Origin of the sequence: Amycolatopsis sp. MtRt-6 (assembly GCF_017308975.1) — a bacterium.
In the GTDB taxonomy this organism is placed as follows: domain Bacteria; phylum Actinomycetota; class Actinomycetes; order Mycobacteriales; family Pseudonocardiaceae; genus Amycolatopsis.
In genome coordinates, this window is sequence record NZ_JADWPD010000011.1 from 168,440 (window position 1) to 273,124 (window position 104,685).

Genomic DNA, 104,685 nt, shown 5'->3' on the forward strand with positions numbered 1-104,685 from the left:
CACTTCTCCGCCGGCGCCGACATCAGCGAGTTCGGCGAGCTGCGGACCACCGCCGAAGGCGCGGCGAGCTACGACAAGGCCGTCGAGGGCGCGGTCGTCGCCCTCACCGCGATGCGCAAGCCGTCCGTCGCGATGATCCAGGGCAACTGCATCGGTGGCGGCTGCCAGATCTCGGTCGCCTGCGACTTCCGGTTCGCCGCCGAGGGCGCGCGGTTCGGCATCACCCCGGCGAAGCTCGGCATCGTCTACCACTTCGGGTCGACGCGCCAGCTCGTCTCGCTCGTCGGCCCCGCGCACGCCAAGTACTTCCTGCTGTCCGGCGAGCTGATCACCGCCGCCCGCGCCCGCGAAATCGGCCTGCTCAACGACGTCTTCCCGGCCGGCGACCTCGAAGCCTCGACGCTGGCCTTCGTCGAGACGCTGTGCTCGCGCTCGCAGGCGTCGGTCCGCGGGATGAACCGGATCATCGAAAAGATCGTCGCCGGGCAGGAAACCCCGGACGCCGAGGTCGAGGAGATCCGCTCGGAAGCCCTGCACGGCGAGGACTACGCGGAGGGCGTCGCCGCGTTCCTCGAGCGGCGCCCGCCGCGGTTCACCTTCCGCTGATCAGCCGTCCAGGTAGGCGTGGAAGTGCTCGGCGACGACGTCGGTGACGCCGGCCGGGTCGAGCTTGCCGTCGATTTCGATGACGCGGATGCCGAGGTCCCGTGCCGCCCGCACGGCGTGGGCGGCGAGCATCCGGTCACGCGTCAGCCGGGTGCGCTGCTCGGGGATCGCCGGCCCGTCCGGCCGGTGCCGGAGCTGGTGCTGGCGGAACAGCTCGGTCGGCACCAGCACCACCATCCGGCCGGGTGAGTCCACGAGCGGGGCGACGAGCTCCGGCCGCAGCCCGCGGCCTTCGGCGAGGATCGGCCGGGGCGAGGTCAGCGCGCGCAGGTCGTCGAGGGCCCAGCGGAAGCGGTTCCCGAACTCGGCCATCATCGCGGTCAGCTGGTCGCCGGCCGGGAGGTCGTCCGGCAGCGGGGTGCCGGGCCGGGCCCGGTCGTCGTGGTGGTAGGTCGTCAGGCCGTGCCGCTCGGCGAGCAGCCGCGCGACGGTGGACTTCCCGGTCCACGGGGCGCCGCCGATCCACAGCGCCTTCTGCAGGGTGCCGAACGGATCCCAGGTCATGCGACGACTATTGCGGCCCGGCTGCCCGCTGGCCAGTGTTCCGGCGCCGGTTGATCCGTTCAGCGCAGAGTGACCCGGCGCGCACGCGGTGGGGTCACGGCTTGTCGCGCTCGCCGTCGATCACGAGCACGGTGGAGGAGTCCGCGAAGTCCGGCTCCGGACCGATCCGGAAGTGGAACCGCGAGCCGGGCCGGACCGCGGCGATCACCTGGGTTTCGGCTCGCTCCAGCACGATGATCGCGAGTTCGGTGGTGATCGGCTCCGGGCGGAACACGACGTCCGGACGCGGCTCGGGGACGACGATCGGCAGCGGCAGGGTGCCGCTGACCGAGCCGGAGCCGAAGTCCTCGTCCGCGGGCGTGGGCGGCTCGAACGGGGCCGGGGGGAGCAGCTGGGGGCGGCGCCGCCACCAGAGCCCGGCGAGCAGGCCGGTCAGCAGTCCGCCGGTGCCGCTGACGACCGACGCCAGCCCGACGCCGAGCCCGGACGTCTCCCCGGCGGGAGCGGGAGCGGGGGCCGTGGCCGGGGTGCCGGGCGGGGTCGCCGGCAGCGGCCCGAACTGCACGCCCGGCTCCGGGGCGGCGTCGTCGGGCAGCTGGAGCACCTGGCCGGGCTCGATCGCGGCGGGATCGGTGAACGGCGTGCCGTCCGGCCGCGGCCGGCCCTGGTTGAGCCGGAAGATCTCGGGGAAGCGGCGCCCGTCGCCGAGCGCGCGTTCGGCGATCTTGAACAGCGTGATGTCTTCGGGGTTGTCGGCGTGCGGCACGATGAAGTACTTGACCGGCGGCGGCTGTGGCGGATCGTCCTGCGCGAGCGCGGGACCGCCGGCGAGCACGGCGAAGAGGACGCCGGCACAGCCGGCCTGGCCGGCCCGTCCGAGGACGCGGCGGACCACGGGAACCCGGTTTTCGACCATCGTCGCACCTCTCCCCGGCGACCCTCGGCGGGCCTGGCGGTGTCACCCCTTACACGGGGCGGGTGCGGGCGCGGTTCAGATCTTGTCCCCGGCGGCACGGTTTTGCCGGCGCCGCAGATGCCGCGAATGACTCATTCGGGACGTCGGAAGTCCCGAATGAGTCATTCGCGGCAATGCCGAGCCGTGCTACGAAACGGTGACGCCGGTGAACTTCACCTGTTTGGTCGGCGCTCCGGTGCCGTCCTGCGGGTTCGGGTTCGCGATGCCCGCCTTGGCCACCGCGTCGAGCACCTTCAGGCCCTCGTCGCTGATGCTGCCGAACACCGAGTAGTCCGCGGGGAGGCCGTCGGCGTTGCCGTAGACCATGAAGAACTGGCTGCCACCGGAGTTCGGGGCCTGCGTCTTCGCCATGGCGAGGATGCCGCGGCCGTACTTGATCTCCGGGAACGCCTCGTCCGGCATCGTGTAGCCGGGACCGCCCTGGCCGTCGGTGGTCGGGTCGCCGGTCGCCGCCGGGTCACCGCACTGCAGCATCTGCAGGCCCTCGGTGCCGAGCCGGTGGCACATGGTGTCGTTGTAGAAGTTCTGCTTGGCGAGGCTGACGAAGCTCTGCACCGCGCAGGGGGCGAGCGCGCGGTCGAGCGTCAGCGGGATGTCGCCCGCCGTGCTCTTGAGCGTGACGTTCACCGTGCCGGTCGACGGCACGTTCTTGCCGTCCGGCAGGTTCACCTTCTTCGGCGCCTTGCCCGTCGTGTCGGCCTTGAAGTCGCACGTCGTCGGGTTCGGCAACGGCGTCGCCCGCTTCGGCAGCGCGGTGCGCTGCGTCGGGATCTGGAGCTCGGTCGGCGGCGGGGCGGCCGAGGACGACGACGCCGCGGCGTCCGTGCCGTCGCCGCTGTTGGCGCTCACGATCCACACCACGACACCGGCGACGACGAGGACGGCCACGCCGACTACACCAGCCCCGATCATCCGGCGTCGCTTCTGCTGCTCCAATCGGCGCTCGAGCTGCCGCTCGAGTTTGCGCTTCGCAGCTTCGCGGCGCTGCTGGTTGGTCGCCACCCCGTACCCTCCAGGTTTCCGCTCGTGTCACACGTCTGAGGTAGCGGCAGTGTATGGGCACAGCCTGTGAGGACCATGTACAGGGCCCGCTAGTCTCAACCCGATCGTGATCGGCGCCATCCGGCGCGGATGTCCGGGGAGGCGTTCGGTGCTCGTCGTCGGGTTCGGCAGCGGCCCGCTGCAGGCCAACTGCTACCTGCTGGCGGCGGCCGCCGGCGGGCCGTGCGTGGTCGTGGATCCGGGGCAGGAGGTGGCCGCGCCGCTGGCCGCCGCGCTCGCCGAGCACCGGCTGGTCCCGGCCGCTCTGCTGGCCACCCACGGCCACCCCGACCACGTCGCCTCGGCGGCCGCGCTGTCGGCCGAACACGGCGTCCCGCTGCACCTGCACCCGGACGACGCTCCGCTGTACGACGGCGAGAGCGTCCCCCTCGCGCCGGGTTCGTTCGCGGGACTGGACGTCGACGTCCGGCACGTGCCCGGGCACACCCCGGGCTCGGTGGCGCTGGGCCTGGAGACGCCCGAGGGCGGGCGGCTCGCGCTGACCGGCGACACGCTGTTCGCCGGGTCGGTCGGCCGCGGGGACGTGGCAGAGGCGGTGCGGGACCTGCTGGCGGCGTTCCCGGACGACACGGTGGTGCTGCCGGGCCACGGCCCGGCGACGACGATCGGCCGGGAACGCGCGGGCAACCCGTTCCTCGCCGGGACAGGGGCGTGACGGTGGCCGAACGCATCGCGTTGTTCGAGGAGGACCCGCGCGGCCGCCGCCGCCGCGGGATCTCGGGCCTGATCGGCGTGGTGATCGTCGCGGCGGCGTTCGGCGGGATCGCCGGCCTGATCGGCGGCACGGTGACCGGCCTGGTCGTCGCGCTGGTGATCGCCCTGCCGCTGCTGTACGTGATGGCGGTCAGCATCCGGCGCCGCGTCTGGCTGGAGGGCTCGACGCTGCTCGTGCGCACGTGGGGGCTGCGCCGGGTCGACCTGGTGACCGCGACCCGCCTCGACCTCGTCGTCGGCGACGTCCGGGGCAGCCGCACGGTGAGCCTGCTGGTCAACGCGGGACAGCGGGGGAAGGTGGCGAAGGTCGACCTCGCCGTGTTCTCCGGGACCGGCGGGCGCGAGCTGGGCATCCTGCCGCTGCGGAAGCTCGCGAACGCGCTGATGAACAACACCGAGGCGAACGGCCTCGTGTTCGGCGAGCTGCTGGTCGCCGAGCTGAAGGCGGAGGCCCGCGGCGGCGGCGTGGCGGAGCGCCCGCTCTACCGGCTGGCGTCGGTGGCGCCGTCGGGCAAGTACGTGCAGCGCTTCACGATGGAAGCGGTCAGCCGGTTCGTGGCAACGCTGGACTGAGTTTTTCCGTGCCGAGGTGTCCCGCGGGCTCGCGGGAGGCGATCAGCGCGGCCAGGACGGTGGTCACCGGCACGGCGGCGACGATGCCGACGCTGCCGGCCAGCGTCCGGATGATCTCCTGCGCGATGTCCTCGCTGCCGAGCAGCGCGCCGAGCCCGACGCCGGAGATCGACGAGTACAGCAGCACCGGGAGCGCGGCCCCGGCGTAGGCCATCACGAGGGTGTTGACCGCCGAGCCGACGTGGTCGCGGCCGATCCGCAGCCCGGAGCTGTAGAGCTCGCGCCAGGTCAGGTCCGGGTTGGCGCGCCGGAGCTCCCAGACGGCGCTGGTCTGGGTGACGGTGACGTCGTCGAGCACGCCGAGGGCGCCGATCACGACGCCGGCGAGCAGCAGCCCGCGCGCGTCGATGCCGTGGCCGAGCGAGCCGATCAGCGTCGAGGTGCTGTCGTCGAGCCCGGTCAGCGAGGCGGCGGCGGAGAAGATCGCGGACAGGACGCCGATGAGGGCGAGGCTGACGAGCGTCCCGAGCACGGCGGCGGAGGTCCGCGCGGAGAGCCCGTGGGTCAGGTAGAGGGCGATGAACATGATCGCGCCCGCCCCGGCGATGGCCACGAGCAGGGGATTTTCCCCGGCGAGGATGGCCGGGAGGATGAACAGCGCGATGACGACGAAGGAGAGCCCGAGCGCGACGAGCGCGGCAATGCCCTGCCACCGGCCGAGCACCAGGACGGCGACGGCGAAGAGCGCGGCGAGCACGAGCAGCGGGGTGCCGCGCTGGAAGTCGACGAGCTGGAAGCTGGCGGGATCGTCCGGGTTGCCGTTGTTGTAGGCGAGCACGACGGCGTCCCCGGCGGCGAAGCGCGGGGTGCTGGGCTCGATGGGGACGGTGAGACGCAGCGGCTTCCCGGTGGCCGGGCCGTCGGTCATGGTGAGGTCGACGGTCAGGCAGGGTTTCGCGTTCGGGTCCGTCTGGTCGCCGACCTGGACCTGGCCCTGGGCGAGGCAGGGGCCGGTGCTGGTGGCGCGGATGTCGGCGTGCACGGGCGTGCCCTGCGGGACGACGCTGGTGGGGGAGGGTTTGCCCCAGGGATAGAGGACGATCATGCCGACGACGGTGGCGAGGGCCAGCGGGGCGAGCAGCCAGATCAGGAGCAGCCGGACACGGCGCGACGCCGGGGCGGCGGGGCCGTGGCCATGGCCGTGACCGTGTCCGTGTCCGTGACCGACGTGGGCTTCCGGGGTCTTGCGCCGGGGGCGGGCGCCGGTTTCGGCAGCTTGTTGTGGGCCGGTGTCGCCCCGGCGGGTGCGGCGGTCGCTCCCGGTGGCTTGCTGCGGCCCGGTGTCCCCGCGGCGGCGGGGTGTCTCCGCGCGGCCGTTCTCGCCCGGGACCCGCGGCGACCCGGAGCGGGCGGCGCGCTGCGGTCCGGTGTCGCCCCGCTTGTCCGCGGCCGGGACCCGTTGTGCACCGGTCCCGGTCCGGCGGTGGGCGGGATCGGCCGCCCGGCGGGTGCCTTCGGGCGGCGTGCGGCGGGCGGGCTTCCGGGGCGCTCCCGGCGTTCCGGACGCGCCGCCGGCCGGGGAAGGGGACACCTCGTCCGTGATCCGGCGAATCGGGCCGGTTGCGTCGTCGTCCAGGTCGGGGCGGTCCACCCGCACATCCTGACAGCGGGATCCCGCACCCCGCGCGAGGGGCCGCCGACGGCCCGGTTCGTCCCGGTACGCCGATCTGGCGTGATCAGAACCGCATCTCGCGTGATTGAGCGGGTATCTCGCGTGCTTGGCGGGGCATCAGCCGTGGGCTTGGCGGACGTGGACTCGCCGGTAGGCCGACGGGGGCGTGTCGAAGTGGTCGAGGAAGGCCTGGCGCAACGTCTCCGTCGAGCCGAAGCCGCAGCGGCGGGCGATCGTGGCCAGCGGGAGGTCCGTGCCCGACAACAACCGCGCCGCGTGCTCCGTGCGGATCGTGCGGACGTAGCGGCCCGGGGTCGTGCCGAGGTGCGCGTCGAACAGGCGGGTCAGCTGGCGGGTGCTGATCCCCGCGCGGGCCGCCAGCGCCGGCGTGCCGAGGTCGGCGTCGAGGTGCTCGGTGATGTACGCCGTGAGGTCGCGGACCTCGCGGTGCTCCGGTGGCGGTCCGGCCAGGAACAAGCTCACCTGGGCCTGGTTCCCGGGCCGCTGCAGGTACGTGACGAGCATCCGGGCCGCCTCGCGGGCCAGCGACGGGCCGTGGTCGGCCTCCACCAGCGACAGCGTCAGGTCCAGTCCGCTCGTCACGCCCGCCGCCGTGTAGACGTTGCCGTGGCGGACGTACAGCGGCACCGGGTCCACCGTCACCGCCGGGTACTCCCGGGCCAGCCGGTCCGCGTAGCGCCAGTGGGTCGTCGCGCGGCGGCCGTTGAGCAACCCCGCCGCCGCGAGCACCTCCGCGCCCGTGCACACCGACGCCACCCGGCGGCTGGTGCGGGCGAGCCGCCGCACGTGGGCCAGGACGCGCTCGTCGGCCGCCGCGGCCGTGCTGCCCCAGCCACCCGACACGACCAGTGTGTCCAGGTCGCCGGCGACCTGGTCGAGGCGCAGGTGCGGCTGCAGCGTCAGCCCGGAGCAGGTGCGGATGCCGTGGCCGTCGACCGAGGCCAGCTGCAGCTCGTACGGCGGTCGCGCGCCGAGCCGGTTCGCCGCGTCGAACACGTCGGCGGGGCAGGCGATGTCCAGCAGCTCGGCGTCGGCGTAACCGACGATCACGACCCGTCTGGGTGACCCTGCCATGGTCGAACGCTAGCAGTCCCGCCCGGCACTCGGACGTGGTTCGCAGGAATTCGGACATTCGTGCCACCCCCGGCCGCCGGCCCCGCCACGGTGGACCGCATGACCGATGAGCAGAAGACCATCGCCTTCGTCGTCTACCCCGGCCTGACGCCGCTCGACCTCGTGGGTCCGCTGCAGGTGCTGAGCGCGCTCGGGCAGCTGGACCCGCGCTTCCGGACCGTCGTCGTCGGCGCCACGAAGGACACCGTCGGCACCGACACGCCGTTGCGGATCGCCCCGAGCCACACCTTCGACGAGGTGCCGGCGCCCTTCGCGGTACTGGTGCCCGGCGGCACCGTCCCGACGCTGCACGCGATGGCGGACGAGCGCCTCCTCGCCTGGCTGCGCACCGCGGCCGGCTCCGCGGAGCTGGTGACGTCGGTGTGCACCGGCTCGCTCGTCCTCGGCGCGGCCGGGCTCCTGGCCGGCAGGCAGGCGACCACGCACTGGATGTTCCGCGACCTGCTGACCGCCCTCGGCGCGACCCCGGTCGCCCGGCGGTGGGTCGAGGACGGCCCGGTGATCACCGCGGCGGGCGTCTCGGCCGGCATCGACCTGGCCCTGCACCTGGCGGAGCGGCTGGCCGGGCGCCAGGTCGCGACGAACATCCAGTTCGCCATCGAGTACGACCCCGAGCCGCCGCAGGGGGCGCTGGACTGGGCGAACCAGCCGTACGGCGACCTGAAGCCGCTGCGGGAGCACACGCTGCGCGAAGGGCTGAAGGAGCATCCGGAGCTGATGGAGAAGCTCCTCGCGCACGCCTGAGCCGACGTTCGCTCGTTTCCGCTGCTCCCAGCCCGGTTTGTGGTTAGGGTGCAGTGGTGCGAACGGGTCGATCCGGGCGGAAGGAGATCGCGCTTTTCCTCGGCGCGTGCTGAACGATGAGCTCGCAGGACGGTAAGCCAGCGGAAGAAGAGGTCGTGGCGGGTGCCACCACGGACCTCGCCAACGCCCCGGAGACGACGGGACCCGGACACCCGCCCGACGAGCATGTCCCCCTCGACCTCGCCGCCGACAAGCCGGCCGCCACCGACCGCGTCGTGTTCTGGGTGGCGGCGGTGCTCGCGGTCGCGATCATCGCCTGGGGAGTGCTCGCCCCGGGCAGCCTCGCCGACGTCGCGTCCACTGTCCTGAACGACGCCGTGATCCCCTACGGCGGCTGGGCTTTCGTGCTCACCGCCAGCGGGTTCGTGCTCTTCGCGGTGTGCCTGGCCATCAGCCGGTACGGCCGGATCCCGCTGGGGCAGGACACGGAACTGCCCGAGTTCCGGACGTCGTCGTGGATCGCGATGATGTTCAGCGCCGGGATGGGGATCGGCCTGATGTTCTTCGGCGTGTACGAACCGGTGTCCCACCTCGCCAGCCCGCCACCGGGCACCGCGGCCCCCGGCTCCGACGGAGCCGTCCACACCGCGATGGCGACGACGCTGTTCCACTGGACCGTGCACCCGTGGGCGATCTACGCGGTCGTCGGCCTCGCGATCGCCTACAGCACCTTCCGCAGGGGCCGCAGCCAGCTGATCAGCTCCGTGTTCGCCCCGCTGTTCGGGGAACGGCGCACCGAAGGCCCGCTGGGCAAGGCGATCGACGTCATGGCGATCTTCGCCACGCTCTTCGGCTCGGCCGCCTCGCTCGGCCTCGGCGCGCTGCAGGTCGGCGGCGGGATGGGCGCCGTCGGCTGGATCGACGACCCGGGCAAGGGCCTGCTGGTCGCGATCATCGCGATCCTCACCATCGCGTTCATCGCCTCGGCCGTGTCCGGGGTGGCCAAGGGCATCCAATGGCTGTCCAACATCAACATGGTGCTCGCCGCGGTGCTCGCGGTGTTCGTGCTGGTGGTCGGGCCGACCGTGCTGATTCTCAACATCGTGCCCGGCGCGATCGGCGACTACTTCCGCGAGTTCGCCGAGATGTCCGGCCGCACCGGGATGACCGGCGGCGAGCAGATGCAGACCTGGCTCGGCGGCTGGACGGTCTTCTACTGGGCGTGGTGGATCTCGTGGACGCCGTTCGTCGGAATGTTCATCGCGCGGATCTCGCGCGGCCGCACCATCCGGCAGTTCATCTTCGGGGTCATCGCGATCCCGAGCATCGTGAGCCTGCTGTGGTTCGCGATCTTCGGCGGCGCGGCGATCAGCAGGCAGCGGGCGGGCACGGACATCGCGGGCGCGGGCAGCGCCCAGTCGGCGACGTTCGAGCTGCTGGAGACCCTGCCGTGGTTCGTGCCGATCGCGGTCCTGGTGATGCTCCTGGTGTCGATCTTCTTCGTCTCCGGCGCGGACGCCGCGTCGGTGGTGATGGGGACGCTGTCCCAGCGCGGCAGCGTGCATCCGCGGAAGGGCGTGGTGGTCTTCTGGGGTGTGCTGATGGGCGCCGTCGCGGCGGTCATGCTGCTGGTCGGCGGGAACGAGGCGCTGACCGGGTTGCAGAACCTCACCATCCTGATCGCGGTGCCGTTCCTGTTCGTGATGGTCGGGCTGTGCGTGTCGGTCTGGATGGACCTGCGCCACGACCCGTTGATGCAGCAGGAGGACGCGATGATGCGGTCGCTGAAGGAACTGCACGAGGAACGCACCGACGCCGCCGCCGAGCGCCGTCGCCTGCGCGGGCGCACCCGCCGCACCTGAACCGACCGGTTACCGGGTGCGACGAGGGGGTACCTCTCCGGGGGGAGGTGAGGAGATGACATCCCGCAGCACCCCGGCCGTCCGGCACCGCACCGCGGTGGTCGGCGCGGCCGCCGGACTGGTCCTGCTGGCCGGGCTCTACCTCGTACTCGCCCCGTGGATCGCCGGCTTCGGCGGCGCGGGCGTGCTCGCGCTCAGCGACACGGTGCTCGGTCTCGTCCTGGTCGCGCTGGCGATCGCCCGCGCGGCGACGCGGCGCGTGCGCCTGCTGGGCTGGGTCGTCCCGGTCCTCGGCGTGTGGGTGGCGCTTTCGCCGTGGCTGCTGTCCTCGGCGGGGGAGACACCGCCGTCGACGGCCGCGCTGGTCGGCAACGTCGTCGCGGGCGCGGTGGTCGTGGTGGCCGGCGTGTGCTCGGCGCTCGCGGGCGAGCGCTGAGCACGCTCCGGGTGGACGTGCCGGCCCCGAGGGGGGCAAGCTCCGCCCAGGAGCGCGTGCGGGTGGAGGGGCCCGCCGCCGACCCCTGGGAGGCGTGCTGGACCCCGCCGAGATCACGACCTCGAACCCGGGCAAGATCTACTACCCCGAGGCCGGGCTGACCAAGGGCGACGTCGTCGGGCACTACCGGACGGTCGCCGAGGCGATGGTGCCGCACCTGCGCGGCCGGCCGCTGACCCTGCGCCGCTACCCGAACGGCATCGCGGGCCAGACCTGGTACCAGAAGGAGGTCAGCCCGAAGCTGCCCTCCTGGATCCGCGTCGAGGCGATCCCGCAGCGGACGACCAGCGACGTGCGGCACGTCATCTGCGACGACGGGGAGGCCGTTTCACGTTCGGATCCGGAGCCAGTCGCCGTCGGCCTTGCCCAGGCGGTACTCGCCGCCGGCGCGTTTCGCGTAGATCCCGCCGAGGCCGTTCTCCCGCGCCGCGGCGAGCACGGCCTCGCCGCCGCCGTGGAAGTAGCGCGGCACCTGCCAGTTGCCGCCGGACAGGCCGAGGTCGGCCAGCATGTCCCGGCGTTCGAGGTAGGGCAGGTCCAGCGTCGTCCGGCCTTCGTAGTGCAGCAGGTCGTAGGCGAAGAAGAACGCCGGGCAGTGCTTGGCCATCCGCTTGGCGTCGTTGCCCTCGGCGCGGCCGCGCCGGACGAGCCCCGCGGGATCCGGGCGCCCGTCGCAGACCACGACCATCTCGCCGTCGAGCAGCACCTCCGTCGAGCCCAGGGTTTCGCCGAGCTTGTGCAGCTCCGGCCAGCGTCCGATGACGTCGGCGCCGGTGTCGTCGTGCGCGGCGATGCGGCCGCCGGACACGCACAGCATCGTGCGGGCGCCGCCCCAGTCGAACTCGTAGGCCCAATCGCCGTCCTCGGCGGGCAGTTCGCCGTCGACCGCGGTCATCGGCTCGAGGAACTCGGGGGAGTCCTCGTGCCCGGGCTCGGCCGGGTCGAGGCGGCGCAGCGTCCAGTCGCCCTCGTCCTCGGGGTTGTGCCGGTTGAGGAAGAGGTACTTACCGTTCGCCTTGCCGCCGTGGAAGACGACCTCGACCTTGTGGTTGTTCCAGTGCAGGGTTTCGTAGCGCCCGGTGTCCCAGATCGCCATCCACCCGCCGCCGTACTCGCCGGCCGGGATCTCGCCCTCGAAGTCGAGGTACTCCATGGGGTGGTCTTCGGTGTGCACCGCCAGGCGCGTGACGCCGGGGGAGAGCGGCAGGCCCTTCGGCACCGCCCACGAGACCAGCACGCCGTCGCGCTCCAGCCGGAAGTCCCAGTGCAGCCGGGTGGCGTGGTGTTCCTGGATGACGAACAGGTTGTCGTTCCCAGGTTGCGGCGGGCCTTCCGGCCACGGTTCGGGAGTGCGGGAGCGACGCCGCTTGCGCCGGTACTCCTCGAGTCTGTCGGCCATGGGCGCCCCGGTACCCCTTCCGCTCGAAGAGCTTCCAGGGTAGCGGGTCACGGTGTCGCGACGGTGGCCGCCAACCCGGCGATCCCCTCCGGGCCGACGCGGCAGCAGCCGCCGATCAGCCGGGCGCCGGCGTCGACCCAGCTCCGCACGTCCGCCGGCGCCCAGCTCGCCCGGCCGGTCCACCGGCGGGCCGCGGCGTCCCACACCTCGCCGCTGTTGGGGTAGACGACCACCGGTTTCCCGGTGGCCGCCGCCGCGAGCGCGACGGCGGCCGGGACGTCTTCCGGTGCGCTGCAGTTGATCCCGGTGGCGATCACCTGCGGGACCCCGGCGGCGAGCGCGAAGGCCTCGCCGAGCGGCTGGCCGGCCCGGGTCGAGGTCCCGGCCACGGTGTAGGACAGCCACAGCGGGACGTCCAGCTCCGCCGCGATCGCGACGAGGACCGCGGCTTCCTCGACGTCCGGGATGGTTTCGACGGCGAACAGGTCCGGCCCGGCCTCGGCGAGGACCGCCAGCCGCGGCAGGTGGAACTCGCGCAGCCGCGCCGCGCTCAGGCCGTACCGGCCCCGGTACTCCGAGCCGTCGGCCAGGGACGCGCCGTACGGCCCGACCGAGGCGGCGATCCACAGTGGACGATCCGGGCCCGCGTCCCGGGCCGTCTTCGCGAGGGAAACGCTGCGGCGCAACAGCTCCGCGGTCTCCTCGGCGGAAATGCCGTGGCGGGCGAAGCCGGGGAAGCTGGCCTGGTAGCTCGCGGTGAGGACGACGCTCGCCCCGGCCGCGAAATAGGCGAGGTGCGCGTCGACGAGGGCCGCGGGATCGTCACGCAGGAGGCGCGCGGTCCACAGCTCGTCGGACAGGTCGTGCCCGGCGGCTTCCAGCTGGTTGGACAGCCCGCCGTCGAGGACGACGGGGCCGCGGGACAACGCGGTTTCGAGAGACGGCACGCGGGCGAACGTAGCATTCCCAGTCCGTGAGAGCCGATCTTCCCGCCTCGTAGGATCCCCGAGCCGAACGTCCACAAGGGACGTCCACCCCGGAAGAGTGAGCATGACGCCGAACACGCCCGCCGAACAGCCCGTGAAACGCCGGTTCGGCCTGCTGACCGCTGTGTGCCTGGTCACCGGCAACATCATCGGCGGCGGGGTGTTCCTGCTGCCCGCGACGGTGGCGCCGTACGGCACGGTGAGCCTCGTCGCACTGGGGGTGCTCACCGTGGGCGCGGTGGCGCTGGCGGTGCTCTTCGGCAGGCTTGCCGCCCGGACGCCGGTCACCGGCGGGCTCTACGTCTACCCGCGCGAGGCTTTCGGGGACTTCGCCGGTTTTGTCTCGGTCTGGTCCTACTGGACGATGACGTGGGCCAGCAACGCGGCGCTGGCGGTCGCGGCGGTGGGGTACCTGCAGATCCTGCTCCCGGTGCCCGGCGGCGCCGGCTGGCAGGCGCTGCTCGCCCTGGCGGCGTTGTGGCTGCCCGCGCTGACGAACTTCGCCGGGCTCAAGTACGTCGCCGCCGCGCAGATCGTCTCGACGGTCCTGAAGTTCCTGCCGCTGGCGGTGGTCGCCCTTGTCGGGCCGTTCTTCGTCCACGCGGGCAACTTCGGCCCGTTCGACGCGACGGGCCAGGGCGTCCTGCCCTCGATGTCGGCGGCCGCGGCGATCCTGCTGTACTCCTACCTCGGGGTCGAGTCGGCGGCGGTCAGCGCCGGCGAGGTGCGGAACCCGAAACGTAATGTCATCCGCGCGGGCGTCCTGGGCACGGTCGCCGCCGCGGTGGTCTACGTGCTGGGCACCGTCGCCGTGTTCGGCCTGGTGCCCCACACCGCGCTGGCCGGGTCGGCGGCGCCGTTCTCCGACGCGTTGAACGCGCTGTTCGGCGGGACAGCCGGTGGCGTGGTGATGGCCGTCGCGGCCGTGCTGTCGATCGTCGGCGCGCTCAACGGCTGGATCCTGATGAGCGCCCAGATGCCCTACGCGGCCGCCGTCGACGGGCTCTTCCCGCGGGTGTTCACCCGGGTGCGCCGGGGCGTGCCCTGGGCCGGCGCGCTGATCGGCGTCGTCCTGGCCTCCGTGCTGATCCTCTTCAACCACTTCGCCGGGGCCGGGCAGGTCTTCCGGGTCCTGGTGCTGATCACGAGCTTCACCGCGGCGGTGCCCTACCTGCTGTCCGCGGCCGCCCAGCTCCACTGGCTGGCGCGCGGCGACCGCGAGAAGGTCCGCGGTGGACGCCTGGCGCTGGACGTCACCGTGGCCGGGGTGTCGTTCGCCGTGTCGCTGTGGCTGATCGCCGGCGCCGGCTACGCCGCGGTGTACCAGGGCACGTTGTTCCTCGCCGCCGGGCTGCTCGTGCACGTCTGGCTCTCGGCCCGGCGGCCGGCGTCGTGAGGGGAAGCCGAGCCGCTTCCCCGCACGACGCCGGCGGTCAGTCCGTTTCCGCCATGGCTTCGGCGAACTGAGCCGCGTACAGCCGCGCGTACGCGCCCCCGCTGTGCAGCAGCGTTTCGTGGTCGCCCTGCTCGACGATGCGGCCGTGCTCCATCACCAGGATCACGTCCGCGTCGCGGATCGTCGAGAGGCGGTGCGCGATGACGAAGCTCGTGCGGCCACTGCGCAGCGAGTTCATCGCCCGCTGGATGAGCACCTCGGTGCGGGTGTCGACCGAGCTGGTCGCCTCGTCGAGGATGAGGATGACCGGCTTGGCCAGGAACGCCCGCGCCACGGTGATCAGCTGCTTCTCACCCGCGCTGACCGTGCCGCCCTCGTCGTCGAGCACGGTCTCGTACCCGTCCGGCAGGGTGCGCACGAAGCGGTCCACGTGCGTCGCCTTCGCCGCTTCGACGATCTCCTCGCGGCTCGGGTTGTCGGCGCCGTAGGCGATGTTCTCCGCGATCGTGCCGCCGAACAGCCACGCGTCCTGCAGCACCATGCCGGTCTGGTCGCGCAGTTCTTCGCGGTTCATCTTCGCGATGTCGACGCCGTCGAGCGTGATCCGCCCGCCGTCGAGCTCGTAGAACCGCATGAGCAGGTTGACCAGAGTCGTCTTCCCCGCGCCGGTCGGACCGACGATCGCCACCGTCTGACCGGGCTCGACGGTCAGCGAGAGGTCGTCGATCAGCGGCTTGTCCGGCTGGTAGCGGAACGAGACGTCCTGGAACTCCACGCGCCCCCGGACCACCGCCGGCCGTTCCGGCGAAGCGGGCTCCGGCGCCTGCTCCTCGGCGTCGAGCAGCGCGAACACCCGCTCGGCCGAGGCGACGCCGGACTGCAGCAGGTTCGCCATGCTGGCGATCTGCGTGACCGGCTGGCTGAACTGGCGCGAGTACTGGATGAACGCCTGCACCTCGCCGAGCGTCAGGCTGCCCGACGCGACGCGCAGCGCGCCGATCACCGCCACCAGCACGTAGCTCAGGTTGCCGATGAACATCATCGCCGGCTGGATCATCCCGGAGATGAACTGCGCCTTGAAGCTCGCCTGGTACAGCGTCTCGTTCTGCTTGTCGAAGATCGCCGCGGACTCCGCGCGGCGGCCGAACACCTTGACCAGCGAGTGCCCGGTGTACATCTCCTCGACGTGGGCGTTGAGCTTCCCGGTCGTCGACCACTGCTTGATGAAGTTCGGCTGCGCCCGCTTGCCGATCTTCGCGGCCAGGATCGCCGACGCCGGCACGGTCACCAACACGATCAGCGCCAGCAGCGGCGAGATCAGGAACATCATGATCAGCACGCCGATCACCGTCAGCAGCGACGAGACGATCTGCGAGAGCGTCTGCTGCAGCGACTGCGCCAGGTTGTCGATGTCGTTGGTGACGCGGGAAAGCACCTCGCCGCGCGGCTGGCGGTCGAAGTACTTCAGCGGCAGCCGCGCGAACTTGTTCTCGACATCCTGGCGCAGCCGGTACACCGCCTGCTGCACCAGGGTGGTCGTCAGCCGGGCCTGGATGAGCCCGAAGAACGCCGAGAAGACGAACAGCGCCAGCACGATCAGCAGGATCCGGCCGACCGCGTCGAAGTCGATGCCGGCGCCGGGCACCAGGTCGACCCGGCTGTAGATGTCGGCGAGCGTGCTGTCGCCGCGGGCCCGCAGGCCGGCGACGATCTGCTCCTTGGTCACCCCCGGCGGCACCTGCTTGCCGAGCACGCCGGCGAGGATGAGGTCGGTGGCGTGGCCGAGGATCTTCGGCCCGATGACGGTCAGCGCGACGCTGGCCGCGCCCAGCACCAGCACGCCGATCAGAGCGGCCCGCTGCGGTCTCAGCAGCCGCAGCAGCCGCTTGAGGGATCCCTTGAAGTCGAGGGCCTTCTCCGGCGGCGCGCCGCCCGACATCCACCGGGCGGCCCCGCCGGCGGCGTTCCCGGTGTTCTGCTGCCGCTCGGCGGCCGGCCGTTCCCCGGCGTCGGTGACGGCGGCTTTGGCGGATTCCGTGGTACTCACGCCGCCTCCTGTTCGGTCAGCTGGGACAGCACGATCTCGCGGTAGGTTTCGTTGCCGTCGAAGAGTTCGTGGTGGGTGCCGGTGCCGACGACGCGGCCTTCGTCGAGGACGATGATCCGGTCGGCGTTCCGGATGGTGCTCACCCGCTGCGCGACGATGACCACCGTGGCGTCCTTCGTCTCCGCCACCAGCGCGCGGCGCAGGGCCGCGTCGGTCGCGTAGTCGAGCGCCGAGAACGAGTCGTCGAACAGGTAGATCTCCGGTTTGTGCACCAGCATCCGGGCGATCGCGAGCCGTTGCCGCTGGCCGCCCGAGACGTTCGTGCCGCCCTGGGCGATCGGCGCTTCGAGCCCCTCGGGCATCGCCTCGACGAAGTCCTTGCCCTGCGCCACTTCCAGCGCGTGCCACAGCTCTTCGTCGGTCGCGTCCGGGTTGCCGTAGCGCAGGTTGCTCGCCACCGTGCCGGCGAACAGGTACGGCTTCTGCGGCACCAGCCCGACCGCGCGGGCGAGCACGTCCGGATCGAGGTCGCGCACGTCGACGCCGTCGACCTTCACCGTGCCGGCGGTGGCGTCCATCAGCCGGGGGATCAGGTTGAGCAGCGTGGTCTTGCCGGTCCCGGTCGACCCGATCACGGCGGTGGTCTCACCCGGCCGCCCGATCAGCGAAATGTCGCACAGCACCGGCTTCTCCGCGCCGGGGTACCGGAACTCCACACCGGAGAGCTCCAGGTGCCCGTGCACCGCGCCGGGCCGGATCGGCGACACCGGCGGGCGGACGCTCGAGGCGGTGTCCAGCACCTCGCTGACCCGCTCGGCGCTGACCTCCGCGCGCGGCACCATCATGAACATGAACGTGGCCATCATGACGGCCATCAGGATCTGCAGCAGGTAGGACAGGAACGCCGTCATGGCACCGATCTGCATGCTGCCGGAGTCGATCCGCTGCCCGCCGAACCACAGCACCGCGACGCTGGACACGTTCACCACCAGCGTCACGATCGGGAACATCAGCGCCATCAGCCGCCCGACCCGCAGCGACACGGTGAGCAGCTCGTCGTTGGCGACGTCGAAGCGCGCGCGTTCGTGCTTATCGCGCACGAACGCCCGGATGACCCGGATGCCCATGATCTGCTCGCGCAGGATCTGGTTGATCCGGTCGATGCGCTCCTGCATCGACCGGAACGCGGGGCGCATCTTCGCGATGATCGTGCCGAGGGCGACGGCCAGCACCGGCACGATGACCAGCAGCAGCGACGACAGCGGCACGTCGAGGTTGAGGGCGAGGATGATCCCGCCGACGCACATGATCGGCGCGGACACCATCAGCGTCAGCGTCATCAGCACCAGCATCTGGATCTGCTGGACGTCGTTGGTGGTGCGGGTGATCAGCGACGGCGTGCCGAACTGGCCGACCTCGCGGGCCGAGAAGTCCTGCACCCGGTGGAAGACGCCGGCGCGGATGTCGCGGCCGATCGCCATCGCCGTACGGGCGCCGAAGTACACCGCGCCGATCGAGCCGGCGATCTGGGCCAGCGTGACGGCGAGCATCATCGCGCCGACCCGCAGGATGTACGCCATGTCGCCCTTGATCAGGCCGTCGTCGATGATGTCGGCGTTCAGCGTCGGCAGGTAGAGCATGGCGACCGTCTGCACCAGCTGGAGCGCGACGATCACCCACAGGGTGCCCCGGTACGGGCGCAGGTGACTGCGCAGGAGCTTGACTAGCACAACGATTCCCCCAGAGGAGTGGTGGTGGTGTTCGGTTCGGGGTCCGCGGTCGCGCCGGCCAGGGTCGGCATCCCGGCGGACAGCTCGTCCAGCAGCCGCTCCAGGGTCGGCAGGAGCGGTTCGCCCTCGGTGAACCAGTTGACGAAGGCGACGCGGACGGCGCTTTCCACCGAGGAGGCCATCAACCGGCACAACAGGTGGTCCACACCGCCCACCCGCTTCGCGATCGTTTCGGCGAGGACCCGCTCGACCGCCGCGTGGGCGTTCAGGAATTCCCCGCGCAGCATGAGCTGGCCCATCAGCTCCCGGATACGCGCAACATACGCGCGATCCGGCTCGCCCTCACGTGAATATTGCTCCAGCACCGCCTGCTTGACGGACTCCCAGAGCGGCTCGCCCGCCGGCCGGGCGAGCAGGGCTTCGCGCATCCCCTCGTGCCGGTCGACGACGACCGAGCAGACCGCCTGCTCCTTGCTGGAGAAGTAGTTGTTGAACGTCCGCGGGGAGACTCCCACTTCGGTGGCGATGTCCTCCACCCGGACGTTCTCCAGTCCCCGCTCCAGCGTCAGCCGCAGCGCGGCCTGCGCGAGCGCGCGGCGGGCCTCGCGCTTCTTCCGCTCGCGCAGGGTCAGCTGCTTCGGTGGTTCTTCCGGCGGCATGTGCAGAGTGTAGCGAAAAAATTGCGTGCCCCGCAAAAATTTGCGTGGCACGCAAAGTTGGGACGAATCGGACGCGACCTGGGACTTCCCGGGAACAGCCTTCCTCAGCTGCGGGTTCGGCGGCCATGTGCGCTCTGTTGCGGGGTGCAAAGTGCAAAATTGAACCGAATGGCCTAATCCACTGCGCTCACCAGCAGCGACGCTCCGAATTCCCGATCACACACCGCGTTCGCACGGAGACCGCGTGTGGACATCCCACGAACCTTTCTGCTTGCATGTCCCGCATCGCCGCCGGGGGCCGGCGAAGCAGTCGTTCGACAGCACAGTCGTTTCGGTACCTGATCAAGGAAGAAGTGGGACCACATGGCGAGCCGGGCCCGGGAACTCCTGGATCGATCACGCGTCCTGCTGGACCGTTCGCGCGTCGCCGCCGCGCAGTTCCTCACCGCGCCGCCCAAGCACCCGGGCCACGCGCCCGCGGCCGGACCGGCGTTCGTGGAGCTGACCCGGCCGGAGCCGGTGGCGGCCCCGTCCGGCGAAGGCGTGCTGGCCGAGATCTGCGCCAGCGTCGCCCTGCGTGACCTCAACCTCCTCGACCAGCTCCTCGCCCGGCTGGAGGAGCTGGAGGCGGAGGAGGAGGACCACCACCGCCTCGCCGAGCTCTACCAGCTCGACCACCTCGCGACGCGGCTGCGGCGCAACGCCGAGAACCTGCGCGTGCTCGCCGGGCAGGACACCGCCGACGACGCCGCCCGCGCGACGTCGGTGCTCGACCTGATGCGCGCGGCGATGTCCTCGATCAACCACTACGCGCGGATCACCATCGGCCGCGTGGTCAACCTCGGCGTGGTCGGCTTCGCCGCCGAGGACCTGGGCCGGGTGCTCGCGGAGCTGTTCGACAACGCCGCCAACCAGTCGTCGCCGAGCTCGCCGGTGCACGTCAGCGCGCACCTGACCGAGCAGGGCAGCGTGCTCGTCCGGATCGAGGACGAGGGCATCGGCATCCCGGCCGACCGCATCGGCGACCTCAACGCGCGCCTGGCCGCGGGTGGCGACCTCGACGACGCCTCGGCGCGGCACATGGGGCTCGCGGTCGTCGCCCGCCTGGCCGCCCGGCACGGCGTCACCGTGCGGCTCGACCGGCGCAGCCCGCACGGCACGGTGGCCACCGTGCTGCTGCCCACCGGCATCGTCACCGAGCACGCCGAGCACGCGTGGTCGGGCACGCGCACAGTCTTCGGTGCGGGGGTCCGGGTGGCGGAGCCCCCGGCGCGGGGCGGAGCCCCGGATGACACGGTCTTCGGTGCGGGGGGCCGGGTGGCGGAGCCCCCGGCGCGGGGCGGAGCCCCGGACGGCGCTGTCACCGCCGAACCGGCCACGGCCGGGAACGGCCGCGAACCGGCCACCGTCGGCGGGCTGCCGCGCCGCCGCGCGGGCACCTTCTCCCCGGGGACGCCGGAGCCGCTGGCGCCGCGCAAGCCCAGCCCGCGGCCCCGCCCGGTCGCCGAGGGGACCGTCGGCGGGACCACGGCGAACGGCCTGCCGCGCCGCGTGCCCGGCAGCATCCGCGCCGCCGCGCCGGAACCACCTCCGCCACCGCCACCGGCGGCGGACACCGCCGGGCACGAGCAGCTGCTGGCCGACCTCGGCGCGTTCGCCGACGGCGAGCAGGCCGCGCTCGCCGAGCACCGCACCCGGCAGGACGAGACGCCCGGAGGAACCGCCTCGTGAGCGACCCCCACGTGGCCACGGCGAACTTCGCGTGGCTGCTCGACGACTTCGTGCGCAAGGTCCACGGCGTCAGCCACGCGCTGATCATGAGCGTGGACGGCTTCCCGCTGACCGCCTCGGATTCGGTCGGCGAGGCCGAGGCCGAACAGCTCGCCGCGATCGCCAGCGGCCTGCTGTCGCTGGCCGGCAACAGCGCGGCGCTGTTCGGGAAGGGCACCTGCGAGCAGATCATCATCCGGCTCACCCACGGTTACTTCCTGTTCATGGGCATCGGGTCCGGGGCCGGGCTCGCGGTGCTGACCTCGGGCGAAGCGGACATGAAGGTGGTCGCCTACGAGATGACCCAGTTCATCACCAACGCCGGCCACGCGCTCACCCCCGAGGTGCGCGCCGAACTGCGCCAGGTGCTCACCGCGCGCCGCCCCGGGGTGTGATGGCCGTGCCTGAGGATGTGATGCCGATGTCCGGAAAGGACACCGCCTTGCCGCGGCGCAGCCGCCGGATCCGGGCGTACGCGCTCACCGGCGGCCGCACCGGCACCCGCCACCAGCTGCTGGTGGAGACGTTGATCTCGGTGCCGCAGTACGACCCCGCGCTGAGCGACACGCTGATGCCCGAGTCGCGTTCGCTCTACGAACGCGCCCGGGTGCGGTGCTCGGTCGCCGAGCTCTCGGTCGGGCTGGACCTGCCGCTGGGCGTGGTGCGGGTGCTGCTCGGCGACCTCGCCACCCAGGGCGCGGTGTTCGTCCACCCCACCGCGCACGCCTACCACCACGACACCAACGTGCTCGAGAGGATCCTTGATGGGCTCAAGCGGCTCCCCGCCTGAGGGCGATCTGCTGACGATCTCCGCGAAGATCGTCGTCGCCGGGGGCTTCGGTGTCGGCAAGACCACGTTCGTCGGCGCGGTGTCGGAAGTACCGCCGATGAGTAACGAGGCGTGGATGACCGAGGCGGGCGAGGGGATCGACGAGATCCCGCCCGGCGGCAAGTCGACCACGACCGTCGCGATGGACTTCGGCCGGATCACCCTGCGCCCGGACCTGCTGCTGTACCTGTTCGGCACGCCGGGGCAGGCGCGGTTCTGGTTCCTCTGGGACGACCTGAGCCGCGGCGCGCTCGGCGCGGTCGTGCTGGTCGACACCAGCCGGATCGACGAGTCGTTCGCGGCGATCAACTACTTCGAGAACGACTCGGAGCTGCCGTTCGTCGTGGCGGTCAACCAGTTCGAGGGCAAGCCGGTGCACGACCTCGACGAGGTCCGCGACGCGCTGGCCCTCGACCCGGCCGTCCCGCTGGTGACCTGCGACGCCCGGGACCGCGCGTCGACGATCGCCACCCTGACCGAGCTGGTCGGCCACACGCTGTCGCTGGCGGTGCTCTCCGGCCCGGCGGGCCGCCAGCTCGCCGCCACCGCCCCGCACGCCTGAGAAGGAGAACGAGCTCCATGCGCAAGGTCCTGGTCGTGGGCGCCGGGCAGTCCGGCCTGCAGCTGGCCCTCGGGCTGCAGGCGAAGGGCTACGACGTCACCGTGATGTCCGCGCGGACGCCGGAGGAGATCCGGAGCGGGCGGGTGATGTCGACGCAGTGCATGTTCCACGACGCGCTGCAGCACGAGCGTGACCTCGGGATCAACCTGTGGGAGGCGGAGACGGTCGACGTCGAGGGCCTCGGCATCTCGGTGGCCGCGCCGGACGGCGGCCGCGCGCTCGACTGGTTCGCCGAGCTCGACCACCCCGCCCAGTCGGTCGACCAGCGGGTGAAGATGGCCGGCTGGCTGGAGCTGTTCGAGGACCGCGGCGGCAAGCTCGTCATCCACGGCGTGATGACGTCCGAACTGGACGCGCTGGCCAAGCTCTACGACCTGGTGGTCATCTCGGCGGGCAAGGGCGAGCTGGTCCAGCTGTTCGACCGCGTGCCCGAGCGGTCGCCGTTCACGCAGCCGATGCGCGCGCTGTCGCTGGTCTACGCGCACGGGGTGGGCCGGCGGCCGGAGCACCCGGAGAAGGTGGGGGTGCGGTTCAACATCGTCCCCGGCGTCGGCGAGCTGTTCATGATCCCGGCGTACACGCTGAGCGGGAACTGCGACATCCTCTTCTTCGAGGGCGTGCCCGGCGGCCCGCTGGACTGCTTCGACGACCGCCCCGGCCCCGACGAGCACTTCCGGCGCGTGCTGGACCTGATGCGGCAGTTCGTGCCGTGGGAGTACGAGCGTTGCCGCGAAGCCGAGCTGACCGACGGGAAGGCCACCCTGGCGGGCGGGTACACGCCGGTGGTCCGCCGCCCGGTCGGCACCGTGGGCGGCGGGGCGATCGTGCTCGGCATGGCCGATGTCGTGGTGGCCAACGACCCGATCACCGGGCAGGGGTCGAACAACGCGAGCCACTGCGCGGCCACCTACCTCGACGCGATCGTGGCCCGGGGTGACCGGCCGTTCGACGCCGCGTGGATGGAAGCGACGTTCGAGCGCTACTGGGAGTACGCCCGGCACGTCACCGAATGGACGAACGCGCTGCTCCTGCCGCCGCCCCCGCACGTGCTCCAGATCCTCGGGGTGGCCGGGCAGAACCCGGCGGTGGCCCGGCGGTTCGTGAACGGGTTCATGGACCCGTCCGACTTCCAGCACTGGTTCATGGACCCCGCACTCTGGGAGAAGTACCTGGCAGAGGTCTAGATCGCCCTGTCGCGGAGGGACGATTCGGGCTACGGTGGTCACGTAGCGTGAAGGCGGACCCCGGAGGTGCTTGGCATGCGGGCGATGTGGAAGGGCTCGGTGTCCTTCGGGCTGGTCAGCATCCCGATCCAGCTGTACGCGGCCACCGAGAACAAGAACGTCTCGCTCCGGCAGGTGCACGAGGCCGACGGCGGCCGCATCCAGTACAAGCGGTTCTGCACGATCGACGGCCAGGAAGTGCCGTACGCCGAGATCGCCAAGGGCTACGAGCTGCCCGACGGCGAGATGGTCGTGATCACCGACGCGGAGATGGCCGAGCTGCCGCTGTCCACCCAGCGGACGATCGACGTGCTGGAGTTCGTGCCGCTGGAGTCGATCGACCCGATCCAGTACGACCGGACCTACTACCTGGAGCCGCAGAAGAACGCGGTGAAGCCGTACGTCGTCCTGCGGGACGCGCTGCACAAGTCGAGCCAGGTCGCGATCGCCAAGGTCGCGGTGCGGCAGCGGGAGAGCATGGCGGTGCTGCGGGTGCACGCCGACGTGCTGGTGATGACGACGATGCTGTGGCCGGACGAGGTCCGCGAGCCCGACTTCCCGTTCCTGCGCGACGACCCGCCGCAGATCCGGCCGCAGGAGCTGACCATGGCCGGGTCGCTGATCGACTCGCTGGCCGAGCCGGTGTTCGAGCCGGAGAAGTACCACGACCACTACCGCGAAGCCCTCGAGCAGATGATCGAGGCCAAGGTGGCGGGCGACGAGACGACCAAGCCGGCGGCGGTCACCGCCAAGGCCGACGTCGTCGACCTGATGGCCGCGCTGCAGGCCAGTGTGGACGCCGCGAAGAAGTCGCGGCAGGCCGCCGCGGAGTCCGCAGAGTCCGAGGAGCCCGCTGTGTCCGATGAGGACGCCAAGCCGGCGAAGAAGAAGCCGGCCGCCCGCAAGCGGGCGCCGAAGTCCGCCTGAGGCCTGCGGCCGCCCGGACGGGTGGTTGCGACGACACGCCGTGCCCCTGCCGGGCCCGGCGGCACCCCGGTTCTACTTTGGGTGTACGTCGTCCACGAGCGCGGAAAGGCGGCCGGTCATGGAGTGTGCCTCTTGTGACGCGGGGATCGACCACTGCCACGGCACGCTGGTGGTGCACCCGGAAGGCGGATTCGCCGAGTGCACCGATCCGGCCTGCGGGGACGGTGACCGCGTGCGCCACGGGCTGATCGTCGACTGCCGGGGTGTCGGCGGCGGGTGCGGCTGTGCCGCTGCGCCGCGGGAACCCTTGCTGCGCCAGGCTTCCTGAGCCTCCCGCCAGGATGGTGCCGGCCTCCCCGGCGGGTTTCCGCGCCCGCCGGGGAGGTCTGCACGGCGGCCGGACGGCGTCAAGGGCGTAACACGATCGTGTATGCAGCTGTGTACAGGGGCTGGGCGATGTGCTAACACTAACGGGGTCCTTCGGCTCTCCCTCCCCCTCGGAGCCGGAGGACACCTTCGTTTCCGGATGTGGCGCGTTTCCGGGTGTGTCCAGTGTGGAGGCCCGCGCCTCGCGGATGCGCGGCCCGGACAGGCCGAACGGCCTGGCGCGGCCGGCACTGCTGCCGACGCGCCAGGCCGTGGCGGTGTCCCGGGATCAGTACCAGTGCGCCCGGCCACCGATCCGGCGGCCGGTGCCGCCCAGGATGGCCAGTGCCACGCCGGCCACCGCGAGGATGATACCGATGGTGTACAGCACCGGGATGCCCACGATGAACCCGATGACAAGCAGAATCACACCGAGAATGATCACTTGACACACTCCTTCGCATGAGACCCGGCCCGGCTCCGTGCCGTCCGGGCGGATGCGCTCTCGACCGGAGGATGGCCAGTTTCCCGATAAACCAAACTACGGCGAATGGAGCAACCTTGAATCAGTACCGGTAGTGATCGAGCTTGTACGGCCCCTCGACGTCGACGCCGATGTACTCGGCCTGCGCTTTCGTGAGCTTGGTGAGTTTCACACCGAGTGCGTCGAGGTGCAGGCGGGCCACCTTTTCGTCGAGGTGCTTCGGCAGGCGGTGGACGTCGGTGGCGTACTCGCCCGGCTTGGTGAACAGCTCGATCTGCGCGATCGCCTGGTTGGTGAAGGAATTCGACATCACGAACGACGGGTGCCCGGTCGCGTTACCGAGGTTCATCAGCCGCCCTTCGGACAGCACGATGATCGCGTGGCCGTCCGGGAACGTCCACTCGTGCACCTGCGGCTTGATTTCCTTCTTCGCGATACCGGGCAGTTTCGCCAGCCCGGCCATGTCGATTTCGTTGTCGAAGTGCCCGACGTTGGCGACGATCGCGTTGTGCTTCATGCGGCCCATCTGGTCCGCCGAGATGATGCCGAAGTTGCCGGTGGTGGTGATGAAGATGTCGGCGTCGGCGACCACGTCGTCGAGTTCGACGACGTCGAGGCCGTCCATCGCCGCCTGCAGCGCGCAGATCGGGTCGATCTCGGTGACCGCGACGCGGGCGCCCTGGCCGCGCAGTGCCTCCACCGCGCCCTTGCCGACGTCGCCGTAGCCGCAGACGACCACGCGCTTGCCGCCGATCATGACGTCGGTGGCCCGGTTCAGTCCGTCCACAAGGGAGTGCCGGATGCCGTACTTGTTGTCGAACTTGGACTTCGTCACCGAGTCGTTGACGTTCATCGCGGGGAAGAGCAGCTCGCCGTCCTTCGCGAGCTTGTAGAGCCGCTTGACGCCGTTGGTCGTCTCCTCGGTGACGCCGCGGATCTCCTTGGCCATCCGGGTGAAGCGGTCGCCGTCGGCGGCCAGGCTCGCCCGCAGCGTCTCGAGGACGATCCGGTACTCCTCCGGGTCCTCTTCGGACGGTTGCGGCACCGCGCCCGCCGCCTCGAACTCGACTCCCTTGTGGACGAGCAGGGTGGCGTCGCCGCCGTCGTCGAGGATCATGTTCGGGGCCTGCCCGCCGGGGAAGGCGAAGAGCTGGTCGGTGCACCACCAGTACTCTTCGAGCGTCTCGCCCTTCCACGCGAACACCGAGGTGCCCGCCGGGGCGTCGACGGTGCCGTCCGGGCCGACGACGACCGCGGCGGCGGCCTCGTCCTGGGTGGAGAAGATGTTGCAGGACACCCAGCGCACCTGCGCGCCGAGCGCCACCAGCGTCTCGATGAGCACGGCGGTCTGCACGGTCATGTGCAGCGACCCGGCGATGCGGGCGCCCTTCAGTGGCCGGGCAGCGGCGTACTCGCGGCGGATCGCCATCAGGCCGGGCATCTCGTGCTCGGCGAGCCGCAGCTGGGTGCGGCCGGCCTCGGCGAGGGAAAGGTCGGCCACGGCGAAGTCGAGGCCATGGCGGGTCTGCAGTTTGTCACTCATGCTTCGATGCGCTCCGGAGTTCGTCGGCGAAACGCTCGGGAGGCGGAAGTCCCCGTGGGACAACGAAAAAGGCACCTCCCTCGCGGGAGGCGCCCTTGGAGTCGTGGTCTCGGGCCGAGCGTGGCGGAAGAGAATTCCGTCGCTGCGCCTCTCGGCCCGGGACCAGGATGGCAAAGCCGCCGTGAGGCTGTCAAGCGAGCGACCGGGCCATGAGAACGTCGTCGACGTCGGTGCCGTCGAGGCGGAATTCGCCGCGCAGCACGCCTTCGGTGACGAACCCGCAGCGCTCGTAGATCCGGCGGGCGCCGGTGTTGTGACCCAGCACGCGCAGCGTCAGCTTGCGGGCGCCCTTCCGCCGCGCCACCGCCACGGCGGCGTCCACGAGCTGCCGTCCGATGCCGAGCCGCTGCCGGTCCGGGTCGACCGCGAGCCCGCCGATGACCAGCACGTGCCGGTGGGCGGGGATGTCGAACCCGGCGGAGAGCCGGACGTACCCGGCGACCTCGCCCTCGTGCTCCGCGACGAGGAAGGTCCCGGGCTGCGCGCCCTCGCCGAAGAAGGGCGTACCAGGCTCGGGCGGGGGAGCGGGCGACACGGCCGAGGTCCAGGTGCGCGCGTCGATCCGGGCGAGCACGGTTTCGTCTTCGGCGCGGGCGAGGCGGATGGTGATCACCGGCTGAGTATCGTCCAGGCCTCTTCGAGGATTCCAGCCATTTCCCGCGGGTCGCGGTTGCCTTCGGAGCTCAGGCTCCGCAGCGTCACGGTCAGGCCCGGGCCGGTGCGCTGGCAGGTCTGGACGGAGGTCTGGTCCGGGTCCGGCGTCGATCCCGCGCGCACCGGGTCGTGGTGCACCAGGCACTGCACGTCCCCGAAGCGCACGAGTTCGGTGCTCGGCGCGGCCAGGCCCAGCGCCGCGGCGTCCTGGTACGGCGCGACGAGCCCGGGCGAAGGCGCGCGAACCGCGAGCAACTGGACCGAACGCAGGAGCTGGTCGTCCTGGTACTGCTGCACGACCGCGCCGGCGCCGCCGTAGGCCGCCGACACGCGGGCCGCGGTCTCCCGGTCGGACTTCCCGATCCGGTCGATGAGGGCCTGCCCTTTGGCCTTGTCGAGCTTCGCGACCGCGTCCTGGGCGCGGCTGAGCCCGCCCAGGTCCGCCGGCGCGGTCAGCGGCCCGCCGCTCGGGCCGTCGAGCAGGCTCAGCACCAGCCAGGGCACGCCGACCAGGACCGCGCCCGCCACGAAGCCGATCAGGCCGGTCACGGCCGGCCGGGCGAGCAGCGAGCGGGGCGGCACCGGGGTCTGCTGCCCGGGTGCCAGCGGGGAGTCCTCGGTCACCCGGCCATCGTGGCGCGGCCCGGAACCCGGCGAAAGGGGAATTCCGCCGTTGCCCTCAAAGCAGGTGCGCGCGCCGCCAGATGCCCTCCGAGCGGCCGCCGATCAGGCCCGCGTCGCGCAGGAACGGCACGATCTTCCCGGCCATCCAGCGGCGCGTCTCGTGGAAGTGCGGGTTCGCCAGCGCCGCGGCGCGGCCTTCGCGCGGGTCGATCCCGACGCTGCGGTAGATCCGGGCGTCGACCATGCTGTCGATGACGCCGAACGCGACCAGCGCGGTCCGCAGCCGGTGCCGCCGCAGTGCCGCCTTCGACAGCTTCGGCGTCTCGCGCAGCACCTCCTCCTTGGCGAACCGGACGTGCCGGGCCTCCTCGACCACGTGGATGCGGTTGACCGAGCGGATCAGCGGCTGGATGCCGTCGTCGTCCATCATCGACCGCTGCAGCCGGTCGGTGGTCTCCTCCGCGACCAGCACGCTGGCGAACATGGACGGGCCGGCGGCGGTCGCGCCGAACACCTTCGCGGCGCGGTGCACCACCTTCGGGACGCCGTAGCGCGGGACACCGAGCCGCTCGGCGGTGCGGGCGAACATCACCGAGTGCCGCGTCTCGTCGCCGATCTCGGTCATCGCGTACTGCGCGTGCTCGGTGCGCGCGTCCAGGTCGAAGACGTACCGGGCGAGCAGCTGCATCAGGACGATTTCGAACCACAGCCCGACGCTCATGATGCTGGCGATCTCGTGCTTGGACAGCTCGATCCGCTGCTCCGGCGTCAGTTTCGCCCACAGCTCGGTGCCGTAGAGGGAGAGGCGCTCGAGCGGCATGTACGCCTTGCCTTCGGCGAGCGGGGCGTCCCAGTCGACATCGACGTACGGGTCGTAGGAGTTCTTCGCGGAGCTCTTGAGCAGGCGAGCCGCGGTGACGTCCCGGTCCTGGGCCTCGACGCCCATGGCGGCCTCCGTAAAGTAGGGGGTACGCGCTGTACTAGCTACTTCGGCGAGCGTACACCGCCCGGCGGGTGGTGAGTAGGCTTTCGCCGTGACCAAGGTCGACGGACGGGCGACGCGCTGGGCGGGCCAGCAGGAACGCCGGCGCGCGGAGTTCGTCGACGCGGCACTGGCGGCGATCGCCGAGCACGGCCCGGACGTCTCGACCGAGCAGATCGCCGAGCGCGCCGGCGTCGCCCGCACCCGCCTGTACCGGCACTTCTCCGACGCGGCGGACCTCCGCCGGGCGATCGCCCAGCGGGCGGCCGAGCTGGTGACGGCGGACCTGGCGCCGCTCTGGCACCCCGAGGGCTCGCCGAACGAGATGATCTCCACGGTGATCGCGACGCACCTGCGCTGGCTGACCGAGCACGCCCACCTGCACCGCTACCTGGCCCGCGGCGTCCCGGACGGCCCCGACGTCCGCGGGGCCATCGCCCGCCACCTCAGCGGCCTGTTCACCGGCTACCTGATGGCGTTCGGGCTCGATCCGGCCCCGGCGGACACGATCGCGTTCGGCCTGGTCGGCTACGTCGAATCGGCGACGACCCGCTGGCTCGATCACCCGGGCGAGCTCAGCCTGGCCCAGCTGACGGCCCAGCTGACGGGCACGATCTGGGCGATGCTGGACCACACGCTGCGCGCGGGCGGGGTCGAACTGGACCCGGACCGGCCGTTGCCGCTTCCGGAGGGGCTTTAGTCTTCGCGCGGGAACTCGGCCCGCACACCGAGCAGCCGCACCGCGCGGGTCAGCTCGAACATCCCCAGCACCTCCTGCGCCGCCCGGTCGAGCTCGCCGGCGTCCGACGTCGGTTCCGGCAGCGTGATGCTGTGCGTGTGGGTCAGGAACGGCACGAACCGCACCTTGACCGCCACCCGCGCCGCCGGGCGGCCTTCCTCCAGGACGTCCTGGGCGACGCGTTTGGCCAGTGCCGAGACCTCGGCCGCCATCTCCGCCGGGTCGGCCAGGTCGCGCTGGAACGTCGTCTCGCGGCTGCGGGACCGGGCCACCCACGGTGTCGCGCTGACCTCGGCGTCGCTGATGCCGCCGCCCAGCAGGCGCAGCCAGGGACCGGTCTTCGGGCCGAACCGCGCCGCCAGCTCAGCCGGGTCCGAGCCGGCCAGGTCGAGGACGGTGTGGATGCCCAGTCCGGCGAGCTTCTTCGCGGTCTTGCCGCCGATGCCCCACAACGCGTCGGTCGGGCGGTCCGCCATCACCGCCCACCAGTTCTCCCGCGTCAGCCGGAAGATCCCGCCCGGCTTGCCGAACCCGGTGGCGAGCTTGGCCCGCAGCTTGTTGTCGCCGATCCCGACCGCGCACGACAGCCCCGTCTCGCGCGCCACCGCCTCCTTGATCGCGACGGCCAGCGCTTCGGGGTCGTCCGCCTCCGCGCCGGCGAAGGCCTCGTCCCAGCCCAGCACCTCGACCACCACCGGCAGCTCGCGCACCGCGGCCATCACGCGCGCCGACACCTCGAGGTAGGCGTCCGGGTCGCTGGGCAGGAAGACGGCGTCCGGGCAGCGCTTGGCGGCGACGCGCAGCGGCATGCCGGACTGGACACCGAACTCGCGGGCCTCGTAGGACGCCGTCGCCACGACGGCGCGCTCGGTGGGGTCGCCGTTGCCGCCGACCACGACGGGCTTTCCGCGCAGCTCCGGGTGGCGGGCGATCTCGACCGCGGCGATGAACTGGTCGAGGTCGACGTGCAGGACCCACTTCACCAGCTCAGTCTGCCTCAGATCTTGTGCCGCGCCACGTGTGTCCAGACGGTGCCGGTGAGCGCGAGGATCCCGCAGAGCGTCACGCCGGGATCGGGCAGGACAAGCCCGAGGACCAGCAGTGTCACGGCGGTGATGTCGAAGAAGATCAGGAGGGTGCTGCGGAGCGCGCGCGACTTCGGGCGACGGCCGTCGCGCAGCGCGGCAGCCAGTTCCGGGTCGCTGAGCTCGAGACTGCGCTCGATCTTCTCCAGCTCCGTGCGGTCGTGGTGACTGAGCATCGGGCCTCCTTCGGCGCCGAACCCGCCGTATCGCCGTAGCGAATACCCAATCGTCCTCCGAACGAACCGCCGAACGCCTTCCGATTTCGTGCTTTTCTCTGGTCCGTCCGGGTGATCCGCGCTCCGTGACCGGGTTCGGCCACGTTAAGTTGCCCTCGAACGTGGCCGGTCACGGCCGGACGGTGGGTGGGGGCGGCCGGAGGGCCACGTCCTGTCGTCGCGCCGGTGCCCGGTCAGGCCCTTCAAGCAGCCGGAGGACTTGATGACCCTGCCCACCGAACCGATCGGCAGCATCCCGCGCCCCGCCTACCTCGTCGAGGGGCTCGGTGACTTCGCGGCCGGCCGGATCGACGCCGCCGCGCTCGCCGAGCTCGAGAGCCGGGCACTGGCCGACACGATCCGCCGGTTCGAGGAGACCGGCTCCCCGGTGCTGACCGACGGGGAACAGGGCAAGCCGAGCTTCGCGACGTACCCGCTGGCCGGGCTGGACGCGCTCGCGCCCGACGGCGTCGTCATCCCGTTCGCCGACGGCCACACCCGGCAGCTGCCGCGGCTCACCGCGGGACCGTTCCGCTACGCGACGCACGCCGGCTCCTACCTCACGCGGGCGAAGGCGCTGACCGACCGCCCGGTCAAGCAGGCGGTGATCGCCGCGTCCGCGCTCTCGCTGATCTACCCGGGCGACGGCATCGAGGGCTACTCGCAGGAGCAGTTCGTCGCCGACCTGGTGAACGAGGCCGAGGCCGACATCCGGGGCAGCCTCGACGCGGGCGCGGACAGCGTGCAGATCGACTTCACCGAGGGACGGCTGTCGCTGAAGCTCGACCCGTCCGGCGGCCTGCTGCGGCAGTTCGTCGAGCTCAACAACGCCGTGCTCGACCGGTTCACCGCCGAGGAACGCGCGAAGATCGGCGTCCACACCTGTCCGGGCGGCGACCAGGACTCGGTGCACAGCCTCGACGTCGACTACGCGGGGCTGCTGCCGGCGTTGTTCGACCTCAAGGCCGGCCGGTTCTTCGTCCAGCTGGCGAGTGAAGCCGAGCCGGAGCGCGCGCTGCGGGTGATCGCCGACAACCTGAAGGCGGACCAGCGGGTGTTCGTCGGCGTCACCGACCCGATCGACCCGCGCGTGGAGACCGCGGAGGAGGTCAGGGACCGGGTCCTGACCGCGGCGAAGTACGTACCGGCCGAGCGGCTGGGCACCTGCGACGACTGCGGGTTCTCGCCGTTCGCCGACGACACGTCGACCTCGCGCGACATCGCGTTCGCGAAGATCGCGGCCCGCGTCGAGGGCACGCGGCTGGCGTCGGAGCAGCTCGGCTGAGGGTCGCTCCCGGGCTCACGCCGTTTCGGCGGCGACCTTCAGCCCGAGGGCGACGAGCACGGTACCCAGGACGGCGTCGAGACCCCGGCGCACGCGGCCGGCGCTGAAGAACTTCTTCAGCGCCCCGACCACGACGGCGAGGGTGACGAACCACAGGACCGTGCCGGCGGTGGCGATCGCGGCCAGTTCGAGCGTCTGCAGGGTGGAGCCGTCGGCGGGCAGGAACTGGGGCAGCAGGGCCAGGAAGTACACGGCGACCTTGGGGTTGAGCAGGTTCGTCACCAGCCCCTGCCGGAAGGCGGCCCCGGCGGTGAGCTGCCGCGCCTCGGTGGCCGCCGCGAGATCCCGGTACTCGCCGCGCCGCACGGCCAGCCACGCCTTGACACCGAGGAAGACGAGGTAGGCGGCCCCGGCCAGCTTGACGACGGTGAAGGCGACCGCGGAAGCGGTGAGCACGGCGGCCACCCCGAGGGCGATCGCGACCACCCAGGCGAAGACACCGAGCGCGATCCCGGCCCCGGCGGCGATCCCGGCCCGCCGGCCACCGGTGAGAGAGGAGCGCGTCACGACGACGAAGTCGGGCCCGGGCGACATCGCCCCGAGCACGACGACCAGGAGGAAGGAAGCGGCGGTGGCACCGGGGATCATGGCCCGAGAATACGACCTGTCCGCCACCGGTTTTCGGAGAAACTGCCGTGAAAGTTCGAATTTGAACCTCGTGTAGGGTCGATCTTGTGGGTGACTCCAGGGGCGACGGCATGACGGCTGAGGTGCGGACACGGGTGCGGATCCCGCTGCGGCTCGACGGCGGCGTCGCGGTCGACGCCGAAGCCGTCACCTTCCGGGGCCTGGCCGACGGCGGGGAGCACCTGGCGTTCGTCCTGGGCACGCCCGGTGACGTGCCGCTGGTGCGGCCGCACTCGGAATGCCTCACCGGCGACGTCTTCGGGTCGGCGCGCTGCGACTGCGGCCCGCAGCTGGCCGAGGCTGTCTCGCGGATCTCCGAGACCGGCGGGTACCTGCTGTACCTGCGCCAGGAGGGCCGGGGGATCGGGCTGTACAACAAGCTCGACGCCTACGCCCTGCAGGACGGCGGCCTCGACACCTACGCCGCGAACGCCGCGCTCGGCCTGCCCGAGGACGCCCGCGACTACACGGTCGCCGCGCAGATGCTGGGTGCGCTCGGGGTGGCTCGGGTGGACCTGCTGTCGAACAACCCCGACAAGGCGACGCAGCTGCGCGCGGCCGGGATCGCGGTGCGCGACCGGGTGCCGACCGGCGTGTTCGCGACGGAGAGCAACGTCCGGTACCTGCGGGCCAAGGTCGAGCAGACCGGGCACACGCTGAGCCTGCCCGGGCTGGCCAGCTGAGCGGCGCCGGCCCGGGTCAGGTCGCGTGCCGGAGGGTCGGTAGGCGTACCTCGAGAGTCGGCCGGTGTACCTGGAAGGTCGGGTTGCCCTGGACGGTCAGGTGAGGCGCTGGGCCGCCGCGGCCGCCGGGCTCGTGGTCAGTTTCTCCAGGAGCCCGATCAGCGTCGTCTGCTCCGCCGGGGTCAGTGCCGCCACCCAGGCCCGCTCGCGCGTGTTGTGCTCCTGGTAGGCGTCGGTCACCGCGGTGTGGCCCGCTTCGGTCAGCGCCAGCCGCACCGCGCGGCGGTCGTGGGGGACTGCGGTGCGCGTCACCAGGCCGTCCCGCTCCAGGGTCTTGACCAGTGCCGACACCGCCGCCCGGCTCATCCCCGCCAGGCGGGCCACGTGGCGGGACTCGAGCGGGCCGGCCAGCCACAGCACGAACAGCACCCGGAAGCCGCCCCAGCTCCAGCCGCGGGGGCGGTGGACCGTCGACTCCCAGTCGTAGACCAGCGCGCCGGCCAGGCGGTGCAGCGTCAGGCCGAGGCGCATCGCCACCGGGTCGGTCGCGGGCAGCTCGGCCTGCGTCTTCCCGATCGCGTAGTCGACGAACGAGAGGTAGTCGAGGTCGGCCGGTCGGTCGGTCATGCGGCCCAGGTTAGGGGCAACGGGGTTCCCCGCGGCGGTCCGGCGGATTAGCCTGGCTCGATAGTCAATCCTTTGACGATCAAGGAGCGCTCGCCGTGACGAAGAAAGCCTTCGCCTCTTCGGCCGACCTGGCGGAGAAAGCGCAGACCCTGGAAGTGCTCGCGGACGGCGTCTACGCGCTGACCGCCGAGGGCGACCCGAACATCGGCGCGATCGAAGGCGAGGACTTCCTCGTCTGCTTCGAAGCGCTGGCCACGCCCGTCGCGGCCGGGGAGTGGCTCGCGAAACTGCGCGAGCACACCGACAAGCCCGTGCGGTACCTGGTGCTCAGCCACTACCACGCCGTGCGGGTGCTGGGCGCGTCCGCGTTCGACGCCGACGTCATCGTCGCGCACGAGAACACCCGCGCCCTGGTCGCCGAGCGCGGCAAGGAGGACTGGGAAAGCGAGTTCGGCCGGATGCCGCGGCTGGCGAAGGGCGCCGAATCGGTGCCCGGGCTGACCTGGCCGACGCTGACCTTCTCCGACCGGCTCACGATCGACCTCGGCGGCGACCGCGGCGACCTCGTCCTGCAGTACTGCGGGCGCGGCCACACCGAGGGCGACATCGTCGCCTGGCTGCCCCGCGAAAAGATCCTCTACGCCGGCGACCTCGTGGAAGCCGAAGCCGCGCTGTACACCGGCGACGCCTTCCACCGCGACTGGGCTTCGTCCACTTTGGACCGGGTCGCCGCGTTCGGGGCCGAGACCCTGGTCGGCGGCCGCGGCGGGGTGAGCCGCGGGGCGGCGGCGGTCGACGCCGCCATCGCGCAGACCCGGCACTTCCTCGACACGATGATCCGCGAGGTCGGCGCGGTCCGCGACGCCGGCGGCACGCTCAAGGAGGCCTTCGAGCGGACGCACGTCGCGCTGAACGACCGGTACGGGCACTGGCCGATCTTCGAGCACTGCCTGCCCTTCGACGTCTCGCGGCTGTGGGACGAGCTGGGCGGCATCGAACGGCCGGTGGTGTGGACGGCCGAACGGGACCGCGAAGTCTGGGACCGGCTCCAAGGATGACGGTCGTCGTTCTCGGCAGCGGCCCGGTCGGCCAGACGGCCGCGCTGCTGCTCGCGCGCCGCGGCGTGCCGGTGGTGCTCGTCGACGAGCACGAGCGGCGCGATCCCGTGGGCTCCAGGGCCATCTGCCAGCAGCGGGACACCCTGGACGTCTGGGCGTGGCTCGGCGCCGGCTGCCTCGCCGAAGAGGGCCTGACCTGGACGACCGCGCGGACGTTCCACCGCGACCGCGAGCTGTTCGCCCTCCGGCTGCCGGACGCGGGATCCGCGCTCCCGCCGTTCGTCAACCTCTCCCAGGCCCGCGTCGAGGAGGTCCTCGACGAGCTGATCGCGCGGCAGCCGCTGATCGACGTCCGCCGCGGCCACCGCGTCACCGGGCTGACCCAGCCGGGCCGAGTGGTGGTCGAGTGCGACACCGCGGCCGGGCCGCGCCGGATCGAAGCGGACTACGCGATCGCGTGCACCGGCGCCCACGGCGACGTGGTGCGGCGCGCGGTGGGGGAGCAGCTGGCCGGCGTCTCGTTCGCCGATCTCTTCCTGATCTGCGACATCCGCGCCGACCTCCCCGGCTGGGCCGCCGAGCGGCGGTTCTTCTTCGACCCGCCGTGGAACCCCGGCCGCCAGGTGCTGATCCACCCGTGCCCGGGCGCGCAGTTCCGGATCGACTGGCAGGTGCCCGACGACTACGACCTCGCCGCCGAGGAAACCGGCGGGGCCCTCGACCGCCGGATCCGGGCGATCATCGGCGACCGGCCGTACGAGGTGGTGTGGCGGTCGGTCTACCGCTTCCACACCCGGCTCGTCCGCCGGATGCGCGCCGGCCGCGTGCTGCTGGCCGGCGACTGCGCGCACCTGGTCGCGCCGTTCGGGGCCCGCGGGCTGAACTCGGGGATCGCGGACGCGGAGAACGCCGCCTGGAAGCTGGCGTCCGTGCTGCGCGGAGAAGCCGGCGAGGGGCTGCTGGACAGCTACCACGCCGAGCGGTACGCGGCCGCCGTCGAGAACGCCGAGGTGACGACAGCGACGATGGACTTCCTGGTCCCGCGGGACGACAAGCAGCGACGGCACCGGGCCGAGGTGCTGGCCAGGGCCGCGCGGGACCCCGCCGCGCACGCGGAAGTCGACTCGGGGCGGCTGGCCGAGCCGTTCTGGTACGCCGGATCGCCGCTGACCACCCCGGACCCCGCCCGCCCGTTCGCCGGCCGCCCGCCGCGCGGGGCGCTGCCGCCGCCCGGCCCCGGCATCCTGCTGCCGGACGTCACGGTCGCGGGCGGCCGGCTGCGTGACCTGGCGCGGGCGGGGTTCCTGCTGCTGACGACGCCGGGCGTGCCCGCGGCGGGCCTGCGGTCGGTGGAGATCCCGGTGGGCGGGGCGCTCGGCGCGCGTCCGGGCGAAGCGTGGCTGGTCCGCCCGGACGCGTACGTCGCGGCGGTACTCCGCGATACCGCGGCGATCGGCCCGGCGCTGCGGCGCGCCACCGGCGGCTGACCGGCCACAGTGGACGGAGCAGGCTACCGCACCCCGGTCGAGCCGCGGATCACCAGCGTCGTCGGGACGATCAGCGGTTCGTCCGGGGCCGGCGCGCCGGCCAGGCGGTCCAGCAGCAGCGTGGCCGCCGTCTCGCCCATCTGCCGCAGCGGCTGGTGGATCGTGGTGAGCGGGGGCTGGGTGTGCGCGGCGAGGGGGATGTCGTCGAAGCCGACCACGGCGACGTCGTCCGGCACCCTGCGGCCGGACCTGCGCAGGCCGGTCAGCACCCCCGCCGCGGTGAGGTCGTTGTGCGCGAAGACCGCGTCGAACTCCGGGCCCGTTTCGAGGAGCTGGAGGATCGCCGCCTCGCCGCTTTCGCTCGTGAAGTCGCCTTCGATGATGAGCCGCGGGTCGAGGGTCAGGCCCGCGTCGAGGACGACCTCGTTGAAGCCGTTGAGGCGGTCGGCGGTGCAGCCGAAGTCGTGCGGCCCGGTGACGGTGGCGAGCCGGGTGCGGCCGGTGTGCAGGAGGTGCCGGGCCGCGGCCGCGCCGCCGTGGCGGTTGTCCGTGCCCACCGACGGGAACGCCGGGCGGCGGCCGCGGTCGTCGATCACCACGACCGGCAGCCCCGAGTCGTGCAGCACGCGCAGGTGTCGCACGGCCTCCGGCGGTTCCACCAGCAGGAGGCCGTCGAACGCCTTGGCCGACACCTGCCGCGAGAACTCGCCGAGGGAGTCGGCGCCGCGGTTGGTGGTGGACAGCAGCAGGCCGTAGCCCTTCGACTCCACGACGTCGGCGACGCCCTGCAGCACCTCGCCCATCCACGGCCAGGTCAGGCCGGGCACGAGCATCCCGACCGTGCGCGTCACCCCGCGGGCCAGCCCGACCGCGCCGGCACTGGGGATGTAGCCGGTCGCGGCGATCACCTCGCGCACCCGGATCGCGGTCGCCGCGTCGACGTCGGCCTTGTTGTTGAGCACCCGCGACACGGTCGTCTTGCTCACCCGCGCGCGGCGGGCGACCTCGGCGATCGTGACGCGCATCCGTCCTCCCGAGCGGGGGTGCCAGGCCCTGTGGTGTCAAGGTACTCGCCCGCGGGGCCGCCGCGACCGGTCCGAGATCGATCAAGTGCGGACGACAACGGGGTCGCCGGGCCGCCGGTGCGCTCTTCGGTCCGATGTGGACAATGGCCGGGTATAACGCCCTATACCCGTCGGCGGGGCAGCGCGGGCGGCGTGGTGAGATGACAACGTGATCACCGACCCGTGGGTGCTGCTCCTGCTCGTGCTGGCCGGGGTCGGGGCGGGCCTGACCGGGGCGACCGCCGGGCTCGCGTCGCTGGTGTCGTACCCGGCCCTGCTCGCGGCCGGCCTGCCGCCGGTGACCGCCAACGTCACCAATACCGTCGCCATGCTGGGCACCACCGTGGGCGCCGCGGCCGGGGCGCGCCCCGAACTGGCCGGGCAGCGGCGCCGGCTCGTCCCGCTGTGCGCCATCACCACCGTCGGCGGCGCGTGCGGCGGCTTCGTGCTGCTGCTGACGCCGTCCGACGCGTTCACCGTCATCGTGCCGTGGCTGATCGGCGGGGCGTCGCTGGTCCTGATGGCCGGGCCCCGGCTGCGCCGGCTGGCCGAAGGCGCCGAGCACCACGGCCTGAGCCCGGCGACCGGTGTGGTCGCGTTCCTGATCGGCGTCTACGGCGGCTACTTCGGCGCCGCCGCGGGCGTGCTCATGCTCGCGCTGCTGGTCACGGTGTGGAGCCAGCCGCTGGCCCGCACGAACGCGGCGAAGAACCTGGTCACCGGCTCGGCGAACCTGCTCGCCGCGATCGTCTTCTCGGTCACCGGGAAGGTCGTGTGGCCGGCCGCGCTCGCCGTCTGCCTCGGCTCGCTCGGCGGGTCGTGGCTGGGGTCCGCGCTCGTGCGGCGGCTGCCGGCGACGCCGTTGCGCGTCGGGATCGGTTTGGGCGGACTGGGCCTGGCGGTCGTCCTCGGCCTGCGGGCATGATCGGCGGATATCGGCGAGCAGGAGACCAGATGAGCATTGTCGGGACCAGGGTGATCCGCCGGGAAGACCGGAGCCTGATCACCGCGGGCGGCACCTACGTGGACGATCTGCGGACGGAAGCGCTTTCCGGTGCCGCGCACGCGGTTTTCGTGCGCAGTCCGATCGCGCACGCGCGGATCGGCGGCATCGACGTGAGCGCGGCGAAGGAGGCGCCGGGCGTGCTCGGCGTGTTCACCGCCGCGGACCTCGGGTTCGGCCCGCACCCGGCGGGGCCGGTGCCCGAACCGTGGCTGGCCGGCGAGGTGGTGCGCTACGTCGGCGAACCCGTCGCGCTCGTCGTCACCGAAGAGCGCTACCAGCTGGCCGACGCCGCCGAGCTGGTCGACGTCGACTACGAGCCGCTGGAAGCCGTCGCGACGATCGACGCCGCACTGGCGGGTGAGACGCTGCTGTTCCCGGAGCACGGCAGCAACGTCGTGCAGGCCCACGGCGCGGAAGAGTTCGACGACGCGATCTTCGACGGCTGCGAGGTCGTCGTCACGCAGACCATCCTCAACCAGCGCGTCGCGCCCGCGCCGCTCGAGGTGCGCGGCGCCGCCTGCGTGTGGGGCGAGGACGGCAGGCTGACCGCCTGGCTGTCCACGCAGAACGCCCAGATGGCCCGGAGCCAGCTGGCCGCGGCCCTCGGCGTCGGCGAAGAGTCGGTGCGGGTGATCGCGCCGGACGTCGGCGGCGGCTTCGGCGCGAAGATCGGCGCGGACCCCGAGGCGACCGTGCTCGGCTGGGCCGCCAAGCAGCTCGGGCGGGGCGTGCGCTGGGTCGAGTCGCGCAGCGAGAACCTCACGGCGATGACGCACGGCCGGGCGCAGCGCAACACCGTGACCATCGGCGGGAAGCGCGACGGCACGGTGCTGGCGTACCGCCTCGACGTCGTCCAGGACGCCGGGGCGTACCCGCGGCTGCTGATGCTGCCGACGCTGACCGAGCTGATGGCCGTCGGCGTCTACCGGTTCCCGAAGGTCGAGACGCGCAGCCGCGCGGTCGTCACCACCACGACGCCGATCGGGGCCTACCGCGGTGCCGGCCGTCCCGAGGCGACGGCCGCCGTCGAGCGGGCGATGGACCGCTTCGCCGCCGAGATCGGGCTGGACCCGGCCGAGGTCCGCCGGGTCAACTTCGTCCGGCCGGAGGAGTTCCCGTACCAGACGCCGACCGGCGCGGTCTACGACACGGGCGAGTACGCGGCGGCACTGGACAAGGTGCTGGCAGCCGCCGGGTACGCGGAACTGCGCGCCGAGCAGCGGCGGCGGCGGGAGGCGGGCGACCCGGTCGAGCTGGGCCTGGGTATCGCCTCCTACGTCGAGATCACCGGCGGCGACGGCGCCGGCGAGAGCGGCCGCGTCGACATCCACCCCGACGGCTCGGTCGTCGCCTGGACCGGCAGCTCGCCGCACGGGCAGGGGCTCGGCACGTCGCTGGCGATGCTGCTGTCCGACCGGCTGGGCGTCCCGCTGGAGAAGATCACGGTCCGCCACGGCGACACCGACGAGGTGCCGAACGCGGTCGGCACCTTCGGCTCCCGGTCGCTGCAGCTGGGCGGCTCGGCGATCCGGCAGGCGGCCGACGAGGTCGTCGCGCAGGCTCGTGAGCTGGCCGCGGAACTGCTGGAAGCCGCGCCGGACGACCTCGAGCTCGACACCGAACGCGGCGTCTGGCAGGTCCGCGGCGCGCCGTCGAGCACGGTGCTGAGCTGGGCGCAGGTCGCCGGCCGGGCCGGCGAGGGCAAGCTGTCGGCCGACGTCTGGTTCGGCGACGGCAAGCCGACCTTCCCGTTCGGCGCGCACCTGGCGGTGGTCGAGGTCGACACCGAGACCGGCAAGGTCGAGCTGCGCCGGATCGTCGCCGTCGACGACGCCGGCCCGATCGTCAACCCGCTGACGTTCCGCGGGCAGCGCCACGGCGGGCTCGGCCAGGGCGCGGCGCAGGCTCTGATGGAGGTCGTGACCTACGACGACGACGGCAACCCGACGACCGCGACACTGGCGGACTACTCGTTCGTCACCGCCGCCGAGCTGCCGGACTTCGAGCTCGTCGACATGGCCACCCCGACCGACCGGAACCTCCTGGGGGTCAAGGGGATCGGCGAAGCGGCGACGATCGGTTCGACACCGGCGGTGCACAACGCCGTGGTCGACGCGTTGGCCGCTCGCGGCGTCAAGCACCTGGACATGCCCACGACCCCGATCCGGGTCTGGGCCGCACTCGAAGAAACTGGGAAGGGAAGCGCGCAGTGAAGGTCTCGATCGAGGTCAACGGGCGGCCGGTGACCGAGGAGGTGCCGGACCGGACGCTGCTGGTGCACTTCCTGCGCGACACGGCCGGCCTCACCGGCACGAACATCGGCTGCGACACGACGTCCTGCGGGGCCTGCACGGTGCTGCTCGACGGCGAGTCGGTCAAGTCGTGCACGGTGCTGGCCGCGCAGGCGGACGGCCACACCGTCACGACGGTCGAAGGACTGTCCTCTTCGGACGGAGCGTTGCACCCTGTGCAACGGGCGTTCGAGGAGCAGCACGGCCTGCAGTGCGGGTTCTGCACGCCGGGGATGATCATGGCGTCGGTGTCGCTGCTGGCCGACAACCCGAAGCCGACGCGCGACGAGGTCCGCGCCGGGCTCGAGGGGAACCTGTGTCGCTGCACGGGGTACCACAACATCGTCAGCGCCGTGATCGACGCGTCCGGGCAGGAGGTGGACCGGTGATCCCGGCTTCGTTCCAGTACCTGCGTGCGTCCACAGTAGACGAAGCGCTTTCGCTGCTGGCCACACACGGCGACGACGCGAAGGTGCTCGCGGGCGGGCATTCCCTGCTGCCGCTGATGAAGCTGCGCCTGGCCGCCCCGGAGTACCTGGTGGACATCGGCCCGCTCGACGAGCTGCGGTACGTCCGCCTGGAGGGCGACGAGGTCGTCATCGGCGCGTTGTCGCGCTACAGCGCGCTGGTGCAGGACCCGGTGCTGCTGGAGCACGCGCCCCTGCTGGCGCACGTGTCCGGCGAGGTGGGCGACCGCCAGGTCCGCCACCGCGGCACGATCGGCGGCTCCCTGGTCCACGCGGACGCGGCGGCGGACCTCCCGGCGGCGATCCTGGCGTCGGACGCGGTCCTGGTGGCCCGCGGGCCGGAGGGGGAGCGCCGCATCCCCGCGGCGGAGTTCTTCCTCGGCCCGTTCACGACGCCGCTGGAGCCTGCGGAGCTGCTGACGGAGATCCGCCTCCCGGCCCAGCGCGGCCAGGGCTGGGGGTTCCAGAAGTTCACTCGCCGCGCGATCGACTGGGCAATGGTCGGCGTGACGGTGGCCGGCGGCCGCGTCGGCCTGGTCAACATGGGCGGGGTGCCGCTGCGCGCAACGGCCACGGAGGAGGCCTTGGCGGCGGGGGCGTCGATCGAGGAAGCGGCAGCGCTGGCGGCATCGGGAACGAACCCACCGGACGAGCCCCACGCAACGGCGGAGTACCGCCGCCACCTGGCCAGGGTACTGACGAAGCGGGCGTTGACGCAGGCTCGCCGGTGATTTCCCGGGGGCGGCACTCACCGGTGCCGCCCCCGTTGATCGCGACGGCCGATTCCCGCCAGCCCGAGTCCCCTGTGGACGGCAGGATCGGAGGCGTGAAAAACGTCGCGCACACGGCCATCGAGCCGGGAATCCTCTATTTCGGCACCCCGGTGGTCCTGATTTCCAGCACCAACGAAGAAGGTACGACGAACCTGGCCCCGATGTCGTCGGCGTTCTGGCTCGGGTGGCGGGCCATGCTCGGCCTGGGTGTTCGTTCCCGGACGGCGCAGAACTTGATGCGAACCCGCGAAGGCGTGCTGAACCTGCCATCGGAGTCGTTGGCCCCCGCGGTCGACCGCCTGGCGCTGACGACGGGCGCGGACCCGGTACCGCCGGGCAAGCGGGAGCGCGGGTATTTCCATGTGGCGGACAAGTTCGCCAGGGCGGGGCTGACACCGGTGGAGTCGTCGACGGTGAAGCCACCGCGGGTGGCGGAGTGCCCGGTGGCGATGGAGGTGGTCGTCGAGCAGGTGCACCCGGTGGGGGACGACGGGGGAGTGGTGGCGTTCGAGGTCCGGGTCCAACGGGTGTACGTGCACCCATCGATCCGGATGGCGGGGAGCGAGGACCGGATAGACCCCGACGCCTGGCGGCCGTTGATCATGAGCTTCCAGAAGTTCTACGGGTTGTCTTCGCAGGTGCATCCGTCGGCGTTGGCGGGGATTCCCGAGCGGCTTTATCGGGGGCCGGATATCGAACGGGCGCGGCGGGTTGCCGGGGTTTAGGTTGCGGTGTCTCGTTTTTGCCCGATCGTGTGATGCCGCTGTGTTCGATCGTCGGTAGCTTGGAGGTATGACCAGCGACGCGGCTCTTTCGTCCGAGGCGGTGGCTTTTGCCGACCGGATTGGCGAGTTGGTCGCGTCTATGCGGTCTGCTGAGGCCGAACTCGGGGCCCTGCTGGTGGAAATCGAGCAGCGCGGGGTGATGGAGCTGTTCGGCTACCGGTCCGCTGCCCGGCTGTTGGAGCATCTGGCCGATATGCCGAAGCCGGCTACGGAACGGCTGATCAAACGCGCCCGCCTGGTGAATCCGGGCCGCAACCTCGACGGCTCCCCGATCCCTGCCTTGGCCCCCGCCACCGGGGTCGCGGCCCGCGCGGGGCGGTTGAGCAACCCGATGATCGACGTGATCACCTCTGTGCTGGCCCAGGTTCCGCCCGAGCACTGCGAGAGTGCCGAGACCAACCTGCTGGCTTTCGCCGAGGAGGCCGGGCACAAGCAGGTCGCCGCCCTCGGCGCCCGCATCCTCGCCCACCTCGTCCCCGACGGTCCCGAACCCGACGACACCGAACCCACCGCCCCCACCCGGGAGCTGTTCCTCCGCCGCAAAAGAACCGGGATCTGGGAGCTGAGTGGCCGGTTCGACGACGAAACCGGCACCCGCGCCCACGCCCTGTTGGATGCTCTGGCCGAGCGTCGCACCGGCGACGAGGGTCCCGACTTCCGCACCACCCCGCAGCGTTACGGGGATGCTTTCTCCGATGCCGTCGACCTGGCTCTGAATTCTCCGGAGTTGCCGATGCAGGCCGGGGAACGCGCCCACGTCATGGTCGCCGTGTCATTGGAGGACCTGAAATCCGGTGTTGGCAAGGCCACCCTCGGTGACACCGGGACGATGTCCGCGGCCGAAGCGCGGGTGCATGCCTGCGACGCCATGATCATCCCCGCCGTGCTCGGTGACAAGAGTGAACCGCTGAACCTGGGCCGCCTCCGCCGGTTGATCTCCGCCGGACTGCGCCGCGCTCTCTTCCTCCGGGACCGGGGTTGCGCCTTCCCGGGCTGTCATCGGCCTCCCCGGCACTGTCAAGGTCATCACATCCGGCACTGGGCAGATGGCGGCCCCACCGATCTCACCAACCTGGTGCTGATGTGCGCCCACCACCACCGGCTATTGCACCGATCGGGCTGGGAAGTCCGCATCGCCACCGACGGCCTACCCGAATTCCTCCCACCAGTGTTCATCGACCGGCGCCGCAAACCCAGGCGCAACAACCTCCACGAACCACTGCCATTCGCAGCATGAACACGGGACAGGCCCGCAGCCCCACGGCTACGGGCCTACACCCACGCCCACCTCAGGCGCCGGCGCCCCGACGCTGGGCCGGCGAAGCATTGCCAGAGGCTCTGGTACAGACCAAGTTGCCGACCGCCCGACACCGGTCTGAGCCTGCCGTCACCGCGCCTGCGTCCACCGCGCTTGCCGCCGCCGCGCTTGCCGTCACCGCACCTGCCACCCTCGCAGCCGCTGCCCAACCCTGCCTGCCGCCACCGTGCCTGCCAGCCTCGCGGGTGCCATCGCCGCGGTTGCCAGCGTCGCGGTGCCGCCTCGACCTGCCAGCACCGCAGGTGCCACCACCATCACCACAGCGGACCACCACCATCGCCAGCCGCCAAGGCCATCTCCGCCTGCCGCGGCCGCGGCGGTAGCCAGCGTCCCCGCCCCCACGTGGCCGCGACATTGCCGCCGCCAACCCCGCCGCCAACCCCGCCGCCAACCCCGCCGCTCCAAGCCGCACCACCCCGCAATTGCCCCGCTGCGCCCCTCTCCGCCGCCCCGTCCATCACCGAGATCGCCGCCTCCGTTGCGAAATCCGCCGCGACGTCCGCTATCTCCGCCTTTCCCGACCTGCGCCTCCATCCGCACCCCAGAACAGCCCCCTTTGCCCGCCTGAGCCAGGGGATCGTGGTCTTTCGGGCATCCGGGTGGCGGTGCCGACGCCCATCCATGCCGCACTGCTAATCTTCATCCGGGAACTTGCTTGAAGGTTTGATGAAACCGAGGGGAAATGGCGGAGCGGTTCGAGTTCGTCCTCGAGGTCTTCGAAGCGCTCGTCGTCGGGCGGGCCACCGGGGGCGATGTCCGGCGTTACCCGCTGCGGGCCGGGAACCTGCCCGCCGATCCCGTGCGGTTCGTCACCGTTGCGCGGCAGGTCTACGACGCTCTCGAAGAACGGCGGCTTTCCGTCTCCGGTGAGCTGCACCCCGGCGTGCGGACCGCCTTCGAACTGCTGGCCGAGCCGCGGATCTCCGTCGCCGTCAGTGGGATCGATGGGCTGGGGGCCGATGTTGCCGTCCTCGTCGTCAGCGATGGGGCGCAGGCGCTCGGCATCACCCAGGCTCCCGACACCGATGACCTGCTGTTCTCGCTCTTCGCCGACGAAGACCTCGTCGAGGTCGTCACCGGGGTGCTTCCGCCCGCTCCCGCCGCCACCACCGGGACGCACGTCGTGCACCGGGCTGCCGGGCGGGAGGTTTCGGCCATGACCGCGAAGCGGATCGCCGATGCCGAATTCGACGAAGAAGAGACCGATGCCTTCGGGATGATCGAGGTCAAGGCCGTCGTGCGGCCCGGGCGGCGGCCGCCCGCTCCGAAACCCTCCGATGTCGCCGTCCTCGAACGGGTGCTTGCCGAACCCCGGTTGGGGGGTGGGCACATTGCCGTCAGTGCTCAGGGACGGCGGGGGGAACGGCTGGCCGGTGAGCCGCTGAGCTGGCTCGACACCGCCGATGGCCGGTATCTCGTGCACACGCGGACGGGTGATGCCGGGGAACTCACCGCTGAATACGTACCGGCCGGGCGGGCGGATCTCGCGCGCGCCATCCGCGACGCGATCGCGGCTGTCTACTGATCGGGGGACTGATGACGACGGAAGAGACCGCCGCGGCGGCCCAGGCCATCCAGGCCACCATGCAGATGCAGACCGCCGCCACTCCCGAGGCCAAGGCGATGGCCGCGGTGCGCGTCGGCCTCGCCGGGGCGCAGCTGAAGCGGCTCGCCCAGACCGGTGGCTTCGCGGTCGACGACACCACCGGCAACCAGCTGATCGAGGCGCTCGAAGGCGTGCTCGAATCCCTCGAGGCGCGGTGGGCCACGCTGCAACGGCTGCACGACGCGCCCGCGATGAGCCGGACCGCCACCGGGCAGTGGGTCTCCGCGCACATGGTCAGCACCGCCGCCGACGACGCCGGGCTGCTCACGCAGCTGCAGGCCGCGCGGCAGGAGTTCCCGACCTACATCGAGGCCATCAAGCTGGCGAAGCAGAACTACAAGTCCCGGGAAGAGGAGACGCGCAAGACGCTGACCTCGCTCCCGACCGCCGACCAGAGCTGAGGGAGACCGTGGCACCCACCGCCGAGTCCGTGTCGGACCCGTCGTCCCCGGACTACGACCCGCGCAGCCCGCTCTACGACGTCACCGCCGATTCGTCGTCGAAGTACTACGTCGGGCCGCTGACCTCGGACAAGTCGCCGTCGGGCGACCAGATCCGCGAGATGGCCACCCGGCAGGTCGACGACGAGATCCGGCGCGGCTGGCTCGGCCCGGTCGTCGACCCGGTGCTGCGCGACCAGAAGATCCAGGACCGCTACGAACAGCACCTCGCCGACGCCAAGCACGGCCTCGACGAGGGCCTCGTCATGCGCCAAACCGGCGGGGCGCCGCGGACGCTGTGGAACAACGCCAGCCACGAGCAGATGAACGAAGCCATCACGCAGGACGCCAACTCGGCGACCGTCGCGGAGACTTCGGAAGAGTGGGTGCGCGTCGGCAACGACCTGGGCACGCACCAGAAGACCCTGGCGAGCGCGATCAACGCCAGCACCGCCAACTGGGAGGGCGACGCCGGTGACGCCGTCCGCGAGCACCTCGCCGGCGTCGGCAAGTGGCTCGGCGCGACCGCGCAGGGCGCCACGCTCGCCGGGCGGCAGCAGGAAATCCACTCCCAGGCGCTCAACGAGACCCAGCGGCAGATGGCCGCGAACCCGCCGGTGCAGTTCGACCTGCAGGCGACCAACCAGCGCCTGATGTCGATGACCGACCCGGTGCAGTACGCGGCGGCCGCGGGCGAGGCCATGCAGACCTACCGGGCGCAGCAGGCCGCGCGCGAGCACGCCGCGCAGATCATGACGCAGTACGACGAAACCATCGGCGGCGCCGTCGCCACCCCGCGGTTCCCGGCCCCGCCGAAGCTGCCGACGGCCACCGCGCGCACCGCGAACGCGCCGGCCGGAGGCGGCGCCGGCGCGGGCGGGGTGCAGCCGCTGCTCGCCCGGAACCCCGTCGAGCCCGCGGCCGCGGATATCCCGATCGACGCCAACGCGGCCGCCTTCGGTGGCGCGGGTGCGGCCGGCGGTGCCGCCGCGGGTGGCGCCGGGATCCCGGGCGCCGGCGGCGCCGGAATCCCCGGTGACGGTTCGGGCTTTTCGGGCAGTGGCATCCCGGGTGCCGGTGGCTCCGGCTTCTCCGGTGCCGGCATTCCCGGCAGCGGCGGCGCCGGTGGTGGCGTGGGCGGTGGTGCGGGTGGCGCGGGCTTCACGCCGCCGAACTTCGACGCGCCCGGCACGCCCGCCGGCGGCAACTTCAGCGGTGCCGGCATCCCCGGCTCGTCGCTGCCGCGCTTCGACGACTCGACGACGTCGTCCGGCTTCTCGCCTTCGGGAATCGGCGGCGGCGGGACCGGCGGCAGCGGGTTCACCCCGCCGTCGATCCCGAACATCCCGGACGTCTCCGGCGGGGGCGGGACCGTTCGCGGTGGCAACCCGATCCCCGGGTTCACCCCGCCCGGCATCGACCCGGTCACCGGGCTGCCCACCGGCACCGGCGGGCTCAACAACCCCGGCGGCGCCAAGCTGCCGACCATCGGCCGCGGCGGCGGGATCAACGGCGAAAGCATCGCCAGCCGGCTGGGCGGCCTGACCGGCGGCGGTGGCGGTGGCGGCGGTTCCCTCGGCGGGATCGGCGGCTCCGGTGCCGGTGGCGCCGGTGCCGGTGGGGCCGGCGCCGGCGGTGCGGGCCTGCGCGGTGCCGGCAACCTCAGCGGCGGTGCCGCCTCCGGCCTCGCCGCGGAAGCCGAAGCGGCGGCGGCGCGCAACGCGGCTTCGGGCCGCGGCGCGGCCGGCGCGGCGGGCACCCCGGGCATGGGCGGCATGGGAGCCGGAGCGCGCGGTGGCAAGGGCGAGGACGACAAGGAACACAAGGCCGCCGACTACCTCGAAAGCGACGACCCGAACTTCTTCGCGGGCGAGCAGGCGGTCGCGCCCCCGGTGATCGGCGACTGGAAGAACCAGGATTGGAAGTGACGCCCGTGACGGCACCCGGCTTCGAGGTCGAACCGGACGACCTGGTCGCGCACGCGAGTCACGTCGAGAGCCTGGTGGACCGGCTCAACACGGCGAGCTCCGCGGCCGACACGGCGATGTCGGACCACGCCTACGGGCTCCTGTGCTCGTTCCTCCCGCCGATCATCCGGCCGACGAACGAGCAGGCGAAGGACGCGCTGACGGCGTCCGCGGAAGGCGTGCGCGGGCTGGCGGACAACGTCACGGCGGCCGCGAAGTCCTACCGGGAAGGTGAAGAGGGCAACGCGCAGCCGTTCGAGCGTCAGCTCGCGGCGTCGTCGCCCTCGGCGGAAGCGAGGACGAAGGCATGACGGGCCCGAACGGACTGGGGGACCTCATGCGGGACCCCGACGAGACGATCCGCCGGATGGACGACTGGGCGGCCGGGTTCGCGGCCAAGGCGCAGCGCTACCAGGCGGCGCAGGAACAGACCGAACGGCTGCGGCTGACCGCGACCAGCTCGGACGGCGCGGTGAGTGTGACCGTCGGCGCGGACGGCACCGTCACCGACCTGACGTTCTCGAACAAGGTCAAGTCGTTCCCCCTCGACGAGCTCTCGCGGCAGATCCTGACGACCATGCGGCGGGCGCAGTCCGGCATCGCCGAGCGCGTCGCCGGGGTGATGGCCGAGCAGCTCGGCGACGAGGACCGCGAAACCCGCAGCGTGCTGCTCGACAACCTGCGCGGCCGGTTCCCCGACCCCGACGAGCCGGACGAGCAGCCGCCCGCCGCGCCCGGGCCGGTCCCGCCGGCCCCGGCCGGTGGCGCCGCGGCCCCGCCCGCACCCGGAGCCCCGCAGCCGCCGTCGCGACGGCCCGCCCCCACCGACGATGAGGACAACAATCCGTGGTGAATCCGCTGGTCGCGGAGACGAAGGATTCCACGAAGGCGTATTCCGGCATCTCGCTGCTGGAGTCGGCGAACGACCTGAAGTCCGCGATCGAGAGCGGCGACTGGGCGTCGGTCGCGCTGGGCTCAGTCGGGACCGCGCTGGACGCGCTGTCGATGGCGATGGACCCCTTCGGCGCGATCCTCGCCGCCGGCGTCGGCTGGCTGATGGAGCACGTCGGCCCGCTGAAGGAAGCCCTCAACGGCCTCACCGGCAACGCCGACGAGATCGCCGCCCAGTCCGAGACGTGGAAGAACATCGCGACCGAGCTGGGCAGCATCGGCGCGGACCTGACCGGCATGGTCAAGGCCGACACCGTATCCTGGACCGGGAACGCGGCGGACACCTACCGCCAGCGGGCCCAGGACACCGTGACGCTGCTGGAGACCGCGCAGAAGGGCTGTGAAGGCGCCTCCAGCGGGGTGAAGACCGCCGGAGAAGTCGTGGCCGCGGTCCGCGCCCTGGTCCGGGACATCATCGCGGAGCTGATCGGGCACCTGATCAGCTGGGCGCTGCAGGTGCTGTTCACGCTCGGCATCGGGATGACCTGGGTCGTGCCGCAGGTGATCAACGCGGTGGCGAAGACCGCGTCGAAGATCGCCGATCTGGTGAAGCGGCTGGTCACCGCGCTGAAGGCGCTGGTTCCGCTGCTCAAGCGGGCCGGTGACCTGTTCTCGGACGCCGCCAAGGCGTTGCGGAACATCAAGCCGGGCAAGGCCGCGCCGCCGCCGAAGCACGGCGACATCAAGGGCAACCCGAAGCCCGACGGCGACACGAGCCCCTCGGGCGCGAAGGGTGACGGCACTTCGACCTCCGGCGCGAAGGGTGACCCGCCGCCGGCGTCGAAGGGCCCCGACGACACCCCGAAGAGCCCGGACCCCACCCCCGGCGGGGGCTCGACCACGCCGTCGGGCGCGGGCAAGGGCGACGGCGGCAAGGGCGGCTCGTCGAACAAGCCGGACAACCCGCGCGACCGCGGTGTCGGCCCGGACGACCGCGTCTGCAAGTCCGACCCGGTGGACGTCGCGAACGGCGATGTCATCCTGGAGCAGCGCGACCTCGAACTGCCGGACCCGCTCCCGCTCGTGCTCGACCGGACGCACATCTCGTCCTACCGGGCCGGCCAGTGGTTCGGTCCCACGTGGACGTCCACTGTGGACCAGCGGCTGGAGCTCGACGACGAGCACGTCTGCTTCTTCTCCGCCGACGGCCTGGTCCTGGTCTACCCGCACGCCGAACCCGGCGTCCCGGTGCTGCCGCTGGAAGGACCGCGGCGGCCGCTGACCCGCACGGCCGGCGGCTACACACTGCACGACCCCCTCGCCCGGCGCACCCTCACCTTCGCGCCGCTGCCCGGCCGCGGTGCCGCGCTGCAGCCGCTGCGGCAGGTCGAAGACGCCACCGGCGCCGTGATCGAGTGTGCCTACACGCCTTCCGGTGAACCTTCGCGCCTGAAGCATTCGGTCGGCTACGAGGTCGCGCTCACCACCGACCGCGGCCGCGTGGTGGCGGTGGACGTCGTCGACGGCGACACCGGCTACCGCGTCCGCGCCGTCCGGTACGACTACGACCCGCGCGGGCGGCTGGTCGCGGTGACCGACTCGTCGGAGACCCCGGTCCGGTTCGAGTACGACGACGCCGGCCGGATCACCGGCTGGCACGACCGCAACGGCATCTGGTACCGCTACGTCTACGACGCCGACGGACGCTGCGTGGTCACCGTCGGGGACGGCGGTTTCCTCGACGGCCGGTTCGCCTACGACACCGCCCGGCGCGTCACGAGGTTCACCGATTCGCTCGGCCACACCAGCGAACACCACTTCAACGAGCTGGGCCAGCTCGTGCGCGACGTCGACCCGCTCGGCGCGGTCACGACGTACACCTGGGACCGCTATGACCGGCTGCGGAGCCGGACCGACCCGCTCGGCCACACGACGCTGTTCGAGCACGGCGAAGCCGGTGAACTGCGGGCGGTCGTGCGTCCCGACGGCAGCCGCGTCGCCGTCACCCGGCACCTCGGCGGCGCCCTCGACATCGCGGTCGAGGCCGCCGGCCGCGTCTGGCGGCGCCACTACCCGGCGGGCAGCGCGCCCGACCCGTACACCACGCTGCCCGGCATCGCCGACGGTGCCGCCGACGAAGCACCGGGCACAGCCGAGCCCGGTACTGCCGCGGAGGCGCGCGAGCGCCCCGACGGCACCGACCTGTTCGGCCGTCCGAAGGCCGTCGTCGACGCCGCGGGCGGGCGGTCCGCGTTGCGCTGGAGCGTCGAAGGAAAGCTCCTGGCCCGGACGACGCCGTCCGGCGCCCAGGAGGTCTGGCGCTACGACCGGCAGGGCAACGAGCTCGGCCACACCGGCCTGCTCGGCCAGGCCGAAGCCCGCGAGTACGGCCCGTTCGACCTGCTGACGGCGGTCACCGACCCGACCGGCGCGCGCACGGCGTACGCCTATGACACCGAGCTGCGCCTGGTCGCGGTGACCAACCCGGCCGGGCTGACCTGGCACTACACCTACGACCCGGCCGGGCGGCTCGCCGCCGAGTCCGACTTCGACGGCCGGGTGACCCGCTACACCCACGACGCGGCGGGCCGGCTCGTGCGTTCGGAGTCCGGCGGCCTGGTCGTCGAGTACGGCTACGACGCGCTCGGCAACGTCGTCTCCCGCCGCACGGCCGACGAACTCACCACCTTCGTCCACGACCCGGTCGGCCGGCTCGCCGGCGCGGCGAACGCCGAGTCCCGGGTGGACATCGAACGCGACGACTCCGGCCGCGTCCTCGCCCACACCGTCGACGGCCGGACGATTTCATTCGGCTACGACGACGAAAACCACCTCGTGCGCCGCCGCACACCGTCCGGAGTGGACAGTGTGTGGCGGTTCGACCCGGACGGCGCCCCGGTCGCGCTGGAGACCGCCGGCCAGTCGATCCGCTTCGGGCACGACGGCGGCGCGGAAACCCGGCGTGTCTTCGGTGACGTCGTGCTCGAACAGGCCTACGCGGGGGAGCGGCTCACCGGGCAGACCGTCACGGTCGCCGGACAGCGGGTGCACACCCGCGGGTACGAGTACCGGCCGGACGGCGAGCTGGCCGGCGTCGACGACGACGCGAGCGGCCCGGTGCGCTACCAGCTGGACGCCGCCGGCCGGGTCACCGCGGTCACCGGCCCGAATCGCGCCGAGCAGTACCGCTACGACGGTGCGGGCAACATCACCGGCACGGCCCGGGAACGCCGGTTCTACACCGGCACCCGGCTCACGCAATCGGACAGCGCGGCCTACGAGTACGACGCCCACGGGCGGCTCGTGTCCCGCCGGGACGCCGCGGGCGCCGTCTGGCTGTACGCGTGGAACGCCCTCGGCCGGCTCACCGGCGTCGTCACCCCGGACGGTACCCACTGGCGCTACCGCTACGACCCGCTCGGCCGGCGCACCGCCAAGCAGCGGATCGTCGCCGGCCCGGGTGGCGCCCCCGTGGTGGCCGAGCAGGTGCTGTTCACCTGGGACGGCACCACCCTCGTCGAGGAACAGGCCGGCACCCGGGTCACCACCTGGGAGTACCACCCGGACGACGGAAAGCCCCTGGCCCAGCTGGCCGCCGGGCGCTTGGCCACCGTCGTCACCGACCAGGTGGGCACGCCGATCGAACTGGTCGACGCGACCGGATCGCTGCTGTGGCGCGGGCAGGCGGATCTGTGGGGCAACGACGTCGCCGACCCGAGCGGCACGCCGCTGCGGTTCCCCGGCCAGTACCGCGACGCCGAGACCGGCCTGCACTACAACGTCTACCGCTACTACGACCCGGCGACCGGGCGGTACCTCAGCCCGGACCCGCTGGGCCTCGACCCGGCGCCGAACCCGGTCGCGTACGTGGCGAACCCGCTCGTCGCGGCCGACCCGCTCGGCCTGGCACCGACGGTGTCGCCGTGCGGAAAGGTCAAGGACGACCGGGTCCCCAAGCGCAAGCGCTCCGAGGACGACTCGACGCAGGCGTCCGGGTCCGGCTCGAACAAGAAACCCAACACCGGCAAGGACTACAAGCCGGGCGACATCGTCAACGACGACCTCAAGCACCCGGCGGTCGACAAGTACCACAACTTCCCGAAGGGTGAGGAACGCCGGTTCAAGGACGACGGCGGCGCCGGCAAGACGAAGACCAAGCGGTCGGAGGATGTCGGTGAAGCCGGGGCCCACGACTACCTGAAGAAGGTCACCGGCAAGGACGACCTCGACATGATCACGCCGACGAAGGCCAACCCGCTGCCGGCGGGTAAGTACGGCACCAAGCAGGGCGAGCCGTGGCCGAACGCGGTCGCCTTCAACGGCAACAACGTCGCCGACGTCGCCTACTGGGACGGCAAGACGTTGCACGTGGTCGAGGCGAAGGGCAACGGCTCGACGCTCACCGGCGGCCCGATGCACGGCCGGGTCCAGAAGTTCGACCCGAACACCGGTGACCCGGTGCCGCCCGCGAACCGGCCCAACGAACACCGGATGGACCAGGGCAGCACGGAGTACCTCAAGGACGTCGCCGCGAACATGAAGAACAGCAAGCCGGAGAACGCGACCTACGACGGCCGCGGCGAGGTCGGGACGTCGATCTGGAACGCGCTCCACAAGGGCGACCCGCCGGTCAAGTACGTTCCGGTCAACACGACGGTCGGCCCGGACGGCAAGGCGGTCGTCAAGGTGACGCCAGGGTACGGGGAGTAGGCATGAGCTACGCGTTGGTCTTCCGCGCGATGTCGGCGGACGAGTTCCGGGCGCGGGTGGCCGCCGACCCGGTGGTGGCAGCCTTCCGCGACGCGGGCGGGGGCGAACCGACACCGGAGGTGGCGGACGCCGTCGCCCGCACCGCGCTCGCGATGGGCGAAGAGGTGGGCCGGACCGGCCACTCCTCTTCCGGCGGCGACTGGTTCCGCGAGGAGCTGTTCGACGGCGTGCTCGCCGGGCTGCTGGGCGCGGACGTGGCCGACCACCTGCTCGCACGCACCCTCGAGGGGATCGTCTGGAACGACTACCCGATGGTCGGGTTCGTGCTCGCCGGCGAACTGGCCGAAGCCCTCGCGAAAGCGGGCGACGACCGGCCCGGCGACCTGGACGAGGACGACGCCGAAGTGATCGACGACGTGCTCGCCGCCCTGCGCAAGGTCGCCGAGTCCGGGCAGGACGTGGTCACCGTCTACTCCTGAGCAGTCCTTTCGGGGTCTCGACAGCGGGCGTCCGGGCGGGCGACACTGGGCCGATGACCGGCCTGATCACCGGAAGCCGTGTCCGGCTGCGGCCTGCCGCCGCCCCGGACGCCGCCCGGTTCGAGGAGATCCTGTCGCACCCCGAAGTCGCCCGCTGGTGGGCCGACGCCGAGGAGCCGGTGGCCGCCCAGGTGTCCTATCTGCTGGACCCCGACGAAGGCACCACGACCTACGCCATCGAGCACGACGACACCGTCGTCGGCATCGAACTCGCCTTCGAGGAGGCCGACCCGCAGTACCGCCACGCCGGGATCGACATCGCCGTGCACCCGGACTTCCAGGGGCGGGGCCTCGGCTCGGACGCCATTCGCACACTGGCCGAGCACCTGTTCACGGTGCGCGGGCACCACCGGCTGGTGATCGACCCCGCGGCCGGCAACGAGGCGGCGATCCGGCTCTACCGGTCGCTGGGCTTCCGCCCGGTCGGCACGATGCGGTCCTACGAGCGCGGTCCGGACGGCAGCTGGCACGACGGGCTGCTGATGGACCTGCTCGTGGACGACCTGGTCCCGGCAGCCGCACTAGCCGGCTCGTGAGCGGCCGCGCGGTCGCGGCCCGGCCCTTGCGGCGGGTTGCTGTGGCGAGCGCGGTGGGGACCACCATCGAGTGGTACGACTACTTCATCTACAGCACGGCGACGGCGCTGGTGTTCAACAAGGTGTTCTTCACGACGCTGTCGCCCGCCTCCGGGACCCTCGCCGCCTTCGCGACGCTCGGGGTCGGGTTCCTGGCGCGCCCGGTCGGCGGCATCCTCTGGGGCCACTTCGGCGACCGCGTCGGCCGCAAGGCGATGCTGGTGCTGTCGCTGCTGCTGATGGGCTTCGCGACCGTCGGCGTCGGGCTGCTGCCGACGTACTCCGCGATCGGGGTCTGGGCGCCCATCCTGCTGCTGGTCCTGCGGTTGCTGCAGGGGCTGAGCGCGGGCGGCGAGTGGGGCGGCGCGGCGCTGATGGCGGTCGAGCACGCGCCCGAGGACCGCCGCGGCCGGTACGGCGCGTTCTCGCAGATCGGCGTCCCGGCCGGATTGATCCTGGCGCAGCTGGTGTTCTTCGTCCTCGGCCGCGCGCTGACCGAGGCGCAGTTCGCCTCCTGGGGCTGGCGGGTGCCGTTCCTGGCGAGCATCGTGCTCGTCGGCGTCGGGCTGGTGATCCGGCTGCGGATCGAGGAGAGCCCGGTGTTCACGCGGTTGCGGGAAGCGGAGGAGCGCAGCAGCCGTCCGATGGTCGAAGTGCTGCGCGAGCGGCCGCGGGCGCTGCTGGTGGCGTCCGGCAGCTTCATCGCCAACACCGCGATCGGCTACATCTTCCTGGCGTACCTGCTGTCCTACGGCACGTCGGTGCTGAAGATCCCGCGCACCACGCTGCTGGTCGTCGTGATCGTGGGCAGCGTGACGTGGCTGGTGAGCATCCTCGGCGCGGCGGCCTGGTCCGACCACGTGGGGCGAAAACCCGTGTACCTGGCCGGATCGGTGCTCCTGGTCCTCTGGCCGATCCCGTTCTTCCTGCTCGTCGACACCAAGGCGACGGCGTGGCTGCTCGTGGCGGTGATCGTGCTCAACATCGGCCTCGGCGCCACCTACGGGCCGCAGTCGGCGTTGTTCGCGGAACTGTTCGAGCCGCGCTACCGCTACAGCGGCGCTTCGTTCTCCTACGCCGTGGGCGCGGTGCTGGGCGGGGGCTTCGCGCCGTTGATCGCGACGGCGTTGCAGACCGCCACCGGCACTTCGCTTTCGGTGTCGCTCTACCTGGTGGCGGTCGCGGTGCTGAGCCTGGTCGCGGTCCTGTTCATCCCCCGCGGTCACAGCCGGTCGAGCCGGACGGCGGCGGCCATCCGCTCGTAGCCGGCGTCGCCGGGGTGGAGGTGGTCGCCGGAGTCGTAGGCCGGGAGCATCCGGAGCGGGTCGGCCGGATCGCGGATCGCCGCGTCGAAGTCGACGACGCCGTCGAAGACCCCGCCGGTGCGGATGAAGCTGTTCACCGCCTGGCGGGTCGCTTCGAGGGTGTCGTCGTAGACCCGCCAGCCCTTGAACGGTGTCAGCGTGCCGCCGAGGACCCGGATGCCGCGCGCGTGCGCCTGCGCCACCAGCTGGCGGTACGCCGACGTGATCGCGGCCGGGTCGGTCTGGTGCGGCGTCTGCTGGATGTCGTTGATGCCTTCCAGCACGATGATCGTCCGCACGCCGCCGACGCTCAGCACGTCGCGGTCGAAGCGGGAAAGCGCGTTCTGGCCGGCGCCGGAACCGGGCACGTCGAGCAGCAGCCGGTTGGCGCTGATGCCGGCGTTGAGCACGCCGAAGCGGCCGTGCAGCCGGTCGGCGAGGTAGTCGGGCCAGCGGCGGTTGGCGCCGGAGGTCGAGCCGACGCCGTCGGTGATCGAGTCGCCGAGTGTCACGATCGAGGCTTCCGCGCCGCCTTGGACGTCGACGCCGGAGACGTAGTGCCACACCGACGTCTGCTCGGTGTAGGGGGCGCCGGACTCGCTGGCGGCGAAGTCGCCGGTGCGGGTGAAGTACGACGTCTGCGCCGCGGCCGGGTGGTGGGTCACCGGCCCGGACTTCGAAGGCACGTACGTCGTCACGAGCAGGTTCGTGCCGGCGGGGATCCGCAGGTTCACGGGATCGCTCAGGGCCTCGGCGCCGGCGGGCACGACGACGCTCGGGGCGCCGCCGAAGGTCAGGGACCGCAGGGTGCCCGGCACGGCGTCCGGTCCGGTGCCCTGGACCGCGATGGTGACGTGCCCGAAGTTCAGGGGAGAAGCCCCGAAGGCGTTCGACAGGTGGACGCGGGCGCGGCCGCCGCCGGCGCTGGTGTGGACGACGTTGCGGATCGAGTAGCCCGGGTAACCGTCCGGCGTGTTCGGGACGGCGGACGCGGGCGCGGCGGCCCACGTGCCGACCCAGCCGCCGACCGCGTGCTGCGCGGGTGCCGGGAGAGCGCTTTCCGGGTTCGCGCTCCCGGGCGTGGTGAGAAGACCGATGCCCGCCAGGACGGCCGCGCTCACGGCCACGAAACGTCGCATGATCCCACCGTCGCGCGTGGGTCCACGGGGTGGCGACCGCTGATCAGGTGAGGCACCGGACAAGATCCGCGACAGCTGGGGGCGGGCCCGTCCGGGATTCTGGGGATGCCGGACGGGCCCGCGCGAGGTGGCCGTTGCCGCGACGGCCGCTCGCCGGGGTACCCGGTCCCGATCGGGCGGAGGCTGGCCCGGATCGTTGCGTCGTGGTGAACCCCGGAGGGCGTGTGCGAGACGCCCTCACCCAAAGCACGGCCGCCGGTGCGGAGTGGTTCAGCGCAGTTTCGGGGGTTTCTCGCCCGACGCGGGCCGAACGCCGTGAAGGCCACCTCCCGGGGGGCGGGAAGTGGCCTTCACGGCTGTCGAGCGGGAGGCTCAGGCTGCGGCGATGGGAAATCCGGTCAGGGCGCGGTGGCCGGCGTCGGTCAGTTCGGCGGGCGCCCACTGGCCGGGCGCGACGAGCCGGGTGGCTCTGATCAGCCCGGCGTGGGCGAGGTCGTGGGCGGTGTTCTGGTCGCAGCACGACAACCCGTCGACGCGGAGATCGGGTTCGCAGCTGCAGCGGAGCTCGGCACGGCCTTCGGCGACCGCCTTGAGCATGGCGATCGCGCGGCGGCTCAGCGCGTTCGGGTGGGTGGACATCGGTCTGGCCTTTCGGTGCGGCTGGGTTCGGTGCGAGTTGCTGCAGCTCGTTACCCAGTGATACGCGGCGAACACGAGCGCGGTTCACTTCGATCGGTCCGGTTGGCCCCTTGACACGGCGAGGGCCACCGAGCAAGGTCATTCATCGGATGAATCAGCTTCACTGGCGACAGTTGTGCCCTCTTGGGGATGAACTCTGCCGCCAATCCGCCGCAGTCATCCGATCCCTGGAGGTTTCGTGCCCACCTTCCCCCGCCGTCAAGCCCTCGGTATCGCGCTCGGTGGCGCCGTCGCGCTGAGCGCGGCCGGCCGGACGCCCGCCGGCGCCGCCGTGCCGGTCGGCGCCGCGGCCGACAGCCCCGGTACCCCGATCGTGCCGCCCCCGCCACCCGTCCCGGTCGCCCTCGACCCCTGGTTCTCATGCGACGGCATCGACAGCGCGTCGGCCACCGGCGGCGACTTCGACGGGTCCGGCTACACCTTCCCGGCCGAGCACCTGCCCGCCGGGCAGACCGTCACCGCCGGCGGCGTCCCGTTCGAGCTCGGGTCCGCGGCCGCCGGGGCGAAGAACAACATCGCCGCCACCGGGCAGCGGATCGACCTGCCGAAGGGCCGCTACTTCGCCGCCTACTTCCTGGTCGCCGCCAGCTACGGCGCGGCGGGCGGCCCGGCGACCGTGCACTACGCCGACGGCAGCACGAGCACCGGGTCCCTGTCCGGCCCCGACTGGTACACCGGCAGCGGCGCGCTCGTCTCGCCGTTTCGCTACGCCCCCGGCGGCGTCGTCGACGACAACCCGGTTTCCGTGGCCACCGGCCAGGTCTGGGTCGACCCGGCCCGCGAGGCCGTCGCGCTGACCCTGCCCACGACCGCGAACCCGGCGCCGAACGTCGCCAGCCTGCACGTCTTCGCGCTCACTCTCCAGCCGGTGGCCGTGGGCCGCTCGGCGCTGGTCCTGGACGGCCGGTCGACGGCCAACCTGCTGGCCGACGGCGGGCCGCAGGCCGCCGAAGCGACCATCGTCAACGCCGGGACCGTGTGGCTCGGCGCGGGCGACCGGGTGAGCGTCACCGTCGACGTCCCCGGCGGCCGGACGACCGTGCCCGCGGCCGTCCGCGCGCTGGCGCCGGGGGAGCAGGCGACCGTCCGGCTCGGCCTGGCCCCGAACGCGTCCGTGCCGCCCGGCACCACCACGAACGGCCAGATCCGCGTCACCGCCGGCCGTGGCACCTTGGCGACCCGGCAGGTGCCGATCACCCTCGGCATCCCGGACTTCCGGCCGACCGGCGCCTCGTTGTCGACGCACCGGGCGCCGTACTGGTTCACCGACGCCAAGTTCGGCATCTTCATCCACTGGGGCGTGTACGCCGTGCCCGCCTGGGCGCCGGTGGGGCAGCAGTACGCCGAGTGGTACTGGCAGAACCAGCAGGACCCGAACGGCGCCACCTACGCCTACCACCGGCAGAAGTACGGCGAGAACTTCGCCTACGACGACTTCATCCCGCTCTTCACCGCGGCGAAGTTCGACCCGCGCGGCTGGCTGAACCTGATCGCGGACGCCGGCGCGGAGTACTACGTCCTGACGTCCAAGCACCACGACGGCTTCGCGTTGTGGGACACGAAGGTCAGCGACCGCAACTCGGTCAAGCTCGGGCCGCGCCGGAACATCGTCGCCGAGCTGTTCGCGGCGTCCCGGAAGTACACCCCGCGGCTGCGCAACGGCCTGTACTTCTCGCTGCCGGAGTGGTTCAACCCGGACAACCCGTGGATGGGCCACGCGCCGCGCAACCCCTACACCGGCGCGCCGCTGCCCTACACCGGCTACACCGCGGGGAAGGACTTCGTCCGCGACTACCAGGCGCCGCAGGTCCTGGAACTGATTTCGGAGTTCGACCCGGACGTCCTGTGGTTCGACATCGGCGGGGTCAACGACAGCCGGACCGTGCTCACCGAGTACTTCAACCGCGCGAAGAACCGCAAGCGCCCCAAGGACGTCACCTACAACGACCGCGGCGGCATCCCGGACCACGACTTCACGACGCCGGAGTACACGACCTACCCGAACACCGTGGTGGCGAAGTGGGAGGCGAGCCGCGGCCTCGACCCGTTCTCCTACGGCTACAACCGCGCGACCCCCGACGACCGCTACATGACGGCGGAGGAGGTCGTCCGCACGCTCGTCGACATCGTCTCGAAGAACGGCAACTTCCTGCTCGACATCGGCCCGGACCTCGACGGCACGATCCCGGACGTCATGCAGCGGCACCTGCGGGACGCGGGCGCGTGGCTGAAGGTCAACGGCGAGGCGATCTACGACACGACGTACTGGTCGCGGCTGGCCCAGCTCGGCGACCTGCGGTTCACGGTCAAGCAGAACGAGGCGTTCTACGTGCATTCGCTGACCGCGCCGGGCAGCCGCCTGGTGGTCGACGCGCCGGTGCCGATCCGCAGCGGTGACCGGGTGACGCTGCTCGGGTACCGCGGGACCCTGCACTGGACGGTGGAGAACGGCTCGCTGGTGATCGACGTCCCGGCGGCGGCCCGGCAGGCCGGCCGCTACACCTGGGTGTTCAAGATCGCCTGGAGCTGAAGATCGGCGGAGGTTCGCCACCATGGGCCGAGGGAATCGCCAACCGCTCAGTAGTACTGCCGGAGCTGCGGCCACGCCACGGACCACGGCCGCGTCAGCGTGCACAGCGACAGCGTGACGCCTTCCTCTTCGTTGTCGACGCCCGCGGCGTTGTGGTGCTTCGCGACCGCGCGGCACCCGGTGATCAGGTCTGCCGCGGGCGAGCCGTGCTCGATCCGCCCGATGAGCAGCACCGGGCCGACCAGCCGGTCCGGGGGCGGCCCCCAGTCCGCGTACGACATGTGCGGCGAGTACGGCTGCGGCAGCCCGTGCTCGGGCCCGTAGCGTTCGAGCGCCCCGGCCTCGCCGTAGTTGCCGGCGAGGATCACCGCGGTGTCGCGCTCGGCGTCCGGGATCCGCCGCCAGGCACCCGCGACGCTGCCGGCGAAGTCCGGCCAGCCGACCTGCTCGCCGGGCTCCTTGTTCATCGCCAGCAGCGGGCCGTTCAGCGCCGTCGCCGGCACCACCGGGAGTCCGATGAGGACGGACACCACCACGCACACCGCGGCGGCCGCGCCGGTGAGGGCCCGCCGGAGCGTCCGGCCCCGGCCGAGCCACCGCAGCACCGGTTCCGCGCCCAGTGCCACCAGTGGCAGCAGCAGGGGCACGGCGTAGTACGGCTTCCCGCCGACGATCAGGAGCTCGACGCAGACGACCGGGTAGGCGATCGTCAGCGGGCGGGCCCACCGCAGGCCGGGTTCGCGCCACGGCCGCACGAGCCCGGCAATCCACACCGGCACCAGCACCGGCGAGAGGAGGACCAGCTGCATCGGCACGAACAGCAGCCGGTTCCCGGCGCCGTCGTCCTCGCTGATCCCGCCGGCCACGGTGAGCATCGGCCAGCCGTGCGACGCCTGCCAGAGCAGCACGGGCGCGGCCAGGACGGCGGCGATCCCGACGCCGGCCGCGAGCCACCAGGTCCGCAGGACCCGGCGCGGTCCGGCGACGACGACCCCGATGCCGAGCCCGGACAGCAGGAGCAGGACGAGCCACTTGTTCGCGAGGCCGAGCCCGGCGACGGCGCCGACGGCCAGCCACCACCGGCCGTCGCCGGTGCGCAGCAGCCGCAGGCCGCACAGCGTGAGCGCCGACCACACCAGCACGTCCGCGGAGTTGGTCGCCAGCATGTGCGACACGACCAGGACGTAGGACGACAGCGCCGTCGCGAGCGCGGTGCACAGCTGGACACCGCGGCCGCCGCCGAACTCGCGGGCGATCAGCGTGACGACCACGACGGTCGCCATGCCCAGCAGGGTCGCGACCACCCGCAGGCCGCTCGGTGTTTCGCCGAACAACGCGGTGGCCGCGCGGGCGAGCCACGGCGTGATCGGCAGATTGTCGACGTATCCCCAATCCGGACGGCGGCCCGCGGCGACGAAGTACAACTCGTCGCGGTGGAAGCCGTAGCGGCCGGACAACGCCGTCAGCACGACGGCCTGCACCGCGACGACGATCCCCACCGGCAGCGCGGCGAACCGCGGCAGCTCCCGATCCGCCCCCATGGCAGTCTCCCCTCGGCGTGCCCGGATCGTACGCCGGTGGTCACGCCTCCGGGAGCGCTCCGAGGAATTCGCCGCCCGCGTCGGCGACCAGCTCGGCGAGGGTCTGCGCGCGGCGGAGCGGCGTGAACTCGACGTCACCGTTCGGCGACACGGTGAACCCGTGCACCGCCGGACGCGGCAGCGTGTTGTAGGCGTAGTGCGCGCCGAAGTAGTACGCGCCGGTGTCGTGGGCGACGACGAGGTCACCCGGTTCGAGCAGCGGCAGCGGCCGTTCCCGGGCGAGCAGATCGCCCGCGAAGCACAGCGGACCGGCGATGTCCTGCGGTACTTCGGGTCCGGTCTTCGGCGTGCCGGCCGCGTCGAACGCGCCGACCCGCAGCGGCCAGTGCGCCGGCTGGAGCACCGTGCGCGCCGCCACCTGGCCGCCCGCGTGCGTCACGGCGATGTGCCGCCCACCCGCGATCTTCGTGTATTCCACCGTGCTGACGAGGAAGCCGCTCTTCGCGAGCAAGGACCGGCCGAACTCGGTGACGAACGTGTACTGCCCGCCGGCCAGCGCCGGGACCCGGTTCAGCAGTGTCGTGACGTAGCCGGCGTAGGTCGGGCCCGGCTCGTCGGAGGTGAAGTCCACCGGCAGCCCGCCACCGAGGTCGAGGCTGGTCACCTGCCGGTACCCGGCTTCGGCGTTGATCTCCTCGGCGAGTTCGTGCACCGCGGCGACGCCGTCGGCCATCAGCTCCGGCGGGCAGCCCTGCGAGCCGACGTGGACGTGCAGCCGCGTCAGCCACGGCCGGCGTCGGAACGCCTCGCGCAACAGTGCGCGGTTTCCGTTGTCCGTCAAGGGAATGCCGAACTTGGACGCCGCGGTGGCCGTGCTCGTGTCGCCGATCCGCCCCGCGCCGACCTGCGGGTTGATCCGCAGGCCCAGCACCGACCGCGGCGGCGTCGCGCCGGTCAGCGCGTCGAGCCGGGCGAGTTCCTGGAAGTTGTCGGCGTTGATCGCCGTGCCCTCGGCCAGCGCGTGGGCGAGCTCGGCGGTCGTCTTGGCGGGGGAGTCGAGCACGAGCCGCGGGCCGCGCAGGCCGGCGGCTTCGGCGACCGCCGTCTCGCCCGGGCTCGCGACTTCGGCGTCGATCCCGAGTTCGCCGAGGAACCGCAGCAGCGGCGCGAGACCGCACGCCTTGGCGGCGACCGTGTGCTGGACGCGCCCGAGCGGCGCGAACGCCGTGGTCAGGTCTTCGACGGCTTCCCGGACGGCGGCCAGGTCGACGAACCCGGCCAGCGGGCCGGCGAGCCCCCGGTCCGCCGCGGCGGCGAGGGCGAGCAGCTTGCGGTCGGTGCGGGTCAGGGGTGCGCTGGTCGTGGTCACGGGACACAGGACAGCAGCGGGCAGGCCGGGGCGTCCAAGACTTCGTCCCGATGAAACCATAGGATAGCCCTATAATCGCTGGGTGGACCTGCGCCGATGGCACTACTTCGCCGTGCTCGCCGAGGAGATGCACTTCACGAAGGCGGCCGCTCGGCTGTTCGTGTCCCAGCCGTCGCTGAGCCAGCAGATCCGCGCCTTCGAAGCGGACCTCGGGGTGGCGCTGCTCGACCGCACGGGCCCGCGGTTCGCGCTGACCGACGCCGGCCGGGTGGCCGCGGTGGAGGCCCGCGACCTGCTCGACCGGCTGGAGCGAGCCCGCGGCGCGGTGGCGGCGGCGGGCCGGGGCGACGCGGGGCGGCTGCGGATCGCGTACACGCGGTCGGCGCCAGGCCCGTTGGCAGGCGACCTGGTCGCGGCGTACCGCGACCGGCACCCGGACGTCGAGCTGGCCTTGGAGACGGGCTGGACGAGCCTGAACCTGGCCCGCCTGACGGCGGGCGAAATCGACATCGGCTTCGTCCGGCCCCCGGTGACGGCCGCGGGCATCGAGGTCGCGGTGATCGGCTCGGAGGAGGTCCTGCTGGCCCTGCCGTCGAGCCACCCGCTGGCCCGCCACCGCGGCCGCCTGCGGAGGGCGGCGATCGCCGCGGAGCCGGTGGTGTTCTGGCCCCGCGAGAACGGCCCCGGCCAGTACGACGCGATCAGCGCCCAGGTCTGGCCAGGCGGGCTGCCGCCGATCGTCCGCGAGGAACCGGAGGACGAGCAGTTGATGCGCGCGGTGGCGGAGGGAGCGGGCGTGGCGGCGGTCCCGGAGCACCGGGCCCGAGCCCTGCGGCGACGGGGCGTGGTGTTGCGGAGGTTGGAGGATCCGGCGCCGAGGATCGATCTGGGGTTGGCCTGGCGGGCGGGTGCGGTGTCCGCGGTGGTGCGGGGGTTCGTGGAGCTGGCTGGGGGCCGGGGCGGTTAGTTTGCCGGGCGGTGGCCGGGTGGGCTGTGTGGGGCTGGCGGGGCGCAGGTGGGTAGGCGGGGTTGGGTGGGTTGAGCCGGGTCGAGCTGGGCGGGGCCCAGCAAGACCCGGCCAGGCCGGGCCGCTAATCCGCCCCGAGCGCCGCGCGCACCGCCGTCACCACCTCCGGGTGGCCCAGCGGCAGCGGCGGCGGCACCCGGTCCTCCAGGCTCTCGCTGCTCGACGCCACCACTCGTACCTCCGTGCCCGCCCCGCGCAGCTTGGCCACCACGTCGTCGTGTTCGGCCAGCCAGGCGTCGTTGGCCGCTGCCGCGTCGGCTGCCGACAGGAAGGCGTCCGAGGCCGGGTCGACGAGCAGCAGGTGCGTTGCCGCGCCCGGGTGGCGCTCGACGAGCTGCAGGGCCTCCGCCGCGAACGGGCCGCTCGCCACCACCGCTATCTCGGGGTCGCCCGGGCCCGCGTCGCCGAGGAGGTCGTCGGCTTCGGTCAGGGCTCCGCCCGCCGGGACCCGGCACCAGAACACCGCCCGCTTGCGGGCCAGCGGCCGCCAGGTCGCGGGCAGCTCGTCGTGCTTCCCGGCGCCGGCCGGGTCGAGCACGATCACCTTGGGGCCCGACGGGTCTCCGGCAGTCACCACCGAAGGGCCTTCGGAGCGGACGGGTTCGGGTTCGGCGGGCATGCGCGTTCCTTTCACCAAAAGACTTCAGCGACGGGGGAGTTCCGGGCTGTCCGTGTCGAGCGGCACGGCCCCGGACCGGACGAGTCCCAATTGGACGGTCTGGCGGCCGGTCAGCGCCTCCAGGGCCCAGTCGGCGGCCGTGCGCACGCGGTTGCCCGGCATCGCCATGAGGTGGTAGCCGCGCGTCACGGCCTTCGCCGGCCGCCCGGACAGCGGGATGTGCAACGGGTTCGCCGCCGCCGCACCGGCGCCGAGGTCGACGACGAAGCCGAGGTCGTGGTGCCGGTAGGTCCCCGGGCGGCCGTAGCCCAGCGACGCCGCCACGTTGCGCCCGGCGAGCCTGCCCTGCCGCTCGGCGTGCTGCGCGGTCATCGCGGTGTACTGGCCGGGGCGGGTGAGGTCGGGCACCGCGGCCGCGTCGCCGCAGGCGAACACGTCGTCGCGGCCCGGCACGTTCAGCTGCTCGGTCACCACGAGCCTGCCCTTCGCCGTCTCGAGCCCGAGGTCGGCCACCAGCGGGTCCGGCCGCACGCCCACGCACCACACCAGGGTGCGGGTGGGGACGCTGTCCCCGTTCGTCAGCGTGACGCCCTTGGCGTCGGCGTGGTCCACCGACGTCTTCATGAGCACTTCGACCCCGCGGGCGCGCAGCACCTCGTCGGCGGTGCGGCCCAGCCGCTTGTCCAGCTCGGGCAGCACCCGCTCGGCGACGTCCAGCAGCAGCCAGCGGATCCGCTGCCCTGCCAGCTCGGGGTGGCGCGCGGCGAGCGCCGCGGTGAACGCGGGGCCCTGGGCGGCGACCTCGGTGCCGGTGTAGCCCGCGCCGACCACCACGAACGTGCAGCGGGCGTCGCGCTCGGCGGGATCTTCGGCCGCGGCGGCCAGCTCGATCTGCCGCGTGATGTGGTCGCGCAGGTACAGCGCTTCCGGCACGCCGCGGAACCCGTGCGCGTACTCCGGCACGCCCGGGATCGGCAACAGCTTGTTGACGCTGCCCGCGGCCAGTACCAGCCGGTCGTACCCGATCCGGTGTTCGTTGTCCTCGGGGTCGGTGTAGGTGACGTGGCGGGCGTCGAAGTCCACGCCGGTGGCCACGCCGAGCACGAGCCGGACCCCGCGCAGCGTCTCGGGGATCGAAACCGCGACCCGCCGCGGGTCCAGGATCCCGGCCGCCACTTCGGGCAGCAACGGCAGGTAGAGGAAGTAATCGGTTGGGTTCAGCACCACGACTTCAACGTCTTCGCCGGCTTCCTTTCGGAGGCTTTTCGCCGCGTGGTAACCGGCGAAACCGCCGCCGACGATCACGACACGCATGGATCTCCTTCCGGGGCGCCGATTTCCGTCCCGAACGGATTACCCGAGGTCGGGGCCGGGAAACCCGCGGGGTTGACCTCGCGGCTCAGGGGCGTACGGTCAGGGGTGTTGGCTGTTGTTCAGACACGTGCTCCGGTCAGCGCCCCTGCAACGCTGGAACAAAGGGAGCGCCATGTACGACTGTTTCCGCACGATCTACGAACCGTCCGGCCTGACCGTCACCACGACCGAACGTCCGGGCGGGATCACCGTCCTCACCCTGGTGGGCGACATCGACGCCGCCACGATCGGCACGCTCGACGAAGCCCTCGCCACCGGGCCGCGGCTGGTCGCCGACCTCACCCGGGTGGCGTTCCTGAGCTGCGCCGGCGTCCGGTCGCTGCTGCAGGCGCACGACCGCGCCGAGCTCGCCGTCGTGCTCGGCGGCCACGCTGTCACCCGATCGCTGGAAGCCACCGGTGCCGACCTGGTGCTGAAGATCCACCCCGGCGTCGGCGCCGCGCTCGCCGGCCTCGCCCCCGAGCCCGGCCGGGAGGCGTGACCGCTTCCGCGGGCACGCCTCCCGGCCGTCCACTGTGGACACCAGGAAGCCGGGCACTCAGTCGTCGCCCGGCCAGTCGCCGGTGGCCTTGCGGTAGCCGACCGCGCCGGCCCGCTCGGTGGCGGCCTTGACGGCACCGAAGATCGCCCCCTGCACCGCCGCCGCGACGACCACCTGCCGCCAGGTGTAGTCGCGGTCGGTGGCGTCGGGAGCGTCGTCTTCACCGGCCACGCGCTTCCAGACCTGCTTGAAGACCTGGCCGGCGAGGATGCCGCCCAGGGCACCGACCACCCAGCTCAGCGGCTTGTAGAGCGTCTTGTTCACGAGTTCCTCCGGCGCAGGATCAGGCGGATCAGGATCAGCAGGCCCAGTACGCCGGCGAAGACCGGCACCGGGTTGGCGCGGACGGCGTCGGCGCCCTGGCGGAACCTGGCCGCGGTCGGTTCGTTCGTCACGTCGGCGACCTTCGCGGTCGCCTGGTCGAGCTTGTCGTCGACGTTCTCCTTGACCCTGGCCTTGACGTCGAGCTTCTGCCCGAGCGCTGCCAGGGTCTCGGTGAGTTCTTCCCGGGTGGTGTCCCGGTCGAGCCGCGCCTCCTCGGCGTTCTTCGGGAAGTCCCCGCTCATGTCCGCACTCCCTGCTTCACGGTGTCCACGTCTTCGCGGACGCCGCTGATGGCCTCTTCGGGTACCGGTGGCACCCCTTGCGACACTTCCTTCTTGCCGACCAGCGCCGCGATCCCGGCGACGGCGAACAGCGCGACCGCGACGATCACCGCCGCCAGCCAGCCGGGCACGACGAGCGCGAGCGCCAGCACGGCGGCCGCGACCAGCGTGCCGGCGCCGAGGAACGCGAACAGGCCCGCCGCGCCGAACAACCCGGCGCCGAGGCCCATCTTCTTGCCCTTGCGCTGCAGTTCGAAGACCGCGAGCCGCATCTCGTCCCGGACGAGCCGCTTGACCTCGTCGGTCAGGTCCGTCACCAGCTCGCCGACCGAACGGTCGGCCGCCGGTTTCCTGTTTGCTTCTTCGATCACCGCACACCTCCTTCGCCTGGGCGGCGGGTACCCGGGCCCGGCACGGGTCAACCGCGCCGGGTTTGACCGCCGGTGCGCCGGGTAGCCGCTTTGTGCCCTTCGATGCCGAAGACCGACCACCGACGAGGAGGAGTGCATGAGCACGATCACCGAAATCGTGGATGTGGAAGTCCCCGTCTCCACCGCGTACAACCAGTGGACGCAGTTCGAGGAGTTCCCGAAGTTCATGGAGGGCGTCGAAGAGATCCGCCAGCTGGACGCCACCCACACCCACTGGGTGACGCGGTTCGGCGGCGTGACGCGGGAATTCGACGCCACGATCACCGAGCAGCACCCCGACGAGCGGGTCGCCTGGACGTCGGACTCCGGCCCGGACCACGCCGGCGTCATCACCTTCCACCGGCTGGACGACTCACACACCCGGGTGACCGCGCAGATGGACATCGACCCGGAGGGCTTCGCCGAGAACGTCGCCGACAAGCTCGGCGTCCTCGACCGCCGGGTGAAGGGCGATCTCAAGCGGTTCAAGGAGTTCGTCGAGCAGCGCGGCCGGGAGACCGGCGGCTGGCGCGGCGACGTGGATCGCCCGGGACAGTAAGCTCGCGAGTCACCCGTTCGGGGTGAGTTGTCGCGGCGGGGCGGGTGATCTCGTCCCGCCGCGTTTCGCGTCCGGGAAACGTCGGGTAGGACGTACGCATGACGACCACCACTGCCGACGTCCCCACGCTGGAACTGAACAACGGCGTGCGCATCCCCCAGTTCGGGTTCGGCGTGTTCGACATCCCGCCCGGGGAAACCGCCCAGGCCGTGCGCACGGCCCTGGAAACGGGATACCGCCACATCGACACCGCGCAGATGTACCGCAACGAGGCCGGCGTCGCCGCCGGGATCGCGGAATCCGGCGTGGCCCGCGAAGACGTGTTCGTCACGACCAAGCTGGCGAACGACGCCCACGGGCACGACAACGCGATCACCGCGCTCGAAGGCAGCCTGCGCCGGTTCGGCTTCGACTACGTCGACCTCTACCTGATCCACTGGCCGTTGCCGGCCAAGGACAACTACGTCCGGACGTGGCAGGGGTTCGAGGAGATCCTCCGGGCCGGGAAGGCCCGCGCCATCGGCGTGTCGAACTTCCAGCCCGCCCACCTCGACCGGCTCGCCGAAGAGACTTCGACCGTGCCGGCGGTCAACCAGATCGAGCTGCACCCGGCGTTGCAGCAGGCGCGGCTGCGCGAGTACCACCGGGCGCACGGCATCGCCACCCAGGCGTGGAGCCCGCTGGCCCGCGCCGACGTCCTCGGCGACCCGGTGCTCACCGGCCTGGCGGAAAAGCACGGGCGGACGGCCGCGCAGGTGGTGCTGCGCTGGCACATCCAGCTCGGGAACATCGTCTTCCCGAAGTCCGCTTCGCCCGACCGGATCCGGCAGAACATCGACGTGTTCGGCTTCGCGCTCGACGACGAGGACATGGCGGCGATCGGCAGGCTCGACGAAGGCCGCCGCACCGGAGGGGATCCGGACACCTTCGCGGGGTGACGGTGTTCACCGCGTGACCGCGGCGTTTCCCTGCGCGACCTGCCGGGTATTCCTCCGGCAAGGTCCCCCAGGAAGGAGCGTCCGGCATGACCACGAACGCGTACCTGTCGTTCCTCGCGATCGGCGTTGCGCTGGTCCTGATAGACGGGCAGATCATCTACCGCAGCGGCCGCCGGTACCTGGAGAACTCCTACGGCGACCCGGCGGCGGGCGCGTCGATGACCCGCCTGGTCACGGTGCTGTTCCACCTCGCGACGCTGGGTGTGCTCGCCCTGATCTCGACCATCGAAATGGGCAGCAGCGACCTGCCCGGCGTCGTCGGCCGGATCGGCGTGCTGCTGCTGATCCTCGCCCTGGCCCACGCGATCACCCTCGGCGTCCTGGCCCGCATCCGCGGTGAGCAGGAAGTGGAGGCGGTCGTCCAGCGCGGCCCCCGCCCGCGAGCGGAGGCGGAGCAGGGTCCGACGGTCGCCCCGGTGCCGGGCCAGGACGGCCGGTACCCGACCGCCAGCCCGTCGCTGGAGAACCGGTCTCCCTATTCGGCCCAGTAAAAAGCGATCGAAGGCGCCACTTTCCCGGGAAGGTGGCGCCTTCGGCGTGTCAGCCTTCGGAAGCCGGCAGATCCACCTCGGTGTGCCGCGAGGCCAGCGTCCTGGCCAGGTCGGCGAGCTTGACGTTCAGGTCCTGCGACGCGCGGCGCAGCACGTCGAAGGCCTCGTCGGCGCTGATGCCGCGGCGCTGCATCAGGATGCCCTTCGCCTGACCGATGACGTCGCGGCTGTCGACCGCGCGGCGCAGGTGCGCCGACTCCAGCTCCGCGGAGGCCACGGCCTGGGTGTGGGCGAGGGCCAGCGACGCGTGCGTCGCCAGCAGCAGCGCGAGGTCGATCGCCCGCGCGTCGAACGCGCCGGGCGTGCGCGAATAGATGTTGAGCGCGCCGGAAAGCCGGGGCGGGCGGGCGTCCGGCAGCAGGGCCGTGGCCAGCACCGAGTGGTAGCCGTGGCGGGCGGCGGCCGGGCCGAACACCGGCCAGCGCGGGTCCCGGCCCAGGTCCTGCGACCAGGCGACGGCCGGGCCGTCCGGGCGGGCCGATTCGACGCACGGGCCTTCGCGGTGGTCGTACTGCACCTGGTCCAGCCGCTCGGCGACCGCGTCCGTTTCGACCGGGGTGTGGAACGCGCCGTCGGCGTCCCGCAGGGTGACGCTGACCAGGTCGGCGCCCGGCACGAGCGCGGTCGCGGCGCCGACGACGAGCTTGAGCACGCCGCCGACGGTCGGCGTCGCGTCGAGCAGGGTTCGCGTGAGATCGGCGAACTGCCCCGCCAGCAGCCCCGGCGCCGGTTCACCGTCCTGCCCGAACCCGGCCCGTTCCCGGGCCCACTCCTCTTCGCCGACGCTCATGGATCCTCGCTGTCCTTCGGTATGGGTGGCCAGCCTCCCATTCAACCCGATGCCGGGGTCCGCAGCGCGGCACGGGCCCGGTCGACGAATCCCGGTCCCGGCCACAGCTGATCGGCCTGCGGCATGCGGTCGGCGAGATCCGGGTGGGGAAGCGTCGGCGCGGCATCGCGGCTCTCGACGACGGCTCTGCCCAGTTCGGCCTGCCGCTCGGCGGAACAGGTACGCCGGATCTCGCGCACGACCGCGGGCCCTTCCTCGCGGACGTGCCGCCGGATGGCGCGGATCAGCCCGCCCAGCAGGCGCTCGAACCGCGGCTCCTGCGGTCCCGCGCCTTCGAGCTGCCGCATCAGGCCGTCGGCTTCGGCGAGATCGCCGTCGCCGTCGAGGAAGGGCTCTTCGGCGACGGCGTGCCGGACCAGCTCCGCGATCAGGTGGTCGGCGAGGTCCTTGCGGTTCTCCGGACTGCCTTGGCCGAGCTCGAGCTCGGTGCAGAGCCGGTCGAGCTCGCGGTGGTCGCCGGCGAGGATGGTCGTCAGATCGGTTGCGGGCTGGTTGCCGTTCATGCACTCTCCTGGTCCGGGCTCGGGTTGGCAGAACCGGATACCCGCTGCTCCGGCACCGAATCCCGTGTCGGCCGGACGCCGTGCGGGTATCCCTGCGGTGAACCCGGCCCCAGAGAGGACGAACCATGGCAGCGCCGTCCGCGGTGACCGAGCGCGAACGCAAGTACGAGATCGTCGCGGGCAGCGGCGTGCCCCGCCTGATCGGCGTCGGCGGCGTCGAAACCCAGGACGACCCGGTCGAGCACGTCCTCGACGCGTCCTACTACGACACGGAGACGTTCCGGCTGGCCCGCGGCGGCATCACGCTGCGGCGGCGCGTCGGTGGGCCCGACGCGGGCTGGCACCTGAAGCTGCCGGTGTCGGCCGACGAGCGCCAGGAGCTGCAGCTCCCGCTGGGCGGCGACCCGAACAAGGTGCCGGGCCGGCTGCGGCGGCTCGTGCAGGCGTACACGCTGGGGGAGAAGCTGGTGCCGATCGCGCGCTTGCGGACCGTTCGGTTCGCCCATCGGCTGGCCGGTGCCGATGGCGGGACCATCGCGATCTTGACCGACGATCACGTGACGGGCGAGGTCGGCGGTGAGACCGTGCGGCTCGACTCGTGGCGCGAGCTGGAACTCGAGCTGGATCCGTCGGCCGATCCCGGGTTGCTCGGGGAGTTCGACCGGGCGCTGGTCGCGGCCGGCGCTTCGGCGTCGCCTTGGCCGTCCAAGCTGCGGCGGCTTGTCGGTGACCGGGTGCCGGCGGCGGCGCGGCTGGGGAAGAAGCCGTCCGCGGGGGATGTCGTGGTGGCCGCTTTGCGGGAGCAGTACGGCCGGTTGCGCCGGGCGGACGTCGGGGTTCGGCTGGACGTCGACGATTCGGTGCACCAGATGCGTGTTGCCATCCGGAAGCTGCGGAGCACGCTGCGGACGTTCGGGGCTCTGGTCGAGGCGGGGCCGGTCGCGGGCGAGCTGCGGTGGCTGGGGCGTCAGCTGTCGCCGGCTCGGGATACCGAGGTCGTCGAGGCGCGGCTGCGGGCGCAGCTTGACGATGTGCCTTCGGAGCTGGTTTTCGGCCCGTTGCGGCAGTTTCTTACCCGGTACTTCGCGCGGGAGGCGGAGGAAGGGCGGGCTCGGGCTTTGACTGCGTTGACTTCCAAGCGGTATCTCGGGGTCCTGCGTGCGCTGGATGCTTTGGTGGAGGAGCCGGTGTTGACCGCTGCCGCGCGTAAGCCGGCGAAGACCGGGCTGCGTAAGCCGGTGCGGAAAGCCGCTTCGAAGCTGAGCCGTGCCGAAGCTGCGGCGCGGGGGTTGGTTGGTGAAGAGCTTGAGAGGGCGCTGCACGATGTGCGGAAGAAGGCGAAGCGGGCTCGGTATGCCGCCGATGTCGTGAAGCCTGTTTATGGGAAGAAGCTGCGGGCGTGGCGGAAGAACGTGAAGGCTGTTCAGGGGACGCTGGGGGAGCATCAGGACACTGTTGTGGGGCGGGGTGTGCTGCGGCAGCTTGCTGTTGCCGGGCATGGTGAGGGGCAGAACACCTTCACGTTCGGAATGCTCCATGCGCGGGATGCCGGGCGGGCTGGGGAGTTGCGGGAGCGGTTTCTGGGGGAGTGGCGGCGCGTGCGGAAGGGAGAACGGCCTGGTTGGCTGGGGTGAGCTGGGCTTCTGCCGGTCTGCTTCTGCCGGGGTTTTCCCGCCGGCCCGAACGCCGGATTGTTCAGCGGCCGGCAGACCGCGTCAAGGCGGGAAAGCGTGCCTTGACCCGGCCTGCCGGCCGCTGATGCGGCTGCGTATCGGGTCGGCAGGGGGGTGTGGCCGGAGGTGCGCCCCAATGTGGCCTTCGGTGCGTTGGACGCACCCAATGTGGCCTTCGGTGCGTTGGACGCACCAAATGCCGCCTTCGGGCGGTCGGGTCGTGCGTTCCTAGCCCTCGCCCGTCAGCTTTCCGCGTAGCTGCTCCAGCGTCTGGGACAGCAGGCGGGAGACGTGCATCTGGGAAATGCCGATCCGATCCGCGATCTGAGTCTGCGTCAAGCCCCCGAAGAACCGCATCACCAAAATCGCCCGCTCGCGCTTCGGGAGCTCCTGCAGCAATGGCTGGAGGGCCTCGTGGTTCTCCACCATCGCCATCTCGTGGTCCGGTTCCCCCATGGTGTCCGCCAGTGACAGCGCTTCCGCGTCGTCGTGCACCGGCTTGTCCACCGATAGTGCCTGGTACGCGTTGCCCGCCAAGAGACCTTCGCGGACTTCGTCCACGTCGAGGTTCAGGTGCTCGGCCAGCTCTGTCGGCGTGGGGGCGCGGCCCAGGCGCTGGGACAGCACCGCTGAGCCCTGGCTCAGCGACAAGTGCAGCTCCTTGAGCCGGCGGGGGACGCGCACCGACCAGCCGGTGTCGCGGAAGTGCCTGCGGACCTCGCCCATGATCGTCGGGACCGCGAAAGACAGGAAGTCGTGGCCGCGGGTGGGGTCGAAGCGGTCCACGGCGTTGATCAAGCCGATCCGGGCCACCTGGACCAGATCCTCGCGAGGCTCGCCGCGGCCGGAAAACCGGGTGGCGATGTGCTCGGCCAGCGGGAGGAGCTCGGTGACCAGCTTGCTCCGGACGACTTCGCGCCGCGGGTCGCCGTCGTCGAGTGTGCCCAGCTCCTCGAACAGCGGCTCGCAGTGGGCATATTCGTCCGGGCGGTGGAGGAGGGTTTTTCGCTCGCCGCTCACGCGCTCGTTCCCGGGTTGAGCACCAGCTCGATCGTGACGATGCCCGCACCTCCACCGGGCAGCACGTCGCAGTGGGCCGTCACGGACCGGCTCAGGGTCGTCAGGACATGCCAGCCGAACGTGCGGTCGCTCGGGGGCCTCGGGTCGGTCGAGCGGGTCGAAACGATCACGTGCAGGCCGTCGGGGGCCAGGCGGAAGCGGCACTGCAGCTGGGAGCCGAGCTCGGCCAGCTGGACGAGCTGGGCGCACGCCTCGTCGACCGCCATCTTGGCGTCGGCGATCGCGTCCAGCCCGAAGTCCGCGCGCGAGACCACGCCGTGCGTGAGCATCCGGACCAGCGGGATCTGCTCCGCCATGGCGGGGAGCCGCAGCTCGACGAGTTCGTCGAGCAGCTCGTCGACGGTCGGCTTGCCGCCGAACGAGCTGTCGCTTCGAGTTTCTTCCATGCGGGAGGTACTACCCATCCGGTGTAATGCTGACACTTCGTGATCAGGGGTTTCGGGTATGGTCACCGGCCCAGCGCCCGTTCGAGTTCCTTCTTGGTCATCTTCGAGCGGCCGTCGATGTTCTTCTTCTTCGCTTCGTTGTAGAGCTGGTCCTTCGTCGGGCCGCCCGGGCCCTTCCGGTTGCCGGACCGCTCGCCGCCGCGCCGCTGGGGGGACTTGTCCTTGAGCGACGTCTTGCTCGCCTGGCGGGACTCACCCGACTGGGCGCGGTTCTTGTTCACCGTCCGGGCCGCGATCTCCTTGGCCCGTTTGGTGCTCGCCCCGCGGTCCTCGGCCGAGTCCTTGATGTGCTCGTACTGGCGTTCGCGCTTGCCGCTCCACGACTGAGGCATGTCCGCTCCCTTCGTCTCGTCTCGCGGGATGAGTACCCGCGTGATCGCGCCGCAAACGTCCCGGCCGGGGTGGTTACCCGCTGCTTCCCAGGGGTAAGCGGAAAGCTGACCGAGAGGAGGCGCCGATGCGGATCGGCTACACCCTGATGACCGAGCAGGCAGGCCCGGACGACCTGGTCCGGTTCGCCGCCGGCGCGGAACGGGCCGGCTTCGACTTCGAGGTCATGAGCGACCACTACTCGCCCTGGCTGGACGAACAGGGCCACGCGCCCTACGCCTGGAGCGTGCTGGGCGCGGTCACGCAGGTGACCGAGCGAGCCGAGCTGATGACCTACGTGACCTGCCCGACCATGCGCTACCACCCGGCGGTCGTGGCGCAGAAGGCGGCGACCGTGCAGGCGCTTTCGGGCGGCCGGTTCACCCTCGGCCTCGGGGCGGGCGAGAACCTCAACGAGCACGTCATCGGCCAGGGCTGGCCGCCCGCCAACGTCCGGCACGAAATGCTCGCCGAGGCCGTGCAGATCATCGGCGGCCTGTTCGACGGCGGCTACTTCGACTACGACGGCAAGCACTTCCGCGTCGACTCGGCGAAGCTGTGGGACCTGCCGGACAAGCGGACGCCGATCGGCGTCGCGGTGTCCGGTTCGCAGTCGGTCCGGCGGTTCGCCCCGGTCGCCGACGTGATGATCGCCGTCGAGCCGAAGGTGGAGCTGTCCCAGGAGTGGGACGCGACGAAGCTCGGCGGCGCGCCGAGCCGCAAGGTCGGGCAGCTGCCCGTGTCGTGGGGCACCGACCGCGACGCCGCCGTCAAGCGCGCGCACGAGCAGTTCCGCTGGTTCGCCGGCGGCTGGAAGGTCAACGCCGAGCTGCCGGGCCCGGCCGGATTCGCCGGAGCGACGCAGTTCGTCCGCGAGGAGGACGTCGCCGGCTCGATCCCGTGCGGCCCCGACATCGAGCCGATCGCCGAGGCGGTGCAGGAGTTCGAGAAGGCGGGCTTCACCGACGTGGCGCTGGTCCAGATCGGCGGTGACCAGCAGGAGGGCTTCCTCGACTTCGCCGAGAAGGAACTGCTGCCGGCGTTGCGCGGTTAGGCGGGCGCGGGGGCGGGCCGGTGTTCGGCCAGTGTGAGCCGCCGGTCCGCCCCGGTCACCTGCAGGGCCCGCCGGACCATCGGGTTCGTCCCGGTGACCACGAGCAGGTCGGTGCCGCCCGACCCGGCCTGCAGTGCCGTGTGCAGGAGCACCCGGATCCCGGCCACCCCGAGGAAGTCCACTTCGGACAGATCGACGACCAGCCGTTCGGGCGTCGCCCACAGGCGGTCGGAGAGCAGCGAGGCCAGGTCGCCGGCCGTCGCGCTGTCGAGGTCGCCGCGCGCGGTCACCAGGACCGCGTGCGGGGCGGGCCACGTCGTGCGCAGCCGCAGGCCGGGGTGCCTGGCTCGGGGAGAGGTCATACCGGTTCGCCACCGTCCTGGTGCGGCGCGGCCGCAGCGCCGCGCTCGGGGGAGTTCGAGCGGCTGCTGGTTGAACCGTGCCACCGAGACTAACCCCGCGCCTCCGGCTCGCAACCGACGTTGCTCCGAACGGGCGTGCGGCGCGCCGCGGTGGTGACCGCTCGTGCCCGGGCTGATCGGGATGCAGTAATCTCGCGCTGGACCCGTTAAAGCGCTAGCGGCCCACTAGTGGCGCGCGCCCGGGTCCTCCCTGGTTGAGAGCGCCCTGTCGGAAGAAGAAGGGGCGTCACCAGGATGACGGGCGGCGATGAGCAGCTCACCGCGCGGCTGGACGAAGTCACGCTCGCGATGGAGTCGCTGACCGCGATGCTGGACAGCGAGCTCGACCTCGGCCAGATGCTGCAGGCGGTGTGCGACCACGTCGTGCAGGTGGTGCCGGGGGCCGACATGGCCAGCATCACCCTGGTGCGCGAAGGGGTGCCGGAGACGGTGGCCAGCACCGACCAGCGGGCGGTGAACTTCGACCGCGAGCAGTACCGGATCGGGGACGGGCCGTGCCTGCGCGCCGCCGAGACGGGCCAGCCGGTCCGCGTCGGCGTCGGCGCGGTCGGGGACCTGTGGCCGCAGTTCGTCTCCTCGGCGGAGCAGCTGGGCGTGGCCAGCTTCCTCGCCGCGCCGCTGACGGTGGACGAGGACATGTCCGGCGCGGTGAACCTGTTCGGGTTCGGCGAGCACGGCTTCAGCGAGCTGGGCACCAAGATCCTCGAGCTGTACACGGCGACGGTGGTGATCGGCCTGCGTAGCGCGCGACGCTACTTCGCGGCGCGCGAGCTGGTCGACCAGCTCAACCGCGCGCTGGAGACCCGCGCGGTGATCGACCAGGCCAAGGGGATCCTGATGGCCGCGCACCGGATCACGGCGGAGGAAGCCTTCCAGCGGCTGGTGAAGCGCTCCCAGGACGGCAACCGGAAGCTCCACGAGGTGGCGGCGGAGTTCGTGGCGGCGGTGGCGACGACGGCGTGACCTGCTCGGCGTACCCGGAGGGGCGCCGGTGTACCCGGAGGGTGGCTGTCCAGGTACGCGGGACGGGTGTCGGATGCCGAGCGGCCGGCGTCGTCAGCCGGCCGGGACCTCGTCCGGGGGTGCCTCCGACTCGACCGGTGCCGGGTCCGGGCGCGGCTTGCCGCGCTGGCACGTCGTGCACACCAGGGTGCGGCCGAGCACCGTGCCGTCGTCCGCGACCACCTGGGCCACGTGCATCGTCCGGAAGCCGCAGACCTCGCACGGCAGTGAGCCGTCTTCGCGGCTGATGCGGAGCTGGGTGCCCATCCGGCCTCCTGCTGTGACGTGGGTCTCACCACCTTGCCCGTCTTCGGCGCCGGACCTGGGGGAATTCACTCGTTCGGCCTAGTCGAGCCGGATCTTCGGAGTCCGCCGTGTTGCCCGCGGTGATCCGGGGTAACCCGCCGGCGAACGGACTGCCGGAGGGGAGCGAAAGATGCGGGACAAGCGCAACGATCTGCGGCCGGTGGCGGACCTGCTGGCCGACGGCGGGGACTCGCCGGAACTGGAGCGCACGCGCCACAAGGCGGCGCTGGCCGTGGCCGCCCGGGCGAAGGACCCCGAGGACTGCGCGCGGCTGCTCGAGATGCTGGGGCTGCACCGGAGCAGCCGCCGCAGCAGCGACGTCGCCTGAGCCGGGACGCGGGGCGAGGAGGACGACATGGCCCGACCGGTGTGGAGCGGCGCGCTGAGCCTGGGGCTGGTCACCGTGCCGGTGGAGCTGTACCCGGCGGTGGCGGACCACACGATCCACTTCCACCAGTTCGAACGCGGGACGTCGGACCGCATCCGCAACCGCCGGGTCAACGAGCGGACCGGCGAAGAGGTCACCCAGGACGAGATCGTCAAGGGCTACGACCTCGGCGGCGGGGACCACGTGCTCGTCGAACCGGACGAGCTGGACGAGATCGCGCCCGAGCGGTCGCGCCGGATCGACATCGAGCAGTTCGTCGAGCTCGACGAGATCGACCCGTGGTTCTTCGACAAGACGTACTGGCTCAAGCCGGCGAAGGAGGACTTCGCCAAGGCGTACGGCCTGCTGCTGCAGGCGATGGACCGCAGCGAAAAGGCCGGCATCGCGAAGTTCGTGTTGCGCGGCAAGGAGTACCTCGCGGCCGTCCGCGCCGGCGAGGACGTGATGGTGCTGAACACCCTGCACTTCGTCGCGGACCTGCGGAAGCCGAAGGACGTCATGGGCACGCTGCCGCAGCTGCCGAAACCGCGGCCCAAGGAACTCGACATGGCGCTCGCGCTCGTCGACGAGATGACCGCGCCCTGGAAACCCGAGGACTACCGCGACGAGTACTCGAAGCGCGTCGAAGAGCTGATCAAGGCGAAGGAAGCCGGCAAGGAGATCACCCACGAGGAGGAGCCGGAGCCCTCGGCCGACGTCGTCGACCTGTTCGAGGCGCTGTCGCGCAGCGTCAAGAACCGCAAGAGCGGCGGCAAGGAACCGAAGAAGAAGGCCGGGAAGAAGCTGGCCGAGCTGTCCAAGTCCGAGTTGGACAAGCTGGCCCGTGAGCAGGGCGTGAAGGGCCGGTCGAAGATGACGCGGGCCGAGCTCGAGAAGGCCCTGAAGGCGTCGTGACCGCCGACGTCGTACGGGTGCGCACGTGAAGACTTCCCACCCGGACAAGGTGTTCTACCCCGGCGACGGGCTGACCAAGGGCGATGTCGTCGAGTACTACCGCGCCGTCGCGAACGTCATGCTGCCGCACCTGCGCGGCCGCCCGCTGACGCTGCGGCGCTTCCCCGACGGCATCGGCGAGCAGGGCTGGTTCCAGAAGCACCCGGGGGAGCACTTCCCGGACTCGATCCGCGTCGAACGGGTGCCCCGGCGCGGCGGTGGCACCGACGAATACGTCGTGTGCGAGGACGCCGAGACACTGGCGTACCTGGCGAACCAGGGAACCGTGGAGTTCCACGTCTGGCTGTCCACTGTGGATGCTCCAGAGCGCCCGGACCGGTTGGTGCTGGACCTCGACCCGCCGGAAGGCACGCCGGTCGCGGAGCTGCGCGCCGTCGCCCGGCGCATCCGCGACCACTACGAGCGGGCCGGCCTGACCGCGTTCGTCCAGGCCACCGGCGGCCGCGGGTTCCATGTGCTCGCGCCGCTGGACGCGAAGTCGGACACGGAGGTGGTGCTGGAGCTGTCCCGCGCCCTCGCCGACCGGGTCGCGGCGGCTGATCCGGACCGGCTGACCACGGCTCAGCGCAAGGAAAAACGCGGCGACCGGATCTTCCTGGACGCCAACCGCAACGGGTACGCGCAGACGGTCGTCGCGCCGTACTCGCTGCGGGCCCGCCCGGGGGCCGCGGCCGCCACCCCGCTGGACTGGCGCGAGCTGGGCAAGGCGGCGCCGGACGGCTGGGCGCTGGGCAAGGAGAGGCAGCGGCTGGCCCGCAAGGAGGACCCCTGGCGGAACCTCGACGAGCACGCGGGCTCGGCCGAGCAGGCGCTGAAGGGCCTCACCTGAGCAGCTTCGCCGCGGCCTGCAGATCGGCGACGAAGCCCGCGTAGGCGTCGTCCCGGTCCGGGGCCCGCAGCACCGCCGACGGGTGGACCGTGGCCATCGCCGAGGGCACCAGATCGGCGACGTCCGCCGGTGCTTCCAGGGGCTCGCCGCGGTGGGCGGTGAGCCGGAACTTCGGGCCCAGCAACGACTGCGCGGCCGTCGCGCCCAGCAGCAGCACCAGCTCCGGGCGCACCGCGCGCAGCTCGGCCAGCAGCCACGGGCGGCACGCGACCACCTCGGTGCGGCCCGGCTTCTGGTGGATGCGGCGCTTCCCGCGTTCGTCGCGCTTGAACTTGAAGTGCTTGACCGCGTTGGTGACGTACAACGACCGCCGGTCGAAGCCGGCTTCGGCGAAGGCGCGGTCCAGCAGCTTGCCGGCCGGCCCCACGAACGGCTCGCCCGCGAGGTCCTCCTTGTCGCCCGGCTGCTCGCCGACGACGAGGACCGTCGCCCCGGCGTCGCCCTCGCCGAAGACGGTTTGCGTGGCGTCCTGGTAGAGCGGGCAGCCCTGGCACCCGGACGCCGCCGACCGCAACCGGTCGAGGTCGGTGGTGTCCGGTGGCTCGGCACCGCGGGAATCCGGCATGCCTCCGGAAATTCCCCGTCCGCGGCACGGGTAAACCCCGCCGGTCCGGGTAGCCGGAGGACAACGCCCCAGAGAAAGGAGTTCACGATGACCACCGCACGCGACATCATGACGTCCGACGCGACCTGCGCCCGGGAGTCCGACACCGTGCACGACGCCGCGGTCACCATGGCGCAGAAAGGCGTCGGCGCCCTGCCGATCTGCGGTGAGGACAACCGGCTCAAGGGCATGATCACCGACCGCGACATCGTCGTGAAGGTGCTGGCCGAGGGCAAGGACCCGCGCGCGGTCCACACCGGCGAGCTCGCCCAGGGCGAGGTCGTCACGATCGGCGCGGACGACGACGCCCAGGAGATCCTGCGCACGATGTCCGAGCACCGCGTCCGCCGGCTGCCGGTGATCGACGGGCACGACCTCGTCGGCATCGTCGCCCAGGCCGACGTGGCCAGGGCGCTGTCGAACCCGACCGCCGGCGAGCTGGTCGAGGCCCTGTCCTACGACTGAGTGACCCCTCCTACGCCACACGGCCGCCCCCGGCGCGAGTTCCGGGGGCGGCCGTGCCGCGCTTCAGCGGGAACCGGCCGCGGCGGTACCGTCCTCAGTGGACTCGCGGACCGACTCGGCGCGGGCGATGTGCCAGGCCACCAGGGCGCCCGCGCTCACCGTGCCCCAGAGCACGAGCGCGGCGTCGCGGGCGAACAGGCCGACGAGCAGCATCACCACCGCCGTGACGTCGCAGAGCACCAGCAACAGGTTCCAGCGCCTGGGCGAACGCGGCTTGCGACCGCTGAGGGCGGCGGCGAACGCGGGATCACTCGCGCGCAGTTCCGCCTCGATCTCGCGCAGGGCGTGCCGTTCTCGATCCGGGAGCATGGGGGCCTCCTCGCCTCGGCTATCGCTGGGGATACCCGTTTTCCGGGCGGGCGAAGCGCCGGGATCAGTGGTTGTCGCGGGGAATTCCCTTCGTCGTGGCGATGCGCTGGTAGGCGACGGCCGGACGCAGCACCATGCCGTCGCAGAGCTGGTCGACCATGGACCGCTGGATCTCCTGCCACGGCGTCTGCGCCGGGGGCACCGGGTAGCCGCCCGCCGCGGCCAGTTCCCGGTGGCGGCGCGCGAGTTCCTCGTCGGAGACGAGCACGTCCGCGGTGCCGGCGCCGAGGTCGATCCGGACCCGGTCCCCGGTCCGCAGCACGGCGAGGCCGCCGCCGGCCGCGGCTTCGGGGGAGGCGTTGAGGATCGACGGCGAGCCGGAGGTGCCCGACTGGCGGCCGTCGCCGAGGCAGGGCAGCTCGTGCACGCCCCGCTTGATCAGCTCCGCCGGCGGCCGCATGTTCACCACCTCCGCGGAGCCCGGATAGCCGAGCGGGCCGGTGCCGCGCATGACCAGCAGCGAGTGCTCGTCGACGCCGAGGCCGGGGTCGTCGATGCGGGCGTGGTAGTCCTCCGGGCCGTCGAACACGACCGCGGTGCCCTCGTAGACGCCCCCGGCCAGGTACCGCCGCCGGAACTCCGGCGAGATCACGCTGGACTTCATGATCGCCGCGTCGAAGAGGTTGCCCTTGAGGACCAGGAACCCGGCGTCGGGGGTGAGGGCGGTGTCGAAGGTCCGGATGACGTCCCGGTCGCCGGCCTCGGCGTCGCGGCAGTTGTCGCCGATGGGGTGGCCGTTGACGGTCGGCGCGTCCTCGTGGATCAGCCCGTGCCGCATCAGCTCGTGCACCACGGCCGGGACCCCGCCGGCGCGGTGGAACTCCTCGCCGAGGTACTTGCCCGCCGGCTGCAGGTCGACCAGCAGCGGGACGCCGTGCCCGAGCCGCTGCCAGTCGTCCAGTGGCAGGTCGACGCCGATGTGCCGGGCGATGGCGCCGATGTGGATGGGGGCGTTGGTCGAGCCGCCGATCGCGGAGCTCACCACGATGGCGTTCTCGAACGCCTCGCGCGTCAGGATGTCCGACGGCTTGACGTCTTCGCGGACCAGCTCGACGATCCGCAGCCCGGTCCGGTAGGCCATCCGCGCCCGGTCGCGGTGCGGGGCCGGGATGGCGGCGCAGCCGGGCAGGCTCATCCCGAGGGCCTCGGCGAGCGCGTTCATCGTGGACGCGGTGCCCATCGTGTTGCAGTGCCCGGGCGACGGCGCGGACGACGCGACGAGCTCCATGAACCCGGCGTCGTCGATCTCGCCGGCGGCGAGCAGCTCCCGCGCCTTCCAGATGATCGTGCCCGAGCCGGTGCGCTCGCCGCCGTACCAGCCGTTGAGCATCGGGCCGCCGGACAGCACGATGGCGGGGATGTCGACGGTCGCGGCGGCCATCAGGCACGCCGGGGTGGTCTTGTCGCAGCCGGTGGTGAGCACGACGCCGTCGATCGGGTAGCCGTAGAGGGTCTCCACGAGGCCGAGGTAGGCGAGGTTGCGGTCGAGCGCGGCGGTCGGGCGCTTGCCGGTCTCCTGGATCGGGTGGACGGGGAACTCGATCGCGATGCCACCGGCCTCGCGGATGCCCTCGCGGGTACGGTCGGCCAGCTGGAGGTGGTGCCGGTTGCAGGGCGTGAGGTCGGAGCCGGTCTGCGCGATCCCGATGATCGGCCTGCCGGACTGCAGCTCCTCCCGGGTGAGGCCCCAGTTCTGGTAACGCTCGAGGTAGAGCGCGGTCATCCCGGGGTCGGCGGGGTTGTTGAACCAAGCTTCGCTGCGCAGTCCCATACCGGCCAGTCTGGCAACGCGCCCCGCGGAATGCACGCCCCGGCTCAAGCGCCCCAATGTGGCCTTGGGTGCGTTGAACGCACCCAAGGCGGCCTTCGGTGCGTTCAACGCAACCAAGGCCGCCTTGGGGCGCTCGGGGATCAGCCGAGGCCGTTGAGGCCGATCACCCGGGAGTACCAGTGGGCACTCTGCTTCGGCGTCCGCCGCTGCGTGTCGTAGTCGACGTGGACCAGGCCGAACCGCTTCGCGTAGCCCTCCGCCCACTCGAAGTTGTCCAGCAGCGACCAGTAGAAGTACCCGCGCAGGTCGACGCCGGCCGCGATGGCGTCGTGGCAGGCCCGCAGGTGGGAGTCCAGGAACGCCACGCGGTCGGTGTCGACGATGTCACCGCCGTCGGAGATGACGTCGGGGTAGGCCGCGCCGTTCTCCGTGATGTACAGCGGGATCGGCCGGTAGCCGCGGTGCACCTGCAGCAGGGACTCGGTCAGCCCGCCCGGCTGGACCTCCCAGCCGGAGTCGGTGCGGGGCGCCGCCGGGTCCGGGACGAAGTGCACGTCGCCCGCGCCGACCCACTCGCCGCCCGCCGGCTCGCTGCCCGGCACCGGGCGGCCCGCGACGCGGTAGTCGCGGTAGTAGTTCACGCCCAGCCAGTCGACGTGCGCGGCGATGACCGCGGCGTCGTCGTCCCGCACGACCGAGCCCAGCCCGAACGGCTCGAGGTCGGCGACCAGGTCGTCCGGGTAGCCGCCGCGCAGCACCGGGTCGAGGAACAGCCGGTTCTGGAGGCCGTCGATGCGCCGGGCCGCGGAGACGTCGGCGACGTTCGCCGGGTCGTGCGGGGCGACCGGGTACAGGTTCAGCGTGATGCCGGCCGGGATGTCCGGGGCGTGCTGCCGGATGATGTCCATCGCCAGGCCGTGACCCAGCAGCAGGTGGTGGGTGGCGGCGACGGCCGCCGGGTGGTCGGTGCGGCCGGGGGCGTGGATACCGCCCGCGTAGCCGAGCATCGCCGCACACCACGGCTCGTTGAGCGTCGACCAGCTGGCGACGCGGTCGCCCAGCCGCGCCAGCACGGTCTCGGCGTACTCGGCGAACCGGTAGGCGGTGTCCCGGTTCGTCCAGCCGCCCTGCTCCTCCAGCGCCTGCGGGAGGTCCCAGTGGTACAGCGTCGCCCACGGCTGGATCCCGGACTCGAGCAGGCAGTCGACCAGCCGGTCGTAGAACGCGAGCCCGGCGGCGTTCGCCGCACCACCGTCCGGCCGCACCCGCGGCCAGGCCAGCGAGAAGCGGTAGGCACCGAGGTTGAGCCGGCGCATCAGCCCGACGTCTTCGGAGTACCGCCGGTAGTGGTCGGCCGCCGGTTCGCCGTTGTCGCCGCCCCGGACCGCTCCCGGGCGGCGTGCGAAGACGTCCCAGACCGAATCGGTGCGCCCGTCGGCCGTCGTGGCTCCTTCCACCTGGAACGCCGCGGTCGCGGCCCCCCAGACGAAGCCAGGCGGGAACATCAACGCGGTCTCCGCCCGAACGCTGTCGGGATGTACGGACATGTTCACCCTTTCACGGCACCTTGCATGATCCCGGCCACGATCTGGCGGCCGAGGAGGACGAAGACGATGAGGATGGGGATGGTGGCCAGGGTCGTGCCGGCCAGGACGAGCGAATAGTCGACGTAGTAGCCGCTCTGCAGCTTCTCCAGGGCCACCTGGACGGTGGGGTTGCCGGCGTCCAGCACGACGAGTGGCCACAGGAAGTCGTTCCACGACATCATGAACGTGAACATCGCGAGGATCGCCGCGGCCGGGCGCACCGCGGGCATGCAGACGTTCCAGAAGATCCGGATCATGCTGCAGCCGTCGACGCGCGCGGCCTCGATGAGCTCGTACGGCAGAGCGTCCACTGTGTACTGCCGCATCCAGAACACGCCGAACGCGGTGACCAGGTTGGGCACGATCACCGCGGCCAGGCTCCCCGCCCAGCCCAGTTCGGACATCGCGATGAACAGCGGGATGATGCCCAGCTGGGTGGGTACCGCGAGGGTGACGACGATGAACACGAACAGCTTGTTGCGCCCGCGGAACCGGAGTTTCGCGAAGGCGAACCCGGCCAGCGAGGAGAACAGCACCGTCGTCAGCGTCACCGTGCCGGACACGATGACGCTGTTGGCAAGCGCTTTCCAGAACGGCACGGTGTCGAACACCCGCGCCGCGTTGGCGAAGAAGTTGCCGCCGGGCACGAACGGCGGGATGCGCTCGGTGAGCATCCCGTTGTCGCGGCTGGCCACCAGGAACGACCAGTAGAACGGGAACAGCGAGCCGAGCACGAAGATCGCCAGCACGACGTAGGTCGCCTTGCGTGGCTTGCCGAGCGTGGCGACCTTCTGCCGGAGGCCCGGTTTCCGGGTACCGGCCGTGGGAATGTCACTCTGGAGTGTTGTCATTTCTTCTTCACCGCCGGGGTGCGGGCGATCCGGCCGGTGAGGAAGAAGTTCACCAGCGCGATGAGCACGATGATCACGAACAGCACCCAGGCGATCGCCGAGGCGTAGCCGAGATCGGCGTTCTGGAAAGCCGTCTGGTACAGGTACAGCGTCACGGTCTGGAACTGGCCGGTCGAGCCGCCGTTGCTGGACCCCGGCTGCGCGTCGAACAGCTTCGGCTCGGTGAAGATCTGCAGGCCGCCGATCGTCGAGGTGATGGTGACGAAGATCAGCGTGGGCTTGAGCAGCGGCAGCGTGACGTGGAAGAACCGCCGCCAGGTGCCGGCGCCGTCGATCAGCGCCGCCTCGTGCAGTTCCTTGGGGATGGCCTGCATGGCCGCCAGCACGATCAGGGCGTTGTACCCGGTCCAGCGCCAGTTGACCATGGTCGCGATGGCGAGGTGGCTGCCGATCCGGCTGGCCTGCCAGTCGACCGGGTCCAGCCCGATGGTCTGCAGCACGCCGTTGATCAGCCCGTACTGGGGGCCGAACAGGTTGGCGAAGATGATGCCGATGGCGACGAGGCTCGCCGCGTACGGCAGCAGGATGCCGACGCGCCACCCGGTCGCGCCCCGTAGCCGGGCCCCGAGCAACGCGGCCAGCAGCACCGCGATGATGATCTGCGGGACACTGGAGAGCAGGAAGATGCTGATCGTGTTGACCAGCGCGTTCCAGAACTGCGTGTCGGCGAAGAGCTCCGTGTAGTTGTCGACGCCGAGGAAGTCGGGATGGTCGGCCCCGGCCTCCCACTTGAACATCGAGACGTACGCGGTGTAGAGCAGCGGGAACAGCCCGACGATCCCGAACACGATGAAGAACGGCGCGATGTAGAGGTACGGCGAGACCTTGACGTCCCACCGGCTCAACCGATGACGGAAGGTGGGCCGGGGAGACACGCGCTCCCCGGCCTTACTCCCTTCTGGCGCGACCTTGTCGAGGACGGTCATCGGCTCAGCGAGTGATCTTCTTCGCGGCCTCGACGAGCTGGTTCCAGCCGTCCGCGGCCGACTTGCCCTGCTCGACCGCCTGCAGGGCGGGCCTGGTCGCGTTCTCCTGGATCTGGCCGTCGCCCGGGCCCTTGTACTGCGGCTTCTGGACCTTCTTGGCCTGCTCGGCGAACAGCTCGCCGACCTTCGTGCCGCCGAAGTAGTCGTCGGTCTTGCTCAGCAGCGCGGGGTCGGAGAGGGCCTTGACCTGGCTCGGGAAGGTGCCCTTGGCCTGGAACGCCTTGATCTGCTGCTCCGGGGCGGTCAGCCAGGCCGCGAGCTCGGCGGCCTCCTTCGGGTGCTTGGACTGCGTCGGGACGGTCAGGTACGAACCACCCCAGTTGCCGCCGCCGCCGGGGAACGCCGCGGTGACCGCCCACTTGCCCGCGAACTCCGGGCCGGCGTGTTCCTTGATGACGCCGAGCATCCACGCCGGGCACACCTTCGTCGCGAAGGCGCTCTGCTTGAAGCTGGAGTTCCACTCGTTGCTGAACGGGGTGAGCTTCGCGGACTGGCCCTTGGCGACCGCGTCGGTGACCTTGGCCCAGGCGTCCTTGATGCCCTGGTTGTTCTCGAGCGCGAGCTTGTCGTCGCTGCCGATGTAGCCCTCGGGCAGCTGGTTGACCATGGCGTTGAAGTTCTGCGACGCCGAGTCGAACCAGGCCTTGCCGCCGGACTTCTTCACGTAGTCGGTGCCGGCGGCGAAGTAGCTGTCCCAGGTGGCGAACAGCGGCTTCACGGCCTCGGGGTCCTCCGGCAGGCCGGCTTCCTTGAACATGTCCTTGCGGTAGCACATGGCGAGCGGGCCGATGTCGGTCCCGTAGCCGATGAGCTTGCCGTCCTTGGTCTTGGCGGCTTCGTACTTCCAGGGCAGCCAGCGGTCGGGAGAGGCGTCGGCCGGGCCGATCTTGCTCAGGTCGTTGAACTTCGAGCCCTTGTCCAGGAAGTCGGACAGGTGGCCCTCTTCGAGCGCCGCCACGTCGGCGAGACCCGAGCCCGCGGCCATCTTCGTGACGAGTTCCTCGTGGTAGGGGCCGCCCTGACCGATCTTGTTGTGGGTGATCTTGATGTTGGGGTGCAGTCGCTCGTACTCCGGGATGAGAGCCTCGTAACCGAACTCGGTGAACGTCGACAGCGTCAGCGTGATCTTTTCGTTCGGGTTCGCGGCCGCCGGCGTGTTGCTTTCACCGCCTCCGCTGCAGGCCGAGGCGCCGAGCGCCGTCATCGTGATGCCCAGTGCCAGGACCAGGCCGTTCCGGATCGTTCTCACGTGTCCAACCACCTTGTTGACGGGAATGAGCGCTCTCACTGCTGGGAGCCGATCTGGGAGCGCTCCCAGGTGTGGCAGAGTCTGGTGGGGGCGTTCACCGGTGTCAAGGGGTTGTAACCGGAGCGTTTCCTGCGAGGAGCGCTCCCGGACGTGGCGGAGCGTGAACGTTAAGCTGAGGCGGTCAGAGTTGCAGAGGGTGAGCGAGGGCGGTGCCGTGGGGCCTCGAGCAGGCGATGAAGAACGGCCGACACTGGAGGACGTCGCGGCGTTCGCCGGCGTGTCGCGGTCGACGGCGTCGCGGGCGTTGAACGACGACGCGTACGTCAGTGCGGCGGCGCGCGAGAAGGTGCTCTCCGCCGCCCGTGACCTGGGCTATTCGCCGAACCAGGCCGCGCGGTCGCTGGTCACGCGCCGTACCGGGGCGATCGCGGTGGTGCTGTCGGAGCCGGAGTCCCGGCTGCTCGACGACCCGTACCGCGCCGCCGTCATGCGGGCCGGCTACCGGGAGCTCGCCGACGTCGGCCGGCAGATGGTGCTGATCTTCAGCGACATCCGCGAGGACCTGAGCCGGACGGTCCGCTTCCTCGAGGGCGGCCACGTCGACGGCGCGCTGGTGTTCGCGCCGCACCGGGCCGACCCGCTGCCCAAGGCGCTGCGGCTGCTGCGCATCCCGGTGGTCTTCGGCGGCCAGGCGGCCGGCATCCGCCGCGGCGTGCACGTCGTCGACTTCGACAACGAAGGCGGCGCCCGGCTGGCGGTCCAGCACCTGGTCGCGGCCGGGCGGCGGCGGATCGCCACGATCGCCGGCCCCCAGGACCAGAGCGCCCCGATCGACCGTCTCGCCGGCTGGCGCAAGACCCTCCTCGACGCCGGCCTCGACCCCGCCGACCTGGCCGAGGAGGGCGATTTCACCCTTTCGGGCGGCGCGAACGCGATGTCGGCCCTCCTGGCGAGGCACCCGGACATCGACGCGGTGTTCGTCGCCAGCGACATGATGGCGGTGGGCGCGCTGCGCACCCTCGGCCGCGCCGGCCGCCGAGTCCCGGACGACGTCGCGATGGTCAGCTTCGACGACAACGTGACACTGGCCCCGGCCATGGACCCGCCCCTGACGTCGGTCCACCAGGACCCCCGCGAGCAGGTCCACGCCATGGTCGAGACCCTGATGCGCCTGCTCGACGACCACAACCTCAAGCCGCGCCAGCACATCCTCCCGGTCTCCCTGGCGGTCCGCGCCTCAAGCTGACCGACCCTCCAATCACGCGTGATGCCTCTCCAGTCACGCGTGATGCCCGGCCAGTCACGCGTGGAGCCTCCTCGATCACGTGCGCCGGATCCGGCTGCACGAGCCGGTGGGGCCGATCGGCCGCACCGGGGGTCGACACTCGTGATTCGGGGGTCGACACGCGTGATCGTGGAGCCGGCACGGCGTCCATGACTCGATGGGTGGGAACGTTCCGGTCCGAGATGCACGCCTTTGGCGCTAAACGGCGTTTTCCGGACACCCCGCGTGACTGATCGACTGGGCCGAACGGGTGGCGGGACGACGTTCGGGTGCGGCTGTTCAGGAGTGTTCAGTGGGCCGGCGTTCGCCGGGCGCGCAGATGTGACGTTCGGGGTCGTCGTGTCCTTCTGACTCGATTCTTTACATCCAGGTTTCCGGCTGGCTACCGTCTGCGCCTGGAAGCGCTCCCAGATCGCTGGCTCCCTACGGACAAAGGAGTTCCGCAGCCATGCGTTCCTCTCCCCGAAAGCGCGTCCGTGCGCTGGCACTGGCCTCGGCCGTGCTGGCGGCCACGGGCGCGGTGGTCGCCCCACCACCGGCGCTCGGCGCCGACATCGCCTGTTCCGTCACCTACACCACCAACGACTGGGACACCGGGTTCACCGCCAACGTCTCGCTGCGCAACGACGGAGCTCCGTTCGACGGCTGGAAGGTCGGCTGGACGTTCCTCGACGGCCAGAAGGTCCAGCAGGGCTGGAGCGCCACGTTCGCCCAGTCCGGCGCCGCGGTCACCGCGACGAACATGTCCTACAACGGCCGCCTCGAGACCGGGGCGAGCACGTCGTTCGGGTTCAACGGCACGAAGGGCTCGGCCAACCGGCCGCCCACCGACTTCTCCGTCAACGGCACCGCGTGCACCGGCGCGAACAAGGCGCCCACGGTCACCCTCACCGCGCCGTCCTCGACCGGCACCTTCTACGCCCCGGCGACGATCCCTCTAGCCGCGACGGCCGCCGACAGCGACGGCACAGTGAGCAAGGTCGAGTTCTACGCCGGTGACACGCTGCTGGCCACCGACACGGCCGCGCCGTTCGAGGGCAGCTGGGGCAACGTGCCGGCCGGGACCTACTCGGTGACGGCGAAGGCCTACGACAACAAGAACGCGTCGACCACGTCCAGCCCGGTCAGCGTGAAGGTCCTCTCCGGGCCGACGATCGTCGCCGCCCCGGCGACCGCGCAGGTCAAGCAGGGTGGCACGGCGACCTTCGCGGTGTCCCTCGCCGGCGCCCCGACGGGCCCGGTCACGGTCGCGGTGGCGCGGACGGCCGGCAGCACGGACCTCTCGGCCGCCCCGGCGAGCCTGACGTTCACCGCGGCGAACTGGAACGTGCCGCAGAACGTCACGGTCACCAGCGCCGACAACGGGGGCGCGCTCGGCAGCGCGACCTTCACCGCGAGCAGCAGCGGCTACACCGCGGCCACGGTGGCGGTCAACGAGATCTCGTCGTCCACTTCGGACTACCAGCTGGCATTCCTGACGCAGTACAACAAGATCAAGGATCCGAACAGCGGTTATTTCCGCAAGTTCGGGAACATCCTGGTGCCGTATCACTCGATCGAGACGCTGATCGTCGAGGCGCCGGATCACGGGCACGAGACGACGTCGGAGGCGTTCAGCTACTACCTGTGGCTGGAGGCGTCCTACGGCCGGATCACCGGTGACTGGGCCCCGTTCAACCAGGCGTGGACGTCGATCGAGACGTACGCGATCCCGTCGGCGGCGGATCAGCCGGGCAACTCCGGGTACAACGCGAGCAAGCCGGCGACGTATGCGGCGGAGTACCCGAGCCCGAAGCAGTACCCGTCGCAGCTGCAGTCGAACGTCCCGGTCGGGGCGGACCCGATCGCGGCGGAGCTGAAGGCGGCCTACGGCAACCCGGACGTCTACGGCATGCACTGGCTGCTGGACGTGGACAACATCTACGGCTTCGGCCGCTGCGAGGACGGCACCAACACCGCGCCGGCGTTCATCAACACCTTCCAGCGCGGCTCGCAGGAGTCGGTCTGGGAGACGGTCACGCAGCCCAGCTGCGACGTCCTGAAGTTCGGTGGCAAGAACGGCTACCTCGACCTGTTCACCGGTGACTCCTCCTACGCCAAGCAGTGGAAGTACACCAACGCACCGGACGCGGATGCCCGTGTGGTGCAGGTGGCTTTCCAGGCGCAGAAGTGGGCGCAGGCGCAGGGCAAGAGCGCGGACATCGCGGCTGTGGTCAAGAAGGCCTCGAAGATGGGCGACTACCTGCGGTACTCGCTGTTCGACAAGTACTTCAAGAAGATCGGCAACTGCGTCGGTGCGTCGGCCTGCCCGGCCGGGACCGGCAAGAACAGCGAGCACTACCTGATCTCGTGGTACTACGCCTGGGGCGGTTCGATGGACCCGGCCAGTGCCTGGGCGTGGCGCATCGGTGACGGCGCGGCCCACCAGGGTTACCAGAACCCGCTGGCGGCCTACGCGCTGTCGGCGGACCCGGGCCTGAAGGTCACCTCGGCGACCGGCGCGAGCGACTGGGCGACCAGCCTCAACCGGCAGCTCGAGTTCCTGCAGTGGCTGCAGTCGTCCGAAGGCGGTCTCGCCGGCGGTGCGACCAACAGCTGGGACGGCCAGTACGGCACGCCGCCCGCGGGCACGCCGACCTTCTACGGGATGTTCTACGACTGGCAGCCGGTCTGGCACGACCCGCCGAGCAACCAGTGGTTCGGCTTCCAGACCTGGGGCATGGAACGCATCGCCGAGTACTACCAGGCGACCGGCGACGCCCGGGCGAAGAAGATCCTCGACAAGTGGGTCCCGTGGGCCATCGCCAACACCACCGTCGGGGCGGGCGGCAGCTTCCAGATCCCGGCCGACCTCACCTGGACCGGCGCACCGGACACCTGGAACGCCACCAGCCCGGGCGCGAACAACGGCCTGCACGTCACGGTGAAGAACTTCAACAACGACGTCGGGGTCGCGGCTTCCCTGGCCAAGACGCTGCTGTACTACGCGGCGCGCTCGGCCAACGCCCCGGCGAAGACGGCCGGGGAGCAGCTGCTCACCGCGCTGACGGCGAACACCGACAGCAAGGGCATCGCGGTGCCGGAGACCCGGAAGGACTACGACCGGTTCGACGACACCTACAACGCCTCCACCGACCAGGGCCTGTACATCCCGCCGGGCTGGACGGGCACGATGCCGAACGGCGACGCGATCAACTCGAACTCCACGTTCCTGTCGATCCGCTCGTTCTACAAGAGCGACCCGCAGTGGCCGAAGGTCCAGGCCTACCTGGACGGCGGCGCCGCGCCGACGTTCACCTACCACCGGTTCTGGGCGCAAACGGAGATCGCCACGGCGTTCGCCGCGCACGTGGACCTGTTCGGCTGAGAGGCACGCGATGAAGCGACTGCTCGCTCTGGTGGTCGCCGCACTGGTCGGGGGCGCCGTTCTCACGGCGTCCCCGGCCACCGCGGCCCCGCCGGCCACGCAAGCGGCGGCCGGCACGGGCACCGGGTTCTGGCACGCCGCCGGAGCCCAGCTGGTCGACGAGACCGGGGCGCCGGTCCGGATGACCGGGATCAACTGGTTCGGCGCCGAGACGGCCAACTACTCGCCGCACGGGCTGTGGAGCCGCAACTACCGGGACATGCTCGACCAGATGGCCGGGCTCGGGTACAACACGCTGCGGCTGCCGTACTCGAACCAGCTGTTCGACGCCGGGTCCAAGCCGGTCAGCATCGACCAGGTGCAGAACCCGGACCTGCAGGGCCTGACCGGCCTGCAGGTGCTCGACAAGATCGTCGCCTACGCCGGCGGCAAGGGCATGCGCGTGCTGCTGGACCGGCACCGGCCGGACTCCGGCGCGCAGTCCCCGCTCTGGTACACCAGCGCGTACCCGGAGAGCCGCTGGATCGCCGACTGGACGATGCTGGCCCGGCACTACAAGGGAAACCCCACCGTGATCGGGGCGGACCTGCACAACGAACCGCACGCGATCCAGGGCGGCGGGGGAGCGTGCTGGGGCTGCGGCGACCCCGCGACCGACTGGCGGCTCGCCGCCGAACGGGCCGGCAACGCCGTGCTCGCGGAGAACCCGGACTGGCTGATCGTCGTCGAAGGCGTCGACTGCGTCAGCGGCACCGGCGACCCGCAGTGCGGCTGGTGGGGCGGCAACCTCTCCGGAGCGAAGCAGTTCCCCGTTCGACTGTCCAAACCGGACAAACTGGTGTACTCGGCGCACGAGTACGCGACGTCGGTGTTCGCCCAGAAGTGGTTCTCCGATCCGGCTTTCCCGGCGAACCTGCCCGCGCTGTGGGACCACTTCTTCGGCTACCTGCACAAGCAGAACATCGCGCCGGTGCTGCTCGGCGAGTTCGGCTCCACGCTCGCCGACCCGCGCGACAAGGTCTGGCTGCAGGAGCTGATGAAGTACACGGGCACCGGCACGTCCGGGATGAGCTTCACGTACTGGTCGTGGAACCCGAACTCGGGTGACACCGGCGGCATCCTCAACGACGACTGGACGTCGGTCAACCAGACCAAGCAGGCGATCCTGCAGCCGTACCTGATCCCGCCGGCCGGCTCGGGTGGCGGCCCGGCCGACCCGCCGGCGAGCTGCGCGGTGACCTACCGCGTCGACAACACCTGGCAGGGCGGCTTCCTCGCCACGGTGACGGTGAAGAACACCGGCGGCTCGGCGCTGAAGAACTGGGCGCTCGGCTGGACCGTGCCGTCCGGGACGCAGATCACCGGCGGCTGGAACGCGACCGTCACGCAGACCGGGCAACAGGCGAGCGCCAAGGCTCCCGCCTGGGCTCCCGACCTGGCCGGCGGTGCCTCGGTGTCGATCGGCATCCAGGCGACCGGCCCCTCGACCGGCACGCCGTCCGGCTTCGCCGTCGGCGCGACCGCCTGCACCACCTGACCCACCCCACCGAACAACCTAAGGAGCGCACTCGATGAGGAGTGAATTCTGGTCCGCGAAGAGGAAGTCACGGTTCGCCGTGGCGTCCTCGGTGACGGCGGCGGCGATGACCGCCGGATTGCTGGTGGCCGGGGGCAGTCCGGCGGGCGCCGCCACCGGCTGCAAGGTCACCTACACGGTCAACCAGTGGGACACCGGCTTCACCGCGAACATCGCCGTGACCAACCTGGGCGACGCCGTGTCGTCCTGGAACGTCGAATGGGACTTCGGCGGCAACCAGCAGGTGCAGCAGGGCTGGAGCGCCACGTACAGCCAGAGCGGCAAGCACGTGAGCGCGAAGAACCCGTCGTGGGGCGGGAACCTGGGCACGAACGCGACGGCCAACTTCGGCTTCAACGGCTCGTACTCGGGCACGAACGACATCCCGACGTCGTTCTCCCTCAACGGCACCCACTGCGACGGCACGCCGACGACCACGACGCCGACCACGCCGACCACGGTCACCACGACGCCGACCACCCCGACGACGCCGACCACGCCCACCACCCCGACCACGGTCACCACGACGCCCCAGCCCGGAACGCACGTGGAGAACCCGTACGCCGGGTCGAAGGGGTACGTGAACCCGGACTGGTCGGCTCAGGTGACCGCGGCGGCCGCGGCCAAGGGCGGCACGCTCGGCGCCCAGATGGCCAAGGTGGCCAACACCTCGACCGCGGTCTGGCTGGACCGGATCGCGGCGATCGCGGGCACGTCGAGCTCACGCGGCCTGCGCGGGCACCTCGACGCGGCGCTGGCCCAGCAGACCGGCAGCACGCCGGTGACCATCCAGATCGTCGTCTACGACCTGCCGAACCGCGACTGCGCGGCGCTGGCCTCCAACGGTGAGCTGAAGGTCTCCGAGAACGGCCTGGCCCGGTACAAGGCGGAGTACATCGACCCGATCGCCTCGATCCTGGCCGACCCGAAGTACGCGCCGCTGCGGATCGTGGCGGTCGTCGAGCCGGACTCGCTGCCCAACCTGATCACCAACCTCTCGACGGCCAAGTGCGCCGAGGCGCAGTCGAGCGGGGCGTACGTCCAGGGCATCCAGTACGCGCTGAACAAGCTCCACGCGATCTCCAACGTCTACAACTACCTGGACATCGCGCACTCGGCGTGGCTGGGCTGGGACAGCAACTTCGGCCCGTTCGTCAACGCGGTCAAGCAGATGCTGCAGGGCACCACGGCCGGCGTGAACAGCATCGACGGGTTCATCAGCTCCACGGCCAACTACACGCCGCTGACCGAGCCGAACCTGCCGGACCCGAACCTGAACGTCGGCGGCCAGCAGCTGCGGTCGGCGAAGTTCTACCAGTGGAACCCGTACTTCGCCGAGGTGCCGTTCGCCACGGCGATGTACAACGCGTTCGTGGCCGCGGGCCTGCCGAGCGGCATCGGCATGCTGGTCGACACCTCGCGCAACGGCTGGGGCGGCGCGGCCCGGCCCACCGGCGCCTCGGGGTCCACGGTGGACGCCTACGTCGACTCCGGCCGGATCGACCGGCGGCTGCACCGCGGCAACTGGTGCAACCAGAGCGGTGCGGGGCTGGGCGTGCGGCCCACCGTCGCGCCCCAGGCGCACTTCGACGCCTACGTCTGGATCAAGCCGCCGGGTGAGTCCGACGGCGCGAGCAAGCTGATCCCGAACGACGAGGGCAAGGGCGCGGACCCGATGTGCGACCCGGCCTTCCGCGGCAGCGAGCAGGCCAACGGCGGCAACCTGACCGGCGCCCTGCCGGACGCGCCGCTGTCCGGCAAGTGGTTCCAGGCCCAGTTCGAGCAGCTGGTCCAGAACGCCTACCCGCCGGTGCAGTAAAAGACCCCGGGCCGGGCGGTGCCGCGCAGCCGCCGCCCGGCCCGGCCTCCACCACCACGGCAACCCGGCGAGCGGGCGGTCCCGCCCGGCCGCTCGCCGCGGTCCCGCCCGGCCGCCTGACCGGCCGGACGGGACGGCGGGGTCCGGCTCGACGTCCGACGGGACTTCGGGCCGGACCCCGTGGCGCGGGCCGATCCGGGCCCGATACCCCCTCGAACTGGTTCGATGACGAACCCCACCCGGGTGTGAAACGCGTGCGAACCCTTGTTCTGCGGCGAAGTGATCGCCCGCACCACCGAGCGCCCGTGCGCGGCGCTGCCGGCGAAGAAGCGCTCGTGCGGCGCCCGTCAGGGCACGAGCCGGTGCACGCCGACCAGCACCTGCTGCCAGACGGCCGCCGGGTCGGCGCCCTGCTCGACCGCCTTGAGCGACGGCGCGATCACCGTCTCCTGGATCTTGCCGTCGCCCGGCCCCTTGTACTGCGGTTTCCCGACCTTGCGGGCCTGTGCGACGAAGACCTGGCCGATCAGCGCCCCACCGAAGTAGCCGTTCATCTCGCTGAGCAGGTCCGGGGAGGTGAAGGCGTCGACCTGGCTGGGGAAGTTCCCGCTCACCCGGAACGCGCGCAGCTGCTGCTCCGGCGCGGTCAGCCAGGCGGCGAGCGCGGCGGCCTCCTTCTGGTGCGGGCTCGAGGACGGCACGGTGAGGAAGGACCCGCCCCAGTTGCCGCCGCCGTCCGGGAAGGCGTCGGTGAGCGCCCACTTGCCCGCGTTGGCGATGCCGGCCTGCTGTTCGATGACGCCGAGCATCCACGACGGACACATCTTCGTCGCGAAGGCACCGGTGCGCAGGCCGTTGTTGCCGTCGTCGGCGAAGGCGGTGAGCCCGGCCGACTGGCCCTGGTTCACCGCCGAGGTGACCCGGTTCCAGGCGTCCCGCAGCGCGGCGTTCGTCTCCAGCGTCGAGCGGTCCTCGCGATCGAGGTAGCCGACCGGGAGCTGGTTGACCATGGCGTTGAAGATCTGCGCCGAGGAGTCGAACCACGGCTTGCCCTTCGAGCGCTTGACGTACTTCTCGCCGGCCTTGAAGAAGCTGTCCCAGGTCGCGAACATCGTCTTCACCGAGCCGGGGTCGGTCGGCAGCCCGGCCGCTTCGAGCAGGTCCTTGCGGTAGCACATGGCCAGCGGCCCGATGTCGGTGCCGTAGCCGACGAGCTTGCCGTCCTTGCTGCGGCCCGCCTCGTACTTCCACTCCAGCCACCGGCCGGGTTTCACCTCGGGCGGCCCGATCTTGGCCAGGTCGGCGAACTTGCCGGCGTGGGCGAGCACGTCGGCGAGGTGGCCTTCCTCGACGGCCTGGATGTCGGCGAGGCCCTGGTTCTTCTGCAGCTTGTCCAGCAGGTCCTCGTGGTACGGGCCGCCCTGTTCGGTGCGGACCTGGCGGATGGTGAGCCCGGGGTGGGTGAACTCGTAGCCGGGGATGAGGTCGTCGTAGCCGAACTCGCCGAACGTCGCCACCGTGAGCGTGATCTGCTCCGGCGTGCCCGGCCCGCAGCCCGCGGTCAGGACGACCGGCACGAGCAGGACGACGGCGGCCAGCGTTCTTCGGATCTTCCTCATCTACGCGCACTCCCCATTCGCGGCACACTCCCGGCCTCCGTTGGCTGGGAGCGCTCCCGGGGCGAGTCTCGTTTCCCGGTGCGGCGGGTGTCAAGGTGCGCGACGGCGGGTGTCCGGACGGACACGGACCGCGGGCCGGAGTCCTTGTGGTGCCAGGAAGGGGTGCGATGAAGCGTCCGACGATCACCGACATCGCGAAGGAGGCCGGCGTCTCCAAGGGCGCGGTTTCCTACGCCCTCAACGGCCGCCCCGGCGTCTCGGAGGCCACCCGGCGGCGGATCACCGAGATCGCCCGGGAGCTCGGGTGGGCGCCCAGCAGCACGGCGCGCGCGCTGTCCGGCGGCCGGACCGGGGCCCTCGGCCTGGTGCTCGACCGGCACCTGGAGGCGTTCGTCCCGGCCCTGCTCGACGGGTTCGCGGGCGAGCTGCTGCTGCAGGCCGCCCCCGGCCGCGAGGCGGCGCTGGCGATCTACCGCCGCTGGCGGGCCGAGCGGAAGGTCGACGGCGTGCTGCTCACCGAGCCGGGCTGCGCGGCCGAGCTGGTCCGGATCGGCCTGCCGGCGGTGGTGCTCGGCGGTCCGGGCGGGGTGCCGGGCACGCCATCGGTGCTGGTGGACGACTTCGCGGGCGCCGCCGAGGCCCTGGCGTACCTGGCGGCCTTGGGACACCGGCACGTGGTCCGCATCGCGGGCGCGGCGGTGTTCGCGGACCCGATGGCGCGCAGGCGGGCCTTCGCGACGGCGGCGACGGGCCTGGCGCACCCGGACACGGTCCACCCCGAGCCCTCGGCCGACGCGGTCCGGCGGGTGCTGGCCACACGTCCCCGGCCGACGGCGCTGCTGTGCGACACGGACGACCTGGCGGTGGCGGCGCTCGCGGCCGCGCGGGAGCTCGGGCTCGCGGTGCCGAAGGACCTGTCGGTGGTGTCGTGGGACGACACGCCGCTCTGCAGGCTGGTCCGCCCGGCGCTCACGGCGATCCGCCGCCCCCTGGCCGAGCTCGGCACGCTGGCGGCGTCGGTGCTGCACGACGTGCTGGCGGGGGAGCGGACCGGGGACGTGTACACGTCCCGGCCGCGGTTGATCACCCGGGGGAGCACCGCGCCGGCGAATGTGTGACGGTCGCCGGTGTCGCGAATGACTCATTCGGGACGTGGGAGGTCCCGAACGAGTCATTCGCGACGTTCGAACCCGGGACGGTCAGGTGCCCTGGCAGGTCGGCGACGGGGCCGCGTTGCCTCCCGTCGTGTTGACCGTCAGCCCGAACGTCGTCGTGCCGTCCGCGGCGATCCGGCCGTTCCAGTTGGCGTTGCGGACCGTCACCGCCGAGCCGGACAGGCTCAGCGTGCCGTTCCACACGCTGCCTATCGTCTGGCCCGCCGGCAGTGTCCAGCCGACCTGCCAGCTGTTGTACGCAGTCGTGCCGTGGTTCATCACCGTCACCGAGGCCTGGTAGCCGCCGCTCCAGCTGTTGGTGATCTCGTACATCGCCATGCAGGAGCCCGGCGGCGGGGTGCCGGTGGTGGTCGTCGGCGTGGTCGACGTCGGCGGGGTGCCCGGGTCCTTCACGCCGGTGACCTCGCCGTTGCCGCCGTCGAACGTGACGTCCGAACAGCCGTAGAACGTCTCGGCGCTGTCCGAGCGCTTCCACACCGAATAGATGATGTGGCGGCCAGACTTGTTCGACGGCAGCGCGCCGCTCCACTTGTACTGGCCCTCGACCGTGCCCACCGAGCCGGTCACCGGTGGGTGGTCCACCGTCAGGAACGGCTGGTCCTCCAGGGAGTCCCAGGTGAGCGGCTGGTTCGGGTTCCAGCCGTCCTTGGTCACGTACGTGTAGAACCAGCCCGGGTGGGCCGCCCACGCGTTGTACGAGAAGTCGAACCGGGCGCCGGCCGTGAGGTGGGTCAGCGGCCACTGGCCGACCCCGTCGAAGCCCGCGTAGCCCGGGTTGCCGCCCGAGCACAGCTTCCCGTCGGGGATGAACCCGCGCGTGCGCCCGGCGCCATCCGAGCGCAGCACGCCGAACCAGTTGTACAGCGAGTTGGCCCCGCTGACGCCCACCGCCGCCGCGCAGGCCGGGTTCTGGGGCTTGATCTCACCGGTCGAACTGAGCCCGTCCTGCCAGCACAGGAAGGTCCGGCTGCCCGGTTTCATCATGGCGCCGTGCGCCTCCGCCGTGCCGGTGCTCAGCAGGACGGTGGTCAGGCTCGCCAGCAGCACGGTGACGGCGGCGAGAACGGTACTTCGTCTCCTGGTCACGTCAGTCCCTTCATTGGGTTGCGTGCGTCGAAGACTGGGAGCGCTTCCAAGGTCAGGATACGCGGCGGCGGTCACTTCCGGAACAGCCCGCGATGACCGGGACGGGCGCCTTGGCCTACCTTGGCGGGGGCCGTCGAACCGGGCGCGCCCGTGGAGAAAGGCAGAGAGTGGACAGTCCGTCTTCGGTTCCCGCCTGGGTGCGCGCCGAACCCGCCCGGCTGCTCGGGTTCGCCGGCGGCGCGGTACACCCGGGCGGCGGGTTCGCCTGGCTCGACGACGCCGGGCGGCCGGTGCTCGACCGGCCCGTCGAGACCTGGATCACCTGCCGGATGACGCACGTCTTCGCGCTCGCGTCGCTGCAGGGCGCCGACACCGGCGCGCAGGTCGCCCACGGCGTCGCGGCGCTCACCGGCCCGCTGCGGGACGCCGGGCACGGCGGCTGGTACGCCTCGACCGCCCTGGACGAGAAACGCGCCTACGAGCACGCGTTCGTCGTGCTGGCCGCCGCGAGCGCGGCCGCGGCCGGCGCCGAAGGAGCGCGGGCGCTGCTGGCGGAAGCCCTGGAAATCGTCGAACGCCGGTTCTGGGAACCGGCCGCCGGCCGGGTCGCCGACGTCTGGGACCGCGGCTGGACGCGCCTGGAGGACTACCGCGGCGCCAACGCCAACATGCACACCGTGGAGGCCTTCCTGGCCGCCGCCGACGTCACCGGCGACCCCGTGTGGGCCGGCCGCGCGCTGTCCATTGTGGAGCGCCTGGTCCACGGCGAGGCCCGCGCGCACGGCTGGCTGCTCCCGGAGCACTTCGACCCGGGCTGGCGCGTGCGGCTGGAGTTCAACCGCGCCGAGCCCGCCCACCCGTTCCGCCCGTTCGGGGCGACCATCGGGCACCTCTTCGAATGGGCCCGGCTGGCCGTCCACCTCGGCCGCGCGCTCGGGGACGCCGCGCCGCCGTGGCTGGTGCCCGACGCGGCCGCGCTGTTCGAGGCCGCCGTCCGCCACGGCTGGGCCGTCGACGGGCGGCCGGGCTTCGTCTACACGACCGACTTCGCCGGGACGCCGGTGGTGCGCACCCGGCTGCACTGGGTGGTGACCGAGGCGATGGCCGCGGCGTGGACCCTGCACCAGGAAACCGGCGACCCGGCGTACCTCGCCCGGTTCACCGAATGGTGCGAACACGCCGAAGCCTGCTTCGTCGACCGTGAACTCGGTTCGTGGCACCACGAACTGGACCCGGAGAACCGTCCCGCCGCGACGGTGTGGGCCGGCAAACCGGACGTCTACCACGCCTACCAGGCAACGCTGCTGCCCGGCCTGCCACCCGCGGCGTCGTTCGCCGGCGCGCTCCTCAAGCGCGGTTAGACTGCGTTCGCCGTCCACTTTCGACAAGGAGAACCATGTCGCCTTTCGTCGCGGCCGGAAACCGGTACGCGGACATGCCGTACCGGCGGGCCGGGCGCAGCGGGCTGAAGCTGCCCGCCGTGTCGCTCGGCCTGTGGCACAACTTCGGGGACGACAAGCCCCTCGACGTCCAGCGGGCCGTGCTGCGGCGGGCGTTCGACCTCGGGGTGACGCACTTCGACCTGGCCAACAACTACGGCCCGCCACCCGGCTCGGCCGAGACCAGCTTCGGCCGCCACTTCGCCGCCGACTTCCGCCCGTACCGCGACGAGATCCTGGTGTCGTCCAAGGCGGGCTACCTGATGTGGGACGGCCCGTACGGCGAATGGGGCTCCCGCAAGAACCTCCTCGCGAGCCTCGACCAGAGCCTGGCCCGCACCGGACTGGATTATTTCGACGTTTTCTACTCGCACCGCCCGGACCCGGAAACGCCGATCGAGGAGACGATGGGCGCGCTCGACACCGCCGTCCGCTCGGGCAAGGCGCTGTACGCGGGCATTTCGAACTATTCGCCCGAGCAGACCGAGGCCGCGCTCGCCGCGCTGAAGGACCTCGGCACCCCGCTGCTGCTCCACCAGCCGCGGTATTCGATGCTCGACCGCTGGGTCGAGGACGGCCTGCTCGACACCCTCGACTCCCACGGAGTCGGCTCGATCGCGTACTCGCCGCTGAGCCAGGGCCTGCTGACCGACCGGTACCTCGACGGCGTCCCGGCCGACTCCCGCGCGGCCGGCGCCAGCCCGTTCCTCACCAGCGACCGGCTGACCGAGGAGACCCTGGCGACCGTCCGCGCGCTGAACGACATCGCCAAGGGACGCGGGCAGACGCTGGCCCAGCTGGCCATCGCCTGGGTGCTGCGCCGCGGCCGCGTCACCTCCGCGCTGATCGGCGCCAGCAGCGTCGCCCAGCTGGAGAACACCGTCGCGGCCACCGCGAACCTGGAGTTCACCGACGACGAGCTGGCCGCGATCGAGCGCGTGCTCGGCCGGTAGCTCAGCAGCCGATCCGCGAGGAGCCCACGGCCACGTCGTCGAACCACAGCGTGTCCGCGTCGCCGGCGTAGCTCTCCCAGCCCAGGCGCAGGTCGGTCACCGCGGGGTGCCACGCCCGGGCGAGCCACTGCTGGTCGACGTCGGCGGTCGGGACGCCGTCCACGACCAGGCCGGGCACCTCGGCCGAGCCCAGCCACGTCCGGAGCTGCCCGGCCGCGCCGTCGAGCCGGAACTCGAAGCAGGACCAGGTGCCGGTCGGCAGCGGGACGCTCTGGGCGACGCCGGCCGGGCTCTGGGCGGGCAGGGTGGCGTCGTCGGACTCACGGTTCCACTGCAGGGCCCGGTTCTGCCCGCCGGCCCGCAGGTCGCGGCCGTCGGTGCTGTCGCGCATCGCCAGGAACGTGACGTGCCCGGCGGGCAGCGCGGTGGTGTGCCGGACCCAGAACCGCCCGTACAGGACGCCGGAACCGGACACGCTGGTGCCGAGGAACGCGTGGTTGCAGTAGCCGCCCTGGCCGGTGACCTTGACCGAGCGGCTGCCCGAGTGGGCGACCGTGGTGTCGACGGCGACCGTGCCGGTGCCCTGGCAGTTGGCGGCGCCGACGGTCCACCGGCCGCCGGGCGTACCGCCGGTCTGCTGCTCGAAGTCGTCGCAGAGCGCGGCGCCCGCGCAGCCGGCGGGCGGCGGCCCGGACGTCGTGGTGGTGGGCCCGGAAGTCGGTGTGGTGGGAGTGGTGGTCGGTGTGGTGGACGTCGGGGGAGCGGGGTCACCGCACGAGACGCCGTTGAGCGCGAAGTCGGTGGGCTCGGCGTTCGTCCCGCTCGCCGTCCCCTGCAGCCCGAACGAAACCGAGCCGCCGGCGGGCAGCGCGCCGTTGTAGGACAGGCTCTGCGCGGTGACGGCGTTCCCGGTCTGGCGGACGGTGGCGTTCCAGGCGGAGGTCACGGTCTGGTTCCCGGCGTAGTGCCAGGTGAGTGTCCAGGAGGAGGCCGCGGTGGGGCCGTTGGTCACCGTGATGTCGGCGGTGAAGCCGGTTTGCCACTGGTTGAGGCGGTAGGCGACCGCGCAGGCGGGCGCGGCGGCCGCCGGTCCGGCCAGGACGACCGCGGTGGTCGCCGCGGCGGCGAGGCAGAGCGCGGCCAGCGCGCCGGCGAACCTGTGCATGGGGTGGCTTCTCCTCCGGACGCGGACAGGGGCGGGGGGGGGGGGGGGTTGGGCCCCGGGCGCCCCTGGGTGGTGGCCGCGTTCTGGCGAGGCGACCTGGCATGGGAGCGCTTCCAGCCGCGGGAAAGGTAACCCCGGTGTGTCGTGCTTGTAAAGGGCGACCCGGACGCGGGCCGATCCGGTGGTCCGTTTTCCGCAGCGGGGGCGCCCGCGGCCGCCACTGAACACTCCTGAACGGCCGAATCCGTTGGGGCGCAGCAGATGCCTCCGGTCGCGCTGCGCCACCGGGATGCGGCGCCGGACACCGCCGTTGGGGTGGATTCCGGGAAATCACCCCAAGATCATCGAAAAGCGGCCGATGCCGGAGATTGGGAGCGCTCTCAGTGCCGGTGAGCGACGGTGCCCGGCGTCGCACGGTCCCCGCGCCGGTAACGGCCTGGGCCCTCGCGGTCACGCTGCGGTACTGTCGTCGGTGTGCACCCGTACTCCGGATATCGTTGGATGAACGATGAGTCGACAGGCCAAGCCAGGGAGTAAGCCCTACCGTGCACAACTGCGGGACCGGCTGACCGCCCTGGGCTTCCCCGAGGAGGCGCTTCCCGCCCAGGTGGCGAAGAACCTGATCGTCGAATGCCGGATCCCGCCGCGCACCGCGTGGCGGCTGGCGTCCGAGCTCTCGCTCGACGTCGCGGCACACCAGTACAACGCCGTCACCGGAGACCCCCGCGCGGGCATGCGCGGCACGCGGATCTGGGAGTACGAACAGTGGCCCGAGCGCGGCGTCCGGCCCACCGTCGCGGCGCTGCGGGTACTGGCCCAGGTCTACGGCACGAGCTGGAAGTGCCTGCTGGGCCTGCGTGATCTGGAGCAGCTGCCGGCCAAGGACCTCGCCGAATACCACGCCGAGCCGGAGCCCGCGGCCGTCGTGGTGCCCGAGCCCGAGGCGCCACCGGCCCGCACCCTCGTCCGCGCGGA

100 protein-coding genes and 2 pseudogenes (1 of these 102 running past the window's edge) are annotated in these 104,685 nt (G+C 71.8%); 56 read left to right on the plus strand and 46 right to left on the minus strand.

Features of this window, described 5'->3' with window-relative positions:
* Positions 1-606 carry the 3' portion of an enoyl-CoA hydratase/isomerase family protein gene (locus I4Q55_RS20565; protein WP_206789785.1) on the plus strand. 174 nt of this gene lie to the left of the window's left edge, so only the last 606 of its 780 coding nucleotides appear in the window; its start codon lies beyond the left edge, outside the window; the stop codon is at positions 604-606.
* Here the strand turns inward: I4Q55_RS20565 and I4Q55_RS20570 are convergent, their stop codons facing one another.
* The 3 genes from I4Q55_RS20570 to I4Q55_RS20580 all read right to left on the minus strand — a co-directional run bounded on the left by I4Q55_RS20570 (position 607) and on the right by I4Q55_RS20580 (position 3,148).
* The gene (locus I4Q55_RS20570) at positions 607-1,170 is read right to left on the minus strand and encodes a hypothetical protein (RefSeq protein ID WP_206789786.1); all 564 of its coding nucleotides are present in this window, start codon (positions 1,168-1,170) and stop codon (positions 607-609) included.
* A gap of 94 nt (positions 1,171-1,264) precedes the next feature.
* Positions 1,265-2,086 carry a LysM peptidoglycan-binding domain-containing protein gene (locus I4Q55_RS20575; protein WP_206789788.1) on the minus strand — a complete coding sequence of 274 codons (822 nt, stop codon included), beginning with the start codon at positions 2,084-2,086 and terminating at the stop codon, positions 1,265-1,267.
* A 186-nt stretch (positions 2,087-2,272) separates the two neighbouring features.
* On the minus strand, positions 2,273-3,148 hold the full coding sequence (locus tag I4Q55_RS20580) for a peptidylprolyl isomerase (RefSeq protein WP_206789790.1): 876 nt from the start codon (positions 3,146-3,148) through the stop codon (positions 2,273-2,275).
* A 148-nt stretch (positions 3,149-3,296) separates the two neighbouring features.
* Between I4Q55_RS20580 and I4Q55_RS20585 the strand changes: the two genes are divergently transcribed.
* Complete coding sequence (locus I4Q55_RS20585) at positions 3,297-3,863, plus strand: MBL fold metallo-hydrolase (RefSeq protein ID WP_206789793.1); 567 nt, start codon at positions 3,297-3,299, stop codon at positions 3,861-3,863.
* A gap of 2 nt (positions 3,864-3,865) precedes the next feature.
* The gene (locus I4Q55_RS20590; protein ID WP_206789795.1) at positions 3,866-4,495 is read left to right on the plus strand and encodes a hypothetical protein; all 630 of its coding nucleotides are present in this window, start codon (positions 3,866-3,868) and stop codon (positions 4,493-4,495) included.
* On the opposite strand, the gene I4Q55_RS20595 is transcribed toward I4Q55_RS20590, so the two are convergent.
* Both I4Q55_RS20595 and I4Q55_RS20600 read right to left on the minus strand, forming a co-directional pair.
* A complete protein-coding gene (locus tag I4Q55_RS20595; RefSeq protein ID WP_206789797.1) occupies positions 4,467-6,146 on the minus strand; it encodes a YibE/F family protein in 1,680 nt (559 codons plus the stop codon). The two genes, I4Q55_RS20590 and I4Q55_RS20595, sit on opposite strands and share 29 nt — an antisense overlap.
* A 138-nt stretch (positions 6,147-6,284) precedes the next feature.
* Positions 6,285-7,262 carry a GlxA family transcriptional regulator gene (locus tag I4Q55_RS20600; protein ID WP_206789798.1) on the minus strand — a complete coding sequence of 326 codons (978 nt, stop codon included), beginning with the start codon at positions 7,260-7,262 and terminating at the stop codon, positions 6,285-6,287.
* A gap of 99 nt (positions 7,263-7,361) precedes the next feature.
* Here I4Q55_RS20600 and I4Q55_RS20605 point away from each other — a divergent pair, with 99 nt between their 5' ends.
* The 4 genes and pseudogenes from I4Q55_RS20605 to I4Q55_RS50980 form a co-directional block, all read left to right on the plus strand.
* Positions 7,362-8,066 (plus strand): DJ-1/PfpI family protein, encoded by a 705-nt coding sequence (locus I4Q55_RS20605; protein ID WP_206789799.1) that lies wholly within the window; start codon positions 7,362-7,364, stop codon positions 8,064-8,066.
* 116 nt (positions 8,067-8,182) lie between these two features.
* On the plus strand, positions 8,183-9,928 hold the full coding sequence (locus tag I4Q55_RS20610; protein WP_206789800.1) for a BCCT family transporter: 1,746 nt from the start codon (positions 8,183-8,185) through the stop codon (positions 9,926-9,928).
* A gap of 55 nt (positions 9,929-9,983) precedes the next feature.
* Positions 9,984-10,364, plus strand: a complete 381-nt coding sequence (locus tag I4Q55_RS20615; protein WP_206789801.1) for an SPW repeat protein — start codon at positions 9,984-9,986, stop codon at positions 10,362-10,364.
* Positions 10,365-10,569: 205 nt separating this feature from the next.
* A pseudogene (locus tag I4Q55_RS50980) lies at positions 10,570-10,689 on the plus strand (ATP-dependent DNA ligase); the annotation flags it as partial.
* A gap of 63 nt (positions 10,690-10,752) precedes the next feature.
* On the opposite strand, the gene I4Q55_RS20620 reads toward I4Q55_RS50980, so the two are convergent.
* Together I4Q55_RS20620 and mmuM are read right to left on the minus strand one after the other, a co-directional pair.
* Complete coding sequence (locus I4Q55_RS20620; protein WP_206789802.1) at positions 10,753-11,823, minus strand: DNA polymerase ligase N-terminal domain-containing protein; 1,071 nt, start codon at positions 11,821-11,823, stop codon at positions 10,753-10,755.
* 47 nt (positions 11,824-11,870) lie between these two features.
* Positions 11,871-12,770 carry a homocysteine S-methyltransferase gene (gene mmuM, locus I4Q55_RS20625; protein ID WP_307793270.1) on the minus strand — a complete coding sequence of 300 codons (900 nt, stop codon included), beginning with the start codon at positions 12,768-12,770 and terminating at the stop codon, positions 11,871-11,873.
* A 103-nt stretch (positions 12,771-12,873) separates the two neighbouring features.
* Here mmuM and I4Q55_RS20630 point away from each other — a divergent pair, with 103 nt between their 5' ends.
* Positions 12,874-14,205, plus strand: a complete 1,332-nt coding sequence (locus I4Q55_RS20630; protein ID WP_206789804.1) for an amino acid permease — start codon at positions 12,874-12,876, stop codon at positions 14,203-14,205.
* Between the two features lie 37 nt (positions 14,206-14,242).
* Here I4Q55_RS20630 and I4Q55_RS20635 read toward each other — a convergent pair whose 3' ends face one another.
* Genes I4Q55_RS20635 through I4Q55_RS20645 form a run of 3 tightly spaced genes read right to left on the minus strand, consistent with a single transcriptional unit; the run spans position 14,243 to position 18,641 of the window.
* Positions 14,243-16,252 carry an ABC transporter ATP-binding protein gene (locus I4Q55_RS20635; protein WP_307793271.1) on the minus strand — a complete coding sequence of 670 codons (2,010 nt, stop codon included), beginning with the start codon at positions 16,250-16,252 and terminating at the stop codon, positions 14,243-14,245.
* A complete protein-coding gene (locus tag I4Q55_RS20640; RefSeq protein WP_206789805.1) occupies positions 16,249-17,982 on the minus strand; it encodes an ABC transporter ATP-binding protein in 1,734 nt (577 codons plus the stop codon). The genes I4Q55_RS20635 and I4Q55_RS20640 overlap by 4 nt, the downstream gene beginning before the upstream one ends.
* Positions 17,976-18,641 carry a TetR/AcrR family transcriptional regulator gene (locus I4Q55_RS20645; protein WP_206789806.1) on the minus strand — a complete coding sequence of 222 codons (666 nt, stop codon included), beginning with the start codon at positions 18,639-18,641 and terminating at the stop codon, positions 17,976-17,978. The genes I4Q55_RS20640 and I4Q55_RS20645 overlap by 7 nt, the downstream gene beginning before the upstream one ends.
* A 363-nt stretch (positions 18,642-19,004) precedes the next feature.
* Between I4Q55_RS20645 and I4Q55_RS20650 the strand changes: the two genes are divergently transcribed.
* The 7 genes from I4Q55_RS20650 (at position 19,005) to I4Q55_RS49275 (ending at position 24,340) form a co-directional block, all read left to right on the plus strand.
* On the plus strand, positions 19,005-20,372 hold the full coding sequence (locus I4Q55_RS20650) for a sensor histidine kinase KdpD (protein WP_206789808.1): 1,368 nt from the start codon (positions 19,005-19,007) through the stop codon (positions 20,370-20,372).
* Positions 20,369-20,806: a roadblock/LC7 domain-containing protein gene (locus I4Q55_RS20655; protein WP_206789810.1), complete on the plus strand. Its 438-nt coding sequence runs from the start codon at positions 20,369-20,371 to the stop codon at positions 20,804-20,806. Before I4Q55_RS20650 ends, I4Q55_RS20655 begins: the two co-directional genes overlap by 4 nt.
* Positions 20,807-20,832: 26 nt before the next feature.
* A complete protein-coding gene (locus I4Q55_RS20660) occupies positions 20,833-21,201 on the plus strand; it encodes a DUF742 domain-containing protein (RefSeq protein WP_206789812.1) in 369 nt (122 codons plus the stop codon).
* Positions 21,176-21,802 carry an ATP/GTP-binding protein gene (locus I4Q55_RS20665; RefSeq protein ID WP_206789814.1) on the plus strand — a complete coding sequence of 209 codons (627 nt, stop codon included), beginning with the start codon at positions 21,176-21,178 and terminating at the stop codon, positions 21,800-21,802. The genes I4Q55_RS20660 and I4Q55_RS20665 overlap by 26 nt, the downstream gene beginning before the upstream one ends.
* A 17-nt stretch (positions 21,803-21,819) precedes the next feature.
* A complete protein-coding gene (locus I4Q55_RS20670) occupies positions 21,820-23,046 on the plus strand; it encodes a styrene monooxygenase/indole monooxygenase family protein (RefSeq protein ID WP_206789817.1) in 1,227 nt (408 codons plus the stop codon).
* 75 nt (positions 23,047-23,121) lie between these two features.
* Positions 23,122-24,012, plus strand: a complete 891-nt coding sequence (locus I4Q55_RS20675) for a Ku protein (RefSeq protein WP_206789818.1) — start codon at positions 23,122-23,124, stop codon at positions 24,010-24,012.
* A gap of 118 nt (positions 24,013-24,130) precedes the next feature.
* Complete coding sequence (locus I4Q55_RS49275) at positions 24,131-24,340, plus strand: hypothetical protein (RefSeq protein WP_242546369.1); 210 nt, start codon at positions 24,131-24,133, stop codon at positions 24,338-24,340.
* A 327-nt stretch (positions 24,341-24,667) separates the two neighbouring features.
* Here I4Q55_RS49275 and I4Q55_RS20680 read toward each other — a convergent pair whose 3' ends face one another.
* From I4Q55_RS20680 to I4Q55_RS20700, 5 genes are all read right to left on the minus strand, one after another.
* A complete protein-coding gene (locus I4Q55_RS20680) occupies positions 24,668-24,808 on the minus strand; it encodes a hypothetical protein (RefSeq protein ID WP_162472556.1) in 141 nt (46 codons plus the stop codon).
* Between the two features lie 136 nt (positions 24,809-24,944).
* Positions 24,945-26,405 carry an adenosylhomocysteinase gene (gene ahcY / locus I4Q55_RS20685; RefSeq protein WP_206789819.1) on the minus strand — a complete coding sequence of 487 codons (1,461 nt, stop codon included), beginning with the start codon at positions 26,403-26,405 and terminating at the stop codon, positions 24,945-24,947.
* A gap of 190 nt (positions 26,406-26,595) precedes the next feature.
* Positions 26,596-27,078: a GNAT family N-acetyltransferase gene (locus tag I4Q55_RS20690; RefSeq protein ID WP_206789820.1), complete on the minus strand. Its 483-nt coding sequence runs from the start codon at positions 27,076-27,078 to the stop codon at positions 26,596-26,598.
* On the minus strand, positions 27,075-27,743 hold the full coding sequence (locus I4Q55_RS20695) for a hypothetical protein (protein ID WP_206789821.1): 669 nt from the start codon (positions 27,741-27,743) through the stop codon (positions 27,075-27,077). The genes I4Q55_RS20690 and I4Q55_RS20695 overlap by 4 nt, the downstream gene beginning before the upstream one ends.
* 55 nt (positions 27,744-27,798) lie before the next feature.
* Positions 27,799-28,689: a diiron oxygenase gene (locus tag I4Q55_RS20700; protein WP_206789822.1), complete on the minus strand. Its 891-nt coding sequence runs from the start codon at positions 28,687-28,689 to the stop codon at positions 27,799-27,801.
* A gap of 88 nt (positions 28,690-28,777) precedes the next feature.
* On the opposite strand from I4Q55_RS20700, the gene I4Q55_RS20705 reads away from it, so the two are divergent.
* Positions 28,778-29,425: a TetR/AcrR family transcriptional regulator gene (locus tag I4Q55_RS20705; protein ID WP_206789823.1), complete on the plus strand. Its 648-nt coding sequence runs from the start codon at positions 28,778-28,780 to the stop codon at positions 29,423-29,425.
* On the opposite strand, the gene I4Q55_RS20710 is transcribed toward I4Q55_RS20705, so the two are convergent.
* Positions 29,422-30,447, minus strand: coding sequence for a DNA polymerase IV (locus I4Q55_RS20710; RefSeq protein WP_206789824.1), 1,026 nt, complete (start codon positions 30,445-30,447; stop codon positions 29,422-29,424). The two genes, I4Q55_RS20705 and I4Q55_RS20710, sit on opposite strands and share 4 nt — an antisense overlap.
* 14 nt (positions 30,448-30,461) lie before the next feature.
* Positions 30,462-30,725, minus strand: coding sequence for a DUF3040 domain-containing protein (locus I4Q55_RS20715; RefSeq protein ID WP_206789825.1), 264 nt, complete (start codon positions 30,723-30,725; stop codon positions 30,462-30,464).
* A gap of 262 nt (positions 30,726-30,987) precedes the next feature.
* Here I4Q55_RS20715 and I4Q55_RS20720 point away from each other — a divergent pair, with 262 nt between their 5' ends.
* A complete protein-coding gene (locus tag I4Q55_RS20720) occupies positions 30,988-32,049 on the plus strand; it encodes a cobalamin-independent methionine synthase II family protein (protein WP_206789827.1) in 1,062 nt (353 codons plus the stop codon).
* 15 nt (positions 32,050-32,064) lie between these two features.
* On the opposite strand, the gene I4Q55_RS20725 is transcribed toward I4Q55_RS20720, so the two are convergent.
* Complete coding sequence (locus tag I4Q55_RS20725; protein WP_206789829.1) at positions 32,065-32,697, minus strand: LysE family translocator; 633 nt, start codon at positions 32,695-32,697, stop codon at positions 32,065-32,067.
* A gap of 110 nt (positions 32,698-32,807) precedes the next feature.
* On the opposite strand from I4Q55_RS20725, the gene ribA reads away from it, so the two are divergent.
* Complete coding sequence (gene ribA / locus I4Q55_RS20730; RefSeq protein WP_206789939.1) at positions 32,808-33,419, plus strand: GTP cyclohydrolase II; 612 nt, start codon at positions 32,808-32,810, stop codon at positions 33,417-33,419.
* A 96-nt stretch (positions 33,420-33,515) separates the two neighbouring features.
* Here the strand turns inward: ribA and I4Q55_RS20735 are convergent, their stop codons facing one another.
* Entirely contained in the window at positions 33,516-34,046 is a 531-nt protein-coding gene (locus I4Q55_RS20735) for a MarR family winged helix-turn-helix transcriptional regulator (RefSeq protein ID WP_206789830.1), read from the minus strand.
* A 95-nt stretch (positions 34,047-34,141) separates the two neighbouring features.
* Here I4Q55_RS20735 and I4Q55_RS20740 point away from each other — a divergent pair, with 95 nt between their 5' ends.
* Together I4Q55_RS20740 and I4Q55_RS20745 are read left to right on the plus strand one after the other, a co-directional pair.
* Entirely contained in the window at positions 34,142-35,104 is a 963-nt protein-coding gene (locus I4Q55_RS20740) for an MBL fold metallo-hydrolase (protein WP_206789831.1), read from the plus strand.
* Positions 35,101-36,591, plus strand: a complete 1,491-nt coding sequence (locus I4Q55_RS20745) for an FAD-dependent monooxygenase (protein WP_206789832.1) — start codon at positions 35,101-35,103, stop codon at positions 36,589-36,591. The genes I4Q55_RS20740 and I4Q55_RS20745 overlap by 4 nt, the downstream gene beginning before the upstream one ends.
* A 23-nt stretch (positions 36,592-36,614) precedes the next feature.
* Here the strand turns inward: I4Q55_RS20745 and I4Q55_RS20750 are convergent, their stop codons facing one another.
* Positions 36,615-37,616, minus strand: coding sequence for a LacI family DNA-binding transcriptional regulator (locus I4Q55_RS20750; protein ID WP_206789833.1), 1,002 nt, complete (start codon positions 37,614-37,616; stop codon positions 36,615-36,617).
* A gap of 208 nt (positions 37,617-37,824) precedes the next feature.
* Here I4Q55_RS20750 and I4Q55_RS20755 point away from each other — a divergent pair, with 208 nt between their 5' ends.
* The 15 genes from I4Q55_RS20755 (at position 37,825) to I4Q55_RS20825 (ending at position 56,288) form a co-directional block, all read left to right on the plus strand.
* Positions 37,825-38,580, plus strand: a complete 756-nt coding sequence (locus I4Q55_RS20755) for a sulfite exporter TauE/SafE family protein (RefSeq protein WP_206789834.1) — start codon at positions 37,825-37,827, stop codon at positions 38,578-38,580.
* A gap of 29 nt (positions 38,581-38,609) precedes the next feature.
* Positions 38,610-40,874 carry a xanthine dehydrogenase family protein molybdopterin-binding subunit gene (locus I4Q55_RS20760; protein ID WP_206789835.1) on the plus strand — a complete coding sequence of 755 codons (2,265 nt, stop codon included), beginning with the start codon at positions 38,610-38,612 and terminating at the stop codon, positions 40,872-40,874.
* The gene (locus I4Q55_RS20765; protein WP_206789836.1) at positions 40,871-41,341 is read left to right on the plus strand and encodes a (2Fe-2S)-binding protein; all 471 of its coding nucleotides are present in this window, start codon (positions 40,871-40,873) and stop codon (positions 41,339-41,341) included. Before I4Q55_RS20760 ends, I4Q55_RS20765 begins: the two co-directional genes overlap by 4 nt.
* Positions 41,338-42,150, plus strand: coding sequence for a xanthine dehydrogenase family protein subunit M (locus I4Q55_RS20770; RefSeq protein ID WP_206789838.1), 813 nt, complete (start codon positions 41,338-41,340; stop codon positions 42,148-42,150). Before I4Q55_RS20765 ends, I4Q55_RS20770 begins: the two co-directional genes overlap by 4 nt.
* 95 nt (positions 42,151-42,245) lie before the next feature.
* Positions 42,246-42,917 carry a flavin reductase family protein gene (locus I4Q55_RS20775; RefSeq protein ID WP_206789940.1) on the plus strand — a complete coding sequence of 224 codons (672 nt, stop codon included), beginning with the start codon at positions 42,246-42,248 and terminating at the stop codon, positions 42,915-42,917.
* A 67-nt stretch (positions 42,918-42,984) separates the two neighbouring features.
* Positions 42,985-44,214 carry an HNH endonuclease signature motif containing protein gene (locus I4Q55_RS20780; protein WP_206789840.1) on the plus strand — a complete coding sequence of 410 codons (1,230 nt, stop codon included), beginning with the start codon at positions 42,985-42,987 and terminating at the stop codon, positions 44,212-44,214.
* Between the two features lie 763 nt (positions 44,215-44,977).
* Positions 44,978-45,820 carry an ESX secretion-associated protein EspG gene (locus I4Q55_RS20785; RefSeq protein WP_206789841.1) on the plus strand — a complete coding sequence of 281 codons (843 nt, stop codon included), beginning with the start codon at positions 44,978-44,980 and terminating at the stop codon, positions 45,818-45,820.
* Positions 45,821-45,831: 11 nt separating this feature from the next.
* Positions 45,832-46,302: a hypothetical protein gene (locus I4Q55_RS20790; protein WP_206789844.1), complete on the plus strand. Its 471-nt coding sequence runs from the start codon at positions 45,832-45,834 to the stop codon at positions 46,300-46,302.
* A gap of 8 nt (positions 46,303-46,310) precedes the next feature.
* Positions 46,311-48,269 (plus strand): hypothetical protein, encoded by a 1,959-nt coding sequence (locus tag I4Q55_RS20795; RefSeq protein ID WP_206789846.1) that lies wholly within the window; start codon positions 46,311-46,313, stop codon positions 48,267-48,269.
* Between the two features lie 5 nt (positions 48,270-48,274).
* A complete protein-coding gene (locus tag I4Q55_RS20800) occupies positions 48,275-48,619 on the plus strand; it encodes a type VII secretion target (protein WP_206789941.1) in 345 nt (114 codons plus the stop codon).
* Positions 48,616-49,161: a YbaB/EbfC family nucleoid-associated protein gene (locus I4Q55_RS20805; RefSeq protein WP_206789848.1), complete on the plus strand. Its 546-nt coding sequence runs from the start codon at positions 48,616-48,618 to the stop codon at positions 49,159-49,161. Before I4Q55_RS20800 ends, I4Q55_RS20805 begins: the two co-directional genes overlap by 4 nt.
* Positions 49,155-53,909, plus strand: coding sequence for a DUF6531 domain-containing protein (locus I4Q55_RS20810; RefSeq protein WP_206789850.1), 4,755 nt, complete (start codon positions 49,155-49,157; stop codon positions 53,907-53,909). The genes I4Q55_RS20805 and I4Q55_RS20810 overlap by 7 nt, the downstream gene beginning before the upstream one ends.
* A gap of 2 nt (positions 53,910-53,911) precedes the next feature.
* Complete coding sequence (locus I4Q55_RS20815; RefSeq protein WP_206789852.1) at positions 53,912-54,388, plus strand: radical SAM protein; 477 nt, start codon at positions 53,912-53,914, stop codon at positions 54,386-54,388.
* Between the two features lie 53 nt (positions 54,389-54,441).
* On the plus strand, positions 54,442-54,984 hold the full coding sequence (locus I4Q55_RS20820; protein ID WP_206789853.1) for a GNAT family N-acetyltransferase: 543 nt from the start codon (positions 54,442-54,444) through the stop codon (positions 54,982-54,984).
* Positions 54,981-56,288 (plus strand): MFS transporter, encoded by a 1,308-nt coding sequence (locus I4Q55_RS20825; RefSeq protein ID WP_206789856.1) that lies wholly within the window; start codon positions 54,981-54,983, stop codon positions 56,286-56,288. Before I4Q55_RS20820 ends, I4Q55_RS20825 begins: the two co-directional genes overlap by 4 nt.
* Here I4Q55_RS20825 and I4Q55_RS20830 read toward each other — a convergent pair.
* Positions 56,246-57,466, minus strand: a complete 1,221-nt coding sequence (locus I4Q55_RS20830) for an SGNH/GDSL hydrolase family protein (protein WP_206789858.1) — start codon at positions 57,464-57,466, stop codon at positions 56,246-56,248. The genes I4Q55_RS20825 and I4Q55_RS20830 overlap by 43 nt on opposite strands.
* A gap of 372 nt (positions 57,467-57,838) precedes the next feature.
* Positions 57,839-58,105, minus strand: coding sequence for a hypothetical protein (locus I4Q55_RS20835; RefSeq protein ID WP_206789859.1), 267 nt, complete (start codon positions 58,103-58,105; stop codon positions 57,839-57,841).
* Positions 58,106-58,343: 238 nt separating this feature from the next.
* Between I4Q55_RS20835 and I4Q55_RS20840 the strand changes: the two genes are divergently transcribed.
* Complete coding sequence (locus tag I4Q55_RS20840; protein WP_206789861.1) at positions 58,344-60,695, plus strand: alpha-L-fucosidase; 2,352 nt, start codon at positions 58,344-58,346, stop codon at positions 60,693-60,695.
* A 47-nt stretch (positions 60,696-60,742) separates the two neighbouring features.
* Here the strand turns inward: I4Q55_RS20840 and I4Q55_RS20845 are convergent, their stop codons facing one another.
* Positions 60,743-62,236 (minus strand): glycosyltransferase family 39 protein, encoded by a 1,494-nt coding sequence (locus I4Q55_RS20845; RefSeq protein WP_206789864.1) that lies wholly within the window; start codon positions 62,234-62,236, stop codon positions 60,743-60,745.
* A gap of 40 nt (positions 62,237-62,276) precedes the next feature.
* On the minus strand, positions 62,277-63,605 hold the full coding sequence (locus I4Q55_RS20850; RefSeq protein WP_206789866.1) for a diaminopimelate decarboxylase: 1,329 nt from the start codon (positions 63,603-63,605) through the stop codon (positions 62,277-62,279).
* Between the two features lie 82 nt (positions 63,606-63,687).
* Here I4Q55_RS20850 and I4Q55_RS20855 point away from each other — a divergent pair, with 82 nt between their 5' ends.
* Positions 63,688-64,572, plus strand: a complete 885-nt coding sequence (locus I4Q55_RS20855; protein WP_206789867.1) for a LysR family transcriptional regulator — start codon at positions 63,688-63,690, stop codon at positions 64,570-64,572.
* Between the two features lie 124 nt (positions 64,573-64,696).
* On the opposite strand, the gene I4Q55_RS20860 is transcribed toward I4Q55_RS20855, so the two are convergent.
* Both I4Q55_RS20860 and I4Q55_RS20865 read right to left on the minus strand, forming a co-directional pair.
* Positions 64,697-65,251: a hypothetical protein gene (locus tag I4Q55_RS20860; protein ID WP_206789868.1), complete on the minus strand. Its 555-nt coding sequence runs from the start codon at positions 65,249-65,251 to the stop codon at positions 64,697-64,699.
* A gap of 24 nt (positions 65,252-65,275) precedes the next feature.
* A complete protein-coding gene (locus I4Q55_RS20865; RefSeq protein WP_206789869.1) occupies positions 65,276-66,565 on the minus strand; it encodes an NAD(P)/FAD-dependent oxidoreductase in 1,290 nt (429 codons plus the stop codon).
* Positions 66,566-66,737: 172 nt separating this feature from the next.
* On the opposite strand from I4Q55_RS20865, the gene I4Q55_RS20870 reads away from it, so the two are divergent.
* On the plus strand, positions 66,738-67,106 hold the full coding sequence (locus I4Q55_RS20870; protein WP_206789870.1) for an STAS domain-containing protein: 369 nt from the start codon (positions 66,738-66,740) through the stop codon (positions 67,104-67,106).
* Positions 67,107-67,163: 57 nt separating this feature from the next.
* Here the strand turns inward: I4Q55_RS20870 and I4Q55_RS20875 are convergent, their stop codons facing one another.
* The 3 genes from I4Q55_RS20875 to I4Q55_RS20885 are packed head-to-tail and all read right to left on the minus strand — an operon-like array spanning position 67,164 to position 68,142.
* The gene (locus I4Q55_RS20875; protein WP_206789871.1) at positions 67,164-67,430 is read right to left on the minus strand and encodes a DUF4235 domain-containing protein; all 267 of its coding nucleotides are present in this window, start codon (positions 67,428-67,430) and stop codon (positions 67,164-67,166) included.
* A complete protein-coding gene (locus I4Q55_RS20880; RefSeq protein WP_206789872.1) occupies positions 67,427-67,732 on the minus strand; it encodes a DUF3618 domain-containing protein in 306 nt (101 codons plus the stop codon). The genes I4Q55_RS20875 and I4Q55_RS20880 overlap by 4 nt, the downstream gene beginning before the upstream one ends.
* On the minus strand, positions 67,729-68,142 hold the full coding sequence (locus I4Q55_RS20885) for a phage holin family protein (RefSeq protein WP_206789874.1): 414 nt from the start codon (positions 68,140-68,142) through the stop codon (positions 67,729-67,731). The genes I4Q55_RS20880 and I4Q55_RS20885 overlap by 4 nt, the downstream gene beginning before the upstream one ends.
* A 136-nt stretch (positions 68,143-68,278) precedes the next feature.
* Here I4Q55_RS20885 and I4Q55_RS20890 point away from each other — a divergent pair, with 136 nt between their 5' ends.
* The 3 genes from I4Q55_RS20890 (at position 68,279) to I4Q55_RS20900 (ending at position 70,229) form a co-directional block, all read left to right on the plus strand.
* Positions 68,279-68,740, plus strand: coding sequence for an SRPBCC family protein (locus tag I4Q55_RS20890; protein WP_206789875.1), 462 nt, complete (start codon positions 68,279-68,281; stop codon positions 68,738-68,740).
* A gap of 98 nt (positions 68,741-68,838) precedes the next feature.
* Positions 68,839-69,678, plus strand: a complete 840-nt coding sequence (locus tag I4Q55_RS20895) for an aldo/keto reductase (RefSeq protein ID WP_206789876.1) — start codon at positions 68,839-68,841, stop codon at positions 69,676-69,678.
* An 86-nt stretch (positions 69,679-69,764) separates the two neighbouring features.
* Complete coding sequence (locus tag I4Q55_RS20900) at positions 69,765-70,229, plus strand: hypothetical protein (RefSeq protein ID WP_206789877.1); 465 nt, start codon at positions 69,765-69,767, stop codon at positions 70,227-70,229.
* A gap of 49 nt (positions 70,230-70,278) precedes the next feature.
* Here I4Q55_RS20900 and I4Q55_RS20905 read toward each other — a convergent pair whose 3' ends face one another.
* Complete coding sequence (locus tag I4Q55_RS20905) at positions 70,279-71,079, minus strand: GAF and ANTAR domain-containing protein (RefSeq protein WP_206789878.1); 801 nt, start codon at positions 71,077-71,079, stop codon at positions 70,279-70,281.
* A gap of 41 nt (positions 71,080-71,120) precedes the next feature.
* Positions 71,121-71,642 carry a hemerythrin domain-containing protein gene (locus I4Q55_RS20910; protein WP_206789879.1) on the minus strand — a complete coding sequence of 174 codons (522 nt, stop codon included), beginning with the start codon at positions 71,640-71,642 and terminating at the stop codon, positions 71,121-71,123.
* Between the two features lie 125 nt (positions 71,643-71,767).
* Between I4Q55_RS20910 and I4Q55_RS20915 the strand changes: the two genes are divergently transcribed.
* A complete protein-coding gene (locus I4Q55_RS20915) occupies positions 71,768-73,276 on the plus strand; it encodes a CYTH and CHAD domain-containing protein (protein ID WP_206789880.1) in 1,509 nt (502 codons plus the stop codon).
* Between the two features lie 267 nt (positions 73,277-73,543).
* Here the strand turns inward: I4Q55_RS20915 and I4Q55_RS20920 are convergent, their stop codons facing one another.
* The 3 genes from I4Q55_RS20920 to I4Q55_RS20930 all read right to left on the minus strand — a co-directional run bounded on the left by I4Q55_RS20920 (position 73,544) and on the right by I4Q55_RS20930 (position 75,173).
* The gene (locus I4Q55_RS20920; protein ID WP_206789881.1) at positions 73,544-74,335 is read right to left on the minus strand and encodes a SigB/SigF/SigG family RNA polymerase sigma factor; all 792 of its coding nucleotides are present in this window, start codon (positions 74,333-74,335) and stop codon (positions 73,544-73,546) included.
* The gene (locus I4Q55_RS20925) at positions 74,332-74,781 is read right to left on the minus strand and encodes an ATP-binding protein (RefSeq protein WP_091310939.1); all 450 of its coding nucleotides are present in this window, start codon (positions 74,779-74,781) and stop codon (positions 74,332-74,334) included. The genes I4Q55_RS20920 and I4Q55_RS20925 overlap by 4 nt, the downstream gene beginning before the upstream one ends.
* A gap of 62 nt (positions 74,782-74,843) precedes the next feature.
* On the minus strand, positions 74,844-75,173 hold the full coding sequence (locus tag I4Q55_RS20930) for a plasmid stabilization protein (RefSeq protein WP_206789883.1): 330 nt from the start codon (positions 75,171-75,173) through the stop codon (positions 74,844-74,846).
* Between the two features lie 125 nt (positions 75,174-75,298).
* On the opposite strand from I4Q55_RS20930, the gene I4Q55_RS20935 reads away from it, so the two are divergent.
* A complete protein-coding gene (locus I4Q55_RS20935; protein ID WP_206789884.1) occupies positions 75,299-76,264 on the plus strand; it encodes a TIGR03557 family F420-dependent LLM class oxidoreductase in 966 nt (321 codons plus the stop codon).
* On the opposite strand, the gene I4Q55_RS20940 is transcribed toward I4Q55_RS20935, so the two are convergent.
* Entirely contained in the window at positions 76,261-76,626 is a 366-nt protein-coding gene (locus tag I4Q55_RS20940) for an STAS domain-containing protein (protein ID WP_206789886.1), read from the minus strand. The two genes, I4Q55_RS20935 and I4Q55_RS20940, sit on opposite strands and share 4 nt — an antisense overlap.
* 294 nt (positions 76,627-76,920) lie before the next feature.
* On the opposite strand from I4Q55_RS20940, the gene I4Q55_RS20945 reads away from it, so the two are divergent.
* On the plus strand, positions 76,921-77,649 hold the full coding sequence (locus I4Q55_RS20945) for an ANTAR domain-containing response regulator (RefSeq protein ID WP_206789888.1): 729 nt from the start codon (positions 76,921-76,923) through the stop codon (positions 77,647-77,649).
* A 93-nt stretch (positions 77,650-77,742) separates the two neighbouring features.
* On the opposite strand, the gene I4Q55_RS20950 is transcribed toward I4Q55_RS20945, so the two are convergent.
* Positions 77,743-77,955, minus strand: coding sequence for a hypothetical protein (locus I4Q55_RS20950; RefSeq protein WP_206789889.1), 213 nt, complete (start codon positions 77,953-77,955; stop codon positions 77,743-77,745).
* A gap of 169 nt (positions 77,956-78,124) precedes the next feature.
* Here I4Q55_RS20950 and I4Q55_RS20955 point away from each other — a divergent pair, with 169 nt between their 5' ends.
* Genes I4Q55_RS20955 through ligD form a run of 3 tightly spaced genes read left to right on the plus strand, consistent with a single transcriptional unit; the run spans position 78,125 to position 80,165 of the window.
* Positions 78,125-78,322: a hypothetical protein gene (locus I4Q55_RS20955; RefSeq protein ID WP_206789890.1), complete on the plus strand. Its 198-nt coding sequence runs from the start codon at positions 78,125-78,127 to the stop codon at positions 78,320-78,322.
* Positions 78,323-78,349: 27 nt separating this feature from the next.
* Positions 78,350-79,276 carry a Ku protein gene (locus tag I4Q55_RS20960; protein ID WP_206789891.1) on the plus strand — a complete coding sequence of 309 codons (927 nt, stop codon included), beginning with the start codon at positions 78,350-78,352 and terminating at the stop codon, positions 79,274-79,276.
* 25 nt (positions 79,277-79,301) lie between these two features.
* Entirely contained in the window at positions 79,302-80,165 is an 864-nt protein-coding gene (gene ligD, locus I4Q55_RS20965) for a non-homologous end-joining DNA ligase (protein WP_206789892.1), read from the plus strand.
* Here ligD and I4Q55_RS20970 read toward each other — a convergent pair.
* Complete coding sequence (locus tag I4Q55_RS20970) at positions 80,158-80,790, minus strand: UdgX family uracil-DNA binding protein (RefSeq protein ID WP_206789893.1); 633 nt, start codon at positions 80,788-80,790, stop codon at positions 80,158-80,160. The genes ligD and I4Q55_RS20970 overlap by 8 nt on opposite strands.
* Positions 80,791-80,877: 87 nt before the next feature.
* On the opposite strand from I4Q55_RS20970, the gene I4Q55_RS20975 reads away from it, so the two are divergent.
* A complete protein-coding gene (locus I4Q55_RS20975) occupies positions 80,878-81,294 on the plus strand; it encodes a CBS domain-containing protein (protein ID WP_206789894.1) in 417 nt (138 codons plus the stop codon).
* A gap of 63 nt (positions 81,295-81,357) precedes the next feature.
* Here I4Q55_RS20975 and I4Q55_RS20980 read toward each other — a convergent pair whose 3' ends face one another.
* From I4Q55_RS20980 to I4Q55_RS21005, 6 genes are all read right to left on the minus strand, one after another.
* The gene (locus tag I4Q55_RS20980; protein WP_206789895.1) at positions 81,358-81,663 is read right to left on the minus strand and encodes a DUF3040 domain-containing protein; all 306 of its coding nucleotides are present in this window, start codon (positions 81,661-81,663) and stop codon (positions 81,358-81,360) included.
* Between the two features lie 64 nt (positions 81,664-81,727).
* On the minus strand, positions 81,728-83,494 hold the full coding sequence (locus tag I4Q55_RS20985; protein WP_206789897.1) for an IlvD/Edd family dehydratase: 1,767 nt from the start codon (positions 83,492-83,494) through the stop codon (positions 81,728-81,730).
* Between the two features lie 140 nt (positions 83,495-83,634).
* Positions 83,635-85,041: a GH1 family beta-glucosidase gene (locus I4Q55_RS20990; protein WP_242546372.1), complete on the minus strand. Its 1,407-nt coding sequence runs from the start codon at positions 85,039-85,041 to the stop codon at positions 83,635-83,637.
* A gap of 2 nt (positions 85,042-85,043) precedes the next feature.
* Entirely contained in the window at positions 85,044-85,931 is an 888-nt protein-coding gene (locus I4Q55_RS20995) for a carbohydrate ABC transporter permease (RefSeq protein WP_206789899.1), read from the minus strand.
* A complete protein-coding gene (locus I4Q55_RS21000; protein ID WP_206789900.1) occupies positions 85,928-86,917 on the minus strand; it encodes a carbohydrate ABC transporter permease in 990 nt (329 codons plus the stop codon). Before I4Q55_RS21000 ends, I4Q55_RS20995 begins: the two co-directional genes overlap by 4 nt.
* Before the next feature lie 4 nt (positions 86,918-86,921).
* On the minus strand, positions 86,922-88,226 hold the full coding sequence (locus tag I4Q55_RS21005) for an ABC transporter substrate-binding protein (protein ID WP_206789901.1): 1,305 nt from the start codon (positions 88,224-88,226) through the stop codon (positions 86,922-86,924).
* 250 nt (positions 88,227-88,476) lie between these two features.
* Here I4Q55_RS21005 and I4Q55_RS21010 point away from each other — a divergent pair, with 250 nt between their 5' ends.
* From I4Q55_RS21010 to I4Q55_RS21025, 4 genes are all read left to right on the plus strand, one after another.
* Positions 88,477-89,472 carry a LacI family DNA-binding transcriptional regulator gene (locus I4Q55_RS21010; protein ID WP_206789942.1) on the plus strand — a complete coding sequence of 332 codons (996 nt, stop codon included), beginning with the start codon at positions 88,477-88,479 and terminating at the stop codon, positions 89,470-89,472.
* Between the two features lie 487 nt (positions 89,473-89,959).
* Positions 89,960-92,878 carry a glycoside hydrolase family 48 protein gene (locus I4Q55_RS21015; RefSeq protein ID WP_206789902.1) on the plus strand — a complete coding sequence of 973 codons (2,919 nt, stop codon included), beginning with the start codon at positions 89,960-89,962 and terminating at the stop codon, positions 92,876-92,878.
* Between the two features lie 10 nt (positions 92,879-92,888).
* A complete protein-coding gene (locus I4Q55_RS21020; RefSeq protein ID WP_206789903.1) occupies positions 92,889-94,415 on the plus strand; it encodes a cellulase family glycosylhydrolase in 1,527 nt (508 codons plus the stop codon).
* A gap of 34 nt (positions 94,416-94,449) precedes the next feature.
* Positions 94,450-96,273, plus strand: coding sequence for a glycoside hydrolase family 6 protein (locus I4Q55_RS21025; protein WP_206789904.1), 1,824 nt, complete (start codon positions 94,450-94,452; stop codon positions 96,271-96,273).
* A 347-nt stretch (positions 96,274-96,620) separates the two neighbouring features.
* On the opposite strand, the gene I4Q55_RS21030 is transcribed toward I4Q55_RS21025, so the two are convergent.
* Positions 96,621-97,892, minus strand: coding sequence for an ABC transporter substrate-binding protein (locus I4Q55_RS21030; RefSeq protein WP_206789906.1), 1,272 nt, complete (start codon positions 97,890-97,892; stop codon positions 96,621-96,623).
* A gap of 167 nt (positions 97,893-98,059) precedes the next feature.
* Between I4Q55_RS21030 and I4Q55_RS21035 the strand changes: the two genes are divergently transcribed.
* Complete coding sequence (locus tag I4Q55_RS21035; RefSeq protein WP_206789908.1) at positions 98,060-99,010, plus strand: LacI family DNA-binding transcriptional regulator; 951 nt, start codon at positions 98,060-98,062, stop codon at positions 99,008-99,010.
* Between the two features lie 81 nt (positions 99,011-99,091).
* On the opposite strand, the gene I4Q55_RS21040 is transcribed toward I4Q55_RS21035, so the two are convergent.
* Positions 99,092-100,153, minus strand: a complete 1,062-nt coding sequence (locus I4Q55_RS21040; protein WP_206789910.1) for a lytic polysaccharide monooxygenase — start codon at positions 100,151-100,153, stop codon at positions 99,092-99,094.
* 167 nt (positions 100,154-100,320) lie between these two features.
* Here I4Q55_RS21040 and I4Q55_RS21045 point away from each other — a divergent pair, with 167 nt between their 5' ends.
* A complete protein-coding gene (locus tag I4Q55_RS21045; protein WP_206789911.1) occupies positions 100,321-101,514 on the plus strand; it encodes an AGE family epimerase/isomerase in 1,194 nt (397 codons plus the stop codon).
* A gap of 35 nt (positions 101,515-101,549) precedes the next feature.
* Complete coding sequence (locus I4Q55_RS21050) at positions 101,550-102,545, plus strand: aldo/keto reductase (protein ID WP_206789913.1); 996 nt, start codon at positions 101,550-101,552, stop codon at positions 102,543-102,545.
* Between the two features lies 1 nt (position 102,546).
* On the opposite strand, the gene I4Q55_RS21055 is transcribed toward I4Q55_RS21050, so the two are convergent.
* Positions 102,547-103,710, minus strand: a complete 1,164-nt coding sequence (locus tag I4Q55_RS21055; RefSeq protein WP_206789915.1) for a cellulose-binding domain-containing protein — start codon at positions 103,708-103,710, stop codon at positions 102,547-102,549.
* A 508-nt stretch (positions 103,711-104,218) separates the two neighbouring features.
* Between I4Q55_RS21055 and I4Q55_RS21060 the strand changes: the two are divergent.
* A pseudogene (locus I4Q55_RS21060) lies at positions 104,219-104,685 on the plus strand (hypothetical protein); the annotation flags it as partial.

Bases quoted from the DNA above. Each gene is read 5' to 3' on its own strand.
- I4Q55_RS20785 (WP_206789841.1), top strand. From the start codon at position 44,978: ATGGCGGAGCGGTTCGAGTTCGTCCTCGAGGTCTTCGAAGCGCTCGTC.
- I4Q55_RS20915 (WP_206789880.1), top strand. From the start codon at position 71,768: ATGGCAGCGCCGTCCGCGGTGACCGAGCGCGAACGCAAGTACGAGATC.
- I4Q55_RS20890 (WP_206789875.1), top strand. From the start codon at position 68,279: ATGAGCACGATCACCGAAATCGTGGATGTGGAAGTCCCCGTCTCCACC.
- I4Q55_RS21025 (WP_206789904.1), top strand. From the start codon at position 94,450: ATGAGGAGTGAATTCTGGTCCGCGAAGAGGAAGTCACGGTTCGCCGTG.
- I4Q55_RS20955 (WP_206789890.1), top strand. From the start codon at position 78,125: ATGCGGGACAAGCGCAACGATCTGCGGCCGGTGGCGGACCTGCTGGCC.
- I4Q55_RS20715 (WP_206789825.1), bottom strand. From the start codon at position 30,725: ATGCTCAGTCACCACGACCGCACGGAGCTGGAGAAGATCGAGCGCAGT.
- I4Q55_RS20650 (WP_206789808.1), top strand. From the start codon at position 19,005: ATGGCGAGCCGGGCCCGGGAACTCCTGGATCGATCACGCGTCCTGCTG.
- I4Q55_RS20985 (WP_206789897.1), bottom strand. From the start codon at position 83,494: ATGGGACTGCGCAGCGAAGCTTGGTTCAACAACCCCGCCGACCCCGGG.
- I4Q55_RS21035 (WP_206789908.1), top strand. From the start codon at position 98,060: ATGAAGCGTCCGACGATCACCGACATCGCGAAGGAGGCCGGCGTCTCC.
- I4Q55_RS20620 (WP_206789802.1), bottom strand. From the start codon at position 11,823: ATGGCCGACAGACTCGAGGAGTACCGGCGCAAGCGGCGTCGCTCCCGC.
- I4Q55_RS49275 (WP_242546369.1), top strand. From the start codon at position 24,131: ATGGAGTGTGCCTCTTGTGACGCGGGGATCGACCACTGCCACGGCACG.
- I4Q55_RS21055 (WP_206789915.1), bottom strand. From the start codon at position 103,710: ATGCACAGGTTCGCCGGCGCGCTGGCCGCGCTCTGCCTCGCCGCCGCG.
- I4Q55_RS20835 (WP_206789859.1), bottom strand. From the start codon at position 58,105: ATGTCCACCCACCCGAACGCGCTGAGCCGCCGCGCGATCGCCATGCTC.
- I4Q55_RS21020 (WP_206789903.1), top strand. From the start codon at position 92,889: ATGAAGCGACTGCTCGCTCTGGTGGTCGCCGCACTGGTCGGGGGCGCC.
- I4Q55_RS20575 (WP_206789788.1), bottom strand. From the start codon at position 2,086: ATGGTCGAAAACCGGGTTCCCGTGGTCCGCCGCGTCCTCGGACGGGCC.
- I4Q55_RS20610 (WP_206789800.1), top strand. From the start codon at position 8,183: ATGAGCTCGCAGGACGGTAAGCCAGCGGAAGAAGAGGTCGTGGCGGGT.
- I4Q55_RS20605 (WP_206789799.1), top strand. From the start codon at position 7,362: ATGACCGATGAGCAGAAGACCATCGCCTTCGTCGTCTACCCCGGCCTG.
- I4Q55_RS20600 (WP_206789798.1), bottom strand. From the start codon at position 7,262: ATGGCAGGGTCACCCAGACGGGTCGTGATCGTCGGTTACGCCGACGCC.
- I4Q55_RS20910 (WP_206789879.1), bottom strand. From the start codon at position 71,642: ATGAACGGCAACCAGCCCGCAACCGATCTGACGACCATCCTCGCCGGC.
- I4Q55_RS20725 (WP_206789829.1), bottom strand. From the start codon at position 32,697: ATGATCCCCGGTGCCACCGCCGCTTCCTTCCTCCTGGTCGTCGTGCTC.
- I4Q55_RS20665 (WP_206789814.1), top strand. From the start codon at position 21,176: ATGGGCTCAAGCGGCTCCCCGCCTGAGGGCGATCTGCTGACGATCTCC.
- I4Q55_RS20750 (WP_206789833.1), bottom strand. From the start codon at position 37,616: ATGCGCGTCACGATCGCCGAGGTCGCCCGCCGCGCGCGGGTGAGCAAG.
- I4Q55_RS20990 (WP_242546372.1), bottom strand. From the start codon at position 85,041: ATGTCCGTACATCCCGACAGCGTTCGGGCGGAGACCGCGTTGATGTTC.
- I4Q55_RS20675 (WP_206789818.1), top strand. From the start codon at position 23,122: ATGCGGGCGATGTGGAAGGGCTCGGTGTCCTTCGGGCTGGTCAGCATC.
- I4Q55_RS20820 (WP_206789853.1), top strand. From the start codon at position 54,442: ATGACCGGCCTGATCACCGGAAGCCGTGTCCGGCTGCGGCCTGCCGCC.
- I4Q55_RS20805 (WP_206789848.1), top strand. From the start codon at position 48,616: ATGACGGGCCCGAACGGACTGGGGGACCTCATGCGGGACCCCGACGAG.
- I4Q55_RS20720 (WP_206789827.1), top strand. From the start codon at position 30,988: ATGACCCTGCCCACCGAACCGATCGGCAGCATCCCGCGCCCCGCCTAC.
- I4Q55_RS20870 (WP_206789870.1), top strand. From the start codon at position 66,738: ATGTACGACTGTTTCCGCACGATCTACGAACCGTCCGGCCTGACCGTC.
- I4Q55_RS20960 (WP_206789891.1), top strand. From the start codon at position 78,350: ATGGCCCGACCGGTGTGGAGCGGCGCGCTGAGCCTGGGGCTGGTCACC.
- I4Q55_RS20645 (WP_206789806.1), bottom strand. From the start codon at position 18,641: ATGCCGCCGGAAGAACCACCGAAGCAGCTGACCCTGCGCGAGCGGAAG.
- I4Q55_RS20935 (WP_206789884.1), top strand. From the start codon at position 75,299: ATGCGGATCGGCTACACCCTGATGACCGAGCAGGCAGGCCCGGACGAC.
- I4Q55_RS21030 (WP_206789906.1), bottom strand. From the start codon at position 97,892: ATGAGGAAGATCCGAAGAACGCTGGCCGCCGTCGTCCTGCTCGTGCCG.
- I4Q55_RS20815 (WP_206789852.1), top strand. From the start codon at position 53,912: ATGAGCTACGCGTTGGTCTTCCGCGCGATGTCGGCGGACGAGTTCCGG.
- I4Q55_RS20570 (WP_206789786.1), bottom strand. From the start codon at position 1,170: ATGACCTGGGATCCGTTCGGCACCCTGCAGAAGGCGCTGTGGATCGGC.
- I4Q55_RS20980 (WP_206789895.1), bottom strand. From the start codon at position 81,663: ATGCTCCCGGATCGAGAACGGCACGCCCTGCGCGAGATCGAGGCGGAA.
- I4Q55_RS20950 (WP_206789889.1), bottom strand. From the start codon at position 77,955: ATGGGCACCCAGCTCCGCATCAGCCGCGAAGACGGCTCACTGCCGTGC.
- ahcY (WP_206789819.1), bottom strand. From the start codon at position 26,405: ATGAGTGACAAACTGCAGACCCGCCATGGCCTCGACTTCGCCGTGGCC.
- I4Q55_RS20830 (WP_206789858.1), bottom strand. From the start codon at position 57,466: ATGCGACGTTTCGTGGCCGTGAGCGCGGCCGTCCTGGCGGGCATCGGT.
- I4Q55_RS20760 (WP_206789835.1), top strand. From the start codon at position 38,610: ATGAGCATTGTCGGGACCAGGGTGATCCGCCGGGAAGACCGGAGCCTG.
- I4Q55_RS20900 (WP_206789877.1), top strand. From the start codon at position 69,765: ATGACCACGAACGCGTACCTGTCGTTCCTCGCGATCGGCGTTGCGCTG.
- I4Q55_RS20895 (WP_206789876.1), top strand. From the start codon at position 68,839: ATGACGACCACCACTGCCGACGTCCCCACGCTGGAACTGAACAACGGC.
- I4Q55_RS20970 (WP_206789893.1), bottom strand. From the start codon at position 80,790: ATGCCGGATTCCCGCGGTGCCGAGCCACCGGACACCACCGACCTCGAC.
- I4Q55_RS20790 (WP_206789844.1), top strand. From the start codon at position 45,832: ATGACGACGGAAGAGACCGCCGCGGCGGCCCAGGCCATCCAGGCCACC.
- I4Q55_RS20630 (WP_206789804.1), top strand. From the start codon at position 12,874: ATGACGCCGAACACGCCCGCCGAACAGCCCGTGAAACGCCGGTTCGGC.
- I4Q55_RS20865 (WP_206789869.1), bottom strand. From the start codon at position 66,565: ATGCGTGTCGTGATCGTCGGCGGCGGTTTCGCCGGTTACCACGCGGCG.
- I4Q55_RS21050 (WP_206789913.1), top strand. From the start codon at position 101,550: ATGTCGCCTTTCGTCGCGGCCGGAAACCGGTACGCGGACATGCCGTAC.
- I4Q55_RS20780 (WP_206789840.1), top strand. From the start codon at position 42,985: ATGACCAGCGACGCGGCTCTTTCGTCCGAGGCGGTGGCTTTTGCCGAC.
- I4Q55_RS20700 (WP_206789822.1), bottom strand. From the start codon at position 28,689: ATGGGCGTCGAGGCCCAGGACCGGGACGTCACCGCGGCTCGCCTGCTC.
- I4Q55_RS20615 (WP_206789801.1), top strand. From the start codon at position 9,984: ATGACATCCCGCAGCACCCCGGCCGTCCGGCACCGCACCGCGGTGGTC.
- I4Q55_RS20660 (WP_206789812.1), top strand. From the start codon at position 20,833: ATGTCCGGAAAGGACACCGCCTTGCCGCGGCGCAGCCGCCGGATCCGG.
- I4Q55_RS21000 (WP_206789900.1), bottom strand. From the start codon at position 86,917: ATGACCGTCCTCGACAAGGTCGCGCCAGAAGGGAGTAAGGCCGGGGAG.
- I4Q55_RS20745 (WP_206789832.1), top strand. From the start codon at position 35,101: ATGACGGTCGTCGTTCTCGGCAGCGGCCCGGTCGGCCAGACGGCCGCG.
- ribA (WP_206789939.1), top strand. From the start codon at position 32,808: ATGACGGCTGAGGTGCGGACACGGGTGCGGATCCCGCTGCGGCTCGAC.
- I4Q55_RS20670 (WP_206789817.1), top strand. From the start codon at position 21,820: ATGCGCAAGGTCCTGGTCGTGGGCGCCGGGCAGTCCGGCCTGCAGCTG.
- I4Q55_RS20975 (WP_206789894.1), top strand. From the start codon at position 80,878: ATGACCACCGCACGCGACATCATGACGTCCGACGCGACCTGCGCCCGG.
- I4Q55_RS20860 (WP_206789868.1), bottom strand. From the start codon at position 65,251: ATGCCCGCCGAACCCGAACCCGTCCGCTCCGAAGGCCCTTCGGTGGTG.
- I4Q55_RS20905 (WP_206789878.1), bottom strand. From the start codon at position 71,079: ATGAGCGTCGGCGAAGAGGAGTGGGCCCGGGAACGGGCCGGGTTCGGG.
- I4Q55_RS20930 (WP_206789883.1), bottom strand. From the start codon at position 75,173: ATGCCTCAGTCGTGGAGCGGCAAGCGCGAACGCCAGTACGAGCACATC.
- I4Q55_RS20995 (WP_206789899.1), bottom strand. From the start codon at position 85,931: ATGACAACACTCCAGAGTGACATTCCCACGGCCGGTACCCGGAAACCG.
- I4Q55_RS20940 (WP_206789886.1), bottom strand. From the start codon at position 76,626: ATGACCTCTCCCCGAGCCAGGCACCCCGGCCTGCGGCTGCGCACGACG.
- I4Q55_RS20925 (WP_091310939.1), bottom strand. From the start codon at position 74,781: ATGGAAGAAACTCGAAGCGACAGCTCGTTCGGCGGCAAGCCGACCGTC.
- I4Q55_RS20880 (WP_206789872.1), bottom strand. From the start codon at position 67,732: ATGAGCGGGGACTTCCCGAAGAACGCCGAGGAGGCGCGGCTCGACCGG.
- I4Q55_RS21015 (WP_206789902.1), top strand. From the start codon at position 89,960: ATGCGTTCCTCTCCCCGAAAGCGCGTCCGTGCGCTGGCACTGGCCTCG.
- I4Q55_RS20735 (WP_206789830.1), bottom strand. From the start codon at position 34,046: ATGACCGACCGACCGGCCGACCTCGACTACCTCTCGTTCGTCGACTAC.
- I4Q55_RS20845 (WP_206789864.1), bottom strand. From the start codon at position 62,236: ATGGGGGCGGATCGGGAGCTGCCGCGGTTCGCCGCGCTGCCGGTGGGG.
- I4Q55_RS20945 (WP_206789888.1), top strand. From the start codon at position 76,921: ATGACGGGCGGCGATGAGCAGCTCACCGCGCGGCTGGACGAAGTCACG.